The sequence below is a fragment of the Amycolatopsis sp. NPDC051903 genome, from assembly GCF_044452505.1.
Lineage (GTDB): Bacteria > Actinomycetota > Actinomycetes > Mycobacteriales > Pseudonocardiaceae > Amycolatopsis.
Window position 1 is genome coordinate 146454 of sequence record NZ_JBITBT010000008.1, and the last position, 110629, is coordinate 257082.

A 110629-nucleotide genomic window follows, 5' to 3' on the forward strand; every position below is an offset into this window, starting at 1 on the left:
TGAGCATCTTCAGGTCGGCGTCCAGCCGTTCCAGATGTTCGTCGACCTGCGCTCGGCTGTACCCGCGCTTCGCCACGTCGAAGCCGGCTCCCAGCGGCACAAGCTCCCGTTCCTCGCCAAGGCTCATGTCCCTACCGTAGTCGCAACGCGGTCACGGACGGGTGAGCACCCAGGCTGTCCGCACGAGCCTGCGCCGAGCGGCGGAACACAGTAGCCCGATGGCTCGGACCTCCGACGAAACCAGCCTCAACGGAACTGTGATGAACCATTCTTGACCGGCTGGCCAACCAAGGCGCATGATCGAGGCAGGGAAACATCCTGAACAGCGAGTTCTCCGCGGAGGTGAGCACGAATGAGTGAAGTCTCGACGCGCGCCTGGACGAGGCCCCATGACTGGGCCGAAGTCGTCATCGGTGTTGTCGCCGCTCTTTCACCCCTTTGGCTGAGCACGGACACGATGACGATGTGGACGATGGTGGTCCTCGGTGCGCTGATCGCCATCGACGGCCTGGTTTCGCTCGCGGCGCCGGGTGCCGTCTACGGCGAAGGCATCCAGGTCGTCCTCGGGGTGTTGCTGTTCATCGCCCCCTGGGTGATGGGGTACACCGGGTTCAACGGGGCGTCCTGGACGTCCTGGGTCGCCGGTGCGCTCACGATCATCGCCGGCGCAGCCGCGATGCCGATGGCCAACGCCGCCCACCGGACGGCGGGGCAGCACTGAAGGAGCTGACATGACGGAGGACTCGGCGAGGGAGCGGATCCTGTGCGCGGCGGAAGCGCTCTTCGCCGAGTCCGGCTTCGACGCCACCCCGACGTCCCGCATCGCGGAGCGCGCCGGGGTACCGAAGGGTCTCGTCCACTACTACTTCCGCCGCAAGTCCGATCTACTGGCCGCGCTGGTCGACCGCCTGCCCGACGAGCATATCGAGCCGTCGACGGTGGTCGTGCCCGGTGACCTCGCGGGGTCGCTGCGCCGGCTCGTCTCGGAACTCGACCGGCGGTTCACGGGTTCGCTCGGCCTTTCGCACCTGCTCTGGCGAGAGGCCGACACCCACCACGTCGTGCGCGACGCCCTCGGCGACCGCTTCCAGCAGCTCGTGCGGCTCGTGCACTCGGTGATCGTCGCCTCGACGGGCGGGCGGCTCGCCGTCGCGGACATCGACAGCGCGTCCGGCCTGCTGGCCCGCGCCGTCAGCCACCGCCACGCCACGGCCCGCCACTCGGGCGACGACCGGCCCGCCGAATTCGACGGCGAGCTGACGTTCCTCGCGAACGCGCTCTCCGCGAAGACGCGCACCGACTGAGCGTCAGCGCGCGGCGGGCTCCACCAGTTCGACGAGCACGCCCCCGGCGTCCTTGGGGTGCACGAAGTTCACGCGGCTGTCGGACGTGCCGCGCTTGGCCTCGTCGTACAGCAGCCGCAGGCCCTGCTCGCGCAGCGCGGCCGCGGCGGCGTCCACATCGGACACGCGGAACGCGAGCTGCTGCAGGCCCGGCCCGCTGCGGCCGAGGAACTTCGCGATGGTCGAGTCGTCGCGCAGCGGCGCGAGGAGCTGGATCATCGTCTCGGTGCCCGCGGTGCCGGGCGCGCGCAGCATGGCCTCGCGGACACCCTGTTCCTCGTTCACCTCCTGGTGCGCGACTTCCAGGCCGAAGTGCTCCGAGTGGAACGCGATGGCCTCGTCGAGGTCGGGCACGGCGATGCCGACGTGGTCGATGGCCGTCACGAACGGCTTGAGCACGGCCCGCGCGTCAGTGTTCATGGAGGCAGGATAGGGGCCGGGTGAACACCCCGGAGGTGACGTGCGTCCCCTCACACTGGCTCAATCAAGACAGCCCGGGCGCGGGTAGAGTCGACAAATCGTAGGTGTTCGGAATTCTTGGGAGGACGACGTGTCCGGTTCCGTGATCCTGGGCGCTGCCCGTACCCCCATCGGGCGGCTCCTCGGTTCGTTGAAGGACTTTTCGGGAGCGCAGCTCGGCGGGGTGGCGATCAAGGCCGCGCTGGAGCGGGCCGGGGTGTCGCCGTCCGAGGTCGAGTACACGATCATGGGGCAGGTCCTCACCGCAGGTGCGGGCCAGATCCCGGCTCGGCAGGCCGCCGTGGCCGCGGGCATCCCGATGGACGTGCCGGCGCTGACCATCAACAAGGTGTGCCTGTCGGGCCTCGACGCGATCGCGCTGGCCGACCAGCTGATCCGCGCCGGTGAGTTCGACCTCGTCGTGGCGGGTGGCCAGGAGTCGATGACGCAGGCGCCGCACCTGCTGCCGAAGTCCCGCGGGGGCTTCAAGTACGGCGACGTGACGATGCTGGACCACATGGCTTACGACGGGTTGTTCTGCGCATTCGACCAGGTCGCGATGGGCGCGTCGACGGAGAAGCACAACACCCGGTACGGCATCACCCGCGAGCAGCAGGACGAGTTCTCCGCGCGTTCGCACCAGCGCGCGGCCGCGGCCATCGAGGCCGGATTCTTCCGCGAGGAGATCGCGCCCGTCACGATCCCGCAGCGCAAGGGCGACCCGATCGTCTTTTCCACCGATGAGGGCGTCCGCGCCGACACGACGGTCGACGGCCTGGGCAAGCTGCGCCCCGCCTTCGCCTCCGACGGCACCATCACGGCCGGCTCGTCCTCGCAGATCTCCGACGGCGCCGCCGCGGTGATCGTGGCGAGCCCGGAGAAGGCCGCGCAGCTGGGCATCACGCCGCTGGCCGAGATCGGTGCGCACGGTGTGGTCGCCGGCCCGGACGCCTCGCTGCACGAGCAGCCGTCGAACGCCATCCGCAAGGCACTGGCCAAGGCGAAGCTGGACGTGAGCGACCTGGACCTGGTGGAGATCAACGAGGCGTTCGCCGCGGTCGGCGTGGTGTCGTCCGAGAAGCTGGGCCTGGACCCGTCGAAGGTCAACGTCAACGGCGGCGCCATCGCCCTGGGCCACCCGATCGGTGCCTCGGGCGCCCGGCTCGCCGTGCACCTGGTGCACGAACTTCGCCGCCGCGGCGGCGGCCTCGGCGCCGCGGCCCTCTGCGGCGGCGGCGGTCAGGGTGACGCACTGCTGCTGCGGGTTCCTTCCGCCTGATCCTGCTGGTTTTTGTCGAGCCGGGTGGCCTGGTGGCCGCCCGGCTCGTTTTTGTGTTCCGGCGCTGCGGCATTCGGGCGATTCTCTGCGAAGACCACCCTCTCGGTCTCTCTCCGTAGTAAGTTGACTTCGGAGGGTAGTTGCGAGGGGGAGTGAACGGTGCTGAGCGCACAGGGGCGCAGACACGTCCAGCGTCAGGTGGCGGATCTGCTGGCAAACCGGTGGCCCGGGCTGGATCCGTTGCGGCGCAACGTGGTCGGTGAGCTGCTGACGCGCACCGCGGAGGGCTGGCACGTCCTGTTGCGGTCGGATCTGCCGGAGCCCGCATCGGCGGCCGATGCGTTTCTGCTGGGGCGAAGCGGAGTTTTCGCCGTGGTGGTCGCGGATCGGCCACCCGATTCCGCGCAGGCGGTGTTGCGGCACGCCGAAGAGCGGTTCGCGTCGATCCGCGGTTCGCACGGCCGGCTGCTCGCGCCGACGGCGATCACGATGGTCGTGATCGGCGGGGCGCCGGGGCCGGCCCGGGACGCGCGCCCGTACTGGGCGCTGCCGGTGGCGGAGTTGGCCAAGCTGTTCCGCCGCGGTGTGTTTCGTTCGACCCGCAGGCAGGCCGACGAGCTCGCCCGGGCGGCCGAGCAGCGGCTGCCGGAGTACACGGCGGTGGTGCTGCGCCCGCCCGAGCGCGAACCCGAGCCCGCGGGGTTGCTGGCCACGAGCGATGTCACGGAAGGCCAGGTCTCGGCGGCGCTGGAACGGCCGTTCGGCAGCTGGATGACGTTCCTGCACCCGCAGCAGCACGCTGTCGTCACGCGCGACTACGGCGGCCCGGCCCGGATCAGCGGTCCCGCCGGCACCGGGAAGACCGTCGTGGCGTTGCACCGGATGCGCCACATCGGCCGGCGCAGCACGGGAAAGCTGTTGTTCACGACGTTCGTGCGCACGTTGCCCGTCGTGCACGAAACCGCGTTCCGGCGGCTGGCGCCAGAGCTGTCGGGCCGCGCCGAGTTCGAAAACCTGCACGGCTGGGTGCGGGATTTCCTGCGCCGCCGGGGGATCGAGCTGAACGTGCAGCGCGGCGGGATCGACAACGCGTTCGGCCGGGCCTGGCTGCGCCACCGGGCCGGGCTGGCCGGGATCGAACCGTCCGCCGAGTACTGGCGGACCGAGGTCGACCGCGTGATCAAGGGCCGCGGGGTGCGCACGTTCGAGGAGTACCGGAAGATCCCACGCCGCGGCCGGAGGCTCGCGCTCGGCGACGGGCACCGGGAGCGGGTGTGGGCGCTGTACGAGGCCTACCGCGACAACCTCGCGAAAGGCGGTTTGCACGACTACAACGACGTGCTCACCGTCGCGCGTGCCGAACTCGTCCGGCGGCCGCTCGCGCACCCGTACGAGATGGTGGTCGTGGACGAGGTCCAGGACGTCACGCTCGTCGGGCTCCGGTTGCTGCGCGAGATCGCCGGCGACGGGCCCAACCGGCTCCTGCTCGTCGGCGACGGGCAGCAGCAGGTGTGCCCCGGCGGCTGGCGGCTTTCCGACGCCGGGATCCCCGTCCAGGGCCGTGGCGAGGTGCTGAAGGTCAACTACCGCAACCGGTCGGGCATCCTCGACTTCGCCCGGCGCATCGACGCCGGCAACGAGGTCGACGACCTCGACGGCGCCGCGGGGGTGGTGCTGCGCGACGTGGAAGTGGTCAACGACGGCGGCCGCACCCGCACGTGGCGTGGCAGCCGAGCGGAGCTGCGCGCCGCGCTCACCGACGCCGTGCGGGACTTGCCGCGTGGGCACACGGCGCTCATCACCTTCAGCAAGCACGACGCCGACGAATGCCGCCGTCTGCTCGAAGGCTCGGGCATCGCGACGCAGAGCCTGGAACACCACACGGGCGTGCCCGGCGACCGCGTGAAGGTGGGCACCGTGCACCGCGCGAAGGGGCTCGACTTCCGGGCGGTGCTGGCCGTTCAGTTCCCGCCGCGCGACGCCGCGAACAGCGACGCCGCGCAGCAGGAGACGGAGGAGCTGCGCGGCCGCCAACGGCTCGTCGCCGCCACCCGGGCGCGGGACTTCCTGTGGTGGGGCGTGGTGGCCGATGCGGCGTGACCGGGGATCAGGCGTGTTGTGCCGCTTCGTACAGCGGCTTCGTCACCGCCTCGCTGAACTGCGGGCCCACCAGGTACCGCGTGCAACCGTCGGCCGACGTGCACGGCTTGCCCGACGCGTCGAAGAAGCCCGCGTGCGTGTTGTCGCCGACGACGGTGCCGAGGCCGGTGGCGGGGTCGAAGTCGCGCAGGCGAGGGCCGCCGCTGGAGCCGCCGCCCATGACGCAGGCAGTGCCCCACTGGTCGGCGGAGTCGGGGGCGTCCGGGGTACCCGGCCAGTGGCGGGCGGGGCCGTGGCAGAAGGCGAGGCGGGCGCCGGTGTATTCGGGCAGGCCTTCGCGCGCGGGGTCGCTCGCGGCGCGCGGGTAACCGAACTGGTGCACGTCCGCGTCCCCGGGCAGGTCGAAGCCCAGGTGTTGCGCGGCGCCGACGGTGTCCTGCACCAGGTGGCCGTCGGCGCCGGCGTTCAGGACGACGAAAGCCTGGTCGTACGAGTCGAACTTCTGGGCGTTGATCTGGTCGTTCTGCAGCCACGTCGCGTCGGCGACGCCGGCGCGGGCGACGAACTTCCCGTAGGGCGCCTGCCCGTCGTGGTACCCGGGGATGAAGAGGGAGTGGGTGTTCCAAGCGTTGTGCTCGCCGATGAGGTCGGTGTTGTTGACGCAGTGCCCGGCCGTGACGATCGTGCTGCGGTTGGCGCTGTCGACGACCGTGGCGGTGCAGCTGACGTCCTCGCCGTGGTCGGTGAAGAAGAGCCGGCCGACGGTCGGGGCGGGCTGGGTCCACGGCGCGCCGTCGGGCCCGGCTTTCGGCGGGTTGTCCGACGACGGCTGGGTGAGGGCGCTCAGCCGATCGGGCGTCCAGTAGTCGAGCACGGCCTGTTGCTCGGCGGGCGAGGTGGCCAGGGGCTGCACGACGGGACCGGCCGCGGCGGACGCGGCGCTCGGCGCCAGAACCGCGACCGATGCGGCCGCCACCGCGCTGAAGAAGAGGCGAGTGATCATGCGCGGCACGCTAGGGAACGGTTGTCAGGAGCCGGTCAGCGTTTCGTGAGGCCCCGACTTTCGCGGGGAGGCGAGTGGTCCGGACCCTTCCTATACTGCGGTCCTCGAACGGGAGGGTTACCACGATGAAGAGGCTCCTCGTCACCGCGCTGGCCGTCGGCGCGCTGTTCGCTGCCGGCGTCCCGGCCGCGCAGGCCGCACCGCCGCGCACCACGCACGGCGCGTGCCAGTACACCGAGACGCCGGACGAGCCCGCCGCCCGCCCCGTCCCGCTGCCGCCCGACCCGCGCCACACCCCCGACCGCGGCGGGGTCGACGTCGCCGTGCTCACCAACCAGGGCTCGCTCGGACTGCGGCTCGACCGCGCGGAGGCGCCCTGCACCGTGCAGAGCTTCCTGCACCTGGCCCGCCACGGCTTCTTCAACCGCACGATCTGCCACCGCCTCACCGCGTACCCGACCCTGAAGGTCCTGCAGTGCGGCGACCCGTCGACCACCGGTGAGGGCGGCCCGGGCTACCGCTTCCGCGACGAACTGCCCACCACGCTCCCGCCCGCGCCGAACGACCCGACGGGCCGGCGCCGCACGTACTCCCGCGGCCTGCTCGCCATGGCCAACGCCGGCCCGGACACCAACGGCAGCCAGTTCTTCCTCGTCTACGGCGACTCCAGCCTCTTGCCCGACTACACCGTCTTCGGCACCGTCGGCGCGCCCGGCCTGCGCACCCTGGACCACGTCGCCGCCGGCGGCATCCGCCCCGACGCCGACACCCCGCCCGGCACCACGCCCGTCGACGGCAAACCGGTGCGGACGACCGAGCTGAAGCTGGTGCTGCCGCTGGGTTTCTAGGCTCGCGCAACCGCACGCGATCCGGCGCTCACCCCGCTGCCGATGCTGCAACGACAAAGCGGGCCGGAGCCACCCGGCCCCGGCCCGCTTTGTCGACTACCGCGACGTCAGTGCTGCACAGCCTTTTCGGCCCCGGCGCCCGTCAGCGCGCGGACCTCCATCTCGGCGTACTTCTTCGCCGTCCGCTCCTTCGACAGGATCGTCCCGAGCCACCCGAGCAGGAACGCCACCGGGATCGACACCAGTCCGGGGTTGTCGAGCGGGAACCAGTGGAAGTCGACGCCCTGCAGCATCGACGGGCTCTTGCCCGTCTTCGCGTCGATCGGCTTGCCGGACACGGCCGGCGAGAAGATGATCAGCACGATCGACACGATCAGCCCGCCGTAGATGCTCCACAGCGCGCCCTGCGTGTTGAACCGCTTCCAGAACAGCGAGTACAGGATCGTGGGCAGGTTGGCCGACGCCGCGACGGCGAAGGCGAGCGCCACGAGGAACGCCACGTTCTGCCCGTTGGCCAGGATGCCGCCGAGGATGGCGACGGCGCCGATGACCACGGCCGTCCAGCGGGCGACCCGCACCTCGGAACCCGTGGAAGCCTTGCCCTTCTTCACGACGTTCGCGTACACGTCGTGCGCGAACGAAGCCGACGCGGTGATCGTCAGGCCCGCCACCACCGCCAGGATCGTCGCGAAGGCGATGGCCGACACCAGGCCCAGCAGCACCGGGCCGCCGAGGTTCAGGGCGAGCAGGGGAGCCGCCGAGTTGACGCCGCCGGGGGCGGCCTTGATGTCGTCCGGGCCGACGAGCGCACCGGCGCCGTAGCCGAGGACCAGCGTGAACAGGTAGAACACGCCGATCAGCACGATCGCCCACACCACGGAGCGGCGGGCGTCCCGCGCGGTCGGCACGGTGTAGAAGCGCATCAGCACGTGCGGCAGGCCCGCGGTGCCGAGCACCAGCGCGATGCCGAGCGAGAAGAAGTCCAGTTTGGACGTTCCCGTGGCGCCGTACTGCTTGCCCGGCCCCAGCAGCGTCTCCCCGGCCTTGCCGGCCTTGTCGACGGCACCCTGCAGCAGCGCGGAGAAGTTGAAGCCGTACTTGCCGAGCACCCACAGCGTCATCACGAGCGCGCCGATGATCAGCAGCGCGGCCTTGATGATCTGCACCCAGGTGGTGCCCTTCATGCCGCCGATGAGCACGTAGGCGATCATGATCACGCCCACGATCGCGATGACGACCGACTGCGCCGCCTTGCCTTCGATCCCGAGCAGCAGCGCGACGAGACCGCCGGCGCCCGTCATCTGCGCCAGCAGGTAGAAGAACGACACGATCAGCGTCGAGATGGCCGCCGCGGCGCGGACCGGGCGCTGCTTCATGCGGAACGCCAGCACGTCGCCCATCGTGAAGCGGCCGGTGTTGCGCAGGAGCTCTGCCACGAGCAGCAGCGCGACCAGCCACGCGACGAGGAAGCCGATCGAGTACAGGAACCCGTCGTAGCCGTACACCGCGATGGCGCCCGCGATGCCGAGGAACGACGCGGCCGACAGGTAGTCACCGCTGATCGCGATGCCGTTCTGCGGGCCGTTGAACGCGCGGCCGGCGGCGTAGTAGTCGGACGCCGTTTTCGTGTTGCGGCTCGCGCGGAACACGATCACCAGGGTGATCAGCACGAACACCGCGAAGATGATGATGTTGAGCGTCGGGTTGCTGCCCTCGACGCCCGCGGCGAGGGTTTTCATCGGCGCTCCTTCTCGGCCGGGTTCTCGATGTCTTCGCGGATGCGCTCGGACAGCGGGTCGAGGTTCCGGTTGGCGTAGCGCACGTAGAGCCACGTGATCAGGAACGTCGACACGAACTGCAGCAGCCCGAACAGCAGGCCGACGGTGAAGTTGCCCGCGAGCTTCGTGCTCATGAAGCCGTGGGCGTAGTCCGCCAGCAGCACGTAGAGCAAGTACCAGGCGAGGAACAGCACCGCCATCGGGAAGACGAAGCGGCGCAGCCGCGTGCGCAGCTGCCTGAACTCGGCACTCGACTGGACTTGTTCCCAGGTGTCCGGTGGTTCGCCGGACACGTCGGTGTCGGTGGGACTCATGGTCACTCCCTCGCCACGCTGTGGATTGTGGTCCGCGCCACAGTAGGGAGGCCGCAGCCGGGGAGGAAGCGTCAGCGGTTCAAACGCCGGGCCACACGACGAACGGTTGACGAACGGTACGCGGGAGAGGACGAATGGAGCGGTTCGGGCCCGGGCGCGCGCTCGTCCAGGTGCAGGCGCAGCATGGCCGCACCGGCCCACGACGGGGGCCGGCCGCGCAGTGAGACGGCCACCATCACGCCGAACGCGAGAGGTACCGACCAGGGTGCCGGTTGGGACACCAAGATCGCCACCCAGCCGTCGAGCCGCGGCCCGGCCAGGGCGAACAGGATCGAGCCCGACGACGCGACCAGCCCCGTGAGCACGCCGCTGATCGCGCCGCCGGCCGTGAGCCGCGGCCACCAGATGCCGAGCACGAGCAGCGGGCAGAACGTCGACGCGGCGACGGTGAAGCCCCACGTCACCAGCACGCCGGCGTCGAGCTGCGCCGACGGCAGCGCGAGCACCACCATCGCCGCGGCGGCGAACACCACCGTCACGCGCAGGCGGCGCAGGCCGCCGGGCATGAGGTCGTAGGCGAGCGCGCCGGACATCACCAGTAGCAGGCCCAGCGACGTCGCCAGGAACGCCGCGAACGCGCCCGCCGTGAGCAACGCCGTGAACAGCTGACCCGCCCACCCGGTGTCCACTTGGGACGGCAGCGCGACGACGACGGTGTCCGTGTCGCCGGAGAGGTAGATCTCGGGCACGAGCACGCGGCCGAGCACGCCGTAGACACCGGGGAAGAGGTAGAACACACCCAGCAGCGCCACGGTGATCGCGGCGGTGCGGCGCGCGGCGCGGCCGTCGGGGCTGGTGTGGAAACGCATGAGCACGTGGGGCAGGCCCATGGTGCCGAGCATGGTCGCGATCAGCACGGCCCACGTCGCCAGCAGCGGGTAGCCCTTTTCGACGTCGAGCAGCGGCCGCTGCCAGCCGGGGCCGCCGAGCGCCGCGCCGCCGCTCACGTCGGGGACCGGCGCGCCGGCGGCGAAGATGAGCTGGTCGCCGCGGTGCGCGGTGAGGGGGCCGGGGCCGAGCGTTTCCGGGCCGGCGCCGGTGACGATCGTGGTGGGTTCGCGCAGGACCATGGTGACGTCGTACTGGAAGTCGACGGGCGTCTCGTGCGTGAAGCGGGTGAACTCGACGGGCGTGAGCGCGGCGTCGCGGTCGGCGGCGCTGACGTGCAGCACGAGCCACAGCGCGGGAACGAGGAACAGCAGCAGCTTCAGGAAGAACTGGAACGCCTGCACGTACGTGGCCGCGCGCATGCCGCCGAGCGCGAGCGTGACGCTGACGGCCGTGCCCGCGATGACGACACCCACCCAGTACGGCGTGTGGCCCACGGCCGTGAGCACGAGCCCCGCCGTGCGGAACTGCGGCACGACGTAGATCGTCCCGATCACCAGCACCACAACCGCCGCGATCCGGCGCAGGGCCGGCGACGCGAGGCGCGCTTCGGCGAAGTCGGGGACCGTCAGCGCGCCGGAACGCCGCATCGGCGCCGCGACGAGCACGAGCATCGCGATGTAGCCGGCCGTGAACCCGACGGGGTACCACAGCGCCCCCACGCCGTCCTTCACCACGAGCCCGGCGACGCCGAGGAACGACGCGGCCGACAGGTATTCCCCGGACACCGCCGCGGAGTTCACGAACGGCGAGATCCGCCGCGACGCCACCAGGAAGTCCGACGTCGTGCGCATCGCGGCGACCCCGCGCACGCCGATGAGCAGCGTGACGAGCACGACGGGCGTCACCGCCAGCACGATGTCCACCTAGCGGTCCTCGGCCTTCTCCGCGCGCCGCAGCTGCCACCGCGCCAGCGCGGCCATCACCGGGTACGGCAGCAACGCGATCATCAACCAGGACAACGGAATGCCCCACACCCGCACGCCGTCCAGCCCCGGCGCCACCGCGAACACCACCGGCAACCCGAGGACGAGCACGAACATCGCCACCAGCGCGGGGATGCCGCGCCGGCGCTGGGTCCGGTACAGCACCGCCGCGCGTTCGGCGTCGGACGTGCGCAGCCTCGGCATGCGCCAGCGGCCGCGCTCCTGGCGCCGCGAGCGGGCGAGGCGCGTCTGGGGGCTGGTGACGGCCACGCGCCGGGTGCGGTTCATCATGCACCGCATTTTCACGTGCTGGCGTGCGGTGTTCGTCGGCTGCTCATGTCGGCCGGGGCAGCGTGGGGGAGGCGGGGACGGCCGCTCGCTGGGCACGATGGGTTTCGCGGGCGGCACGGCGGCGCGTTCGGCGACAGTGCTGCGCAGTCGCGGCGTGCACCAGCGCCGGGAGTGGGTGAGGCGCGTCTGGGGGCTGGTGACCGCGACCCGCCGGGTGCGGCTCATCGTGCACCGCATTTCACGCGCTGGCGCACAGTGTTTCGCCGGTTGATCAGGTCGGCCGCGGCGTGAGGGAGACAGCCGCTCGCTAGGAACTATCGGGTTTGGGGGCGCCAGGGCGGCGCTTTCGACGTCGGAGGTGCACAGCCTCGGCGTGCACCAGCGCCGGGAGCGGGTAAGGCGCGTCTGGGGGCTGGTGACGGCCACGCGCCGGGTGCGGTTCATCATGCACCGCATTTTCACGTGCTGGCGTGCGGTGTTCGTCGGCTGCTCATGTCGGCCGGGGCAGCGTGGGGGAGGCGGGGACGGCCGCTCGCTGGGCACGATGGGTTTCGCGGGCGGCACGGCGGCGCGTTCGGCGACAGTGCTGCGCAGTCGCGGCGTGCACCAGCGCCGGGAGTGGGTGAGGCGCGTCTGGGGGCTGGTGACCGCGACCCGCCGGGTGCGGCTCATCGTGCACCGCATTTCACGCGCTGGCGCACAGTGTTTCGCCGGTTGATCAGGTCGGCCGCGGCGTGGGGGAGACAGCCGCTCGTCGGGATCGATCGGGTGCGCGGGCGTCGGCACGGTGGTGCGTTCGGCGTCGGAGGTGCGCGGTCCCGGCGTGCCCCAGCCGGAGCGGACGAGGCGCGTCTGCGAGCTGGTGACCGCCACCCGCCGGGTGCGGCTCATCGGGACGGTCCCAGCTGGCCCTGTTGCGCGGCTTCCAGCAGGCGGTCGCGCAGGTCGCGGGCGTGGCGGCGGCTCACGGGTACGTCGCCGGCCGGGGTGTGGGCCAGGAGGCCGCCCGTGGTGTCGCTGCGGAGTTCGAGCACGGCGGACACCGCGAGCAGGTAGCCGCGGTGGACGCGGGTGAAGCCGGCGCCCTCCCAGTACTCCGCGAGGCGCGAGATGGGCATGCGGACGGGGTGCACGCCGGCCCGGGTGTGCAGACGGACGTAGTCACCGTGGGCTTCCGCGAAGAGCACGTCGTCGCGGCGGACGTAGCGGGTGCGGCCGCCCGCGTCGACCGGGAGGGCGGCCATGGCGTCGGGCGCGGTGGCCGGGTGGCGGTCACCGGCCATGCGCACGACCTTCGCCAGCGCGGCCGCCAGGCGTTCCGTACGTACGGGTTTCAGCAGGTAGTCCACGGCTCCGATGCCGTACGCCGTCACGGCGTGGCCGTCGTGCGCGGTCACGAACACGATCACCGGCGGCTCCGACAGCTTCGCCAGCAGCGTGGCCAGCTCCAGCCCGTCGAGGCCGGGCATGGAGATGTCGAGGAACACCGCGTCGAAGTGGTCCGCCTGCAGCAGTTTCAGCGCCCGCAGCGCATCACCCGCGCCCACGACCTCGCCGACTTCCGGCGCGTCGCGCAGCATGCGGCACAGCTCGTCCAGCGCCGGCGCCAGGTCGTCGACCGCCAGCACCCGCAGCCCGCTCACGGCAGCACCCCCGGCTGGAACCGCGGCAAACGCACCACCACGCGCGTGCCGGCCCCGACTTCGGTCTCGACGGTCAACCCGTACCACGCGCCGTAGACGTTGCGCAGTCGTCTGTCCACATTGGCCAGGCCGAGACCGCCGCGGGAACCGTCGGACGCCCGGCCCGCGAGGATGTCCGCGGCCAGTTTCGGTTCCATGCCCACCCCGTCGTCCTCCACGCTGATCACGCAGTCGTTCCCCTCCGCCTGCCCGTGCACCTGGACCAGCCCGGCTTGCGCGCGCGGCTCGATGCCGTGCCGGATGGCGTTCTCCACCAGCGGCTCCAGCACGAGGTACGGTACGGCCACCGCCAGCACCTCCGGCGCCACGCGCACCTGCACCTTCAACCGCTCGCCCAGCACCGCGCGCTGCAGCGCCAGGTACGTCTCCACCGCGCGGAACTCCTCGGCCACCACGGTGTACTCGCCGTGGCGCGCCAGGCTGTAACGCGTGTAGTCGGCGAAGTCCAGCATCAGGTCCCGCGCCCGGTCCGGCTCCGACCGGACCAGCGAGGCGATCACGGTCAACGCGTTGTACACGAAGTGCGGCGACATCTCCGCTCGCAACGCCCGCAGCTCGGCCTGCGCCGCGTGGTCGGCCGACGCCTCGAGCCGTCCCCGCTCCAGCGCCTGCACCACGACGTCCGCCGCCTGCCGCACCACCTCGCCGCGTGGGTCGCCGGCCACGAGCAATGCGCCGGCGAGCTCGTCGTGGACGTGCAGCGGTACCGCGGCCACGCCGTCCGCCGTCGCGGGTTCCTCGCTGTGCAGCACCTCGTCGAGCACGCGCGCGACGGTCGCGTCCGGCGCCGGTCGCCCCGACCACAGCAGGGACCCCGACAGGTCCGTGAGCCCCAGCCCGGCGACGCCGAACAGGCGCCGCAGCCCGTGGGCTGCGCGCCGCGCGTGGGTGCCGGCGAGGCCGTCGATGAGGTCGTCGGTGATCTTCCGGGCCGCGGCCAGCACCGGCACGGCGTCGGCGCGCGCGGCGGAGCGCCACGGCAGCCGGACACCGTCGGTCATCGGCGGCCTCCCCTCGGCGACGGGATCGTGGGGAGTAGATCCTAGCCCCGAACGCGGCGAAGGGGACTTTCCGTGCGGGAAAGTCCCCTTCGAAACCCGAACGGTCAGCAGCTCTGCTTGTAGAAGTACTTCGAGTTGGCGTCCATGTCGTCCTTCGTGATGGAGTGCAGCCCGGCGGTCAGTTGCCGCGTCACGGGCTTGCCCTCCAGCGACGCCACGGCCTGCTGCACGCCCTGGGTGCCGATCGCGGCCGGGTCCTGGGCGATGAGCGCCTGGTACTCGCCCTTCTTCAGACCGTCCACTTCGGACGGGCTGGCGTCGAAGCCGACGAGGTTGACCTGGCCGATCTTGCCCGCGTTGCGCAGGCCGGTGGCCGCGCCCTCACCGGTGTTCAGGTTCGTGGCGAAGATCCCGATCAGGTCCGGCGTCGACGCCAGCGCCGCCGTGACCTTCGACGCGGCCTGGTCCGGCTCGTTCTGCGTGAACTGGATGCCGGCCGACTTGAGGTTCGGGTGGTTCTTCAGCTCGTCCTCGAAGCCCTTCGCGCGGGCGGCGGTGGTGGACGTGCCCGCGATCGTGTCGAGGATCAGCACCGAACCCGGCTTGTCACCCGCGAGCTTCGCCATGGTCTGGGCCGCGAGTTTGCCGCCCTCGGTGTTGTCCGAGGAGATCGACGACTCGGCCACGCTCTTGTCCTGCAGCGACGTGTCGACCTCGACGACCTTCGTGCCGCGGTTCTTCACCTGCTGGATCGGCGCGAGCATGGCCTGGTCGTCGGTCGGCGCGATGAGCAGCGCGGCCGGCGGGTTGGCGCCCAGTGCGTTGACGATCGTGGTCTGCATGGCCGCGTCGAACTTCTGCGGCGCCTGCGTGGTGAGTTCGTACCCGAGCTTCTTCGCCTCGTCCTGTGCGCCGCACTGCATCGAGATGTAGAACGGCTCGGCCTGCACGCCGGGCACCAGCGTGAGCTTCTTGCTGTTGGCGGAGTTCGCGGAGTCGCCCGAGCCGCCGCTCTGGCCGACCTGCCCGGAGCCGCACGCGGCCACCAGCGAAGCCGCCGAAGCCAGCGCGCCGGCCGCGATCAGGGTCTTGGTCAGTTTCATCGTCAGCACCTCTTTGTACTCTCGGAAACCGGGTGAACCTGGGGAGTCAGCGGGAGTTGCGCCGCCGGCGGCGCTGCTGGTCGAACCACACGGCCGCGATCAGCACCGCGCCGACGGCGATCATCTGCCAGAAGTCCTGCACGTGGATGATGTTGAAGCCCTTCGTCAGCACGGCCGGGATGAACACGCCGATCACCGTGCCCAGCATGGAACCGATGCCGCCGAAGAGGCTCGTGCCGCCCAGCACCGTGGCGGCGATGGCGTTGAGGTTGTCCGTGGCGTGGCCCGAAACCGTGGTCGACGAGTAGTAGGCCAGCGAAAGGAACCCGGCCACCCCGGCCAGGAACCCGGTCAGCAGGTACACCTTGAGCAGGTGCCCGGTCACGCCGATGCCCGAGCGGCGCGCGGCCTCGGCGTTCGAGCCGATGGCGAAGGTGTAGCGGCCGAACTTCGTGGTGTGCAGCAGCCACGCCCCGATCAGCGTGATCACCGCGGCCACCAGCACGAGGTTGGGCACCCCGCCGAACGACGTGCCGTAGCCCAGCGTCTTGGTCAGCACGGTCGGCACGCTGCGCACGTCCGAACCGCTGTTGAGCAGCAGCGCGGCACCCAGGGCCGCGCCCATCGTGCCGAGCGTGACGATCAGGGGCGGGATCTTCGCCACCGCGATGAGCCAGCCGTTGATCAGGCCCCAGATCGTCCCGGCGAGCACTCCGGCGACCATCCCGACGGTGATCACACCCCAGCCCGCGGTCGACGCGTTGCCGCCGGGGCTGAGCGCTTCCATCGTCTTGCCGGCCACCATGCCGGAGAAGATCAGCACCGACCCGACCGACAGGTCGATGCCGGCGGTGATGATCACGAACGTCATGCCCACCGAGAGCACCAGCAGCACCGAGGTCTCGATCAACGTCGTCTGCAGGTTGAACAGCGTCGCGAAGTTGTTCGGCGCGAGCACGGTGAACACGATGATCAACGCCAGCAGCACGAGCGCGATCCAGAACGTGTTGGCGCCCACCAGCCGCTTGCCGAGCGGTACCTTGCCGAACCCACCGTCCACAGTGGTCTGGATGTCCTTGGTCGGAGTGCTCATGCCGCTTCCTCCTGGACAAGGGCGCCGGTCATGGCCGCCACGAGGTCTTCCAGCTTCGTGTCCGCCCCGGCGAACCGGGCCACGCGCTTGCCCAGCCGCAGCACCTCGATGCGGTCGGACACCGACAGCACCTCGGGCATGTTGTGGCTGATCAGCACCACCGCGATGCCCTTGTCCCGCACCTTCTTGATCACGTCGAGCACGCGTTCGCGCTGCACCACGCCCAGCGCGGCCGTCGGCTCGTCCATGAACACGACCTTCGACGCCCACACCACCGACCGCACCACGGCCACGCTCTGGCGCTGCCCGCCCGAGAGCGAGCCGATGGGCACGTCGGTGCTCTGCAGCGTCACGCCGAGCCGCTGGAACTCCGCCACGGCCTGGCGGCGCATCTCGGCCTTGTCGAGCATGCCGAGCTTGCCGAGGAAACCCTTGCGGTGGATTTCGCGGCCCAGGAACAGGTTCGCCGCCGGGTCGAGCTCCGGGGCCACCGCCAGGTCCTGGTACACCGTCTCGATCCCGAGCCGCCGCGCGGCCACGGGGGAGTCGAGCTGCACCTCGGAGCCGTCGAGCAGGATCCTGCCGGACGTCGGCTGCTCGGCGCCCGAAAGGCACTTCACGAGCGTCGACTTCCCCGCGCCGTTGTCGCCGATCAAGGCCGTGACCTCACCCGCGTGGGCCTGGAAGGAAGCACCGCGAAGGGCTTCGACCGAGCCGTAGTGCTTCGTGAGGTCCACCGCGTCCAGCAGGATCTCGCTCATCGGCCTACCTCTTCTCGGGTGCGGGCGGGCGGCAGCGGATCGCGGTGACCGAACCCGACAGCTCGACCTGGCCCGCGTCGAACGGCACCACGTACGTCTCGCCCTTGGCCACGACGAACTCGCCGCCGCGTTCGGTGCGCAGCGTGCCCGCGCCGTCGAGCACCACGAGCACCGCGAACGACGGGTCCAGCGCCAGCGCGTCGCCGCTCAGCTGCACGCGGTCGGCGCGGAAGAACGCGTCCGAACCCGCCGCGAGCAGGTCGACGGACGGGTCCTTGTCGTCGGCCGTGTGCTTGACGATCGTGGTGAGCCGCTCGGCGTCCCAGCCGGACGTGTCGAGCGTTTCGATCGCGGTGTCGAAGCCGATACCGAGGTGGCCCTTCTCGGGCGAGGCCAGGAAGTCGCGCCACTCCAGCGTCAGCGAGAAGTCAGTGGGCTGCTGCAGTTCCACCACGAACACGCCCTCGCCGATCGCGTGCGGCAGCCCGGCCGGGATGTACACGGTGTCGCCGGCCTGCACGGGGACGCTGTTGAGCGCGCCGAGCATGCTCGGCGTGTCCTGCTCGCGCGTCCACTCGGCGACGGTCGCCTTGCTCAGCGTCTCCTTGAACCCCGGGTACACGCGCGGGTCGTCGCCGTAGGTGCCGATCACGATCCACGCCTCGGTCTTGCCGAAGTGCGAGTCGAAGTGCTGCTTCGCGAACGCGTCGGTCGGGTGGAAGTGCACGGGCAGGCGCTGGCCCGCGTCGAGCAGCTTCACCAGCAGGCCGGTGGAGTCACCGAGCTTCGCGACATGCGCGGCGCCCAGCCACGCTTCGGCGTTGTCGCGCACGGCGTCGCGCAGCCAGGCGCCGCTGGGGAGCTTCGTGAGACCGTTGGTCTCCTGGCCGAACATCGTGGTGACGGAACCGACCCAGTCTTCGGGCCCGAACTTCGAATCCGTGCCGGAAGCGCCGCGCAGCGCGGCGATCGCGTCGCCGCCGCGGTAGAACTGCGGCGGCTGGTTGGCCGGGAGCCGGATCGGCTCGAGGTGCGTGGTCACGGGGCGACCTCACCGGAACCACGGGCGACGAGATGCACGGGCAGGACTACCTTTCTGGGTGCGGACTGATCTCCCTGGATCCGCGCGAACAGCAGCTCCGCCGCCGCGTGCCCCAGGGCGCTGACATCGTGGGCGACGACCGTCACCGGCGGGTCCAGCAGGTCCGCCAGCTCGAAGTCGTCGAAGCTCACCATCGCCGGCCGGTGCTCCGCGTGCGCGAGGGCGCGCAGCAGGTGCACGGCGACGCGGTTGTTGCCGGCGATCACCGCGGTCGCGGCCGCCGGGCCTGTCAGCAGCGTCGACACCGCCTGCCCGATGGACTCCGGCGTGGGGGTGCGCATCACGACGAGGCTCTCGTCGTAGGAAACGCCGTTGCGGACGCAGCCCTCGCGGAAACCCCGCAGGCGCTCGGCCGCGGTGAAGATGTCGGGGCTGTCACCCACGAACGCGATCCGGCGGTGCCCGTGGGCCACCAGGTGCGTGACGGCCTCGATGGTGCCGCCCAGGTTGTCCACCAGCACGGTGTCGGCGACGATGTCGCCCGCCGGGCGGTCGAGGAACACCACCGGCGTGCCCGCGCGCATCTCCGGCACGAGGTAACCGTGCTGCACACCCGCCGGCACCACGAGGATCCCGTCGACGCGGCGCGCGCAGAACTCGAGTGCCAGCTCGCGCTCGCGGTCGGAGTTCTCCTCCGACGAACCGGTGAGCACGTGCCGGCCGAACGACGTCGCGATGCGCTCGACCGCGCGGTTGAGCTCGGAGTAGAACGGGTTGCCGACGTCCTCCACGATCAAGCCGATCGTGCCGGTCGTCGACCCGCGGCGCAGGTTGCGCGCGCCGAGGTTGCGGCGGAAGCCGAGCTGCTCGATGGCCGCCACGACGCGCTCGGCGGTGTCGGGGTGCACGGCGGGCTCGTCGTTGACCACGCGTGAGACGGTCTTGATGCTGACGCCGGCCAGCCGGGCCACGTCGCTCATCGTGGCCCGCCGGCTCGCCGGGCGGGGGAGCCCGTCCGCTTCCCGGCCCTGTGGAGACAACGTTGTCATAGTGGCGCAGATTGCACACCACCGCACGGGTCGCTGTCAATGCCCGGTTCGCACCGAAGGGGATTCAGCCTGCGAAAGTAGTAAGGCGATTGGCTGATCAGTGTGTCCTGAACCGGACAGCATTCCACGTCAGCCTTGACGGTTTCGTGAGCGATTGCCCACTGTTGCCCGCATCGACGGTGTGCGCGACAAGGTTGTCATCCGCGCCAGAACCCCCGGTGGTGGGAACCGATGACCTTCTCGTGCCGACGACAGGAGAGGCGATGGCGATGGCGCGAGCGCGCTGGAGAGCCGGACTGATCTTCCTGACCACGGCGGTGGTGGCGGCGGTTGCGCCCGCCACGGCCGTGGCCGCGGCGAACGCCCCGGGCACGGACTTCGCGAAGTGGGTCAACCCCTTCGTCGGGACCCGCCCGGGTGGCGAGGACCACGGCACCGGTGGCGGTGCCGGCAACACCTTCCCCGGCGCGGTCGCGCCGTTCGGGATGGTGCAGTGGAGCCCGGACACGGTGAAGTCCCAGCCGGGCGGCTACTTCTACGACGACAACGCCCTCACCGGGTTCAGCCTCACGCACCTCTCGGGTGCGGGCTGCTCGAGCTACGAGGACATCCCGTTCATCCCGTACGTCGGCGAGGTCACCACTTCGCCCGCGACGGACCCGGGCCACTACACGTCGAAGTTCAGCCACACAGGTGAGCACGCCACCGCGGGCGAGTACGACGTGACGCTGGACAGCGGCGCCAAGGTCGAGCTGAGCGCGACCCAGCGCACCGGTTCCGGCCGCTTCACCTACCCCGCGGGTGCCGCCTCGAGCCTGCTGGTCAACACGTCCGGCTCGGTCAACGGCACCGACGACGCGTCGATCACCATCGGCAAGGACACCATCAGCGGCTGGGCCACGAGCGGCCGCTTCTGCGGGGCGAGCAACAGCTACCGCGTGTACTTCTCGGCCAAGTTCGACACCCCGTTCGCCTCGGTCGGCACGTGGAAGAACGGCGCGGTGACGCCGGGCAAGACGGCCGAGACCGGCGGCGCTCGCGCCAAGGTCGCGCAGCCCAACGGCGTCAACGCGTCGATGGCCCGCCCGGCCAAGGAGAAGACGCAGGACACCACCGTCAGCGGCCCCGGCAGCGGCGGTTACGTGACCTTCGCGAACCTCAACGGCGCGCAGGTCAACGCGCAGGTCGGCCTGTCGTTCGTGTCCGTCGACGGCGCGAAGGCGAACCTGGCGGCCGAGAACAACGGCAAGAAGTCGTTCGACCAGGTCGCCGCGGGCGCGCGCAAGGCGTGGAACGACCAGCTCGGCAAGGTCGCCGTGAGCGGCGGGTCCGACGCGGACCTGACGACGTTCTACACGTCGCTCTACCACTCGCTGATCCAGCCGAACGTGTTCTCCGATGTGGACGGTTCCTACCCCGGCTTCGACGGCCGGATCCACCAGGCCGACAAGGGCCACGCCATGTACACCAACTTCTCCGGCTGGGACATCTACCGTTCGGAGATCCCGCTGCTCGCCACGATCGATCCGAAGCAGACCTCGGACATCGTGCGGTCGATGATGGCCTACGCCGAGCAGGGCGGCTCGTGGGACCGCTGGACCGTGGCCAACGACTACACCGGCGTGATGAACGGCGACCCGTACCACATCATCGTGTCCAGCGCGTACGCCTTCGGGGCCCGTGACTTCGACGCCCAGAAGGCGTTGCTGCTCATGATCAAGGGCGCCACGCAGCCGACCCAGGGCTACACCGAACGCCCGGGCTTGAGCGACTACCTGAAGCTCGGCTACGTGCCCGGCGCCGGCGCGGACACGCTGGAGTACACCAGCGCCGACTTCGCCATCGCCCAGTTCGCGAAGCGCCTCGGCGACTCCGCGACGTACACCACGTTCATGAAGCGCGCCCAGAACTGGCAGAACCTCTACAACCCGGGCACCGGCCACCTGCAGCCGCGCAACGCGGACGGCTCGTTCGCCGGCACCTACAACCCGGCCAGCTCGCAGGGCTGGGTCGAGGGCAACGGCGCGCAGTACGAGTGGATGGTGCCCTACGACCTCGGTGGTGTCGTGTCCGCGTTCGGCGGCGACACGGCGACCCAGTCGCGGCTGGACACCTTCTTCACGCAGCTCAACGCGGGCACGCAGGAGCCGTACGCCTTCATGGGCAACGAGCCGAACTCCAACGCGCCCTACGTCTACTCCTACGCCGGCAGCCCGGCCAAGACGCAGGCCATCGTGCACCGGTCGATGGACGAGCTGTACAACCCGCGTCCCGAAGGCCTGATCGGCAACGACGACCTCGGGCAGATGTCGGCCTGGTACGTGTGGTCCGCGCTCGGCGTCTACCCGGAGATCCCGGGCCGCGCCGAGATGCTGCTGTCCACTCCGCGCTTCTCCCGCGCCGTGCTCACCACCGGCGCGGGCAAGAAGATCACGATCAACGCCCCGGGCACCGGTGACTACGTCGGTGGTCTGAAGGTCAACGGCGGCGACGCCGCCAAGGCGTGGCTGCCCGAGACCCTCGTCTCGACCGGCGGCACGCTCGACTTCACCCGCTCGGCCACGGCCACCCAGTGGGGTGCCGGCGCGGACAACGTCCCGCCGTCGTTCCGCGAGCAGGAGAAGCCGAGCCTGGCGTTCGCCGACCCGGCCCGCGTGGTGACCCCGGCGGGTTCGACGGCGACGGCCACGGTCGGCGTGCAGGACCTGTCCGGCACCGCGAAGACGTGGAGCTACAGCGCTTCCGGCACCGACGGCATCACGCTGGCCCCAGCTTCGGGTTCGGTCGACGTGCCGGCGTCGGGCAAGGCGCAGGCCACGGTGACCGTGACCGTGCCCGCGGGTACCTCCGACGGCGCCCGCCGCATCCCGGTCACGTTCTCCGCGCCGGGCCTGGCGAGCACGCAGGCCGTGCTCACGGTGCTCGTGGCGCAGCCGGGCAGCTGGCTGGCCACAGTGGACAACGCCGGCATCTCGCCGGACTCCGACCCGGCCAAGGCCAACTTCGACGGCGGCGGCTGGAGCTACTCGGCCGACGCGCTGGCCGCGGCCGGCGCCACCCCGGGCGGCACGGTGACCAGCGACGGGATCAAGTTCACCTGGCCGTCGTTCCCCGCGGGTGACCCCGACAACGTCGTGGCCAACGGCCAGAAGGTGACCGTCTCGGGTTCGGGCCGGCTCGCGCTGCTCGGCTCCGCGTCCAACGGCAACGCCCAGGGCACGCTGACGGTGACCTACACCGACGGCACCACGTCGACCGCGACCGTCGGGTTCTCCGACTGGACGCTGGGCGGCGGCGGGGCGCAGCCGGCGTTCGGCAACCGGATCGTGCTGTCCACGCCCTACCGCAACGCCTCGGGCGGCGACCCGCAGCAGATCCGCACGATGGTGTTCGGCACCGCGCCGATCACCCTCGACGCCGGAAAGACGGTGGCGAGCGTGACGCTGCCGTCGAACGTCAGCGGCGGCGCGATGCACGTGTTCGCGATCGCGGCCGGCTGATCTTCGTCAAAAAGCCGTGGAGGGCTCTGCCCGCAGCGGGGGAGCCCTCCACGGCCCTGTCTTCTGGAGGAGCTCGATGAGGAGCAGAACACTTGCGGGCGCGGTCGCGCTCGCCGTCGCGGCGGCCGGCCTCACGCCGGTGGCCGCCGACGCCAGACCGGCCGATCCGCTGGAGTCGGTGAACACGTTCATCGGCACGCAGGACGAAGGCAACACGTTCCCGGGCGCGTCGGTGCCGTTCGGCATGACGCAGGTGAGCCCGCAGACGACCCACTACGCCGGCTACCTCTACACCGACACCGCGATCCGCGGGTTCGGCCACTTCTTCCTGTCCGGCGCCGGCTGCTGGGAGCAGGGCGGCCTGGTGTCCACGCTGCCGACCACGGGCGACGTCGGCCCGGGCGCGGCGTTCGACACGACCAAGCCCGCCACGTTCGACAACGCGAACTACGCCGCGGCGTACACGCACGACGGCGAGGTCGGCAAGCCCGGCTACTACAAGGTGCACCTCACCGGTTACGGCGGCGTCGACGTCGAAACCACGGCCAGCACGCGCAGCGGCGTCGAGCGCTACTCGTTCGACAAGTCCGGGCCGGCCAACGTGTTCGTGAACGTCGGGCAGGCCAACGCGAAGGAGCCGGTGACCGGCAGCAGCGTGCGGATCGTCGACGACCACACGATCGCCGGCACCGTCGAATCGCAGGCGTTCTGCGGCGGCAAGGCGTACACGACGTACTTCACCACGAAGTTCGACAAGCCCTTCACGAGCTACGGCACGTGGTCGCCGGCCGGCGGCACGCCCGGGAGCAAGAGCTCGGCCGGCGGTGCGGGCCTGCGCGGCGCGTGGCTGACCTTCCCGAAGGGTGACCAGATCACGGCCACCACCTCGATCTCGCAGGTGGACGCCCACGGCGCTGACGTGAACCTGGCGGCTTCAAAGGTGCGCCCGTTCGACGCGGTGAAGGCTGACGCGCAACGCACGTGGCGCCAGGAACTGTCCAGTGTGGACATCACCGGCGGCACGCCCGACGAGCGCACGGTCTTCTACACGTCGCTCTACCACGCGTTCCTGCAGCCGCTGACCGCGAACGACGCCGACGGCCGCTACTACGGCTTCGACAAGAAGATCCACCGCGCGATCGGCTGGACCTACTACGACTTCTTCTCGCTGTGGGACACCTACCGCAGCCAGAACCAGCTCCTCGCGCTGCTCAAGCCAGACCGGGCGCGCGACATCGCGAAGAGCATCCTCGCGATCCACGACCAGGGCGGCTGGCTGCCGCGGTGGGCGTACGCGAGCCAGGAGACGAACACGATGACCGGCGACCCGGTCACGCCGTTCCTGGTCGACCTGTGGCGCTTCGGCGCGCTCTCCGGTGAGGAAGCGCACGCCTACCAGGCGCTGCTGCAGAACTCGCGCGAGATCCCGCCGGCGTCGTCGCCGTTCCAGGGCCGCTCGGGCAACGCGAGCTACCAGGCCGACGGGTTCGTGCAGTACGACCCGGACTTCCCGAAGAAGGGCCAGGACACCGACCCCAACCACGGCGCGTCGGCCACGCTCGAGTACGCGCTCGGCGACTGCTCCCTGTCGGTGATGGCCGCCGCGCTGGGCAAGAAGCAGGACGCGGCCGCGCTGGCGGCGAAGGGCCGGACCTACACGAACCTGTGGGACCCGACCGTCACCGACCGCGGTTTCACCGGCTTCTTCCGCCCGAAGGTCACCGGCGGCGACTGGTTCACCCCGGCCGGCCAGGCCTACAGCCCGCAGAGTCAAGACGGGTTCCACGAGGGCACCGCGTGGCAGTACCAGTGGCTCGTGCAGCAGGACGTGCCCGGCCTCGAGAAGGCGATGGGCGGCGCGGACAACACGCACGCGCGGCTCGACGACTTCTTCGCCTACGACGACCTCGTGAAGGACCCGGCGAAGACCGTCCGCGAGGACTGGGTGGTCGGTCCGTACAGCTACTACAACCAGTTCCGCTACAACCCCAACAACGAACCCGACCTGCACTCGCCGTGGATGTACACGCTCACCGGCCAGCCGTGGAAGACCTCCGCGGTGGTGCGCGCGGCTCACACGCTCTTCACGAACGCCCCCAACGGCGTCACGGGCAACGACGACCTCGGCACCATGTCGGCCTGGTACGTCTTCAGCGCGCTCGGCCTCTACCCGGCCGTACCCGGTACCGGGAACTTCGTGCTGAACGCGCCGCAGTTCGCGAAGTCCGTGCTGCACCTGCAGAACGGGCGGACCGTGACGATCGAGGCGCCGGGCGCGGACGGCGCGAGGCTGCAGTACGTCCAGGGCCTCAAGGTCGGTGACGGGCGGCTCGCGCGAGCTTCGGACAAGTCGTACGTGAGCGTCGAGCAGTTGCGGCGGGGGACCACTCTGGACTTCACGCTGACGGCCGACGCTTCGCGGGCGACGTGGGCAACGTCACCTTCGTCGGCGCCGCCTTCGCCGTGTGCCGGTTAGTGCCCGTTCGAGAACTGTGAGTGAAGGCTCCCTCCCGGAGAACGAGACCGGGAGGGAGCCTTCGCGGTTTTCCGGGCATTTCCCCGCCGTTCTCCCAGTGGTCCAGACCACGCGTGATCAGGGGTCGTGAGGATAGTCACGGGCCCCGGTGTTCCGGTGAGGGCCGTCACGCCTCACACTGGTCTCATACGCGTCCGACAGTGCTGTTGACGGCCGAGGGGATGTCCCCCTTGGACGAGTCCCCTGTGGAATTCCCTGAGGAATCCGGCCGGGGAATCACGGTGCCGGAGGATGCGTTTTTGTGTGTGCAAGCAGCACGCACCCGTGTGACGTCACAGGAGGAAAGTCGTGTCCAGCAAGGCCGCTCTCGTGTTCCGCGTGGCCGCAGTCGCCGAAGCCCTGTCCTGGGCCGCGTTGCTGATCGGGATGTTCCTGAAGTACGTCGTGCACACCTCCGGTGAGGGCGGCGTGCCCGTCATCGGCATGGTTCACGGCGTCATGTTCGTTCTGTACGTCGTCACGTCTCTGTCCGTCGCCAAGCCGCTCGGCTGGCGCCCGAAGACCCTCGTGCTCGCGCTGCTGTCCAGCATCCCGCCGCTGTTCACCTGGCTCTTCGAGAAGTGGGCCCTGCGCAACGGCCGCCTCGACGGCCCGCAGCGCCTCACCCACGGCGGCGTCGGCCTGTTCGAGTCGCGCCTGCCGGAGACCGTGAACGCCTGAGTTCCCGCGAACGCACCAAGGGCCCGTACGACCTCACCGGTCGTGCGGGCCCGTTCGTTCGTGCGGGTGCCGGGGCTCGGCCGTTATTCGGCGAAGTCGCCGGCGGACTTGCGGACCTTGGTGAGCAGATCGGTGAGCTGCTCGACCTGCCGCCCCGTGAGGCCCGTGAGGCCGAAGTCGATCTCCGTCACGGCGACCGTCGCGGCTTCGCGGCGCGCGCGGCCGTCGTCGGTGATCTCGACGAGCGTGGTGCGCCGGTCGGTCGGGTGCGGCACACGCTTGACGAGCCCGTCGCGCTCGAGGCGGTCGACTATGTTGGTGACACTGGTGGGGTGCAGCTGCAGCCGTTCACCCATCACCCGCATCGGCAGCCGCGCGTTGCGGGCGAAGGTGAGGAGCACGAGCGCCTCGTAGCGGGCGAAGGTGAGGCCGTGCGGTTTCAGGGCGCCGTCGACCGCCGACTGGATGATCTGTTGCACCCGCATCACACCGGTGACCGCGGCCATGGTTCCGGCGGGACCGATCCGGTCCTCCCAGAGCTCGGCCGCGCGGGCGATCGGGTCGAACGGCAGCGGTCGGTTCATGACACGCGAAGTTACCAGCGGGTACCCGCGACGCGGCGATCGCCCTGCTCAGCGGCCCGAAATTTCCCGGATGAGAGGACCCCGACATGATCGTCGCGTTCAGCGTGAGCCCCTCCGGCGGCGACCCCGACGGCGGTGTCAGCGAAGCCGTCGCGCGCGCCGTGAAGGTCGTGCGCGACAGCGGACTGCCCAACTCCACCAACGCGATGTTCACCAACGTCGAGGGCGAGTGGGACGAGGTGATGGCCGTGGTGAAGCAGGCCGTCGAGGCCGCGGGGGAGGGCTCGGCGCGCGTCGGCCTCGTGCTGAAGGCCGACCTCCGGCCCGGTTACGACACGGGCCAGCTGACCGCGAAGGTCGAGCGGGTGGAGGCGCACCTGCGTCCCGAGTGAGCCGCGGGATCGGCAGGGTGAACGCCACGGTCCACCAGCCTGGTCGACACGCCGGTAGGGCTGGCAACGGCCGTGGATCGCGGCCGGCATGCCGACCGTGGTGCACGCGGTGATCGTGCACGGCAAATCGGCTGGGCCCGTGATCCCGACGCTACGGAAAACGGGGCAGATCGCTGTCTTCGACCTGCTCTTGAGCGTGATCGGGCTGGTCGTGCTCGTGGTGCTCGGCTCCTCGGCGCCGTCCGGGGTGCACCCGCTCTACTACTTCGGGCTCATCTTCGTCGGAGGCGCGGCGTTCAGCTTGCTGCTCAGTGGAGTGATCGTCGCGCGCGTGAGGGGACGCCGGCCGACGTTCCCGGCTGCCGACGCGCGGTTCTTCGCGGGGGTTCGCCGGGGAGCTCTGGCCATGGGGCTGTGCGCGCTGGTGACCGCCGCGTTCGGTGTCTTGATCCTGCTGACGATCGCCGACGGCAGGGGCAGTACGCCGCTCGGCGCGGGAGGGTTGGCCACCGCGTTGGTCCTCACCTCGGCCACCGTGATCTGCGCGGTGCTGACTTGGCTCGTAGTTCGCCGCGAGGTGCCGAAGACGTGGCCGCCGCCCGCGGCACGGGCCGGCTGATCGCGGAGGTCGAGCGGGTGTCGGCGTACCCCGCGTCCCGTCAGGGGATCGGCGGGGTGAACGCCACGGTCCACCGGCCGTCTTCGCTGGTCACGGCCAGCGAGTAGGTGAACCGGGAGCCGTGCGTCACCCCGCCGATGATCGCTTTGGTGGGGGCGTGCTCGTCGGGCAGGAGCTGCACCGACACGGCGCGGACGTCCTCGTCGCCGAGCACGGCCACGTAGTCGTCGGCGAAGTCCGACGCGCCGGAGCCGGGGTAGTTCAGCAGGTCCGCGAGGGCGTCGGCGTCGCGGTCGGCCAGTGCGGTGCGCAGGCCGTCGCGCAGGGCCGCCGGCGACGGCGCGCCGGGGTCCGGCTGGTGCGCGATCAGCAAGGTGATCGCCACGACCCACACCACTCCGACCGTGACCGCCACCGCGACGGTGGCGTTGCGCCGGCTGAGCATCACGGCCTCCCTGGTTCCGTCGTGAGCATGCCGGAGCGCCGGGCTCCTGCCAATCCGGACGCGCGCTGAAACCTCCCGCCGCGACGTGCCAGGATGGAGGGCGTGACACAGCCACGCGGATCTGCAGGAAACCAGGCGGCCCTTTCGGCCGCACTGTCGCGCGCGGTCGACCTGTCCGCGCTGAAGGCCCGGGCCGACCAGTCCCGGAGCCAGCCGCCCGCCGCCGCGGGCGCCGCACCGGCCGGAGACGCCGGTGGAGCCGCCCCGCCGTCGGACGTGATCCTGGACGTGACGGAGGCCACGTTCCAGGCCGACGTCGTCGAGCGCTCCCTGAACCAGCTCGTGCTCGTCGACCTGTGGGCCGACTGGTGCGGGCCGTGCAAGCAGCTGTCCCCGGTGCTCGAGCGCCTCGCCACCGAGGCCGCCGGTGCGTGGGTCCTCGCCCGGGTCGACGTGGACGCCAACCCGCGCATCGCGCAGCTGTTCGGCGCCCAGTCGATCCCGACCGTCGTCGCCATCGGCGGCGGCCAGCCCGTGGACGCGTTCTCCGGCGCCCTGCCGGAGCCCGAGATCCGCAAGTGGCTGAACTCCCTGCTGGACGCCCTGCGCGACAAGCTCCCCGGCATCCGCGCCGCCGAAGACGCCCGCGGCCCGATCGAGGAGCCGGAGGACCCGCGCTTCACGGAAGCCGAGGAAGCCTTCGAACGCGGCGATTTCGCCGCCGCGCAGGCCGCCTACGAGCGCATCCTCGACGCGGAGCCCGCCAACGAGCTCGCGAAGAACGCCCTGGCCCAGGTCAAGTTCACCGCGCGCGCCGAAGCGGCCGACCCGTCCGCCGCCGCGAAGGCCGACGCCGACCCCTCGGACCTCGACGCCCAGCTCGCGGCCGCCGACTTGCAGATCGCGGAACAGGACGTGGAGGGCGCCTTCGCCCGCCTGATCGCCGCCGTCCGCCGCACCACCGGCGACGACCGCAATCGCGTCCGCGGACACCTGGTCGCCCTCTTCGACCTCTTCGACCCGGCCGACGAACGGGTCTCGAAGGCCCGCCGCGACCTGGCGAGCGCATTGTTCTGAGCTGTCTTACCTCACGGCGAAGGCCCTCGATCTTCACGGCGAAGGCCCTCGATCTCACGCGGATCGGGGGCCTTCGCAGTGTCGGCGACTCCTTCGCAACGACGTTTGGGTCGCTTCCCGCCGTCCACTCGGCGGCTGGGACTAAGCGTTTTGAGGGGGCGGTCGCCGACCACCCCGCAGAACCGTTCTGGAGCTTCGGCTGGCCGCGCCCGGACCAGGCGGCTGAGGTAAGCCGCCCAGGTCGTTCCGTCGAGCACTCTGTTCTGACCTTGCGACCTCGCGACGAAGGCCCCCGATCTCACGGGGATCGGGGCCTTCGGTGGTGTCGGCGAAGCCTTCGCAACGACGTCGACGGCGATTCCCGCCCGCGCCGGGTCCGTCAGGCGCGGCGGCGAGCGCGTTGTTCTGAGCTGCTGGCCTTACGACACTCCGTGAAACAAGCTCAGCCGTACTGCTTCGAGCAGACCGAGGAGCCCTCCAGGTAGCCCCGGCGCAGGGATTCGACGCGGTCGAAGCCGCTGTCGGGGCGTTTGCCGTTGATGTCGGCGGAGACGAGGCCGTCGGGGCGGAGCAGGTCGGCGATGGCTTCGTCGAGGTCGCCCGCCGAGAGGCGGAGGGCGCCGGGGCGGTTGGTGAACGCGGCCCACGCGCCGACGAGGCACGCGGTGCGCAGGCCGGCGTTCGGGTTGTCCAGGGAGGCGCCCACGCCCTTCTGGATGCCCAGCGCGTAGCGCGAAGCGATCTCCGCGAACGCCGCGAAGTCACCCAGGCCCGTGCTCGCGCGGCCGGACTGCTCGGCGTCCTCGTCGACGGGCTGCGCGAGCTCCGTGAGCCGCGTGACGTCGATGTTCACGGTGTTGTCGGCCGGGCAGTACGACGCCGGCGGCGTAGCCGGGCCGCCCGCGCAGGTGCCGCTGCCGGGGACGACGGCGGGCGCGGCCACGCCGGCGCCCTTGAACGCCGAGTCCAAGCTGGACTTCAGCAGCGTCAGCGTGTCCTGGTCGACCTTCGCGTCGCCCTTGCCGGTGTCCTTCGTGTCGAACGGGCGCTCGGTGAGGCGCGCCTGCACGTTCTGCGCGTTCATGGCCGCGCACTCCTTCGGGCCCTTTTCGAACCCGGTCTGGAACGCGAACGTGCGGTCGAACGCCGTGCCGTGGGCCTGGCGGTCGGTGCCGCTCGTGCCCGCCTGGTCGCGGATGAAGAACATCGCGGCCATGATCTGGTCGAGTCCCTCGGCGGTCGAGACCCGGTAGTACTCGCTGTTGCCCTCGGCGACCCAGCGGAAGTAGCCGCCGGCGAAGCAGTCGGCCTGCTGCTCCTTCACCACGCCCGGGGTGTTCTTCGTGATGCCCGCCTTCGGGCCGAGCCGGTACTGGATCGCGTGCCCGAACTCGTGGGCCAGCACCGTCACCACCGACATCCCGCCGAACCGCTGGCGCAGCATCGGCAGCAGCACCCCGCGGTCCCACGCCACCGAATCGTCGGCCGAGCAGTAGAACGCGTTCACGAGCTTCTTCACGCTGCCGCACGCCGTTTCCTCGGTGTCGGTGCGCGAGTCGTACGACAGCAGCGACGTGACGGGCTTGAAGCTCTGCCCGAACTCGGCGGGCAGCGTCGCGTCCCAGTAGGCCTCGACGTCGGCGATCGCGGCCGTCGCGAGCTGGTCGTCCTGGCCGCCCTCGGCGTTCTTCACGTTCAGGTCCGGCCGCGGCGCGCCGCTCTTCAGCCCGCTGTCGAAGTGGGTCACGGGCAGGCCGGCCACGTTGCCCGCGCCGGGCGTCGCGGGAGCCGGCTTCGTCCCACAGCCGGCCGCGCCGAGCGCCGCCACCACCGCGAGCGCCACGAGCGCTCCCCCTCGCTTCATCACGCCCGGGACCCTACTAAGCGGTCGCGTCCGGTGTGAGCGTTATTCCCGAACGGGTCGCGAGCGCGGCGGGGAGCGGCCCGATATGGTCGCTGACCATGCGTGCTGTCCGTCGTTTCACCGTCCGCGCCAGCCTGCCGGATTCGCTCGCGGGCCTCGGGGCGCTCGCGACGAACCTCCGCTGGACCTGGCACCCCCCGACCCGCGACCTGTTCGCGTCGATGGACGCCGAGCTCTTCAACTCGATCCGCGACCCGTTGCGCATGCTCACCGCGCTGCCGCCGGAGCGGCTCGAGGAGCTGGCCGTGGACGAGGACTTCCTCGAGCGCACGCGGCAAGCCGCGGCAGAGCTCGACCGCTACCTGTCCGAGCCGCGCTGGTACCAGCGCCGCACCGACGACGACCTGCCCGAGGCCGTCGCGTACTTCTCGATGGAGTTCGGCGTCACCGAGGCTCTGCCCAACTACTCGGGCGGCCTCGGCGTCCTCGCGGGCGACCACCTCAAGGCCGCCTCCGACCTCGGTGTGCCGATGGTCGGTGTCGGGCTGCTCTACCGCTCCGGCTACTTCCGCCAGAGCCTCTCGCTCGACGGCTGGCAGGTCGAGCACTACCCGGTGATCGACCCCAACGCGTTCCCGCTGGAGCTCGTCACCGAGGGCGGCCACGCGGTGCTCGTCGAGGTCGCCATGCCGGGCGGGCGCACCCTGCGCGCGCAGATCTGGCGCGCCCGGGTGGGCCGCATCCCGTTGCTGCTGCTCGACACCGACATCGAGGCCAACGACGAGGACCTGCGCCCGGTCACCGACCGGCTCTACGGCGGCGACGCCGACCACCGCATCCGTCAGGAGATCCTCGCCGGCATCGGCGGGTTCCGCGCCGTGCGGAAGTTCTGCGACCTGACCGGGCACCCGCAGCCGAAGGTGTTCCACACCAACGAAGGCCACGCCGGGTTCCTCGGCCTCGAACGCGCCCGCGAGATCATCCAGGCCGACCGCCTCGGCTTCGACGAGGCGCTCCCGGCCGTGCGGGCGGGCACGGTCTTCACCACGCACACGCCGGTGAGCGCCGGCATCGACCGGTTCCCCGTCGACCTGGTGCAGCGCTACTTCTCCGACGGCCGGCTCGTGCCCGACGTCGACGTGCGGCGCGTGCTGCAGCTCGGCGCGGAGGACAACCCGGGCCTGTTCAACATGGCGCACATGGGCCTGCGGCTCGCGCAGCGCGCCAACGGGGTGTCGGAGCTGCACGGGCGCGTCACGCGGCGGATGTTCTCCCGGCTGTGGCCCGGGTTCGACGACGACGAGGTGCCGATCTCGTCCATCACCAACGGCGTGCACGGGCCGACCTGGGTCGCCCGCGAGCTGAGCGCCCTGCTCGGCGGCAACCACGACGAGTTCGGCCACGAGGGCTCCGAGCCGGACAGCCCGCTGCGCGACGGTGTCTCGGACCAGCAGCTGTGGGACCTGCGCCGCGAGCTGCGGGAGAAGCTCGTGGCCGAGGTGCGCCGGCGTGTGCGGAACGCGTGGATGCAGCGCGGGGCCTCGGCGCTGGAGCTGGGCTGGACGGACCGCGTCTTCGACCCGGACGTGCTGACCGTCGGCTTCGCGCGCCGCGTGCCCACGTACAAGCGGCTCACGCTCATGTTGCGCAACCCCGACCGCCTGCGCGCGCTGCTGCTGGACGAGAAGCGCCCGATCCAGATCGTGATCGGCGGCAAGTCGCACCCCGCCGACGAGAACGGCAAGCAGCTGATCCAGCAGATCGTCCGGTTCGTGGACGACGCGGCCGTGCGCCACCGGATCGTGTTCCTGCCGGACTACGACATGTCCATGGCGCGCTACCTCTACCGGGGGTGCGACGTGTGGCTCAACAACCCTGTGCGGCCGCTGGAGGCGTGTGGCACGTCGGGGATGAAGTCGGCGCTCAACGGCGGCCTCAACCTGTCCATCCGCGACGGTTGGTGGGACGAGTGCTACGACGGCTCCAACGGCTGGGCCATCCCCACCGCCGACGGCGTCACCGACCCGCTGCGCCGCGACGACCTCGAAGCCGCCGCCCTGTACGACCTGCTGGGCCAGCAGATCGCGCCGCTCTACTACGACCGCGACGGCTCCGGCGTGCCCACCGGCTGGTTGTCGATGGTCTGGCACACGCTCGAGACGCTGGGTCCGCGCGTGCAGGCTTCGCGCATGGTGCGCGAGTACGTGGACTCCGGCTACCTGCCCGCGTCGCGCATGGTCACCGCCGCGACCGAAGACGGCTACCGCGGCGCCCTGTCCCTGGCCGACTACCGCACCAAGCTCGAGGTCGCGTGGCCGCGCGTGCGCATCTTCGACTCGGAACTGCTCTACGACCGCGCCGAACGGCTCGTGGTCGGCACCGAGGTGACCGTGCGCGCCCGCATCGACCTCGCCGGCCTCGACCCGTCCGAAGTGGACATCCAGGCCGTGGTCGGCCAGGTGGGCGACGCGGACGAACTCACGGAGACCGTCACGGTCCCCATGCACGGCGATGGCATCGGCGCCTTCTCCGCCACCCTGCGGCTGCCGCGCGCGGGCTCGGTCGGGTACACGGTGCGGGTGCTGCCGAAACACCCCCTGCTCGCGAGCCCGGCGGAACTGGCGCGGGTGGTGCTGGCCTGATGCCGGAGTTGGTCGCGCCCACCACCCGCCTGCACCGCGCCTGGCTGGACGCGCATTCCGAATGGGGACCCGGCCGGCACGAAGACGGCTTCGGCCTGGACCCCGCCGACGAGGTCACCTCCCCGGCCGGCTTCGCGGCTTTCGTCTCGCGCCTGGCCCGCGATGGCGACGTGCGGTACCGCTGGCTCACCGAGGACGACACCGTCCTCGGCGGCATCGCCCTGCGCCACGCCGACGACGAGTACACGCACTGGGCCGGCCACCTCGGCTTCGGCATCCGGCGCACGGCCCGGGGACGCGGGCTGGCCACGTGGGCCCTGACGCAGATGCTCGACGAGGCACGCACGCTCGGCCTGCAGCGCGTCCTGCTGGTGTGCGCCCCGGACAACCCCGCGTCGGCGCACACCATCCAACGCGCCGGTGGGGTATTCGACCAGATCGCCCCCACGCCTCACGGCCCGGTGCGGCGCTACTGGATCGACCTCGCCGCATCGGGGAGTTGAGCGACCGGCGCCTGATCACGGCGCCTGGTTTGTGTGCCGTGTTTTGCGGATGCGCGCTCACAGCATGGTGATCGGTGCGCAGCCTTTGTGCGCCGCCGGTCAACGCATTGTTGCCCCGGCACCGGGATGCGTGCGCCGACGCTCAGGACATGTCAGCCAGGGCACCGAGATGCGTGGCGCCGACGCTCAGGGCATGGTTGCCTCGGCACTGGGATGCGTGCGCTGGCGATCAGGGCATGGTTGCCTCGGCACTGGGATGCGTGCGCCGACGTTCAAGACATGTCAGCCAGGGCACCGAGATGCGTGCGCCGGCGATCAAGACATGTCAGCCAGGGCACCGAGATGCGTGCGCCGGCGATCAAGACATGTCAGCCAGGGCGCAACTTCTGTCCCGCCCTGACACGACGGGCGGCTGCGTGGCAGCGATTGTTCCCCCGACAGCCACAGCATGGTGGCCGTCGCACAGGGATTGTGCTTTGGCAGTCATGGCAGGGTAATTGGCGTGCAGACTTGAGTCTCGGCGGACAGGGCGCGTTGGCCACGGCGCAGGGCATGTCCGCGGTCGGACACGGCAGCGGTTGTGAAACATCGGTTGTTGATCGGCTGTCGCAGCGCGGTGGTATGTGCGCAGGGTTTGTGTGTCGGCGATCAGGACATGAGTTGTGCACTCGCGCGCAGCATGCGGTGGCGGGGGCACGGGCTTGTTCGAGGCCGGACATGGCGTTGTCCGCGGAGCAGTAGTTGGTTGTTTGCGGTCGCTGCGTGGTGGTTGTCGCGCACGGCTTGCGCGCTGGCGGAACGGCATGGTGGCGAAGGCACGAGGTGTGTGCTGGCCGTGGGGCGAGGTGGCCGGGGCACAGGGTTTGTCCGCGGTCGGACATGGTGGTAGCGGCGAAGCAGTGGTTGTTTGTTGGTTGTCGCTGCGTGGTGGTGGGTGACCAGCGTTTGTGCGTTGGCGGTCGGGCACGGCTGGGGGTGTGCGCTGGCGCCCAGGATGCGGTGGCCGGGGAACGGGGGTTGGCCGAGAGCGCTCTCGGCGGTGGCCGCGATGCAGTGGTTGTTCGTCGGATATCGCTGGGTGGTGGTGGGCGGCCGGCGTTTGTGTGTCGGCGGTCAGAGCATGGTGGCGGCTATGGCCCGGGGTGTGTGTTGGTGCGCAGGGTGTGGTGGCCTGGGCACAGAGGTTGTTTGGGGCCGGTCATGGTGGTGGTAGCGGGGCCGCCGATTGTTCGGCGGCAGCCATGGCGCGGGGTGTGTGGGTGCGCAGGGTGTGGTGGCCGGGGCACAGAGGTTGTTCGGGGCCGGACATGGTGGTGGTAGCGGGACCGCCGACTGTTCGGTGGCAGACATGGCGTGATGGCGGGTGCGCAGAGTTCGTGAGTCGGCGGGCGCTCAGTTGGTGGCTGCGGCGCATGGGTTGTGCGGCGGCGCACGCCGAGCTGGTGGGTGCCGCACAGCGGGTGTGAATCGGCGGACATCGTGTGGTGGTGAAGGCACCAGCGTTGGTCGCCCAAGCACAAACCAGGTCAGCACCCCATCAGCACCTGCGCACAAAACCTCACGGAACGGGGTCCGAACCACCCTCCACCACCGGCAGCCCCGCCGCGGCCCAGGCGCGGAAGCCGCCCGAGAGGTCGGTGGCGTTGGGCAGGCCGAGGCGTTGCAGGTCGGCCGCGGCGAGGCTGGAGGCGTAGCCCTCGTTGCACACCAGGATGGCCGTCGTGTCTGTTGTCACACCTGGGAGGCGCCAGGCGCTGTCCGGGGCGAGGCGCCATTCCAGGTGGATGCGCTCGACGACCACCGAGCCGGGGATCTCGCCCTCGGCGGCGCGGTTCGGGTGCGGGCGGATGTCCACCACCAGCGCGCCTTCGGCCTGAAGCTGCGCCGCCTGGGCCGGCGTGACCCGGTTCAGGGTGGACCGGGCGCCGGCGAGGAGGTCGTCGATCGAGCTCATCGGCCGAGTATGACCGGGAACGGCGGGATCTCCGCGGGCACGTCGGCGAGGGTCGTGTACTCGCGCGTCGCCACCAGCGGCGGCGAGTACGCGTGCACGCTCGCGGCCGGCGCGTCGCCGAGGCCCGTGACCTGGTGGGCGCGCCCGGCGCCGAAACCGATGCCCTCGCCGGCGGAGTGCGTGCGGCGGCGCACCGGGCCGCCGGGGTAGCGGTACTCCTCGCCGAGTTCGCCCTGCAGCACGGTGAACGAGCCGGCCGCGCCGCCGTGGTCGTGGGGTTTCGTCTGCTGGCCGGGCAGCCACGACAGCAGCCACAGCTCCACGCCGTCGGTCAGCGCGAGCCGCGCCCACCAGCGGCGGTCCTCGTCGAAGCGCAGCACCTCGCGCAGACCGGAAGTGAGCTCCGTGGTGACGGTCCGCGTCAGTTCCGCCAGCTCACGCGGCGTCCACAACAGCCGCGCCGGCTGCAGCAGTTCGACGAGCAGGGGATCGGTCAGGTGCGGGTGGACCTCGAAATCGGGACGGGTGATCGACGTGGTCAAGGGGGTGCTCCTCGCGAGCGGAAGTGGGTCCGGGCTGGTCACGGCGCAGCGCGGCACGCGGGAACGCGAACGTCCCCGGAATCAGTGCCGCGCCGCGGTACACCCGCACGACGCGACGAGGAGCAGGTCGATCGTGCGCCGGCGCCAGAACGAGCCCCGCGGTGCGGGGAAGGGCGCGGACACGGACCTGGACACGCAACCGATGGTGCCACAACGGGCACTTTGTCCGCGCCACCGTCTCATCGGCTGGACGCCCGCGCGCTGTCAACCCCGGGCGGGTGCGGACGCGCGCGCGTGGACGGCCACAATGGGCGCGTGAGCGAGCCGATCCTGCCCAGCGACCTTGACGACCTCGTGGTGCGGATGTCCGGTGTCGGCGTCCGCCGCAACGGAAACGACCTTCTCGCGGACCTCGACTGGAACGTCGAACTCGACGAACGCTGGGTCGTGCTCGGGCCCAACGGCGCGGGCAAGACGACCCTCCTGCGGCTGGCCGCCGCGGAACTGCACCCCACCTCCGGCACCATCCACCTGCTCGGCGACCAGATCGGCCGGGTCAACGTCTTCGAACTGCGCCCCCGCATCGGGTTCACCTCCGCCGCGATCGCCCAGCGCGTGCCCGGCGACGAGCTGGTGAAGGACGTCGTGGTGAGCGCCGGCTACGCGGTGATGGGCCGCTGGCGCGAGGCCTACGACAGCCTCGACCTCGACCGCGCCACCGAGCTGCTGGCCACGCTCGGCATCGCGCACCTGGCCGACCGCACGTTCGGCACGCTGTCCGAAGGTGAACGCAAGCGGGTGCTGATCGCACGTTCGCTGATGACGGACCCGGAGCTGCTGCTGCTCGACGAACCGGCCGCCGGTCTGGACCTGGGCGGCCGCGAGGACCTCGTGTCGCGGCTTTCGGACCTGGCGATGGACCCGGACGCACCGGCGATGGTGCTCGTCACCCACCACGTGGAGGAAATCCCACCCGGCTTCACCCACGCCCTGCTGCTGCGCGACGGGCACGCCGTGGTGGGAGGGCTGATGGACGACGTGATCACGAGCGAGAACCTGTCGAAGACCTTCGACCAGGACCTGGTGCTCCAGCGTTCGGGCGAGCGGTTCTTCGCCCGCCGCCGGTAGGTTGTCCTTACCGGCCGGTAGCCTGCTGGCAACCCGTCAACGAGGAGGAATGCTGCGTGGGAGAGTTCGTAAGCCTGGAGGTCGAGGGCGGCGTCGGCACGATCCGGCTCAACCGGCCGCCGGTCAACGCGCTGAACAACCAGGTGCAGGCCGAGCTCGCCGAGGCCGCGCGTGAAGCCTCGGACCGCGACGACGTGCGCGCCGTGATCCTCTACGGCGGCGAGAAGACGTTCGCCGGTGGCGCTGACATCAAGGAGATGGCCGCCCGCACCTACCCGGAGATCGCGAAGTTCGGCGCCGAGCTCACGGCGTCGCTCGCGCGCATCGCGGGCATCCCGAAGCCGGTCGTCGCGGCCATCACCGGCTACGCGCTCGGCGGCGGCCTGGAGCTGGCCCTCACCGCCGACTGGCGCGTGGCGGGCGACAACGTGAAGGTCGGCCAGCCGGAGATCCAGCTCGGCATCATCCCGGGCGCCGGCGGCACGCAGCGCCTCACACGCCTGATCGGCCCGAGCAAGGCCAAGGACCTCATCTACACCGGCCGGTTCGTGAAGGCCGACGAGGCGCTGAAGCTCGGCATCGTCGACGAGGTCGTGGCGCCGGACGACGTGTACGCGGCCGCGCGCAAGTGGGCCGAGCAGTTCGTGAACGGTCCCGCCGTGGCGCTCAAGGCCGCGAAGACCGCCATCGACTCGGGCCTCGACGTCGACCTGGCGACGGGCCTGAAGATCGAGACGCAGCTGTTCACCGCGCTGTGGGCGACCGAAGACCAGAAGAACGGCATGGCCTCCTTCATCGAGAACGGCCCGGGCAAGGCCACCTTCGAGGGGAAGTGACCTCCGTGACCGACCCCGCGCCGAACCCGCACGCCACGGCGGAGGAGGTCAAGGCCGCCTACGACGACCCGAAGCTCGCCAACGTCCTGTACCACGACTGGGAAGCCGGGACGTACGACGAGAAGTGGTCGATCTCCTACGACGAGCGCTGCATCTCCTACGCCACCGACGTGTTCAACGCCGTCGCCGGTGACGACGGCCAGCCCTACGGCCACGCGATGGAGCTCGGCAGCGGCACCGGGTTCTTCCTGCTCAACCTGATGCAGGGCGGGGTCGCCAAGAAGGGGTCCGTCACGGACCTCTCGCCGGGCATGGTGCAGGTGGCGCTGGGCAACGCGGAGAACCTGGGCCTCGACGTCGACGGCCGCGTCGCCGACGCCGAGCGGATCCCGTTCGACGACAATACGTTCGACCTCGTGGTCGGCCACGCCGTGCTGCACCACATCCCGGACGTGCGCCAGGCGTTCGGCGAGGTGCTGCGCGTGCTCAAGCCCGGCGGCCGCTTCGTCTTCGCGGGCGAGCCGACCAAGGTCGGCGACTTCTACGCGCGCAAGCTCGGGCAGATCACGTGGTACCTCACCACGCGCATCACGAAGTTCCCGGCGCTGAACGGGTGGCGGCGCCCGCAGTCCGAACTGGACGAGTCGTCGCGCGCGGCGGCGCTCGAAGCCGTGGTGGACATCCACACCTTCGACCCGTCGGAACTCGAGGCCATGGCCCGTGGCGCCGGCGCGCAGGACGTGCGCGCGGTGACCGACGAGTTCTCGGCCGCGCTCGCGGGCTGGCCGATCCGCACGTTCGAGGCCGCGGTGCCGCAGGAGAAACTGACGGTGCGGTGGCGGATGTTCGCGTACCACCTGTGGCTGCGACTGTCCGCTTTGGACAAAAAGGTGCTGTCGAAGGTGCTGCCGCGCGAGCTGTTCTACAACGTGATGATCACCGGGACCAAGCGGCCGTCCTGAATTGGCCTACGGTTTCTCGCTCGACGACGTCGCCTTCCTGCGCTCCGCCGCCGGACGGGCGGCGCTCGCCGAGTGCGCGGCGTTGCCGCTGACGGACGCTTCCCGCCTCGCCGACGTCGCGGCCGTGCGGCGTTCGGTGGGCGAGCGGTTCGCCGCCGCGGTGCTGGAAACGGTGGTGCTGCGGCGGAAATCGGCCGCGAAGCTCGCGGGCGCCGATGAGTGGCTCTTCACGGGCGACGCGCTGCAGCAGGCGAGCGCGACGCTGGTGGCGCGGCACCGGGCCGCGCGCCTGGCGGGCCGGGACGTGCACGACGTCACGTGCTCCGTCGGCGCCGACCTCGTGGAGCTGGCGCGAGTGGCGAAGCGGACGTTGGGATCCGATGTGGACCGCGTACGGCTGGAGATGGCGCGCCACAACGCTTCCGCCGCGGGGGTGCTCGCGGGGCTGGTGCAGGCCGACGCGCTGCGCCCGGCCAGCCGCGACACCGTCGTGGTCGCCGACCCGGCGCGGCGCGATTCGGCGGGCCGGCGTACCTGGAAGCCCGCGGACTTCGCACCGCCGCTGGACGGGCTCGTCGACGCGTACCCGGGGCGTCCGCTGTCGGTGAAGTGCGCGCCGGGCCTGGACTTCGCGATCGTTCCCTGGGCCGACGAGGTCGAGCTCGTCTCGCTCGACGGCGCGGTGCGCGAGGCGTGCCTGTGGCGGGGCCTGGGCAACGGCGTCGCACGCCGGGCGACGGTGTTGCGTTCGGACGGTACGCAGTGGACGGTCGCCGACACGGATCCCGACGAGCTGCCGTCGCGGGCACCGGGGGAGTGGCTCGTGGACCCCGATGGCGCGGTGGTGCGGGCCGGGCTCGTGCGCCACTACGCCGCGCGCCACGGCCTGTGGCAGCTCGACGAGCGCATCGCGTACCTCACCGGCGACACGCCACCCCCCGGGGTGCGCGCGTTCCGGGTGCTGGAACACGGTCCGTACAGCGAAAAAGCCCTGCGTGCGACCATGAAACGGCTCGGCGTGGGGCGGCTGGAGATCCTCGTGCGTGGTCTGGACGTGGATCCGGACGCTCTGCGTCGCCGCCTGAAACCGCGTGGTCACGAAGAGTCCACTGTGGTGCTCACGCGGATCGGCCGGTCGCCCGTGGCGTTCGTGTGCCGCGCCGAACGCATCCCTTCGGAGGGTTCTCCAGACCAGTCCGTTGGCGTAGATTTCGGAAGCTTGTAACCCGGAATTCACCAACGACACCGGAGGGGTCGCCGTGTCTCGTTTTCCCGCTCTGCTCAAGCTCGCCGCTGCCGCCGCGATCGGCGCCACCGTCGCGGGTGGTGCGACCGCGCTGGCCGGTTCCGACGCCGTGACGGCCGCCCACGGGCGCGAGCCGGCGAACATCGGCCAGGTCAAGAACGACGTGAAGGCCTACTACGGCGACTACCTCGACGCGGCGGGCAAGCACCACTACTCCGACACGAGCCGGTTCGTCACCGACACCCAGCGCGTGGTCGCCGACGCGAAGCACTACCTCACACAGAAGCTCGGCAAGGTCAAGAACCCGGCGATCGTGCTCGACGTCGACGACACGTCGGAAGTCACCTACGGCTGGGAGGCCGACAACGACTTCGGCTTCGACCCGGTGAAGCAGCAGCAGGCGATCGACAACGGCACGTTCGTGGCCAACAAACCCGTGCTGGAGCTGGCGAACTGGGCGGCGCAGCGCGGCGTGAAGATCTACTTCCTCACCGGGCGCAGCCAGCCGCAGGGGCCGCAGTCGCTGAAGAACCTCGCCGACGAGGGGTACCCGGCGCCCGCGGGCGCGTTCTTCAAGCCGGCCGGCACGGCGCCCGACTACCTGCCGTGCGGCCTGACCTGCACGACGATCCAGTACAAGTCCGGCACGCGCGCTCACATCCAGGCGACGGGCGCGCACCTCGTGCTCAACCTCGGTGACCAGTTCAGCGACCTCGAGGGCGGGTACGCCGACCACCCGGTGAAGCTGCCGAACCCGATGTACTACCTGCCGTGATCCCGTTCCCGCACTGACGAGCGGCGGCCCGGGCGTCCACGGTGGACACCCGGGCCGCGGGATCAGCCCGTGTAACCCGAGAAGATCTTCGAGAACTCGTACGGCTGCTGCGTGATGTTCGTGCACTGGTAGAGCGCGCCGTTGCACGCGTTGGCGTCGCGCCCGGCCTCCCAGAAGGACAGCATGCCGAGGTGCACGCTCTTCGCGAAGTTCACCACGGCGGTGGCGTCCTTCTGGTAGAAGATCTCGTTCTGCGAGTCGTTCACCCCCAGCATCGGCGTGAGCCCGACCTTCTGCCACGCGGCCGAGTCCGACAGCCCGAAGATGGACTTGAGCTGGGCCTGCGTGGCCTTGGCCGCGGAGATCGCCTTCGCGCCCTGGTCACCGGCGCCCTGGTAGTAGTCCATCGCCATGACGTTGACCAGGTCGAGGTTCACACCCGCGGCCTTGGCGGCGTTGACGACACCCACGCCGTTGGAGTCGAGGCCGTTGGGCAGAACCGGCAGTGTCAGCGAGATCTTCAGGCCGGGGTTGTTGTCCTGCACGGTCTTCAGCGCCTGCGAACGCCGCTGGATCGACGCGGTGTCGGCGACGGCCGCGCCCTCGATGTCGAGGTCGATGTACTTGAGGCCGTACGCCTTCACGACCGCGTCGTACTCGGCCGCGAGCGCGGACACGCTGGAGCACGCCTGCGCCAGCTCGATGCCCGACGCGCCACCGAAGGACACCTTCACGTCGCCACCGGCCGACCGGATCTTCGCGATCTCGGCCGACTGCCACGCCGAGCGCGGGTCGTAGGCGTTGAACCAGCTGGCCTTGCAGCCGGCGCCGGTGACGAACCCGAGCGTGAAGCCCTTCACGCCGCCCTTGGACGACATCGCCGACAGCACGGGCGTCGGCCACGCGCCCATGTCGACGTACGGCGCGACCGGTACGGGTGAGCCGGCCGCGGCGACACTCGCGCCGGCGGGCGTGGCCGCCACTCCGGCGGCGACGGCCAGCACGCCACCCAGCGCGGCGAGCAACCTGCGGGGAGAGGGGAGCCTCATGGTGAAACCTCCACAGCGGGGACCTGGAGAGCGGGAAACCTTGTCCAAATGGTATAGACCAATACCCTGACGCGGGCCATAGACCATTCGGATGCCGCGCGGTTCCGCTCACCGGGATCGCCGTGGTGGGGCGATGGTCAGGCGCTGCACCGGTTCCGCTGACCGGGTGGTGCCGGGCTTGGGGATTCGCTGTGGTGGCGGGTTGGGATCGCGGGACAACAGGTGCCCGCGGACGTTTGCGTGCTGTGATCGCTGGTTCGCCGACGCTGTCGGAGTCAGCGCGGGCCGAAACCGGACGTCGTTCGGAGTTCGCCGGCCGGTCAGGCGCTGTCGAGGTTTTCCGCGCACCGGCGCAGCAGCTCGGCCAGCCGTCGGCGCTCGGTGGGCGACAGGCCGGTCAGCATGCGTTCCTCGGCGTCGAAGACCACTTGCTCGGCGGCTTTGAGCTGCGCGGTGCCGGGACGCGTCAGAGTCACTGGCCGCGCGCGCCCGGTCGAAGCCTTCTCGGCCACTGTCACGAGACCCGCGGTGCGCAGGCCGCCGAGGACGTCCCGCAGCGATTGCCGCGTGACGAAGCACCGCCGCGCCAGCTCGGCCGACGAGGCGCCGGGGTGGTCGGCCAGTGCCCGCAGCACCGCGTACTGCGACATCGACAGCCCGATCGGCCGCAGGTCCTCGTCGCACGCCTGGCGCAGCGCCTGCTGCGCGCGCTTGACCAGGTAACCGGGCCGGGCCGTGGTTTCGGCTTGACTCATGTCAGGAACCTTACACATACTGGGGATGTAAGGAACCTGACACAGGAGGAGCGATGACGACGATCGACCCGGCCGCGGACGTCGCGACGCTGGTCAACGTGTTCACGGTCGACCCGCGGCGCCAGCAGGAGCTGGTCGAGGTGCTGACCGCGGCCACCGAAGAGACGATCCGCCACCGTCCGGGCTTCGTGTCCGCGAACATCCACGCGAGCACCGACGGAACCCGCGTCGTCAACTACGCGCAGTGGGCGAGCGTCGAGGAGTACCAGGCGATGCTCGCCGATCCCGGCTGCCGCGAGCACCTGGCCGCGGCCGCCGCCCTGGCGAGCTTCGACCCGCACATTTACACGGTGGCCTCGGTCCACCACCGCTGACGGGGTCAGCTCACGGCGAGCGCCGTGACTCCCGAGACGTAGCGGCCGCCCTTCACGTCGCCGAGGGGGACGAGGCGGGGAAGGTCGAGCGGCGCGCCGTCTTCGGCCGTCGAGAGCAGCAGCGGGCGGCCGCCCGCCGACTCCTCGGCGAGGGTCACCGCGGCGCCGTAACCGTCGGAACCGACCGCGACGACGGTCTTGTCCGGCGTCGGCAGCACGCCGGCCAGCAGGAGCACCAGGGACAGCGAGGGGCCGGACTCCGTGTGCGTCTGCTGGCCCTCGCCCGAGGCGAACGAGGTGGTCACCGTGCGGCGGGGCAGGTGGGCGAGCAGGACCGGCGGCAGGGTCACCGTGCGGTGGCCGAACGAAATCCGCACGGCTTTGTCCGCCGGGCCCGCACCGGACACCGCGACGGTGACCGAGCGGACGTCGGGGACCGTGCGCAAGGCGGTGCGGTCGCCGGGCACGGCCAGGTCCACGCCGTGGCGGCCGGCGCGGAAGACGGCCGGGTGGTTGCCGAACGCGGGGTCGAGTTCGGCGAGCGCGAAGGTCACGGACCGGTGGGTGCCGGTCACCGCGACGGTCACGCGCAGCACCGTGTTCTTGCCCGGCGGCAACGCCGGCGCGGCCGCGGTGACCAGCTGATCGAGGTCCGCCCCGGCGAGCTCCGCCGCCGAATACGACTTCGGGCTGCCGACCGCGCCGCCGACGGACACCGTCGAGGGCGCCGCGGTGGCGACGCCCGTCGTGCCCACCAGTCCGGCGACCACTGCCACCACGAGGACGAGCTTGCGCATCCGCGCCTCCCTGAGCTGATAACACCCGCAGCCGCGGGCGAGCGGCCGAAGTTTAGCCGCTTTCCGGGAGATCGGGGCCCAGTCGGAACCGCATCCGGCAGACGACGGCGTCGGACCGGCGCCGCAGGGCGCGCGCGAGCACGGCGCCGCGCTGGTTCTGCAGCACGCGCTGCCACACGTGCTCCGGCTCGACCTCCGCGATCAGCACGAACACGTGACAGCCGCCGACCCCGCGCAGGTGCTCGACGAGCGGCGCGCCGAGCCGCCGGCGTTCGTCGTGCACCTGGACGAGCGGGACTTCGGGGTGCCAGCGTTCCCAGTCCGCGACGAACGCGCGGGCTTGCGCTTCCTCTTCGGGGTGCGTCACGTGCACCGCCTGCACGCGATCGCCGAGCGACAACGCGGCGGCCAGCGCGTCGCGCGTCAGCCGCGAGACAGTGTTCACCGGCACCACCACGAGCGCCTTGCGGGGCCGGGGCGGCGCCGGCGTGCGGCCGAGTTCGAGGCGCTCGCCGATGCGTGCGTAGGTGCGGTTCACCCACTCCATCGCGACCACCAGCAGCGGCAGCGCGACGACGATCAGCCACCCGCCTTCGGTGAACTTCGTCGCCGCGACGACCACGGCCGCGATGGCGGTGAGCAGCGCGCCGAACCCGTTGAGCAGCGCCTTGCCGGCCCAGCGCGGCGGGCGTTCGCGCCGCCAGTGCCGCACCATGCCGAACTGCGACAACGTGAAGCCCACGAACACGCCGATCGCGAACAGCGGCACCAGGGTGTTCACGTCGCCGCCCGCGAGCACGAGCAGCAGCGCGGACGCGCCGGCGAGGAAGCCGATGCCGTAGCGGTGGACCTGACGTTCGGCGCGCAGCGCGAACACGTGCGGGAGGTTGTTGTCGCGCGCCAGCAGTTGCGCGAGCACGGGCAGCCCGCCGAACGACGTGTTCGCGGCGAGCGCGAGCAGCAGCACCGTCGAGAACTGCACGACGTAGTAGCCGAACCCGTTGCCCAGCGCCGCGCTCGTCACCTGCGAGAGCACGGTGACGCCGTCGACCGGGTGGATCGAGAACTTCTCGATGAGCGACGCGATCCCGATCAGCATCACCGCCAGCAGCGCGCCGAGCGCGACCTCGGCCCGCTGCGCGCGGCGCACGCGCGGGCGCCGGAACGACGGCACCGCGTTGGCGATCGCTTCGACGCCCGTCAGCGCCGCGCAGCCGTTCGCGAAAGCCCGCAGCAGCAGGAAAACGCCGACGGTTTCGAGGCTGTGCGCCTGCGCGGGCGCGGCGACGGCGGCCGCCGGGTCGTGCCGGACGAGCCCGACCACGATCATGGTCAGGATCGCCCCGACGTAGACGGCCGTGGGCGCGATGAACGCCCGCGCGCTCTGCGCGATGCCGCGCAGGTTGACGCCCGTCACGATCGCCAGCACCGCGAGGCACAACCACGTCGTGTACGGCAGCAGCTCCGGGAACGCCGACGTCAGAGCGGCGACGCCGGCGGCTACCGACACGGCGACGTTCAGCACGTAGTCGATGACCAGCGACGCCGCCGCCACGAGCGAAGCCCGCCGGCCGAGGTGTGCGCGGCTCACGCCGTACGCGCCGCCACCGTCGGGGAAGGCCGCGATGACCTGCCGGTAGGAGAACGTGAGCACGGTGAGCAGCAGCGCGATCGCCAGCGTCACCGGCACCGCGAACCCGAGCCCCGCGCCGCCCGCGACGGCGAGCACGAGCACGATCGCCTCGGGCCCGTAGGCGACGGACGCCATCGCGTCCAGGGACAGCGCGGCGAGCCCGCCGAGCACGGACAGGCGGTGCCGCTCCGCGGGATCGCGCTTCTCGGGTTGTTCGGCGCGCGCGGGCGTGATCAAAGTCGACACGGGTCAAGGTTGGCGGTACGCCCGAATCCCGTGACCGCGCTTCACGTTTCCTTGACGCACAGCGCGGGGTTTTTCACCGGAACCCGCTTCGGCTGGTGCCGGGACAACGCGACGCCGGCGAGCACCACGACCATGCCCGCCACCACCCGCGGCCCGATCTCCTCGTGCAGCACCACGGCGCCGAGCACCACGGACACCACCGGCAGCAGGTACCCGACGGTGGCGGCCGTCGTCGCGCCTTCCGTCGCGATGAGGCGGTAGTTGAGGTGGAACGTGACGCCCGTGCCGAACACCCCGAGCACGACCACGGCCACCACCGCCGCCACCGTGACGTGCGGCGCGCCGGAGCCGAAGGGCAAAGCGAGGGCGCTGAGCCCGGTCGCCGCCACGAGCTGCGCCGCCGAGAGCGCCAGCGGCTCCGTGCCGCTGCCGACGAGTTTCCGCCCCATGTAAGCGAACGCGACCGCGTAGCTCACCGCCGCGCCGAGCAGCGCCAGCGCGCCCCAGCTCAGGAGCCCCGATTTCGTCCAGGGCGCGAAGATCAGCACCGTGCCCGCGAACCCGACGAGCAGGCCCGCGAGCCGGCCGGGCCGGGCGCCGCGTTCAGTGCCCGTCGCCAGGCCGATGACCAGCGACCACAGCGGGGTCGTCGGGTTGACCACGCCGGCCACCCCCGAGTCGACGGTCCGCTCACCCACCGCGAAGAGCGCGAACGGCACCGCATTGCACAGCAACGCCGCGACCGTCACGCGCCCCCACGTCGTACCGCCGCGCGGCAGCCGCTGCCGCGCCGCCACCGCGAGCCCGAGCAGCACCGCCGCCCCCAACCCGCACCGGACCACCGTCACGACCGCCGGCGAGAACCCTTCGAGCGCCAGCTTGATCCACAGGAACGTCGATCCCCACAGCACCGCCAGTACCGCCATGCGCACCGCTGTTCCGCCGCCGGACATCCACCCGTCCCCCTGTCTTCCGGTTCCCCGGCAGCCACGCTGCCGCACCCGAAAAACCAGGACAAGTGAAAGATCTTGGCACCGGCTTAAGCAGAACTGGACGATCCGCGCTGCTCCAGGAACTCCCGCCCGACCCGCTTCGGCACCCGGCAGAGCCACCCCTCGACGAGCGTCTCCTCCAACGTCTCGACGTCGATGTCCGCCAACCGCACGAGGATCGCCGGGTAACCGTTGAAGTGCGGCGTCGTGAAGAACACCGCCGGATCGTCCGCCAGCAACGCTTCCTTGGCCCCGACATCCGGCACCCGCACCGCCAGCACGTCCCCCTCCGGCGCCGCCGCACCGAGCGCCTCGAGGTCACCCTTGCGCAGCGGCCGCTCCCACGCGTACGCCTTGCCCTTCACCCCCCACTCCCGCGCGTCCCTCTTCACCACCCGCTCCGTCCCCGGCAGCCCAGCCCCCAGCCGGTCCACGTCATCCCAGGTCGCCATAGCCCTCAGGCTAGCCCGCTTCCCCACCACGAGCGGCCTTTCCGCGCCACCACCCACCCAAGGCGCCGCACCACGCGTACGAAACCGCCGCCGAACTACGCAGCAAGTCCTGCACCCAGCCCTGCCGTGCATCCCGATCGGCGACGCACCAAGCAATTCGACACCGCCGCCGAACTAAGCAACCAAGGATGCGCCCAGCCCCCGCCGGGCACCCCGAACGGCGGCCCACCACGCGCATACGACACCGCCGCTCGACCGCCCCACTGAGGATGCAGCCAGCCCCTGCCCGGCACCTCGATCCGAAGCTTCCACACGGCCGCCGACCCCGTGTCAAGGCACGCTTTCCCGCCTTGACACGGGGTCAGCGGCCGTAGTCACACTCAAGCTTCGGGGTGCCTACGCCACGCAACACGCCCCGCGAGGGCCGCATCACACCACAGACCAACCGCCGCCGCCCCCGCGCGGACCCCCAACCCTCACCGTTTCCGCGCCACCAACACCGTATCCCGAATCACCACCTCCTCTCCCTCCATCACGACCATCCGCTCCCGCGCTTCCACCTTCACCGACGCCCACGATTCGTCCAGCGTCCGAGCCACGTCCTCGGCGAGGAAGAACATGTCCGGGACGTTCGGCCGGTGCGCGCGACCCTCCACGTCGGTCGGGTGGTGACCGACGATCAGCAGCGTGCCGCCCGGTGCCACGGCGTCGGCGAGCCGCGCGAAGATCGGCTCGCGCTGCGCCGAGGCGAGGTGCAGGAAGTGCGACGTCACGAGGCCGTACTTCTCGTCCGGCACCCACGTGGTCAAGTCCACCGTGCGCCAGCGGATCCGGTCGGCCAGGCCCAGCGCTTCCGCCTGCGCGGCACCGCGGCCGACGGCGGTGGCCGCGAAGTCCGCCGCCGTCACCTCCCACCCGTTCCGCGCGAGCCACACCGCATCACCACCTTCACCACAGCCGGCGTCAAGCGCTGTCCCCGGTGGCAACGCGGCAGCCTCGGTCACGAGTTGCTCATTCGGCTTGCCGCTCCAGATCACCGGCGCCGACCGGTACCACTCGTCCCACGAAGCTTCGTCGAAGGGAACTTCCTTGTGCTCCACCGTCACACCCCGTGCCGATCCGGGCCGCCGACCAGCGCGGCGGCTTCGCGTTCCACCTCGTGCGAGAACGGCGCTCGCGCCCGCCGCACGTCCTCGGCCACCAGATCGGCGTTGATCATCGAGCCGGCCATGAGCCCGGCGGCCGCGGAGATCACGACCTGCGCCTTCAGGTCCGCCACGTTCCCGGCCACCCACACGCCGGGCACCTCTGTTGCGCCCGTGGCGTCGGCCGCCACCGCGCTGCCGACGACCTGCCCGCCGACCACCGTCTCCACCGGTTCCAGCCCCAGCTGTTCGAGCACGCCGGCCCGCGCGGTGAAGCGCGGGGCGACCACGACGACCTCGCGAGCCACCACTTCGCCGGACGCGAGCTCGACCCCCGTCAGCTCGTCGCCCTCCACCCGCAGCGCCGAGACTTCGCCCGCCACGACGCGGATCCCGCGTGCCGCCAGGTGGTCGCGCTGCTCGGCGTCGAACTCCGGCGCGGTGTGGGAGAACACGACCACGTCGTCGCTCAGCTGCCGCCACATGAGCGCCTGGTGCACGGCCATCGGATTCGTGGCGAGCACGCCGATCGCCCGGTCGCGCGCCTCCCAGCCGTGGCAGTACGGGCAGTGCAGCACGTCGCGGCCCCACCGCTCGGCGACGCCGGCCACGTCGGGCAGTTCGTCGACGAGGCCGGTCGCCACCAGCAGGCGGCGCGCCCGCGCGGTCCGGCCGTCGGCCAGCCCCACCTCGAACCCGCCGCCGTCGAGCGCGGCGGCCGAGGTGACCTCACCGCGCACGACCTCGCCCCCGTACCCGAGCACCTCTTCGCGGCCGAGCGCCAGCAGTTCGGCGGGTGGGGTGCCTTCTCTGGCCAGGTAGTTGTGCACGTGGCCGGCCGGGGCGTTGCGGGGCTCTCCCGCGTCGACCACCAGGACCGAGCGCCGGGAGCGCGCCAGCGCCACCGCTCCGCTCAGGCCCGCGGCTCCACCGCCGACCACCACGACGTCGTAGTTCTCGTTCACTTGCGGATTCCTCCTGTGTGTCCGTCTCCGCTTCGGACTATCCGGAGATCTGGCCGGCTTGACAAATGTGTTTGCCGAAGTGGCAAATGGACGGCATGGACGGTGAACTCCCGGACGTCGGCGACGTCCTCGAAACGGTCGGCCCCCGGCTGCGCGCGCTCCGTCAGCAGCGCAACGCGACGCTCGCGCAGCTCTCGGAGACCACGGGCATCTCGGTGAGCACGCTCTCGCGGCTCGAATCCGGTCAGCGCAAGCCCACGCTGGAGCTGCTGCTCACCCTCGCGCGCGCCCACCAGGTGCCGCTCGACGAGCTGGTCGGCACCGCGCCGACCGGCGACCCGCGGCTGCGCACGCACTCGTTCGTGCGCCACGGCATCACGTTCCTGCCGCTCACGCGCCGGCCCGGCGGGCTGCGGGCGTACAAGCAGATCTTCCCGCCGCGCTGGCCCGACAGCGACCCCGAACCCCGCGTGCACGAGGGGTACGAGTGGGCGTACGTCCTTTCCGGACAGTTGCGGCTGATCCTCGGCGAGCACGACGTGATCCTCAAGCCGGGTGAAGTCGTGGAGTTCGACACGCACGTGCCGCACTGGTTCGGCAACCCGGGCGACGTGCCGTGCGAGGTTCTCGCCCTGTTCGGGCCGCAGGGCGAGCGGTTCCACGTCCGGGCCAGCCCGGCGGCCTCTTGACGCATACCCATATCGGCATATGATGGGTCGCGTGGCACGAGCAGCGACGACGACAGACGTGTTCAACGCCGTGGCGGAACCCCGGCGGCGGGAGATCCTGGACGTGCTCGCCGGCGGCGAGCACCCCGTGAACGACCTCGTCCGGCTGCTCGGGCTGGGGCAGCCGCAGGTGTCGAAGCACTTGCGCGTGCTGCGCGAAGTGGGTGCGGTCGACGTCCGCGACGAAGGACGCCAGCGGCTCTACCGGCTCAACGGCCGCGCCCTGAAGCCGATCCACGACTGGGTGCGCCAGTTCGAGCGCACCTGGGAGGAGCGGTTCGAGCTGCTGGATTCCGTGCTGGAGGAACTCGACCGAACCGAGGGTGAGACAGATGACCGAGACACGAACGACGACGGGCACGGCGAAGGTGACGCTGCCGGCCGATGACCGGATCCTCATCACGCGCGAGTTCGCCGCGCCCCGGCACCTGGTCTACCGCGCGTGGACCACGCCGGACCTGGTGAAGCGCTTCTGGGCGGGCAAGCGCGGCACGATGAAGACCGTCGAGATCGACCTGCGCGTCGGCGGCCGGTGGCGCTACGCGATGGAGGCCAACGGCGGGTTCGAGGTCTCCTTCCACGGCGAGTACCGCGAAATCGTGCCGAACGAGCGGCTCGTGCACACCGAGGTCTACGAGCAGTCCGGCGCGTCCGACGAGGACGCCGTCCTGGTCACGACCACGTTCGCCGGGACCGGTGACCGCACCACGCTCACCCTGCTCACGGAAACCGGCAGCAAGGAAGTCCGCGACGCGATCATCGAGTCCGGGATGGAGGGTGGCCTGCAGGAACAGCTGGACGCGCTGGAGGAGCTGGCCGTCTCGCTCGCGTGAGTCACGTTTGGACGGTCGGCCGCACCACGATCTCGTTCACGTCCACCGCGGCCGGCTGTCCCACGGCGTAGGCGATGGCGTCCGCGACGGCCGAGGCCGGGATGCCGAGCCGCTCGCTCGCGGCGCGCGCCGCCGCCTGCGTCTCGGGGTCGCCCCCCTGGTCGGCGAGCTCGGAGTGCGTGAACCCCGGGCTGATGATCGTCACGCGCACGTCGGTGTTTTCCTGGCGCAGGCCTTCGGACAGCGCGCGAACGGCGAACTTCGTGGCGCAGTAGACGGCGGCGGTCGGGTCGACGCGCAGGCCGGCCGTCGAGGCGACGTTCACGACGTGACCGCCGCCCTGAGCGCGCAGGATCGGCAGCACGGCGGCGATGCCGTGCAGCGTCCCGCGCAGGTTCACGTCGATCATCCGGTTCCAGTCGTCGATCCGCAGGGTGTCCAGTGTGGACAACTGCATCACGCCGGCGTTGTTCACGAGCACGTCGACGCGGCCGTGGGCTTCGTGGGCGGAGGTGACGAACGCGCGGACGCTGCCGAGGTCCGTCACGTCGAGCGCTCGGAACTCGGCGCGGCCACCGTCGGCGCGGATCTTCGCGGTGAGCGCCGCGAGCCGGTCGGTGCGGCGGGCGCCCAGGACGACGTGGTGACCGTCGGCGGCCAGCCGCAGCGCGGTGGCCTCGCCGATGCCGCTGCTCGCGCCCGTGATCAGCGCGATCTTGCCGTTCATGCGTACTCCTCGTGAGTTGTGCGGTGAGCTCGAGGCTGCTGCCACGCACAGCTGCGGAGAAGGACGCGGTTGCCTAGGTGTGGCGCACCCTGGTTCCGCGCGGGCCATCGGCCACGGCGTGCAGCGACCCGAGCAGTGCCAGCGCGTCGGCGCTCGGGCTGCCCGGCTCGGCGATGCCGACGAGCAGGTACTGGCCGGACGCGTCGCGCACGTCGAACGTCTGGTAGTCGAGCACGATCCGCCCGACGGCCGGGTGCCGGAAGGTCTTGCGCGTGCCCGAAAGCCCCTTCACGCCGTGATTGCCCCACAACGTCGCGAATTCCTCGCTGGACGCCAGGAGTTCGTCGACGAGCTCGCCGACCTCTGCGCGGTCGTAGCCGCTGGCCAGGCGCAGCGCGTCGACCGCGCTGGCCGCGATCTGGGGCCACTCGCCGAACAGCTCGCGCGCGGCCGGGTCGTGGAACAGCGTGCGCACCATGTTCGCGGGTTTGCCGACGGGGGAGAGCAGCGCGTCGGCCAGTGCGTTGGTGGCCAGCAGGTCGAGCCGGCGGTTCGTGACGTACGCCACGGCGGTGGGGAAGGTGTCCATGAGCCGCAGCAGCTCAGGGGACACGTCGTCGCGCCGGTGCTCCGGCAGGCGGGGCGTGAGGCCGGCCAGGCGGTAGGCGTGCCAGAGGCCGTCGGCGTCGAGGTGCAGCGCGCGGCCGATCGCGTCGAGCACCGGGCCCGACGGGTTGCGCTCGCGGCCCTGCTCCAGGCGCGCGTAGTAGTCGGCGCTGACGCCCGCCAGCACCGCCACCTCCTCGCGCCTCAGCCCGCTCACCCGCCTCGGGCGGTGGCTGGTCACGCCCGCCTCCTCCGGGGCCAGCCGGGCGCGCTGCGCACGCAGGAACTCTCCGAGATCGTTGCCGCTCACCCAGCCCACGGTACCCGCTGAGCGCGGTGATACCGGCGAGGTATCACAGACGGCGGAACAGGTCTTGGACCGGGGCCGGGCCGTGGCCGCATCGTGGAAGGGAACCTCCACGGCGAAAGGGAAAACCATGACTCAGGCAAGCGGCCGCCTCGCCGGCCGGCGGGTCGTCGTTCTCGGCGGTACCTCGGGCATCGGCCTCGCGACGGCGCTGGCCGCGGCTGAGGAAGGCGCGCAGGTCACCGTGGCGTCGAGCCGGCAGTCCAGTGTGGACGCCGCGCTGACCCGCCTGCCGTCCGACGCCACGGGCCAGGCACTCGACCTCACCGACGCCGCCGCCGTCCGCGCGTTCTTCGCCGGCCACGGCGAGTTCGACCACCTGGCCTTCACAGCGGGGGAGCCTCTGTCGCTGACGCCGATCGACACGCTCGACCTCGACGTCGCCCGCGGGTTCTTCACCCTGCGGTACTTCGGCGCGGTCGGCGCGGTGCAGGCCGCGGCGCCGCACCTGCGGCCGGGCGGCTCGATCACCCTGACCAGCGGCACGGCCGGCACGCGCGGCGGCCCGGGCTGGGCCATCGCGTCGAGCGTGTGTGCCGCGATGGAGGGGCTCACGCGCGCGCTGGCGGTGGAGCTCGCACCGCTGCGGGTGAACGCCGTGGCGCCGGGGGTTGTGCGATCGCCGTTGTGGCAGAACCTGTCCGCTGAAGACCGCGAAGCCATGTACGCGTCCGGCTCGGCCTTGCCGGCCGGTCGAGCGGGCGAGCCGTCCGACGTCGCGCACGCCTTCGTCTACTTCATGACCCAGCCCTGGGCGACGGGCACCGTCCACCTCCTCGACGGCGGCACGGTCCTCGTCTGACCTCGCGGATCCGGGCGTCGCCCGACGCCCGGATCCACTGTCACGAAAGCGGTTCGAGGTGCTGCTTCAGCACGACGGCTTCGGCGCGCAGCCGTTCGGCCGCGTCGGTACGCCCGAGCCGCTCGTACTTGTCGGCGGCGGTGGTGCGTTCGCGCACCTCGTGCGCCACGATCGCGCGCACGTCGGTGTCGGTCAGCTCGCGGCGGGCCGTCTCCGCGGCTCCGACGCCGAGGGCAGCGCCCACAACGTGCTCGTCACCCGCCGCGGTGGACAGCGGTTGATCGACCGGCACGGCTTCGGCGTTGTCGATCGCCGCCAGCGCCGAGCGCAGGGCGGTGGTGGCGACGCGGTCGCGGTTCTTGAGTGCCGTGGTGAGGCCGGCACGCAGGCTGGCGCGCATGGGTTTCCCATCCGGAGTCGTGGTGAACGGCAGGGACGTTAGCAGCCGGCCACGTCGCCGGGCGCGCGATTTTCCCTGCGCCGCGCCGGATTCACGCGGCCCGGGTACCCGAGAACGGGAACGTCCCGCCGCCCGAGATCGTCACCGATCCGGTGAACACGTCGCCGTCGACGGTGCCCGTCACGCCGATTTCGAACCGCGCCGGTTCCGTTACGACGGCCGTGAACTCCAGGCGGTTGCCCTCGACTGTGCCCGAGGTGACCGGCACGGTCACGCCGAGCTGGGTGTCCACGATGGACCCCGCGACCGCGCTGCCGGAAGTCTTCAGTTCCAGCACCAGTTCCTTGCTGCCGGCCGGGTGCGTGAACGTGATGTGCCACGTGCCGTCCACTCCGGTCCGGCCGCTGTTCGGGCGCGTGACGACCGGCGCGGCTTCGGCCACGTGCGGCACCACGCGTTCGCCCAGCACCGGCTGGCCCGGCTTCACCGCGACGCCCGCGGAATTCAGGAACCCCGCCATCATCCGGTAGTAGCCGGCGAGGAACAGCACCTCGAGGATCACCGGTTCGGCGAACTCCGCCGCGAGCGCGGCCCACGTCTCGTCGGACACGAACGCTTCGGCGCACAGTTCGTCGGTGGCTCGCAGCACCGCGCCGTCTTCGGGCGCCCAGGTCGCGGCGGGGTCGGTGAGCGCGTTGATCTCGTCGGCGGTGGCGCCCGCGCCGAGCGCGGCGGGGACGTGGTTGGCCCACTCGTACGGCGCGTCGCACCGCAGGGCGACCCGCAGGATCGCCAGCTCGCGCAGGCGCGGGGGCAGTTCACCCTGGCCCAGGAGGAACCCGCCGAGGCTCGCGGACGCCTGCATCAGCGCGGCGTTCTTCGCCTGGACCTGGATCACGGTGTCCGCGCCGAGCCGGGCGAGCCGTTGCTGCTCGGGCGTGAGCTCCGCCAGCGGCAGCGGAGCGATGCGGGGACTGGTGGCGTACGGCATGTCGGATTCCTCCCAGAGTCGGTCAGCTGAGGTGCTCGAGCGCTGTGCGCGCGTCTTCGAGGCTGAGCATCGGGTGCGAGTACAGGTCGATCAGGGCGCGCGCGAGCAGGGCGTCGCCTTCCGGGCTGAAGACGTCGACACCCAGCGCGCGCGACACGTGCTGGTGCAGCACCGTGATCGACAGCGCCATGGCCGTGCTCACGGCGGCGCGCACCTTCACGTCGGCGGCCGGCGGGTCGGCGCGCTCGGTGTCACGAGCGGCGAGCCACTGCGCGCTCAGCTCCACCATCTCGTCGAACAGCGGCGCGGCCTCGCCCTCGGCCAGTGCGCGCGCGAGGTAGGTCTGGTACGGCCCGACCGCGAGCCGCGCCGCTGCGACGTGGTTGCCGCCGGTGCCCGCGAGGACCCGGTCGTTGAGCCCGCGCAGCAACTTCACGAGGTGCGCGTCGCACGCGTCGCGCAGTTCCTGCTTCGAGCCGAAGTGGTGGCGCACCAGGCCGGACGAGACGCCCGCGGCCTCGGCGATGCCGCGGATCGTCGCGCGGTCGAACCCGACCTCGCCGAACTGCTGCATCGCCGCGTCGCGGATGCGCGCGCGGGCGGTCAGGTCGTCGGGGTCAGAACTGCGCACGGATCCTCCTTCACTACACAAGCGTGTAGCAGACTATACGCACGTGTAGTGGAGGCGCGCCAGTGCCACACTGCGCAGGTGAACCGAGCTGCCCATGGCTGAGCCGCCCTCGAGGGAATCGACGCCGGGCCGTCCCGGCCGGCCCGCGCGGTGGTCGCGCGCCGACGTCGTGGAGGCGGCGCGCGGGATCGTCGCGGCGGAAGGCGTCGAAGCGCTGACGATGCGGCGGGTCGCGCGGGAGCTCGGCTGCTCGCCGATGGCCCTGTACCGCCACGTCCGCGACAAGGACGAACTGCTGGCGCTGCTGATGGACCACGTCGCCGCAGGGCTGCCACGGCCCGACTTGCCGGACGACCCGCGGCAGCGGCTTCTCGTCCTGTGGCGGCTGATCCACGACGCGCTGGCCGAGCATTCGTGGGCCGTCGGCGTGCTGGCGCAAGGAGATCTCGCGAGCCCGGCGGTGCTGTGGCTGGTGGAGGAGATCCTCGGTGGGTTCGTCGCGGCCGGGCTCACGGTGCCGAAAGCCGGCGCGGCTTACCGGATCGTCTGGCAGTACACGCTGGGCGTGCTCACGATCCGGCACGGTTCGGCCGGCCGCGCCGACGACCGTCCCCGCCTCCAGCGCGCCATGCTCCTCGACGCCGATCCGGCCGAGCTGCCGCTGATCGCCGCGCTGGCCCCGAAGTGGCCGCACGACTGGGACACCTACGGCGAAGGCCTCGAGGCGCTGCTCGACGGCTTACTGCCTTGACAGTCACCCTCATTGGTTTGTGTACTAGTACGCAAACCTGATGGGGGTGGTTTCGATGACCGACGTCGACACAGTGGTGATCGGCTCCGGCGCGGCCGGCCTGGCCGCGGCACTGGCGGCAGCGAGCCGCGGCGCGGACGTGGTCGTGCTCGAGGCGGCAGAGCGGTTCGGCGGGTCCACGGCGGTGTCCGGTGGCCAGGTGTGGGCGCCGGGCAACCACCTGCTCGCCGGCGACAGCGCCGAGGCAGCCCTCGCGTATTGCCACGCCGCCGCGCCCGGCCGGGATCCGGAGCTGGTCGGGGCGTTCGTGCGCGCCGTACCGGCGGTGGTGCGTGCGGTGGAGGAGCACAGCCCGATCCGCTTCCGGCTCGTCGAGGGCTACCCGGACACCTTCGCCGAGCTGCCCGGCGGCCGGCGCGCGCGGCACGTCGAGGTGGATCCCGTTGCGGCGCAAGGGTTCGCCGAGCTGCTGTGGCCGTCGCCGTTCGGTGCGCCCGTGCTCACGAACGACGAGTTCTTCGAGCACCGCCTGTTCGCCGGCGGTGCGCCGCCCTTCGCCGTGATCGAGAAGCGGCTGGCCGCTGGGGAGGTGACGCTCGGCGCGGGCCTCGTCGCCGGGCTGCTGCGCGGGTGCCGGGACGCCGGCGTCGAACTGGTCCGCGGCCGCCGCGTGCGCCGGCTGCTCACCGGCGACGGCCGGGTCACCGGCGTCGGCACCGACGGCGACGGGCGGCTGTCCGCGCGGCGCGTGGTCCTCGCGACCGGCGGCTTCGAGCACGACGCGGCGCTGCGATCGGCGCTGCTGTCCGGCCCGCTCACGCACCCGGTCACCCCGCCCGTCCAGTACGGCGACGGCTTGCGGCTGGCCGGCGCGGCCGGGGCGCAGCTGGCGCGCACCGGCGAGTACTGGTCGTGGCCGTCGTACCAGGCGCCGGGCCGGTACTGGCCGGACGAGGCCGGCACGCCGCAGGCCCAGCTGGTGCTGCACGAGCGCAACTTGCCGCACGTGATCTGGGTGAACGCGGCCGGGCGGCGGTTCGTCAACGAGTCGAGCCACAACTGCGCGCTCGCCTTCGCCGAGCTCGACCCCACGACGCACCGCCCGCGCAACCTGCCGGCGTGGGCGATCGGCGACGCGCAGTTCCGCGCCCGCTACCCCGTGGCCGGTGCGGCGCCGGGGGAGCCGTTGCCGGAGTGGCTGCTGTCGGCGGACACGCTTGACGAACTGGCCGCGTCGGCCGGCATCGACGCGGCCGGGTTGCGCGACACCGTCACCCGCTTCAACGCGGCCGTCGCCGCCGGCGGGGACCCGGAGTTCCACCGCGGCGAGACGACCTACGAACGCGCCTTCGGGGACGCCACTGCGGCTCACCCGAACCTGGGGACGATCGCCGAACCGCCGTTCTTCGCCCTGGCGGTGCGCGCCGGCGCGGTCGGGACCAAGGGTGGCGCCCGCACCGATCACCGCGCGCGGGTGCTCGACTGGAGCGACCGGCCGATCCCCGGCCTGTACGCGGCGGGGAACACCGCTGCGGCGGTCTTCGGGCCGGGAACGATCGCCGGCGGCATCACCATCGCGTCGGCACTCACGTGGGGCTGGCTGGCGGGTTCGGCCGAACCCGCCGACTAGGCTGAACTCGCCCGAACCGGACGGGAGGCTGACGTGACCGACACGACGGTGGCCGAGGTGCTGGCCGAACTGGCCGCGCTCGAAGACCCGAAAGCCCGCGCGGTGAACGAAAAGCACGGCGACGACCACGGCGTGAACCTCGGCAAGCTGCGTGCGGTCGCGAAGCGGCTGAAGACGCAGCAGGACCTCGCGCGCGAGCTCTGGGCGGCGGACGACACCGCGGCCCAGCTGCTGTCGCTCCTGATCTGCCGGCCGAAGGCGTTCGAGCGGGCCGAGCTGGACGCCATGCTGCGCGAGGCCCGCAGCCCCAAGGTGCACGACTGGCTCGTGAACTACGTGGTGAAGAAGAGCGCGCACGCCGAAGAGCTGCGCCAGGCCTGGACCGCCGACCCGGATCCGGTGGTCGCGAGTGCCGGCTGGGCGCTGACCACCGAACGCGTGGCGAAAATGCCCGACGGTCTCGACCTGCCGGGTTTGCTGGACGTCGTCGAGGCTGAAATGAAGGACGCCCCGGACCGGCTGCAGTGGGCGATGAACCACTGCCTGGCGCAGATCGGCATCGAGCACGCGCCGCTGCGCGCCCGCGCGATCGACATCGGTGAGCGCCTGGAGGTGCTCAAGGACTACCCGACGCCGCCGAACTGCACGTCGCCGTTCGCGCCGGTCTGGATCACGGAGATGGTGCGCCGCAAGCAGGACGCGTAATTCGCTTGCTCCGATCCCGGGCCGGCGCTTCGCTGGGGGCCGACACCGGGGAGGCAGCGGCGATGGAGATCCGGACCACGACGGAGAAGGACTTCGACGTCTTCGTCGACACGCTCCACGCCGCGTTCGCGCGGTTCCCGGAAACCCCGGCCGGGGACGGCGGCGGGGTCTGGTGGGCGGCGCTCGAAATGGACCGCAACCTGCTCGCCGTGACGGCGGACGGGCGGCCCGTCGGCACCGCCGGCGCGTACTCCTTCGAGCTCACGTTGCCCGGTGAGCTCCTCGCGCCGGCCGCGGGCGTGACCGCGGTCGGGGTGCTTCCGTCGCACCGGCGTCGGGGTGTGCTCACCGCGCTGATGCGGCACCAGCTCACGGAACTGCGTGCCAGCGGCGAATTCCTGTCCGTGCTGCTGGCTTCCGAGGCCGTGATCTACCGCCGGTTCGGCTACGGACCGGCGACCTACGAGCAGCGGCTGACGGTGCCGCGCCGGCAGGCCGCCTTCGCCGACCCGCGGGCCCCCGCCGGTCCGGCCACCGGCTCGATCGAGGTGCTGCGGCGGGCCGAGTGCGGTGACCTGCTGGAAGAGATCTACGACTCCTACCGCCGCGCGCAGCCCGGCGCGCTGTCCCGGCCGCACCGCTGGTGGGCCTCGCGCGCAGGGCAGCCGCCCATCGCCGCGGCGCCGCGGTACATCGCCGTCCACCGCGACGCCGACGGCGTTCCGGACGGGTACGCCAGCTACTCCCTCGGCGAGCCCGAGACCCTGACGGTCGACGAAACCATCACCACCGACGACGCCGTCTCGACGGCATTGGTGCGGTTCGCGCTCGGCCACGACCTGGTGAGCGAGGTCGTGTTCAAGCGCGTCCCGCCGGATCACCCGCTGCGCTGGCAGCTCGCCGACTTCCGCGCCGGCCAGGTCACCGACGACACCGACTGGCTCTGGGTCCGCCTGCTCGACGTCCCCCGGGCCCTGACCGCCCGCGGCTGGTCCGCCGACAGTGAGCTCGTCCTCGACGTCACCGACCCCTTCCTCGCCGAACACGGCCGCCACCTGCTGACCATCCGGGCCGGCAAGGCCGAGTGCACCCCGACCGACCGGGCGCCCGACCTGTCCCTCGACGTGAGCGACCTGGGCTCCATCTACCTCGGCGGCACCGCGCCGAGCACCCTCGTGCGCGCCGGGCACGTCCAGGCCCACCACCCGGCCGCGGCCGCTCTCGCCGACACGCTGTTCCGCGGCGAGCGGGCGCCGCACTGCCTGCATTGGTTCTGACGGTCACGGCCCGAGGCCGGTTTCCCGGCGGCACCGCGCCGAGCGCGCTCGTGCGCGCCGGGCACGTCCTGGCTCACGACCCGGCGGCAGCGATCGCTGATGTGCCCTTCCGCGGTGAGCGGGTACCGCGTTGCCCGCATTGCTTCTGGGGCATCAGGACGAGTTCCCCGGCGGCACCGCGCCGTGCGCGCCGGGCACGTCCTGCCTCACGACCGGGCGGCGGCCGTGCTCGCCGACACGCTGTTTCGCGGTGAGCGGTGGCCGCACCGCTTGCATTGGTTCTAGGGCACCAGCACGAGTTCCCCGTCGGCATCGCGCCGTGCGCGCCGGGCACGCCCTGGCTCACGAGCTGGCCGCGGCGGTGCTTGCCGACTCGCTGTTTCGCGGTGAGCGGGCACCGCATTGCTTGCATTGGTTCTAGGGCACCAGCACGAGTTCCCTGTCGGCACCGCGCCGTGCGCGCCTTGCACGACTGGGCGGCGGCCGTGCTTGCCGACTCGCTGTTTCGCGGTGAGCGGGCGCCGCGTTGCCTGCATTGGTCTTGGGCATCAGGACGAGTTCCTCGGCGGCACCGCGCCTTGCGTGCCGGGCACGTCCTGGCTCACGACCCGACTGCGGCCGCGCTCGCCGATGCGCTGTTCCGCGGCGAGCGGCCGCCGCAGTGCTTGCATTGGTTCTACGGCACCAGCACGAGCTTCCCGGCGCCGCGGTTGTCCTCCAGGTACTGGTGCGCCGCTCCGAGGTCGTCGAGGCCGATGACGCGGGCGGCGGCGGGCCGGAGGGTGCCGGTCTCGACGTCGTGGATGATGCGCTGCAGGGTGGTGGCGCCGGCGTTGCCCTTGAGGGTGTCGCTGTGGAAGGCGGTGAGCCTGGTGCCGGACGGGATCATCGCGATGGGTTCGAAGTCCGGGATCAGCCAGCCGCTGAGGGAGCCCGCCACGCACACCGTCCCGCCCGGGCGGACCAGGCGCAGCGAGTCCACCGCGGTGCTCGCGCCGACGAGATCCAGGACGTGGTCCGGACCCTCGGGCCAGATCGCGTGGACGCTCTCCGCCAGAGACCCGCCGGCGTCGACGAGCACGTGGCCGGCGCCGGCCGCGGCCACCGCGCCGATCTTGTCCCGCCGCCGGGTCGTGGCCGCGGTCTCGAGGCCGCGTCCCGCCGCGAGCGCCGCGGCCGCCAGTCCCACCGACGAGGTCCCGCCGCGGATCAGCAGCCGCCCGTGTGTGGCGCCCACCGCGTCCAGGGCGCCCTGGGCGGTCAGGTACGTCTCGGGCAGCGCGCCCAGGACGTCCCACGGCAACGTGGTCGTGATCGGCATCAGCAGTGAGTTCGGCAGCAGCGCGAACTCCGCGTAGCCGCCGTCGAACTCCCGGCCCATCTCGCCCATCACGGCCGCGACCGTCGCTCCCTCGGGCAGCGCCGGATCGGTCGAAACCGCCACGGTCCCGACGCATTCGATGCCGAGCACCCGGGGGAACCTGACGTTCGGGGAAAACCCTTGCCGGGTCCGCAGTTCTGAGCGGTTCAGCCCCGCGCCCTTCACCCGCACCAGGCTCCAGCCTTCGCGGACCGCCGGCACCGGCAGCTCCCGCAGTTCGAGCACCTCCGGGCCGCCGGGCCTGACACACACTGCCGCTCGCATCGTCGTCCGCATGCCTGCACTGTCGTCCGGACGCGAGGTGGCGGGCCACCGGTAGAATGCCAAGCTGTGCCCGTAGGCCGCCAACCTTCGCAGACTGGCGCGACGTCGCACGTGTGGCCGTCCGGGGGAGCGCACGCGTGGCCGTCGGGCGGAACGAGCCCCACGCAGACCCACGCCCGCGGCCACCTGGTCTACGCGGCTCGCGGTGTCCTGTCCGTGCACACCGAGCGTGGCACGTCGATCGTGCCCGCCAACCGGGTCGCGTGGACCCCGGCCGGGTTCACGCACCACCACCGCGCCCACGGCGTCACCGACATGCGGATCGTGTTCCTGCCGGCCGCACTCGCCCGGCTCCTGCCGGAGCACCCCGCCGTGTTCACCGCCTCCGGCCTCGCCCGCGAAGCCCTGCTCACCCTCACCGGCCCCCGCAACTACGACCCCGCCGCCCGCACCCTCGGCCGCGGCGCCCGCGACCGGCTGCGGCGCGTCCTCGTCGACGAACTCCACGAAGCACCCGAGCAGCCCCTGCACCTGCCGGAGCCCCGCGACGACCGGTTGCGGGCCATCGCCCGGATGCTGCGCGAGAACCCCGCGGACACCGCCGCGCTGGCCGAACTCGGCCGCCGGACCGGCGCCAGCGCCCGCACGCTCAGCCGGCTGTGCCACGACGAGCTGGGGATGACCTTCTACGAGTGGCGCACGCAGCTGCGCATCTGCCACGCGCTGGTCCTGCTCGCCGAAGGACACCAGACGACGTCCGTCGCGCACGCCTGCGGCTGGGTGAACCCCAGCCACTTCATCGAGGCCTTCACCGCCGTCGTCGGCACCACCCCCGGTCGCCACCGGGCGCAGGACCTGCAGTCGGTGTCTTCCGCAGTGTGAATTCCGGGGGTGGCTTCCTCGACGCCGCGCCGTCGAGGAGCGTGCGGCCGGCTCGCCGCCGGCCAACGGCCGCCGGGGTTGATGGCTTCGCCGGTGCACGCGCGTCCCGGCACGTGCACCGGTCGCGGCCGAGCCGTCGCGCCATCCTTGGTTTCTCGGACTCGGCCCGTCAGCTCTAGGCGAGGACGGCGCCTCCGTCAACGGTGAGCACGGTTCCGGTGACGAATCGATTCTCCATCAGGTACAGGTGCGCCGAGGCGATCTGGTCAGCTTCCCCGATCGACTTGGTGAGCGTCTTGTCGGCAAGGGCCGCGAACAGCGCCGCACGCTGCGGTTCCGGAACCGGGTCCCACAGCGGCGTCCGCACTGCGCCCGGCCGGACCGCGTTGACGCGGATCGGAGCGAGTTCGGCAGCCAGCCCTCGGGTCAGGCCCTCTGTGGCAGCGGCGGCGCCGGCCGCGAGCGCCGCACCGGGTGCGGGGCGAACAGCGATCGTCCCGGACGTCAGCACGATCGAACCTCCCGGCCGGATGCGCCGCGCCGCGTGCTTGACCGCGGCGACCGCTCCCCAGAAGCGGACCTCGAACAGCCCCCGGGCAGCGTCGAGCGGCAGGTTTGCCAGCGGTTGCGGACGCACCGTGTCACCGGCCGTGTAAACGACGTGGTCGAGTTCGCCGACCCGGTCGAACAGGGCAGCGACGGCACCTTCGTCGCGGGTGTCGACGACGGTCCCGTCGCAGGTGTCCGGCAACTCCGCGAGCGCGGCCTTCAGCCGCCCCTGGTCGCTCGACGCGACTGTGACGACCGCCCCGGCCGCAGCTGCGGCGCGGGCCGCAGCCAGTCCCATCCCTGAACTGCCGCCGATGATGACGATGCGCTGGCCTGAAAGCGTCATGGTGCCTACTCCTCTGCCTCGAACGCTGATGACTCACTGAGTCATCAGCGTAGCAGCAGTGATGGCTCAGTGGGTCATCACTGCTATGGTGGTGGCCATGCCGCGATGGGACCCCCGCGCCGAAGACCGGCTCCGCGAGGCAGCGCTGGAGCTGTTCCTCGAACACGGGTACGAGAACGTCACCGTCGCGCAGATCACCGAGCGGGCCGGGCTGACCCGCCGCTCGTTCTCCCGTTACTTCACGGACAAGCGGGACGTGCTGTTCGCCGGATCCGAACAACTTCCGGGCCTCCTCGCCCGCTCCGTCCGGCACGCTGACGACACCCTCTCGCCCTTCGCGGCTCTCCTGACCGCTCTCATGGACATCGCCGGCGTGCTGGCCGACCAGGCCCCACTCGCCGCACAACGGCGCGCGGTCGTCCAGGCCAGCCCGGAGCTGCAGGAACGGGGGCGGACCAAGTTTGCCGCCGTGACCGACGCGGCGGCGGACGCGTTGCGGGACCGAGGCGCCGCCGAATCGGAGGCGACGCTGCTCGCGCAGGTCGGAGTCGCCATCTTCCGCACCGCGTTCGAGCGCTGGACCGACCAGCCGGACGGCATCGGCCTGCTCGCCCGCATCCGGGAGGCGGCCACCGAGCTCGCCGCCAGCCTGGGCGCGGTGGACGTCGCTGCGCTGCCCCGCCCCGTGCCGCGATGAACTGGGACTCCGGCTGTGCTCACCTCAACCGAGCGGTCGATCGGCCATCCGGTGGTTCATCAGAACTGCGGATTGGCCACGGATTTCAGAAACTACGCCGGCAGTTCTTCTGCGGTACCTGATCAAAAGATCGGACAGATATCAGCTACACGGGAAACTGTCATTCTCGCGCGAAAGCTGGTCCGCCGGGTCAGGCGGTCGGCCGCCCGGCGCCCGCGTAGTCGTCACCGGGTTTGCGGTACGGGTGGACCTGCACGGCCTGACCGGTCTGCGGCGCGTCGATCATCTGCTGGTTGCCGATGTACAGGCCGACGTGGTGGATCTTCGTGGCGGGCTCGCCGAAGAAGATCAGGTCGCCGAGCCGCGGTTCGGTCACGTGCTGGACGCTGCGGAACTGCGTGTCGGCCGTGCGCATGAGCTTCACGCCCGCGCTGCCGTACGCGGCGGTCGTGAGGCCGGAGCAGTCGAAGCCCGGGTCGGCGTCGCCGCTGCCGTTGCCGCCCCACACGTACGGGAGGCCGATCTGGTCGATCGCGAAGTCGACCGCGCTGAGCACGGCCGGGTTCGGCGCACCGCTGCCCTGCCCGACGGTGCCGTAGACGTTCACCGTCGCCAGGATCCGGTGCAGGGACACGGGCGCGCCCTGCAGCGAGGAGACGCCGTTCCACCAGTCCGTCGCCAGGTCCCGTCCGCCCGCGCACAGCGCGCGGCCCGCGGTGAGCGCGGCGTCGTCGACGTTCTGCGGATCCGGCTTGCCGCCCGACGCGCTGCGCTGCCACTTGGCCCACACCGCCGGCGACAGCTGCATCGGCCCCGACGCGTTCGGCGTCGAGACGACGCGGCTGTAGAAGTCGCGGACCTCGACGGTGCCGAGCGGCTTGGTCAGGATGCCGTTGTCCCCGATGTGATCGCCGTGGGCGCGCCCGTGGTCGCTCGCGATCTTGCCGATCGCGGCCAGCGTCACCCACGACAGGTGGCACCCGGGCTGCTCCTTCGTGAGCGTGACGGTGGCCTTCGCGTACCCGGTCATCGCCCGCAACGGGATGTCCAGCCACTGGCTCGTCTTCGAGGCCCACGCGTCGAACTCGCTCGGCTGCGGCACGTTCGGCTGGGTCGACGGCGCCGGTACCGACACCGGCGAAACGGTGCTGGACGGCGCAGGCTGCTGCGTCGCGGCCGTGTTCACGGGCTGCTGCGCTCCCGGTGCGACCTGCACGGCCACGACGAGCGCCGCGACCGCCACGACCACCGCCGCGGTCACGATGAACGCCCGCCGCCGGCGCGGTTTTCTCGGCGGCTGCTCGGAATCGAGGGCCGGCTCCGTCATCGCGGCCCCCCGGCGAGTCTCGAGAGGACGAATTCGCGCAAGCCGTCGAGGTCGGTGTCCGTGGCGATCTCGACCGGCCGGCCCACGGCGTGCGTGGGCACTGCGCGGCGGTCGACGACGGTCATGCCGCGCGCCGGCCCCGGGGTGGTGTCGACGGTGACCGGATAGGCCTCGGTCCGCAGCAGGCCGGGGCTGATCGCCTCCGCGACGGCCACCGCGTCGTGCATCACCATGCCCTCGAAGCCGAGGACCCGGCTGTAGTGGGCGACGTAGGCGGGGGTCAAGCCTTCGAGCGTGTGACCCAGCGGCCCCGACGCGGCGAGCTTCGCCAGCCACGCGCTGTCGACGGCGCAGCGGTGCGTCAGGTCGAGCGGGACCACGACCGTCGGGAGGTCTTCCTCGGAGAGCACGCGGTGCGCGGCCTCGGGGTCGGCCCAGATGTTGAACTCCGCGGTGGCCGTGGTGTTGCCCCGCGCCATCGCGCCGCCCATCAGCACGATGCGGGCGATCTTCGAGCGCACGCCCGGGTGCGCCGCGAGCAGCGCGGCGATGTTGGTGAGCGGGCCGATCGGCGCGATGGTCACCGGTTCGTCGGCCGCTTCCAGCAGCGAGACCATCAGCCCCACGGCGTCGAGCGACTCGAGCGGGCGCGTCGCGTCGGGCAGCGTGCCGCCGCGGCCGGAGAGGCCGTCGTTGCCGTGGACCTCGCGGGAGCCGCGGTCGGTGGCGTGGACCAGCGGCCGCGACGCACCGGCGGCGACTGGCACGTCGGGGCGGTCGCACAGCTGCAGCAGCCGCCGCGCGTTGGCGGTGGTGCTGGTCAGCGGCACGTTGCCGAAGACCGTCGTCACCCCCAGCAGCTCGACGTCGGGCGACACCGCGGCCAGCGAAATCGCGAAAGCGTCGTCGACACCCGGGTCGGTGTCGATGATCAGCTTGGTCCCCATCCGTGCTCCCCTTGCCTGTGGCGGGCGTCCTCCCACAGGTTACGGTCAACAGCATGACGTCGATGTGGGGTGCGCCCGCCTTGTCCCGCGTGCGCGCTTGGCGGCGGGCTCGGCGCGACCCGCAGCAGGCGAAGTTCCTGACGGCCGATTCGCTGCGTTGGGTGCTGCGGAACCGCGCGTACACGCCGTGGTACCTCGTACGCTACTACCGCCTGCTGAAATTCCGCCTCGCGAACCCGCACATCATCTTGCGCGGCATGGTGTTCCTCGGGAAGGACGTCGAGATCCACTGCCGTCCCGGCTACGGCAGGCTCGAGATCGGCCGCTGGGTCCACATCGGCGACGGCAACGCGATCCGCTGCCACGAGGGGTCCCTGCGCATCGGCGACAAGTCCGTGTTCGGGCGGCAAAACGTGATCAACTGCTACCTCGACATCGAACTCGGCGCCGCCACGCTCGTCGCCGACTGGGTCTACATCTGCGACTTCGACCACGTGATGGCCGACATCCACGTGCCCATCAAGGACCAGGGCATCGTGAAGGCGCCGGTGCGCGTCGGCCCCGACACGTGGCTGGGCACGAAGGTCAGCGTGCTGAAGGGCACGCGCATCGGCCGCGGCTGCGTGCTCGGCGCCCACGCCGTGGTCCGCGGCGACATCCCGGAGTACTCCATCGCGGTGGGCTCGCCGGCGCGTGTCGTCCGCAACCGCAAGGACGACTACGCCGCCGACGCCGCCCGCCGCGAAGCCGTCGCCGACATGGCCCGCAAGGCGAACAAGGCCCTGCAGAAAACCCTCGGCGAAGGCTGACGGCGCCGACGGGTCACTCCTCGAACGTCATCTCCGGCGGCGGCCGCCGGAACCCGCGGGTGAGCACGACCAGGTAAGCGATCCCGATCCCGAGCCACACCAGGCCGAACGTCAGCGCGAGCCCGTCGAGGTTCACCAGCAGCCACAGGTCGACCACCGCGCCGATCACCGGCGCGACCAGCCACGTGAGCACGTTGCGCTTCGTCTCGCGCCGCGTCCGCAGCCACGTGGCGATCACGCTGACGTTGACCATCGTGAACGCCGTGAACGCGCCGAAGTTGATGAACGACGTCGACGTGGTCACGTCCAGCGCCAGCGCGATGAGCCCGACGAGCCCGGTCAGCCCGATCGCGAACGCCGGCGTGTGCAGCTTCGGCTGCAGCCGCCCGAAGATCCGTGGCAGCACGCCGTCGCGGCCCATCGCGAACATCAGGCGCGAAGCGCTGGCCTGCGCGGCGATGCCCGACGCGAACTGCGCGACCACCAGGCCCGCCAGGAAGAACGCGGCGAACGCGTTGCCGCCGATGTGCCCGGCGATCTCGAACGCCGCCGACGACTCGTCGGCGAACGAGGAACCCGGGTGCACCAGCTGCGTCACGTACGCCAGCACGATGAACACCCCGCCGCCGATGAGCGCCGTCAGCAGGATCGCGCGCGGGATCGTCCGCTTGGGCTCCACGGCTTCCTCGGTCAGCGTCGTCACGGCGTCGAAGCCCAGGAACGAGTACGTGGCCACCGCGGCGCCGCCGGAGATCGTGCCGAACGTGCTGCCGGGGTGGAAGAACGGGTCACCGCTCGCGAGCGAGTGCCCGTCGGACAGGACCTGCTTGAGCGACAGCACGATGAAAAACGCGATCACCAGCACCTGGAACGCCATCAGGATGAAGTTGGCCTTCTCCGCGATCTTGATGCCCAGCACGTTGAGCACGGTCGTGATCGCGATGAACGCGACGAGCCACAGCCAGCTCGGCACGTCCGGGAACTGCGCCGAGAGGTACGCGCCGCCGATCAGCCAGATCACCATCGGCAGGAAGAAGTAGTCGAGCAGCACGGCCCAGCCGACGAGGAAGCCGACGCGCGAGTCGACAGCCTTGCGCACGTAGGTGTACGCCGAGCCGGCGACGGGGTGCGTCGCGGCCATCTTGCCGTAGCTGGCCGCGGTGAACAGCATCGCGACGAGCGCGACGACGTAGGCCGAGGGCACCGTGCCCTCGGTGGTGGTCGCCACGACGCCGAACGTGCCCAGCACGATCAGCGGCGCCATGTACGCGATGCCGAACAGCAGCACGCCGGACAGGCCGAGCTGCCGGTCGAGCCTGGCTCCGGGGGTCGCCTTCGTCGTGCTCATCGGGCTCCTTCTTCTCGCGGACGCCACCGGTCGGGCTCGATCCGGCCTTGGTAGAGCGGAAGTTCCAGGGGGTGGTCGGCGGGGGTGAACTGGTCCCACATCCGGTTCAGGCCGGCGGTGCCTTCCCGGCGGACGCGGGCGACCTCGTCCAGGTCGATGGTGCGGGCGAGCACGCCGGATTCGGCACCCGGCAGCTCGTCGAGCACCGCACCCTCGGGGTCGACCAGCACGCTGTCACCCACCCCGAGCGGACCGGCGGTGTTCACGCTGGCCACGAACACCTGGTTGGTGATCGCGTTGGCGCGCGCGAGCACGAGCTCCTGCGCGCGGTCGGGCGTGGTGGTCTGCACCGGGTTCAGCACGAGCTCCGCGCCGAGCCACGCCAGGTGGCGCGTGACCTCGGGGAACCAGGCGTCGTAGCAGATCGAGAAGCCGAGCCGGCCCACGCCGGCCAGGTCGGCGACGACGAAGCGGTCACCCGGGTCGTAGGGCTCGTACGGCCGCCACGGGAACACCTTGCGGTAGCTGCCGGCCAGCTCGCCGCCAGGCGAGAAGACGAGGGCGGTGTTGAACAGCTCGCCGCGCTCACCGCGTTCGCAGACGCTGCCCGGCGAGAGCCACACGCCGAGGTCGCCGGCCAGCTGGGCCAGCTCGCGGGTGCGGGGCCCGTCGAGGGGCTGCGCGGCGGCGTTGAGCTGCTCGGTGCGTTCGGCGGCGGTGCCTTCGACGCCGCACAGGTGCAGTTCGGGGAAGGCGACGAGCCGGGTTCCGGGGTGCTCGGCCAGCACGGTCCCGACCTGGTCCGCGAACGCCGCGACGCCATCGGTGTACGGGCGCGGTGGCAGCTGTGCCAGCGCGATCGGCAAGGGACGAGGCATGCGCCGAAAAATAGTCCATCTTGCACACTTAAACAATAGTGTTCACTTTGAGATGTTTTCTTGGGTATCGTTCGCGGCATGGCTGCGGACCTGGCTTCGCCCGCGCTGACGGGCATCCGGCGCCTGTCCGCGCTCGACACCGTGCGCGCCCGCATCGCGCTGGCGATCGAGCTGGGCCTGCTCGCGCCGGGGGAGCGGCTGCCGCCCAACGGCGAGATCGCGAGCGCGCTCGGCGTCGGTGACATCACCGTGCGCCGCGCGCTGGTGTCGCTGTGCGAAGACGGCGTGCTGGTCCGGCGCCGCGGCCGCACCGGCGGCACGCACGTGGCCCTCGACGCGCCGGCCGGTCGGGTCGGGGAGGTGGGCGCGTACCGCGAGTCGTCGGCCGAGGTGCGCGACCTGATCGACCACCGGCTCGTGATCGAAGCGGGGCTGGCGCAGCTCGTCGCGCTGAGGCGCTCCGACGAGGACGTCGAGAAGCTGCGCGACCTCGTCCGGCGCATGGACGCCGCCACCGGCTGGGCCGAGTTCCACGACCTCGACGCGGAGTTCCACCTGGCCGTGGCGGCTTCGGGCGCGCCGGCGGCCGCGGTGCAGCACTACTCGGGGGTGCTGCACGAGCTGTACCGCTTCTACCTGCCGTACCGGCTGTCGGCGCTGCGGGCGTCCAACCGGGAGCACGAGGTGCTCGTCCGCGCGATCGCCGCGCGCGATCCGGACGAGGCGGCGCGCGTGACCCGCGCCCACGTGGGGGAGCTGCACCGGACGATGTTCGTGGGGCTGTCCGACCGGAGCTGAGTCCGCGGTGTCCACATCGGATGGTCGGTTCGGCTGTTCGGCGGTGCACCTCGGCCGATCGGCTGATCCGGGCGGCGACGTCCGGCGCCGATGATCATCGGCATGCCGAAGATCCGTTTGCTCGTCCCGGTCGTCGCGGCCGTGGCGATGGTCCCCCTCGTGCCCGCGCTGGCGTCGGCTCAAGGCCTGGACTGGAAACCCTGCGCGTCGATCGCGAAGGGCTGGGACGCCGACGACCAGCGCACGGAGTGCGCGCTCGTGCCCGTGCCGCTCGACTACAACGACCCCGGTGGCCGCACGATCGACATCGCGGTGAGCCGTATCCGCGCGACCGGCGAGCGCACGGGCTCGATCGTGGTCAACCCGGGCGGCCCGGGCCAGTCGGGCATGAAGATGCCGCTGACCATCGCCGGGAGCAAGGCGTCCGGCCTGCTGGAGCACCACGACCTCATCGGCTTCGACCCGCGCGGCGTCGACTACAGCGCGAGCCTGTCGTGCGCCGAGGACGACGCCCAGCCGGATCCGGCACTGTCCGAAAAGGACCAGGCCCGGTTCGTCGCCGAGCACCACGCCGCGGCCAACGCGGCGTGCTTCGCGAAGGACCCGGCGCTGGTGAAGTCCTTCACCACCCCGAACATCGCCCGCGACGTCGACCGCATCCGCGAGGCGCTGGGCGAGGACAAGATCGGCTACTACGGCGTTTCGTGGGGCACCGCGCTCGGCGCCGAGTACCGCACGCTCTTCGACAGCCACGTCGACAAGATGCTGCTGGATTCCGTGATGCCGCCGGAGCTGAGCGTCAAGACGATGGACGACGACCAGGCCGCGGCGGGGGAGAACACCTTCCGCGAGTTCACCGCCTGGCTCGCGCGCTACGACTCGTCCTACCACTTCGGGACCACGCAGCCGCAGGTGGAAAAGGCCGTGCTCGCCCTGCGCGACCAGCTCGCCGGCCACCCGCGCACGGGCCCGGACGGCTCACCCGTGAACGGCGACACCGTCAACCAGTTCTTCGCCTACCCGCGCCGCCAGTGGGTGGAAGCGGCGGGCGCCCTGGTGTCCCTCCGCGACGGCGGTGTCCCGGCCTCGCCGGGCGCGGCGCCGTCCGGCTTCGGCTGGGACACCGAACGCACCGGCGGCAGCTCGTTCCAGCAGAACGCCCTGCTGTGCAACGAATCCCCGAGCCCGCGCGACTTCGACACCGTGTGGCGGGACCGCGTCGACCGGCTGAAGGCCAACCCCGAGACCGGTGGGTTCGGCATTTACGAGCAGCTGTGCGTCGGCTGGCCCGTGCCCGCCACGCAGTGGCACTTCACCGCCGGCAAGAGCCCATTGCAGCTCGTCGGCCACACCTACGAGCCGGTCACCCCGATCGGCTGGGCGTTCGCCATGCAACGCCAGATCGGCGGCTCCCTGCTCACCGTCGAAGACGACGTCCACGGCTCCCTGTCGGACCTGCCCTGCGCCTCCGCGGCGGTCACGTTCTTCGACACGGGCAAGCCGACCACGCAGACCTGCCCGGGCGAGCCGGTCCCGGCCCCGCAGCCGTAACGCGAAAAACCACGTGCCGCCGCGGACGGGTGTGTCCGCGGCGGCACGGGTTCGGGCGTCGGGTGCTGTTCAGAGCAGGAAGTGGAACAGCGGGCTGCCGGCCTCGACCCGCTCGACCTGCAGCGGGCTGGCCGCCAGTCGCGCGAGCAGGCCCGGCAGCTCGGCCGGCCGCGTGATTTCGATGCCGATCAGCGCGGGGCCCAGTTCGCGGTTGTTGCGCTTCACGTATTCGAAGCGCGTGACGTCGTCTTCCGGGCCGAGGATCTCGTCGAGGAAGCGGCGCAGGGCGCCGGGTTCCTGGGGGAAGTTGACGAGGAAGTAGTGGCGCAGGCCTTCGTGGATGAGGGAGCGCTCGAGGATCTCGCTGTAGCGGCTGACGTCGTTGTTGCCGCCCGAAACGATGCAGACCACGGTCTGGCCGGGTTCCACGAGGGCGGTCGTGCCGAGCGCGGCGGCGGCCAGCGCGCCCGCGGGTTCGGCGATGATGCCATCGGACTGGTACATCGCGAGCATCTCGGTGCAGACGGCGCCCTCGGCCACCGACGTGAGCTCCGCGCCGCTGTCGCGCACGAGCGGGTAGGTCACGGCGCCGGCCTCGCGCACGGCGGCGCCGTCGACGAACGGGTCCACCGCATCGATCCGCACGGGCTCCCCGGCCTTCACCGCGGCGGCCATGCACATCGCGCCCTCCGGCTCGACGCCGACGACGCGGACGTCCGGGTGGCGCTCGCGCACCCACGTCGCGATGCCGGCCAGCAGACCACCGCCGCCGACGGGGACGACGAGCACGTCCGGCACGAAACCGAGCTGCTCCACGACCTCCAGCGCCACCGTGCCCTGGCCGGCGACCGTGCGGGGGTCGTCGAACGCGGGCACGAGCGTCGCGCCCGTGCGCTGCGCGTCCTCGTTCGCGGCGGCGAACGCGTCCTCGTAGGTCTCCCCGACGACGATCACCTCGATGTGCGCGCCACCCAGCGTGGCGATCCGCTCGCGCTTCTGCCGCGGCGTCGTGCCCGGTACGTAGACGCGCCCGTTGGCCCCCAGCCGCCGGCACGCGTACGCGACGCCCTGCGCGTGGTTGCCGGCGCTCGCGCACACGACGCCGCGGGCCCTCGTGGCCTCGTCCAGCTGCACGATGAAGTTGTACGCGCCGCGGATCTTGTACGAGCGGACCGTCTGCTGGTCCTCCCGCTTGAGCCACACCCGCGCGTCCACCTTGGCCGACAGCCGCGCGTTCGGCTCGAGTGGCGTCCGGGAAATCACGCCCGCCAACCGCTCGGCCGCATGTTCCACCAGGTCCGCGTTCACCGTGTCGATGTCGTGCACCCGGCTGAATGTACTTCCCGCTGACCGGCCCACTCCCGGTGCACCGGCGCTTCTCACACCTTGGGAACCGCCGGGTACGGCACGAACGTGCTGGTGTTCTCGTCGACGGTCAGCGGTTTGCCGATCGCGGGGAAGGCGCGCTGGGAGCAGTTCGGGCGTTCGCAGACCTTGCAGCCCATGCCGATGGGCGTCGCGGCGGCGGGCTCGTCCAGGTCGAGGCCCGTCGAGTACACGAGCCGGCCGGCGTGGCGCAGTTCGCAGCCGAGGCCGACGGTGAAGGTCTTGCCCGGGCTGCCGTAGCCGCCGATGTTGCGGGAGACCGTGCGGGCGATCCAGAAGTACCGCTTGCCATCGGGCAGCGCGGCGATCTGGGTGTGGATCTTGCCCGGCGAAGCGAAGGCCTCGTAGATGTTCCACAACGGGCACGCCCCGCCCACGCGGGAGAAGTGGAAGCCCGCCGCGGACTGGCGCTTGGACATGTTGCCGGCGCGGTCGACGCGCACGAAGGAGAACGGGATGCCGCGCTGCTTCGGCCGCTGCAGCGTGGAGAGGCGGTGGGAAACCGTCTCGAAACCCACGCCGAAGTGGTCGCACAGGCGCTCGATGTCGTAGCGGAACTGCTCCGCCGTCGCCAGGAACGGCCCGTACGGCAGGATCAGGGCGCCCGCGAAGTAGTTCGCCAGGCCGACGCGCGCGAGCGTGCGCGCGGCCGGGCCCGAGAACGCCCACGAATCGGCCAGTTCGGTGATCAGGTCGTCGTACTCAAGCAGCGCGATCTGCGAAGCCATGCGAAACGCCTGCTGCCCCACGCGCAGGCTCGGGGCCAGCCGCAGCACGCGCGTCGCGGGCTCGTACTTGTGCTGCTGGCCTTTCGCCTCGTCGAGGCCGTCGCTGGTGACGTTCACGCCGTAGCGCTGCCAGAGCCGGTCCTTCAGCGACGTCAGCGCGGTGCCGCGGCGCAGCGGGATCTCCGCGGCCATGCGCTCGGCGCGCTCGTCGAGCTCGGCGACGTAGTTCTCGCGTTCGTAGAAGAAGTCGCGCACCTCTTCGTGCGGCAGCGGCGCGGCGGCGCTGCCGTGCAGGCCCAGGCCGTTTTCAGTGGTCAGCGCGGCCGTGCTCTCCACGGCGTTGCGGTAGCTGCGGTGCAGCTTCACCAGCGCCTGAGCGATCGAGGGCAGGTTGGAGGCCAGCTCGTTGAGCTCGCTGGTGGTCACGTCGACGCCGACGACCTCGTCGAGCAGCGCCTCCTTCACGTCCGCGACCAGGCGAGACGTGTCGTTGTTGGCGAAGAACTCCGTGTCGACGCCGAACGCCTGGGTGATCCGCAGCAGCACCGGCACGGTCAGCGGGCGGGAGTTGTGCTCGATCTGATTCAGGTAACTGGGTGAGATCTCGAGCACACGAGCGAGGTCGGCCTGGCTCATCGAGCGGCTCTCGCGCAGATGCCGCAACCGCGCCCCGGCGAAAGTTTTGTCCATCTCTCCTCCGATCGGCCGCAAGGTTTCCGGCCCTGAACGATTACGTGAACGATCAAGCCCGGCGTTTTTCGCTCGCGTTGCGAACCCGTGATTCGCAAGCTTTGCAAGATGGTACGCAACATTCACAGAAATTGGCAAATTGGAGCTATGGACCGCCTTTTCGTGCTCGTGTCACGGTTGTGACCAGGCAAGGCGAGCGATCGCAAACTTCGCAACACGGGAGAGTCCGATGACCGAGCAGGCCAAGCAGCTCGAGCAGGCGGCGGCCGAGCTGGCCGAGCAGTGGAAGACCGACCCCCGCTGGGCGGGCGTCCAGCGGACCTACTCCGCCGCCGACGTGGTGAAGTTGCGGGGCTCCGTCACCGAGGAGCACACGCTGGCCCGCCGGGGCGCGGAGCGGCTGTGGAAGCTCCTGCACACCGAGGACTACGTCAACTCCCTCGGCGCCCTCACCGGCAACCAGGCCGTGCAGCAGGTCCGCGCGGGCCTCAAGGCCATCTACCTGTCCGGCTGGCAGGTCGCGGCCGACGCCAACCTGGCCGGCCAGACCTACCCGGACCAGAGCCTGTACCCGGCGAACTCGGTTCCGGCCGTCGTCCGCCGCATCAACAACGCGCTGGGCCGCGCCGACCAGATCAACTGGGCCGAGGGCAACACCGACATCGACTGGTACGCGCCGATCGTCGCCGACGCCGAGGCCGGCTTCGGTGGCCCGCTCAACGCGTTCGAGCTGATGAAGGGCATGATCGCCGCCGGCGCCGCGGGCGTGCACTGGGAGGACCAGCTCGCGTCCGAGAAGAAGTGCGGCCACCTCGGCGGCAAGGTGCTGATCCCGACCAAGCAGCACGAGCGGACCCTGAACGCCGCCCGCCTCGCCGCGGACGTGCTCGACGTGCCCTCGCTCGTCGTCGCCCGCACCGACGCGCAGGCCGCGACGCTGCTGACCAGCGACGTCGACGAGCGCGACCGGAAGTACCTGACCGGCGGGCGCACGTCGGAGGGCTTCTACGAGGTCACCAACGGCATCGAGCCGTGCATCGACCGCGGCCTGGCCTACGCGCAGTACGCCGACCTGCTGTGGATGGAGACGTCGACGCCGGACCTCGAGGTCGCCCGCAAGTACGCCGAGGCGATCAAGGCCGAGCACCCGGACCAGATGCTGGCCTACAACTGCTCGCCGTCGTTCAACTGGAAGAAGCACCTCGACGACGACACCATCGCGCGGTTCCAGCGCGAGCTCGGCGCCATGGGCTACAAGTTCCAGTTCATCACGCTGGCCGGCTTCCACGCCCTGAACTACTCGATGTTCGACTTGGCGCACGGCTACGCCCGCGAAGGCATGACCGCCTACGTCGACCTGCAGGAGCGCGAATTCGCTTCGGAGGAGCGCGGCTACACCGCCACGAAGCACCAGCGTGAGGTCGGCACCGGCTGGTTCGACCTGGTGTCCACGGCGCTGAACCCGGAGAGCTCGACCACCGCGCTCAAGGGTTCCACCGAAGAAGACCAGTTCCACTGACGCAGCAGTTCTCCCCGCGGGCCGGCGACCCGGTCGCCGGCCCGCCCCCTTCCTTTTCTTCGCGGAGGCAAGAGATGGCCGACAAGCTGAACTACCGCATCGAGGTCGCCGGACCCGCCGGTGACCGGTTCGCCGAGATCCTCACCCCGGCCGCGCTCGAGTTCGTGGCCAAGCTCGACAACACCTTCGCCGGCCGCCGCCGCGAGCTGCTCGACGAGCGGCGCCGTCGTCGCGAGCGCCTGCAGGCGGGCGAGGAGCACCTCGACTTCCTGCCCGAGACGCGCCGCATCCGCGCCGACGACAGCTGGCGCATCGCGCCGCCCGCGCCCGGTCTCGAAGACCGCCGCGTGGAGATCACCGGCCCGACGGACCGCAAGATGACCGTCAACGCGCTGAACTCCGGCGCGAAGGTCTGGCTGGCCGACTTCGAGGACGCGACTTCGCCGACGTGGCACAACATCGTCGACGGCCAGATCAACCTCTACGACGCGATCCGCCGCAACATCGACTTCACTACTGAGCAGGGCAAGCGCTACACCATCGGCGAAGACCCGGCGACGATCGTCGCCCGCCCGCGCGGCTGGCACCTGGTGGAGAAGCACGTCCGGATCGACGGGCGCCCGCTGTCGGCGAGCCTGGTCGACTTCGGCCTGTACTTCTTCCACAACGCGCGCCAGCTGATCGCGCGCGGCAGCGGCCCGTACTTCTACTTGCCGAAGCTCGAGAACCACCTCGAAGCTCGGCTGTGGAACGACGTTTTCCTGTTCGCGCAGCAGGAACTCGGCATCCCGCGCGGCACGATCCGCGCCACGGTCCTGATCGAGACGATCACTGCGGCTTTTGAGATGGACGAGATCCTGTTCGAGCTGCGCGAGCACGCCTCGGGCCTGAACGCGGGCCGCTGGGACTACATCTTCAGCGTCATCAAGAACTTCTCCGCGCACGGCGCCGACTTCGTGCTGCCGGACCGCGCGCAGGTGACGATGACGGTCCCGTTCATGCGCGCCTACACCGAGCTGCTGGTGCGCACGTGCCACCACCGCGGCGCGCACGCGATCGGCGGCATGGCGGCGTTCATCCCGAGCAAGGACCCCGAGGCGAACGCGACCGCGTTCGAGAAGGTCCGCCAGGACAAGGAACGCGAAGCGGGCGACGGTTTCGACGGTTCGTGGGTCGCGCACCCCGGCCTGGTGCCCGTCTGCCGCGAGGTCTTCGACACCGTGCTCGGCGGCTGGCCGAACCAGCTGGGCCGCCTGCGCGAGGACGTCGACGTCACCGCGGCCGACCTGCTGGACGTCGCGTCCGCCGGCGGCGAGGTCACGGAAGGAGGTGTGCGGGCGAACATCAACGTCGCCTTGCGCTACCTCGACTCCTGGCTGCGCGGCACGGGCGCCGCGGCCATCCACCACCTCATGGAAGACGCCGCCACGGCCGAAATCGCGCGCTGCCAGGTCTGGCAGTGGATCCGCAACGGCACGAAGTTCGCCGACGGCACCGCCCTGACCCGCGAACTCGCCGCGGAGTTCCTCGACGAGGAGTACGCCCGCGTCCGCCCCGACCTGCCCACCGGCCACCGCCTCGACGACGCCCGCGCCATCTTCACCGAAACCGCCCTCGGCGACAAACTCCCGAGCTTCCTCACCACCGGCGCCTACGCCCGCCACCTCACGGACTGCCGGTAGCTCCCCCCACTCCGGCCGACCCTGTCCTGACCAGGCCCGGCCGGCCTCGCCCGCACCGCTTTGGGACGGCGCGGACGAGACGGGTCCGGTGGCGGAGGCTCCCCGCCACCGGACCCGGAAACATCGCTTTGCCCGGCCATGTGGCCGGCCCTGTTGGGGGCGGCCATGTGGCTTGTTGGCGGAAGTTCGGGCTGTCGGTGGCGATGCGGGCCGTGGCCGGCCACTGCGACGAGCCACCCGCGACCACCCCACGCCAGAAAAGCCCCGCCTACCCACCAACTCCAGCACGACGAGCAGCCACCAACGTCTCGGCCGCCGCTCGACCCACCAGCGCTTCCCCGGGATCCGACTTGATTGCCGCCAGCACGGTCGCGCCCTCCATCAGCGAGAACAGCTGATCCGCCAGCGCATCCTCGCTCACGAGTCCCCGCAGGTACCGCCGCACCTCGTCCTTGTGGTGCTGGATCGCCGCCGCCACCCCTGGCGCCGGAGTCCCGAACTCGCCGAAGGAGTTCACGAACGCGCAGCCGCGAAAGGTGGGCTCGCTGAACCACGCGTGGAGCCAGTCGAATACCGCCAGTGGATCGTCGCCGCGCGCGGAGACGAACTCCCGGAGCGAGCGCCGCCACCGTTCGTCGCGCTTGTTCAGGTAGGCGGCGACCAGGTCGTCCTTCGACGGGAAAACCTGGTAAAGCCGCTTCAGCGACACGCCGGACCGTTCGCGCACGGCGTCCATCCCGACGGACTGCACGCCCTGGGTGTAGAACAGGTCCTCAGCTGCTTCGAGCAGCCGTTCGGTGGCTTCCGCCGTGTTCACGTGGTGTCCCTCTGGTGCTGAGAATCAACGTTCTCTATGCTACAAGAAACCAAGGAGAACGCGCGTTCTCCACGCATCGGGAGGAGCCCCATGACCGGTCGTCCGCCGTACCCGCCGTTCGACGAGAACACCGCCCGCCAGAAGGTCCAGGCTGCCGAGGACGCCTGGAACACCCGTGACCCCGGGAAGGTCGCGCTCGCCTACACGGAGGATTCCGAGTGGCGCAACCGCGACGTGCACGTGTCCGGCCGCGAGGAGATCGTCAAGTTCCTCACGCAGAAGTGGGAGCGCGAGCTCGACTACGCGCTGCGCAAGGAACTCTGGAGCTTCCACGGCAACCGCATCGCCGTGCGCTTCCAGTACGAGTCGCACGACGCGGCCGGCCAGTGGTACCGCAGCTACGGCAACGAGCTGTGGGAGTTCAGCGAAGACGGCCTCATGCGCCGCCGCGAGGCCAGCATCAACGACCGGCCCATCGACGAGAGCGAGCGCCGGATCTTCGGCAAGCGCCCGGAAGCCGAGCACGGCAAGGAGTTCCCGATCTACTGATCGGCCGTCAGCGAAACCGCGTGCATCCGGCTCGGGCTCCCGTCAGTCTCGGACCATGAGCCTCGGATTCAGCGGAGAAGTCACGGAGTTCTACCACCGCTTCCGCCGCGGGTACCCGCCCGCCGCGTTCGACGCGATCGCGGAAGCGTTCGCCCTGGGCGAGGACGACGTGGTCCTCGACCTCGGGTGCGGCACCGGTCAGCTCACCGTGCCGATGGCCGCGCGCGTCCGCGCCGTCGTGGGCATGGACCCGTCGCCCGACATGCTCGCGCGCGCCCGCCGGGCCGCGGCGGACGCCGGGGTCACCACCGCGTCGTGGCTCCTCGGCGGCGACACCGACGTCCCCGCGCTGGGCGCACTGCTCAGCGGGCTCGGCGCGGTCACCGTCGGGCAAGCCCTGCACTGGATGGACCACGGGGCGCTCTTCGCGGCCGTGAAACCACTGCTGCGCCCCGGCGGCGGGATCGCGGTGGTCACCAACGGCTCACCGCTGTGGCTGCAGGACAGCACGTGGTCGCAGGCCCTGCGCGGCGTCCTGTCCGGCTGGTTCGGCCAGCCCCTCACCGCGACCTGCGGCACCGACGCCGCGAGCCAGGGCCGCTACCGCGCCGCGCTCACCGCCTGCGGGTACACCACCGAAATCCGCACCGTCGCCTACACCGGCGACCTCACCGCGGACGCGATCGTCGGCGGCGTCTACTCCGCCATGGGCGAGGACCAGCTGCCGTCCGCCGAGGAACGCCCGGCGTTCGAGAACCGCATCCGCACCGCGATCGCACCGCACGCGCCGTTCACGGAACCCGTACGCGTGACGATCCTGACCGGCCGCGCCTAGCCGGCGCCACAGGGGGCTGGGTCGAACTACGCGGATCCGCTCGCCGAGCCGCCTGATCACGCGATCGGCCGTTCCCGTGGTGGTTGGAGCACGAAGGTCCACCACCTCGTCGACGGACGACGCCGGCCGCTGGTCGCACTGGTCGGTCCTGGCCAGGCCGGAAACGCGCCGATGTGCCTGCAACACCTGCCACCATCGTCCACCACGAAGTGGACGCCGATCCTCACCGCCGCCGGGCAGGTTCCGTCACCGGCCATCCGACGGCGCCTTCCCAGCTGCCACGCACCATGGTTGTCAGACCCGCCTAACCAGCCAGCTCGGCCGCCACCGCGTCGAGGTGGACCGGCCGCAGGTCGTGCACGTCGAGGCCGACGTTCAGTTGCCGGTCGCGCTTGCGCCACAGGCTGTGGACGTGGCCGTGCAGCAGGGAAAGCCCTTCGTCGGGCAGGCGGTACTGCGAGCCGCGGTCCGCTCCGATGTGGTCGCCCTCGTACGGGAAGTGGCTGAGCAGCACGTTGCGGCCCTCGATGCGCCGGCGCGCGAACGCCTGCACCGTCGCGAAGTGCTCGAGCCACGCGCGCTGGTGCCGGTGCGCCTGGCGCAGCCCGGGCCACGGCTCGTCGTGGTTGCCCGTGACGAGGTGGATCTCGCCGTTGAGCTGCCGCAGCGTGTCGGCGAAGCGTGCGAGCCGGCCCATGCCGACGTCGCCCAGGTGCCACACCTGGTCGCCGGGGCGGACGGTGGCGTTCCACGTTTCGACCACGTGCGCGTCGTGCTCGGCGGGGGTCTCGAACCCGCGCAGGCCGGCCACCAGCTGGTGGTCGAAGTGGGTGTCCGAGGTGAACCAGACGTCCATGGTCGTGCCGCTCCTTCGTCGGCGACCAGCTTGCGCCACGAACCCCGCGCCGCGCCAGGGGTTTACGCACCGTCCGCTGTGGACGGACGCGCGGTTTCGAGCAGCCGCACCACGGTCGCGTCGGACACCTGGTCGAAGTCGGCGTACCACCGGCCCACGGCCCCGAACCGCCTCGGCGCGGCCAGCGCCACCAGCTCGTCCACCTCACCCTCGAACTCCACCAGGGCCTCCGGCGCGCAGACCGGCACGGCCAGCACGACCCGCAGCGCGTCGGGCAGCTGCCGGACGGCGGCCATCGCGGTCACGCCCGTGGCGAGCCCGTCGTCGACCACGAGCACGTCGTGCCCGGTCACCGAGAGCTCCGGCCGGTCGCCCCGGTAGGCCTTCAGCCGGCGGCGCGCTTCGGCGCGTTCGCGTTCACACGCCAGAGCCATCCGCTCCGGCGTGAGCCCGAAAACCTGCAGCGCCGCCATCGAGTAGTACGGCGGGCCCTCCGCCGTCACCGCGCCGACGCCGAACTCCGGCCGCCCCGGCGCCCCGATCTTGCGCGCCACCACGACGTCCAGCGGTGCGTCGAGCGCCCGTGCCACTTCCGCCGCCACGGGGACGCCGCCGCGCGGCAGCCCGAGCACTACAGGCGCCACCCACCGCTCGCGCGCGAGCGCCCGCCCCAGCTTCCGCCCGGCGTCGGTGCGGTCGGCGAACATCACCCTCATGCGTCCCGGCTTCCCGCGCGGGTGCCCGGCGATCCGGTCACCCGCCGCGTTCAGGTAGGCCTACCTACTGCTCCCCCCATTGTTTCCCCGAAGGACGCTCCCGGCACTGCCTCATCTGCCGGGCGGGCCTGCTCAGAGTTCGAACGCGTTGCCCGTGGCGATCTTCGGGCGGCCCAGTTCCACCGGTTCGCCCAGGCGCGCCCGCCGGTAGACCTCCGCGGTCGCTTCGGCGATGCGTCCCCAGTCGAAGTCCGCCGCGAGGCGGGACTGGGCCGCTCGCGCCCGCCGGGTCGCCGCGGCCGCGTCCTCGAGCACGGCCGTGACGGCCGTGGCCAGGCCCGCGACGTCACCGGGTTCGAACGCCAGCCCCGTCTCGCCGTCGACGACGACCTCGCCGAGTCCGCCCGCCGTCGAAGCCACCAGCGGCGCCTTCGCGGCGGCGGCTTCGAGCGCCACGATCCCGAACGGCTCGTACCGGCTCGGCAGCACCACGGCGTCGGCCGCGGCCAGCAGCGCGCGCAGCTCCCGGTCGGGCAGGTGGCCGACGAAGTCCACCGCCCGCCGGATCCGCAGCTTGCGCGCCTGCGTGACGAGTTCGTCGTGGTGGCGCCCCTTGCCGGCGATCACGACGCGCGTGCCGGGGAACTGCCGGCGAACGCGGGGGAGCGCCGCGAGCAGGTCCTGCACGCCCTTCTCCCATTCGAGCCGGCCGAAGAACAGCAGGAACGGCGCGCCGTCGGGGCTGTGCTGCTCGCGCATGCGCGCGACCTCGGCCGCCGACACCCGCCAGCTGCGTTCTTCGATGCCGTTGTGGATCACGGTGACGTCGGCGGCGTCGATTTCGAACAGGTGCGCCACTTCCGCGCGCATGGCCTGCGAGCAGGTGATCACCGCGTCGGCCCGGTTGGCGAGCCACCACTCGACGGAGTGCACCTGCTGGTTGAGCGGGTGCGAGAGCCAGCCGGAGTGCCGGCCGGCTTCGGTCGCGTGGAGCGTGCCCACCAGCGGCACGCGCGCGGCCTCGGCCACGGCGATCGCGGGGTGCGTGACGAGCCAGTCGTGCGCGTGCACGACGTCCGGCTGCCACGTCCGCAGCAGGTCCTGCGCGGCGCGAATCATCGCGTGGCCCATGGCGAGCGTCCACGCGACGAGATCCCGCTCGAACGTCAGGTGCATCGGGTCCTCGGCGACCCGGATCAGCCGCACCCCCTCGGCCACGCGCTCGCTGCGCGGGTGTGTGGACGCGTCGGTGCCGGCCTGGTGGCGGCACAGGACCACCACGTCGTGACCCTGCCTGGCCAGGTGGCGCGCCAGCGCGTGCACGTGCCGGGCGAGCCCGCCGATGACCACGGGCGGGTACTCCCACGACAACATCAGCACGCGCATGGGCAGAGGTTACTCGCCAGTCAATATCGCCGGTTCGCCCGGCTGTCAGGCGTCCGGATGTCTGTCACCATCGAAGGTGATGACTTCCAGCCAGCCCGAGTGGCAGCGCGCGGACGTAACCCTGCCGACGCCGTGGACCGACCGCGTCGGCCCCGAAGACGTGCTCGCCGAGTACCCGAGACCCCAGCTGGTGCGACCGCGGTGGCTGAACCTCAACGGCGTCTGGGACTACGCGGGGTGGCCGGTTTCGTCCGACGACCCCCGGCCGGTCGGCTACGACGAGCGCATCCTGGTCCCCTTCGCACCGGAGTCGGCGCTGTCCGGGATCGGCCGGCACGACGAGGTGCTCTGGTACCGGCGGCTGTTCGAAGTGCCCGGCGACTGGCGGGGACAGCGCGTGCTGCTGCACTTCGGCGCGGTCGACCAGACGGCACGGGTGTGGGTGAACAACCAGCTCGTGGCCACGCACGAAGGCGGCTACTCGGCGTTTTCGGCGGACATCACCGACGTGCTGCGTGCGGCCGGGCCGCAGGAGCTGACCGTACGCGCCGAGGACCGCACCGACATCGCGCCGTTCCCGCTCGGCAAGCAGCGCAACGCACCGGGCGGCATCTGCTACACGCCGACGTCCGGGATCTGGCAGCCGGTGTGGCTCGAACCAGTGCCCGGGCACCGCGTCGCCGAACTGGAGCTCACGCCGGACCTGGCCGGCTTCACCGTGTTCCCGCAGGTCACGGGTGGCGTGGAGGTCGAGCTGGTGGTCTCGGCGGACGGGGCCGAACTCGCGCGCGTGCGCGGTGCCGCGGGCACGCGGCTGCGGGCCGACGTCCCCGAACCACGCTGGTGGACGCCCGAGGACCCGTACCTGTACGACCTGACCGTCCGCCTGCTCGACCGCCACGGCGACGTCCTCGACGAAGTCGCGAGCTACGGCGGCCTGCGCACGGTGAGCGTGGTCCCCGACGCCGGCGGCCGGCCGCGCATCGCGCTCAACGGCCGCGTCACCTTCCTCCACGGGCCGCTCGACCAGGGCTACTGGCCCGACGGCGGCCTGACGGCCCCGACCGACGAAGCGCTGCGCTTCGACCTGGAGAAGACGAAGGAATTCGGCTTCAACTTCGTGCGCAAGCACGTGAAGGTCGAGCCGGCGCGCTGGTACCACTGGGCCGACCGGCTGGGGCTGCTGGTGTGGCAGGACATGCCGTCGCTCGCGGTGTCCTTCGACGGCCCGCCGGGACCGGCGCCCGACCCCGTGCCCGAAGGTGAGGAACGGTTCGAGGAAGGGCTGCGCACGATGGTGCGCCAGCTGCGGAACGCGCCGTCGATCGTCGCGTGGGTGCCCTTCAACGAGGGCTGGGGCGAATTCGACACGGCCCGGATCGCCGAGCTGGTCAAGGACTTGGACCCGACGCGGCTGGTCGTCGCCAACAGCGGGATCAACTGCTGCTTCTCCCGCCCGGACCTCGGCGCCGGCGACGTCTACGACGACCACACGTACGTCGGTCCGGGGGAGCCGCGCGTGCAGGACCACCGCGCGCTCGTCGACGGTGAGTACGGCGGGCTCGGGCTCGTGCTCGACGAGCACCGCTGGCCCGGCCCGCCCAACGCGTACGAGATGACCGCCGACAGCGAAGAGCTCACGCGCCGCTACGCGGAAGTCAGCACGCGATTGGCGGGTCTCGTCGACGAGCTGGCGCTCTCCGGCGCGGTCTACACCCAGACCACGGACGTCGAGAACGAGGTCAACGGCCTGCTCACCTACGACCGCCGGGTGACCAAAGTGGACGAGACCGTCGCGGCGGAGCACAACCGGGCCGTGATCGCCCGCGGCTCGTTCCCGGCTGTGGAGCCGTTGAAACCGCCGGAAACCCCGGCCCAGTAACAGGAGCGCGGGAGAAGGGCGGGGTCGCGCGGACCCCGCCCCTCGTGCCCGGGATCAAGCGGGCAGGACGGCCTCGATCGCCGTGACCACGGCGTCGTCCTCCGGCTCGGTGCGCGGCCGGAAGCGGCCCGCGACCTCACCGTCGGCGTTGATCAGGAACTTCTCGAAGTTCCACTGCACGTCGCCGGCTTCGCCGTCGGCGTCGGTGTTCGCGGTGAGCGAGGTGTACAGCGGGTGCCGGTCCTCGCCGTTCACGTCGATCTTCTCCATCAGCGGGAACGTGACGCCGTAGGTGGTGGAGCAGAACGTCCGGATCTCTTCCGCCGTGCCCGGTTCCTGGCCGGCGAACTGGTTGCACGGGAACCCGACGACGGAGAACCCCTTGTCGCCGAAGCGTTCCTGCAGGCGCTCGAGCCCGGTGTACTGCGGGGTCAGGCCGCACTTCGACGCGACGTTGACCAGCAGCAGCGCCTTGCCGCCGAGCGCGCCCAGGGTGGTGTCCTCGCCCGTGAGCGTCTTCAGCGGGATGTCGCGAATGCTCATTCCTCGGTGTTCCCTTCGTTCCAGCGGTTTCAGTCGTTCGGCGCGAGCAGCCGGCGCGCGTCCAGCTGCCCGAACGGTCCGTCGGCGCGGCGGAACCGCGCCGCCACGTCACGCGCCCGCGCGCGGTCGCCGGAGCGCAAGAGCCCGGCGAGCGCGTCGAAGCGCTCGGTGTGCACGCGGGCGCGGCGGCGCGCGTAATCAGCTGCGGAGTCCTTGGTGACCATGAACGCCCAGTCGCTAGACAGGGCGAGCATCGCCTCGGTGACGGCCTGGTCGGCCACGGTGTCGCGAGCGGTCCGCCCGTGCTCGGCGAAGTGGCCGTCGACGAGGTCCAGCAACCGCTTCTGCAGCGCGGCGTTGTCCTGCACCAGGTCCGCGACCTGCTCGCCGTCCCACACGCGCCAGTCCTTGCCCGAACCCCACGAAGACGCGGGCAGGTCGATCGGTTCGCCCACGTGACCGGCTTCCAGCGCGCCGCGCAGCGTCGTCACGCGCACGCCCGCCTCGGGCAACGCGCGCAGCACGCCTTCGAGCCACGCCGGGCCCTCGTGCCACCAGTGGCCGAACAGCTCCGTGTCGTAGGCCGCCACCACGAGCGACTCCCGGCCGTGCTGCTCCCGCAACGACCGCAGGCGCGCGACGACCGTGTCCACGAAGTCCGCCACGTGCCCACGGAGGACGCTCGCGGCCAGCGCGGGGTCGTACGGCGCCTTCTCGTGCGGCGGCACCTGCTTGCCGGTCACGCGCGCGGATTTGAGGCCCACTTCGTGCGCCCACGTGTGGAAGTCGCGGTACGCGGCGTGCCCGGGGTAACCGGCCTTCGGTGACCACACCCGGTACGTCACCTCGAGGTCGCGGCCGAAGCACACGACGTCGGAGCTGCCGACGGGGCGCGCGGCGGAGGTGTCGCCGCGCAGCGACGGCCCGTCGACCAGGAACCGGCGGACGCCCGCCGCGGCGTACCCGCGCTCCATCCCCGGCTCGTACCCGCACTCCGGCGCCCAGATGCCCGCCGGCCGCCCGCCGAGGCGCAGCGCGGTGTCGGCCAGCCCCTCGCCGAGGAAGAACGCGCGCACGCGCTCGTCGAGCAGCGGCTGGAACGGGTGGGCGAGCGGCCCGCCGAGCAGTTCGACGGTGTCACTGTCCACAAGTGACCGCAGCACGGGGGAGAACCCGTGGCGCCACCGCGTTTCCAGCTCTTCGGTCGCGCGCATCGCCGCCCGGTGCTCGGCCGCGGCCAGGTCGCGCAGCAGCGGGTCGCCGCCCCACAGCGTCGCCGCGTGCTGGGCGCGCAGCTGCCAGTGGCCGAGCCAGTCTTGGCACGCGCGGATCGCGTACGGGTCGTCCAGCTGCGCCGCGAGCACGGGGGTCATCCCGAGCGTCAGCACGTCGCGACGGCCTTCGGCGGCGAAGCGCTGCAGCAGATCGACCACCGGCAGGTACGAATGCGTCCAAGCCTGGTAGAGCCATTCCTCGCCGACCGGCCAGCTGCCGTGGTGGGGCAGCCAGGGCAGGTGGCTGTGCAGGACGAGGCAGAAGGTCCCCTCGGTGGGCGCCGGACTCACGGGCGCACCGCCACAGCGACGAGGTCGAGGCTCGCGGCCAGGTCGTCGGCGCCGATCGCGAAGTCGCCGAGCCGGATCGCGGCGACGTCGGCGAGCAGGTCCGCCGGCCAGACCGCCTGGCCCGGCAGCGAGCCCATGACCACGGCGAGCTGCGCGTCGATGAGCGAGCCGCCGTGGCGCTGCTCGAGTTCCCGCAGGCTCTCGGCGTGGTGCAGACCGTGCAGCGTTTCCACGGCGAAGCCGGCGGCGCGCAGCAGACCGTCCAGTTCGGATGGTGCGAGCTCGCGGGTGTGGAACGGGTTCAGCGGCGTGTCGGAATCCGGCGTGAAGGTGAGCCGGTTGGGTGTGGTGACCAGCAGCTTCCCGCCGGGGCGCAGCACGCGGAAGCACTCGGCGAGGAACCCGCCCTGGTCCCAGAGGTGCTCGATGACCTGGAAGTTCGCGACGACGTCGACGGATCCGCCGGCCAGCGGCAGGTGCACCAGGTTCGCCCGCGCCACCGCGACGTCCGGGTAGCGGCGCCGCACGTGCTCGGTGGTCGGCACGTCGTAGTCCAGGGCCAGCACGCGCTTCGCCTTCGTCGCGATCAGCCCCGCGCCGTAACCCTCGCCGCAGCCCGCCTCCAGCACCGTCGCGCCGGCGCAGTGGGGGAGCAGAGCGGCGTAGGCGGCCTCGTGGCGGCGGAACCAGTAGTTCTCCTCGGGGATGCCCGGGACGGTCCGTTCGCCCGTGAGGTGCAGTGCCTCGGCTCGGGTGGCTGCGTGGGTCACCTGCGCGACCCTAGCGCGTGTCACATTCGCGTTCGCCGGCTCGTTCAAAGCGCATGCAACGGACTGTGACCCGCGTACTGCTCGCCCTGCTCGGCCTCCTCACCGCGGTGTCGGGGCTGTGGCCGACCCTGTCGCCCATGGGCTTCTACCAGGACTTTCCCGGCTTCCGCCACGGCTGGGTCAGCATGGACAGCGTCTTCGACGAACACCTCATCCGCGACTACGGCGCGCTGAGCCTGGCGCTCGCGGCGACGCTGATCGGCGCCGCCGTGATCGGCACCACAGCCGTCGCCCGGCTCGCGTGCATCGCGACGCTGCTGTTCACCGCGCCGCACTTCGCGTACCACCTCGCGCACGCCGGGCACTACGAGCCGCTCGACCGAGCGCTGATCCTCGGCTCGCTGGCGCTGACCGTGCTGGTCCCGCTCGTGCTGCTGTTCGTGCCCGGGCGGAAGGTCAGTTCGTCGGTGACACCGTGATGCTCAGCGCGCCCGGGCCGACGTGCGCGCCGATGACCGTGCTCGCGTCCCCGGACACGACCTCCGTGATGCCGGGGATGCGTTCCTTGAGCCGCCGGACGACCTCGGTCTCGTCGGAGCCGAAGCGGGTCACCGCGATGTCCACGCGCTTGTCGCCCGCCGCCTTCACGGCGAGGTCCACGAGGCGGTTCATCGCGCGCTTCGTGCCGGGTACGCGCGCCAGCGGCGACACCTCGCCGTTGCGGACGGTGAGCAGCGGCTTGATCGCGAACGCCGTGCCCACCAGCGACTGGGCGGCGCCGACGCGGCCGGTGCGCCGCAGGTACTCGAGCGTGTCCACGTAGATCAGCTCGGTCGCGGACCGGACGCGGCGTTCGGCGGCTTCGAGCACGCGCACGAGCTGACCACCGGCGGCGGCGACGCGCGCGCCGGAAATGGCGGCGTAGCCGAGGCTCATGCTGGCCGTTCCGCTGTCGATGATGTGCACGGGGATCCGCACCTGCTGCGCCGCTTCGCGCGCGGCTTGCACGGTCTCCGACAGCCGCCCCGAGATGTGGAGGCTGACGATCGCGGCGGCGCCGCGCGCGGCGGCGTCCTGGTAGGTCCAGAAGAACGCGCCCGGATCGGGCGGCGACGTCGAGACGCGCTGCCCGGCCTTCATCGCGGTGATGAGGTCGGCGCGGTCGAAGCGGTGTTCGTCGTCCATGTGGTTTCCGACGTGCAGCTGGACCTGCACGACGCCGATGCCCCAGCGGGCGGCGAGTTTGTCGGGTAGGCACGAGGTCGAGTCCGTGACTACGGCGATGTGCGCGGGCATGGTCGGGGAGGTTAACGCCTGTCGGCCTACTGCCAGTAGCCCACCGTTGGTCCGATCGGGCGAGCGGTGTGCTTAAAGGGTTAACCGGTCGGCTACCGGGACGATGGTCCCAGAAGATTGCTCATCCAGGTGAATGCCGTCACCTCGGCGGGTCCTGCCGCCGGATTGGCCCTAATCTACCGGCCAGTAGAGCACTGTCCCGCGGCCGAGAGACCGGCCCCAACCGGGAGGTCGAAGAAGACCCATGACGAACATCGTTGTCCTGGTCAAGCAGGTACCGGACACCTACTCGGAGCGGAAGCTCTCCGGTTCCGACAACACCCTTGACCGCGAATCCGCCGACGCCGTGCTCGACGAGATCAACGAGAAGGCCGTCGAGGAAGCGCTGAAGATCAAGGAGGCCGGCGAGGGCGAGGTCACCGTGATCTCCGTGGGCCCCGACCGCGCCACCGACGCCATCCGCAAGGCCCTCTCGATGGGCGCGGACAAGGCCATCCACGTCACCGACGAGGCGCTGCACGGCTCCGACGCCATCGCCACCGCCAAGGTGCTCGCCGCCGCGATCGGCAAGGTCGAGGGCTACGACCTGATCATCGCCGGCAACGAGGCGTCCGACGGCCGCGGCGGTGCCGTGCCGGCGATGCTCGCCGAGCTGCTGGGCCTGCCGCAGCTGACCTACGTGCGCCGGCTGACCGTCGAGGGCTCCTCGGTGAAGGCCGACCGCGAGACCGAGGACGGCATCACGCACCTCGAGGCGAACCTGCCCGCGCTGGTGAGCGTCGGCGAGAAGATCAACGAGCCGCGCTACCCGTCGTTCAAGGGCATCATGGCCGCGAAGAAGAAGCCGGTCGAGACGCTGACCATCGCCGACCTCGGTGTCGACGCGGGCGAGGTCGGTCTCGCCAACGCGTGGTCCACCGTGCTCGAGTCCTCCCCGAAGCCGCCGCGCACGGCGGGCGAGAAGGTCGAGGACGAGGGTGACGGCGGCACGAAGGTCGCCGAGTACCTGGTCGCGCAGAAGCTCATCTGAGACACGGTTTCGAGGAGGATTCCGGAAAATGGCTGAAGTACTCGTCCTCGTCGACCACGTCGACGGTGAGGTCAAGAAGGTCACGCTCGAGCTGCTGACCGCCGCCCGTGCGCTCGGTGAGCCGTCCGCCGTCGTCGTGGGGCCCACGGGCACCGCGGCCAAGGCGAAGGAAGCGCTGGCCGGCCACGGGGCCGCCAAGGTCTACGTCGCGGAGGGTGACGACGCCGCGGGGTACCTCGTGACCCCGAAGGTGGACGTGCTGGCGAAGCTCGCCGAGCAGGCGTCGCCGGCAGCCGTGCTCGTCGCCGCGAGCGCCGAGGGCAAGGAGGTGGCCGCGCGCGTGGCCGTCCGCCTCGGCTCCGGTCTGCTGTACGACGCGGTGGGCGTGAACGCCGACGGTTCGGTGGACCAGTCCATCTTCGGTGGCGCGTTCTCCGTGAAGTCCAAGGCGGCCAAGGGTGTTCCGGTGATCTCGGTGCGTCCGGGTGCCGTCGAGGCGGAGGCCGCCGACGGTGCGGCCGCCGAGGAGACCGTGGAGATCCCGGCCCAGGACGCGGCGAAGTCCGCGAAGGTCACCGGCATCGAGCCGATCGTCGGCGGCGACCGGCCGGAGCTCACCGAGGCGTCGATCGTCGTCTCCGGCGGCCGTGGTGTCGGCTCGGCCGAGAAGTTCGACGTCGTCGAGAAGCTGGCCGATTCGCTCGGCGCGGCTGTCGGCGCGTCGCGCGCGGCGGTCGACTCCGGCTACTACCCGGCCCAGTTCCAGGTCGGCCAGACCGGCAAGACCGTGTCGCCGCAGCTGTACATCGCGCTGGGCATCTCCGGCGCGATCCAGCACCGCGCCGGCATGCAGACGTCGAAGACCATCATCGCGGTGAACAAGGACGCCGAGGCGCCGATCTTCGAGATCGCCGACTTCGGGATCGTCGGCGACCTGTTCAACGTCGCGCCGCAGCTCACCGAGGCGGTCGAGAAGCGCAAGGGCTGACGTCCGCCCCCTCCGATGGCCGCTGGGTGTCCCACTCAGCGGCCATCGGTGTTTCCTGAGAAGAGCCTGAGAACCCGCAATTAACTGAACGTGCACTAATCGGTCATCGATTGGCACTCTCTGCGGTTTCCCGGCGGCAGGTACACAGTGTTCATGACGTCGTCACAGCTCCTCGTCAGCACTGATCAGGCGGGTGTCGAGCTTCCGGCCGATGCTCCGCGGTACTCCCTGCTCGTGGCCCACGACAACGAAGAGGTGCTCGCCGCGCAGAAGCTGCGGCACCGCGTTTTCGCCGAGGAGATGGGCGCACAGCTCAATTCCCGAAAACCGGGGCTCGACGTCGACTACTTCGACGAGTTCTGCGACCACCTCGTGGTGCGCGACGACAAGACCGGCGACATCGTCGGCTGCTACCGGATGCTGCCGCCGGACCGCGCGACGCAGGCGGGCAGCCTCTACTCCGACAGCGAGTTCGACCTGAGCGCGCTCGCGAGCCTGCGCGGTTCGCTCGTGGAGACCGGCCGCTCGTGCGTGCACCCGGACCACCGCAGCGGCGCCGTGATGAGCCTGATGTGGGCCGGGATCGCGCGGTACATGCTGCTGTCGGGCCACCGCTACCTCGCGGGCTGCGCGTCCGTGCCGCTGAGCGACGGCGGCAGCTACGCCGCCGGCGTGTGGGACGTGTTGCGCGCCAAGCACTACTCGGACGAGACGCGCCGCGTCGCGCCGCTGCACCCGTGGGAGACCGACGGCATCGCGCGGCCCGACCGCGCGATGCTGCCGCCGCTGATCAAGGGCTACGTGCGCCTCGGCGCGACGGTGTGCGGCCCGCCCGCGCTCGACGCGGACTTCGGTGTCGCCGACTTCTTCGTGGTGCTCGACCTGCACCAGGTCGACGAGCGCTACCTCAAGTTCTTCCTCGGGGTGCAGGTATGAGCCACGCCTGGATGCCGACGTCCCCCTGCGGCGACGGCTGCCTCACCGACGGCTTCGAGACGGTTTCCTTCCCCCGCCGCGTCCTGCGCTTCGCGTCGGCGATCGGGGTCGTCTTCGCCGCGCTGCTGACGGCGCCGCTGCTGCTCGTGCTGCGCGGCCGCGGCCGGGAACGCCTGGTGCGCACCATCTTCCGCTCGGTGCTGCGCGCGTTCGGCGTGAAGCTCGTGGTCCACGGCGGTGCGGACTTCCTCGCCGCGCCCGCGGGCCGCGGCGCGCTGGTGGTGAACAACCACATCTCGTGGCTGGACATCGTCGCGATCAACGCGCTGCGCCCCATGCGCGCCCTCGCGAAGGTCGAAATCGGCTCCTGGCCGGTTCTCGGCACCCTCGTCCGCCGCGGCGGCAGCATCTTCCTCGACCGCGAACGCCTGCGCACCCTGCCGGGCGCCATGACCGAACTCGCGGACGCGCTGCGCTCCGGCTCGCTCGTCAACGTCACGCCGGAAGGCACCACCTGGTGCGGCCTGGCGTCGGGCCGCTTCACCACGGCCACCTTCCAGGCCGCCATCGACGGCGGCGTGCCCGTCCGCCCCATCGCGTTGCGCTACCGCCTCGCCGACGGCCGCGAAACCAGCCAGCCGGCCTTCATCGGCCCGGAATCCCTCATCGCGTCCCTGCGGCGGGTCGCCGCGCTTCGCGGGCTGGTCCTGGAGGCGCACGTGTGCCCCGAAATCGCCCCGGGGCGCGCCGAGGACCGCCGGTCGCTGGCCGCGGTCGCGGAGGCGTCCGTCCACTCCGCCCTCGGCACCGTCCGCATCCCGGCCCAGGGCCGCCGCCGGCCGAAGCCCGTCGAGACCCCGGCGACCGCCGAGGCCCACCCGGTCCACTGACGACGACGAAAAACGCGGGTGCCGCCGGGGCACCCGCGTTTTCCGTCGTTCCCGGCCGATCAGGACACGACGAGCGTGATCTTCCCGCCCGGGTGCCCCGCCTGGCTCTCCTGCTGCGCTGCCCCCGCCTGCTCGAGCGGGTAGCTGCTGCCCTGTGCGATCTGCAGGCCGCGGGCGACGTACCGGAGGATTTCGGCCAGCACCTCGGGCGTCGCGTCCTCGGTGGTGCCCGCGGAGAAGGGCAGGCCGAGTTCGAAGGCGGCGCCGTCGGCGATCGTGACGACGCGGTCCTTCGAGCCGAGCAGTTCGACGGAGTCCGGCAGCACGCCGTGGCCCGACGCGTCGAACACCGCGGCCACGGGGCGGTCCGCCGCTTCGCGCACGCGCTGCGGCCAGCCGTCGCCGTAAAGCACCGGGATGGCGCCCAGCGCCTTGACGTCGGCGAGGCTGCGCTGTCCCGCCGTGCCGATCACGGTCGCGCCCAGCGCGACGGCCGCCTGCGTGGCGAAGCGGCCCACGGTGCCGCTCGCGCCGTGGATCAGCAGCACTTCGCCGGGCTTGACGTCCAGCAGGCGCAGCACGCGCAGCGCCGTTTCGCCCGCCACGGGCAGCGCCGCGGCGTCCTCCCAGGACAGGTCCGCCGGCTTGCGCGCGACGGTCTCGGCCAGCGCGTAGTCGGCGTAAGAGCCGGTGACGGGCCAGCCGAAGACCTCGTCGCCGACGGCGAAGCCCGCGCCGTCGCCGACCGCGTCGACGACACCCGAGAGCTCGGCGCCCGGGATCTGCGGGCGGTCCGGCGCGGACCCCTCGGCCATGGCGCCGCTGCGGATCTTCCAGTCGATGGGGTTCACACCCGCGCGCCGCACGGCGACGCGGACCTGCCCGGGGCCGGGCTCGGGCACCGGGACTTCGCTCAGCCGCAGCACGTCCGGGCCGCCGTACTCGGCGAAGGTGATGGCTCGCATGGTCGTTCGTACTCCCCTTCGGTTGTTCGTGTTTCCACCAGTCAACTGTCCCGCGTCCCGATCCGAACCGCTCGGACGAGCAGCGTTCACTAGCCGGACGAGCAGCCCCCGCCGCGCCGGGCGCGCCTACGGTGGACGCATGGACGGAACCTGGACCGACCCGGCGCACGTGCTCGACGTCGCCGTGCGCGTCATCTCCGCGCCGCGGCCCGAGATGCTGCCCCGGTTCTCCCGCGAGCTCGCCGCCGTGCTGCCGCACCGCGCCGCCGCCATGCAGACGGGCGACTGCACGCGCAGCCCGTTCAAGGTCACCGGGGACCAGGCGGTCACCGACGCCGTCACCAGCGCCGAGCTCGACCACCTCGCCGAACGCGCCGTGCCGGGTGAGGCCGTGGTCCTCGACGGGGTGCTCGCGGGGGCCGAACGCCGCGTCGTCCTGCTCGCCTCGCGCCCGGCCGTCGGCAACGGCGCGGTGATCGCGCTGGTCCCGGACGAAGCCGAACCCTCGGCGACGGCGCTCGGCCTCGCCGCGCGGCTGTGGCAGCTGACCAGCGTCGACGCCGGCCAGCGGGCGATCGACCCCAGCCCCGACGTGCTCGCCAGCAACCTCGCCGCCGCGGAGGCGCGCGCCCAGACCACCACCGACCTCGGCCAGACGCACGCGGCGACGCTCGTCGCGCTCCTGTCCGTGCTGCGCTCCGGCCGGCTCGCCGACGCGGCCGCGCGCCAGACCGCGGCCGACCTGGCCGCCCGCGCGCTCGTGGACCTCAAGGCCGTGGCCGGCCGCGATCAGGCGCTCACCGCCGAGTCGGCGCGCACCGCGTTCGGCGTCCTCGCCGACCAGCTCGCGCCGATCGTCGGCCACGCCGACGTCGCCGTCGACCTCGCCGGCCCCGCCGAAGACCGCCAGCTGCGCCAGGACATCGCCCACACGGCGCGAACGGTCACGCGCGGCCTCGTGATCGCCGCCCTCGACCGCGACGGCACGACCCGCATCCGCGCGTCCTGGCGCCTCGACGGCTCGGCGCTGCGCATCACCGTGCGCGACGACGACCCGGCGGTGCCCGGTGTCGTCGTCGATCCCGGGCTCAGCGAACGCATCACGCCGCTGGGGGGCAGCTGGGAGATCGACGCCGTCGAAGGCTGGGGCACGACGATCACCGCAGCGCTGCCGCTCGACCCGGTCGAACCACCCGAGCTGCGCCCGCTCGACCGGCTCAACGCGCGTGAACTCGAAGTGCTGACGGGGATTTCGCAGGGGTTGCGCAACCGGCAGATCGCCGCGCAGCTGCAGCTGTCCGAGCACACCGTGAAGTTCCACGTGCGCAACCTGCTGGAGAAGCTCGAAGTCAGCTCCCGCGGGGAGGCCGCGGCGCTCGCGCACGACCTGCGGCTCGAAGCGGTGCCGGTGCACCGGACAGCGGGATAATCGCTTGACCTCCACCGTGCTGGAGGTAGTTGTCTGGCGATCATGAGCCAGACGGTCGAAGCCCGGACCAGTGGAAGCCGGCCTCGAAAAAGCGTTCTCTGGAGCCGGGACCACCGGCTCACGACGATCGGCCTGCTGCTCGTGGTCACGCTGGTGGCCTTCGAAGGCCTGGGCGTCGCCACGGCGATGCCGACGCTCGTCGCCGATCTGCACGGCCTCGCGCTGTATTCGTGGCCCTTCACGACGTTCCTCATCGCGAGCGTCGTCGCGACCGTGCTGTCGGGCCGGATGGGCGACCGCCGCGGTCCGGCGCCGGCGCTGCTGATCGGGCCCGCGCTCTTCGCCGCGGGCCTCGTCGTCGCCGGCACGGCCCAGACCATGCCGGTGCTGCTGGCCGGCCGCGCGCTGCAGGGCCTCGGCTCGGGTTTCCTGCTCGTCGCGGTGTCGCTGCTGATCGCGCTCACGTTCACCGATCGCGAACGCCCGGTCATCTACGCCGCGAACGCCGCCGCGTGGGTCCTGCCCGCCGTGATCGGGCCGTCGGTCGCGGGGCTGATCACCGTCAGCGTCGGGTGGCGCTGGGTGTTCCTGGGGCTGGTGCCGCTGGTGGCCATCGGGGTCTCACTGCTGGTGGTCGTCGTCCGGCGGCTGCCCGCTCACCTCCCGGAACCCTCGGCCCGGCGCGCCGGGGTGCTGCCCGCGGTGATCGCCGCGCTCGGGATCGCCTCGCTGACCTGGGCGGCCCAGCACCCGTCACCCCTCGCACTGGCCTACGGCGTGGCCGGGCTCGTCGCGCTCGCCGCGGCGCTGCGCAAGCTGCTGCCCGCCGGCACGATGACCGCGCGCCCCGGCCTGCCGACGGTCGTCGCTTCGCGTGCGCTGTTGTCGGGCGCGTACGCGGGGATGGAGGCGTACCTGCCGCTGACCATGACCGCCGTCCACGGTTACGGGCCGGCGCTCGCCGGCCTGCCGCTCACGATCACCGCCATCGGCTGGTCGGCCGCGTCGGGCCTGCAGGGCAAGTTCCTCGACTGGTCGCGCGAGGCGACCCTGCGCGTCGGCTTCGCACTGGTCGCGGTGGCCCTGGCCGGGTTCGGGTTCGTCGCGCAGCCGTGGTGCCCGGCGTGGCTCGCGTTCGTGGTCTGCGCCGTCGGCGGTTCCGGCATGGGCATCGGGATGCCGTCGATCTCCGTGCTGCTGCTGCGGTATTCGCCCGAGGGCGAACGCGGCTTCAACACCTCGGCGATGCAGCTGGCCGACTGGGTCGGCTCGGCGCTGCTCATCGGTCTCGGGGGTGTGCTGCTGGCCGTGGTCGCCTCGGCCGTGCACCCGGCTCCGGCGCTGGCGATCCTTTGCGCCGCACTGGTTCTGCTCGCCCTGCTGGGGGTCCGGCTGACGAGCCGGTGGCCGCGGAAGGTGTGACAGGCCACTTCCGGGCCCAGGGCGGCCTTCGTCACCGGCCGGAGCGGACTACCCTGATGAGGCGATGACCTATCTCGACCACGCAGCGACCACGCCGATGCTGCCCGAAGCCGTCGCGGCGATGACCGAGGCTTTGTCCACCGTGGGCAACGCCTCCGCGTTGCACTCCTCGGGCCGCCGCGCGCGTCGTGTTGTCGAGGAGTCGCGCGAGATCATCGCCGACGCGCTGGGCGCCCGGCCGTCGGAAGTCATCTTCACCGGCGGTGGCACGGAGAGTGACAACCTCGCGGTCAAGGGCATCTACTGGGCACGCCAGAGCGGGTGCGCCGAGCGCAACCGAGTCCTGTGCAGCTCCGTGGAGCACCACGCCGTGCTCGACACCGTCGAGTGGCTCGAGTCCCACAGCGGCGCCGAGGTCACGTGGCTCGAGGTCGACGACGAGGGCCGGGTCTCGCCCGAGACCCTGCGCGCGGCCATCGGCTCGTCACCGGAGACGGTCGCCCTGGTCACGGTCATGTGGGGCAACAACGAGGTCGGCACGATCAACCCGATCGCCGAGCTGGCCGCGATCTGCGCCGAGCACGAGATCCCGCTGCACACCGACGCCGTGCAGGCCGTCGGCGCGGTGCCGGTCGACTTCGCCGCCAGCGGCGCTTCGGCGTTGACGCTGACCGGCCACAAGCTCGGCGGACCGTACGGCGTCGGCGCCCTGCTGCTGAGCCGCGACACCGAGTGCACGCCCGTGCTGCACGGCGGTGGCCAGGAGCGCAGCGTGCGCTCGGGCACGCTCGACGTCCCGGCGATCGTCAGCTTCGCCGCCGCGGTGCGCGTGGCCACCGAAGGCCGCGCGGAGTACGCCGATCGCGTCGGGAAGCTGCGCGACGAACTCATCGAAGCCGTCCGGCGCGAGGTGCCCGACGCGATCCTCAACGGCGGCGGCGAACGCCTGCCCGGCCACGCCCACTTCACGTTCCCCGGCTGCGCCGGCGACAGCCTCCTGATGCTGCTCGACGCCAAGGGCATCGAGTGCTCCACCGGCTCGGCCTGCACCGCCGGCGTCGCCGAACCGAGCCACGTGCTGCTCGCCATGGGCGCCGATGCGGCCGCCGCGCGCGGTTCGCTGCGGTTCTCGCTCGGCCACACGTCGACGCTGGACGACGTGTCCGCGCTCGCGCGCGAGATCGGCGGCGTTGTCGCCCGGGCGCGGCAGGCGGGGCTCGCCGGCATGCGCAAGCAGACCCAGAAGCAAGAGGTGTGAGGTAATGCGGGTACTGGCCGCCATGAGCGGAGGAGTCGATTCGGCCGTCGCCGCCGCGCGTGCGGTCGACGCGGGTCACGACGTCGTCGGCGTGCACCTGGCGCTGTCGGCGAAACCCGGCACCCTGCGCACGGGCTCGCGTGGCTGCTGCACGATCGAGGACTCGCACGACGCCCGCCGCGCCGCCGACATCCTCGGGATTCCGTTCTACATCTGGGATTTCGCCGAGCGGTTCACCGAAGAGGTCGTGGAGACCTTCGTCGGCGAGTACGCGGCCGGGCGCACGCCCAACCCGTGCGTGACGTGCAACGAGAAGATCAAGTTCGAAGCCCTGCTCGAAAAGGCCATGGCGCTGGGCTTCGACGCCGTGGCCACGGGCCACTACGCGCGTCTCGCGACCGTCGGCGGACAGCTGCAGCTGCGGCGCAGCGCCGACGAGGGCAAGGACCAGTCGTACGTGCTGGCCTCGCTGACGCCGGAGCAGCTCGCCCACGCGATGTTCCCGCTCGGCGACTCGTGGAAGACCGACGTGCGCGCCGAGGCGGAGCAGCGCGGTCTTTCCGTGGCGCACAAGCCCGACAGCCACGACATCTGCTTCATCCCCGACGGCGACACCAAGAAGTTCCTCGAGAACCGGCTGGGCGAGCGGCCCGGTCAGCTGGTCGACGCCGAGACCGGCGCGGTCCTCGGGCAGCACACCGGTGTCCACGGTTTCACCGTCGGCCAGCGCAAGCGCCTCGGCATCGACGCTCCCGCCGCCGACGGCCGTCCGCGGTACGTGCTGTCGCTGGAGCCGGTTTCCGGCACGGTGAAGGTCGGGTCGCAGACGGGGCTGGGCGTGCACGCGATCGACGCCGACCGGGCGATCTGGCCCGGTGGCCAGGCGCTCGACGGGCCGACCGAATGCGTCGTGCAGGTCCGCGCGCACGGCGGGATCGCCGAAGCCGTCGCGGAAGCCGACGGGGACCGGGTGAGCATCCAGCTGCGCGAACCGCTGCGCGGCGTCGCCCCGGGCCAGGTCGTGGTGCTGTACCGGCCGGACGCGCGGGCCGGTGACCTCGTCCTGGGCAGCGCGAAGATCTCCGGCACCCGCTGAGTCCCGAGTGGACGGTCAGAGCCGCAGCTTGAACCCCGTGTGGCTCGCGGTGAAGCCGAGCCGCTCGTAGAACCGGTGTGCGGCGGTGCGCGAGGTGTCCGACGTCAGCTGCACGAGCGCGCACCCGCGCCGGCGCGATTCGTCGATCGCCCACCGCACCAGCTCGCCGCCGAGCCCCGCGCCGCGGTGGTCGGCGCGCACGCGCACGGCTTCGATCTGCCCGCGCAGCGCGCCTCGCCGGGCCAGGCCGGGGATGACCGTCAGCTGCAGCGTCGCCACGGGCTCGTCGTCGTCCGTCGCGACGACCAGCAGCTGCTGCGGATCGGCGTCGATGGCCTCGAACGCGCGCAGGTAGGGCTCGAGGTCGTCGGCCGAATCCCGCGTCGCTCCGAGCTGGTCGTCCACGAGCATCCGGACGATGGTCGCGACGTCTTCGCGGCGGGCGCGCCGCACGGTGATCCCCGGCATGGGGACCAGTATTTCAGTTCGTGCCGTAGTGGCGGACCCCGTCGATCGTCTGCACCGCGAGCTTGTCCTGCGACACCAGCAGATCCAGGTGCGCCGCGGTCTCCAGCACGGCCAGCATCTGGTTGAACGCGTCCATTTCGGACAGTTTGCGGCCGCGCCGCGTCCAGCCCAGCCGGCTCGCCGTGTCGAACGCGGTGCTGGCGCCCGCGTCGACCTGTGCGGCCATGGTTTCCAGGCGCTTGCGGTGGTGTTCGAGCAGTTCGTCGATGCGCTCGTGGACGCTGCCGGCCACCGGGCCGTGGGCGGGCAGCAGGCGCTGGTCGGGCAGTGCGCGCACGAGCCGCAGCGACTCGAGGTAGTCGTTGAGCGGCAGTTCCGCCGGCACCGGCTGGAACCCGATCGACGGCGTGATGTGCGGGAGCACGTGGTCACCCGAGAAGAGCAGACCGGCGGCGCCGTCGAGGAACACGACGTGCCCGGTGGTGTGGCCGGGAGTGTGGACCACTTCGAGTTCGCGGTTCGGCAGCACCGTGCGGCGGCCGGGCGTGAGCCACTCGTCCGGGTCCTCCCACTGGTCGATGTCGGTGCGGCGCGGGACGTCGCCGAACATCTTCGCCAGCGCGGCGATGACCTCGTCCGCGCCGCAGTGGCGCAGGAGCTCGACCTGCGCCTGCATCGGCAGCTGGTCGGGATCCGCGGTGACCCTGAGGGACGGTTCTTCCAGCTTGCCCAGCGACACCTTGCTGCCGAACTCGCGCCGCAGCACCACGGCCTGCGTGTAGTGGTCGCGGTGCACGTGGGTGACCAGGAACTCCCGCACGTCACCGAGTTCGGCGCCGATGCCCTTGAGCGCGTCGGAAAGCAGCTGGCGGGCCTCGGTGAGCGCCCAGCCGGAGTCGATGAGAGCCAGCGTGCTGCCGTCGCTGATGGCGTAGACGTTCACCGCACGGAGCGCGTCGTTCGGCAACGGCAACGGGATCCGGTAGACGCCGGCGGCCACTTCGTAGACCCCGGGTTCCGTCCAGTTCCGGTTGCTGTCCTCGGGCAACGGCTCCACGGCGACCTCCGTCCAGGCAGGACTGCGGCGTCCCGTCCTTTTCCTCACATTGGGCGCTGGCCGCCGCCCTGTCCACCTGGACGGCCTGAGACAACGGTCACTCGCTCAGGCGGTTTCCCGCGTCAGCGCGGTGTCGATCGTCAGCGCCGTCGCGACGACCAGGCTCGCCAGGGGTTCGGGGAGCTGGCGCGGGATTTCGGCGACGTAGGTGTCGTCGGTCGTGCCCGAGGGCGGCGCGCCGAGGCGCGCGATCTCGGTACCGGCGTGGTTTTCGATGACCACGTCCCACGACTGCCGCCCGGTGGCGGTCACCGAGCCGACCTCGTGCCCGCCGACGACGAAGGTGAAGCGCGTGCCGTCGTCGCCGTGCGCGGGGACGATCTCGCCGATCGGCGTCTCGTCCGCGCGGGTGACGACGAAGCGCGAGCGCAGTTCTTTCGCCGGGCGCGCCACCTTCAGCACGGTGCTGTGGTTGGCGTCGCGGACCTCGAACTTGTGCGTCACGTACTGGTCGTACTTCGGCAGCAGCCGCGCGGCTCGGCGCAGGAAGCCCTGGCTGACGTCGGCCACACCGCCCAGGCGCGCGCCGTGGAGGTCGAAGACGCCGTACTCCTCGCTGGTCTCGACGACCGCGGCGCGGCGGCTGACCACGAGCACCGTTTCGGTGAACAAGGTGCCGCCCACGAGCGGCGAGCGGCGTTCGGGGATCCGCGGCTCGCTGTCCCACCGGCGCGGCCGGGCGGGGTTCACCTCGCCGGGGTGCTCGCCCGGCGGTCGTGGCGAGGAGCTCGTCATGGCCATCCAGAGTATCGCTGTCTCCGCGAAATCGGTGCTGGCAAAGGGATATGCGGCGAATGTCCGGCTCACTCGGGTGAGCCGGGACAGGCCGGTGCCGTTCGCCGGGACACGATCGGCGAGAATTCGCCCGTGACTGAACGAGCCTGGCCCGACGGCGCCGCCACCGCGATCGGCTCGATGCCGGGTACGGACCCGGTCGAGGCCGCCGCCGTCGTGTTCGGCGAGCTGCCGGACTTCCCGCACCTGCCGGAGCTGCCCGCGCGCGGTGTGGGCGCGGACGTCCTGGGCCGCACCGCCGCGCTGCTCGTGGACCTCGCCGTCGAGGTCGTGCCGAGCGGCTACCGCGTCGCGGGCCGGCCCGGGCACGACCACCGCCGCGGGCGTGATCTGCTGCAGTGGGACCTCGACGCGGTGCAGGAAGCCCGCGAGAAGGTCGGCGCGGCCCCGCCGGTGGTCAAAACGCAGCTGGCCGGGCCGTGGACGCTCGGCGCCGGGATCGAGCTCGCGCGCGGGCACCGCGTGCTCACCGACCGAGGGGCGCTGCGGGACTTCACGGCCTCGCTGCTGGACGGGCTCGCCCAGCACGTCGCGGAGCTCAAGGCGCGGATCGGCGCGCCGGTCGTGGTGCAGCTGGACGAGCCGGCGCTGCCCGCGGTGCTGGCCGGGAGCCTGCCGACGCCGTCGGGGTACGGGAACGTGGCCGCCGTGCCCGAACCGGAGGCCCGCGAGGTGCTGTCGACGATGATCGAAGGCGTCAAGGCCGTCACGGACCAGCCCGTTCTCGTGCACTGCTGCGCGCCGAAGCCGCCGCTGGCCCTCCTGCGGTCCGCGGGCGCCGCCGCGATCGCCTTCGACGTCACGCTGCTCGGCCAGGCGTCGGCGGGGACGCTCGACGAGATCGGCGAGACGTGGGACAGCGGCACCGTGCTGTTCCTGGGGCTCGTCCCGGCGACGGACCCGGGCACGCGGCCGAGCCTGAAGGACGTCGCCGATCCCGCGCTCGGGCTCGTCGACCGCCTGGGCTTCAACCGGTCGATCCTGGCCGAACGCGCCGTGCCGACGCCGACCTGCGGGATGGCGGGAGCCGCGGGCGAGTGGCTGCGGCGAGCGCTGGCTCTCACGCGCGACCTCGGCAAGGGTTTCGTGGAGCCGCCCGAGACGTGGTGAGCGCGCGGTAGCGTGTCGGTGAAGGACCGACAACGGGGGATGTTCGAAACCATGCGCTTGTTCCGCCGCCGCTCAGCCGATCCGACGGCCGGCGGCACGCCGCCCGACCCGCGCACGCCCTGGCCCGACCAGCCGGTGCCGTCCGACACCGACGCCGCCGCGGCCACGTTCTGGGCGGGGTGGTTCGAGCTGCTCCCGGAGGTCAGCGCCGCGCTGGGCGACCGCGAGCCGCACCGCGTGGAACACGACCTGTGCGAGCTGGTCGAAGCCCTGCACCCGCGGCTGCACTTCTCGCTCGAACGCGGCCGCACGGCCGTCTACGCCCTGGTGGTGAGCGGTCAGGAAGACCCGGAGCTGCGGCCGTTCACCGATGCGTGGAAGGCCGCCGCGCCGCCGGACGACGCGATCTGGGAGTACCACGACTCGGTGCCGCCGGTCCCCGACCCGGCGGGCGTCACCGTGAACCTCGGCGAGCACCGCATCTCGCTGGCCGACGTGCGCGTCGTCGCGCAGGTGGACGGCGAGATCGTCGACGTCGCGGTGTACCACCCGGCGCTGGCCGAGCTCGACGAGGCGGCGCGCACCACGATGACCTTCCTCCCGCTCGACGCGACGCTCGGTGAGCGGCTCGCGGCCGAACGGCTACGCCGCGTCGAAACCGCGCAGGCCGAGCCGGCGGGCACGATCAGCCTCGGGGAGCTCCGTGACCTGGTCCGGGGTCTGAACGAACGACCGGGCGAAAGTGTCGGCGACTCCGGCTAGGGTTACCACCCGTGAGCAGCGACCTTCCTCAGGACCAGTTGGCCGCCCCCGCTGAAGTGGCAGTGGCGGCTGGAGACGTCATGGACGTGACCGACGTCCCCGCCGACGTGCGCGAGCGCCACGCCGCCCTCGCCGAGGACGTCCGCGGACACCAGTTCCGCTACTACGTGCTCGATTCGCCCATCGTGTCGGACGGCCAGTTCGACGCGCTCCTCGGCGAGCTGCAGGCGATCGAGGACGAGTACCCGGCGCTGGTCACGCCCGATTCGCCGACGCAGAACGTCGGCGGCACGTTCTCCACCGAGTTCACGGCGTACGACCACCTCGAGCGCATGCTGAGCCTGGACAACGTGTTCGACACCGACGAGTTCCTCACCTGGGTGGAGCGCGTCGAGAAGGAGATCGGGCAGACGGAGTACCTGGCCGAGCTGAAGATCGACGGCTTGGCCGTCAACCTCCTGTACGAAGACGGCAAGCTCACGCGCGGCCTCACCCGCGGCGACGGCCGCACGGGTGAGGACGTCACGCTCAACATCCGCACGCTGGAGCAGGTCCCCGACGAGCTCACGGGCAGAGAGGAGTTCCCGGTGCCGAAGCTCATCGAGGTGCGCGGCGAGGTGTTCTTCCGCGTCGAGGACTTCCTGGAGCTCAACGCGAAAATGGTCGAGGCGGGCAAACCGCCGTACGCGAACCCGCGCAACACGGCGGCGGGTTCGTTGCGGCAGAAGGACCCGCGCATCACGAAGGAGCGCCGGCTGCGGCTGATCTGCCACGGCCTGGGCAAGCGCGAGGGCTTCGAGCCGGTCACGCAGTCGCACGCGTACGACGCGCTGGCGGCGTGGGGCCTGCCGGTGTCGCCGCACACGCGCGTGCTGCACACGGCGCAGGAGCTCACCGACCACATCGCCTACTGGGGCGAGCACCGCCACGACGCCGAGCACGAGATCGACGGCGTCGTGCTCAAGGTCGACCAGGTCGCGCTGCAGCGGCGCCTCGGCACCACGTCGCGTGCGCCGCGCTGGGCGATCGCGTACAAGTACCCGCCGGAAGAGGCGATCACGACGCTGCTGGACATCCAGGTCGGCGTCGGGCGCACCGGTCGCGTCACGCCGTTCGCCGTCACCGAGCCGGTGAAGGTCGCGGGCTCCACGGTGGCGCGCGCGACGCTGCACAACGCGGAAGAGGTCAAGCGCAAGGGCGTGCTGATCGGCGACCGCATCGTCATCCGCAAGGCCGGCGACGTCATCCCCGAGGTGCTGGGCCCGGTCGTCGACGCGCGCACGGGCAGCGAGCGCGAGTTCGTCATGCCCACGCACTGCCCGGAGTGCGGCACGGAGCTCGCCTACCAGAAGGAGGGCGACAAGGACATCCGCTGCCCGAACACCCGGTTCTGCCCGGCGCAGCTGCGGGAGCGGCTGTTCCACCTCGCGGGGCGCGGCGCGTTCGACATCGAGGTGCTCGGCTACGAGGCGGCGGTGGCGCTGCTCGACGCGCGCGTGGTCGCCGACGAGGGCGACGTCTTCGACCTCAGTGAAGACGCGCTGTCGGAGGTGGAGCTGTTCCGCACCAAGGCGGGTGAGCTGTCGGCCAACGCGAAGAAGCTGCTGGCGAACCTCGACGCGGCCAAGGACCGTCCCTTGTGGAAGGTCATCGTCGCGCTGTCGATCCGCCACGTCGGGCCGACGGCGGCGCAGGCGCTGGCGCGGGAATTCGGCTCGGTGCAGCGCATCGAGGAGGCGAGTGAGGAGGAGCTGGCCGACGTCGACGGCGTCGGGCCGACCATCGCGCACGCCGTGCAGGAGTGGTTCGAGGTCGACTGGCACCGCGAGATCGTCGAGAAGTGGCGCCGCGCCGGCGTCCGCATGGAAGAGGAGCGCGACGACTCGATCCCGCGCAACCTCGAGGGCCTCTCGATCGTCGTCACGGGCTCGCTGGATTCGTTCTCGCGCGACGAGGCCAAGGAATCGATCATGGCGCGCGGGGGCAAGGCCGCGGGTTCGGTGTCGAAGAAAACGGCCTTCGTCGTGGTCGGCGACGCGCCGGGCTCGAAGTACGACAAGGCCGTGCAGCTGAAGGTCCCGGTGCTCGACGAGGGCGGTTTCCGCGTGCTGCTGGAGCGCGGGCCCGGGGCGGCCACCGAGCTGGCTCTGCCCACGGGCGACGGCGAGACCGGCGAGACTGGGGTGGCTTCGGAGCCCGCCGATGAGTGACGTCGAGATCCGCCCGCCCCGGCCGGAGGAATTCGCCGTGGTGGGCGATCTCACCGTCGAGGCCTACCAGGCCGACGGCCTGCTCGCCGAGGACGTCGGTTACGAGGCGGAGCTCCGCGCCGTCGCCGACCGCGCCGAACACGCCGAACTCCTCGTCGCGGTCGCGGACGGCTCGGTCTCGGGCGCCGTCGCCATCGTGCACCCGGGCACGAAGTACGCCGAGATCTCCCGCGACGGCGAACTCGAGTTCCGCATGCTCGCCGTCGCCTCCTCCGCGCGCGGCCGCGGGATCGGCGAGGCCCTCACCCGTGCCGTGCTGACGCGCGGGCGCGCACTGGGCCTTCGGCGCGTCGTCCTGAGCAGCCTCGACCGCATGCACACGGCCCACCGCCTCTACGAACGGATCGGCTTCCGCCGCCTGCCGGCCCGCGACTGGCACCCGTTCCCGGCCGTCACCCTCATCGCCTACGAGTACGACCTGTAGCCGCGCGGCAATCCGGTCCGAAGCGGGGTGTTTCGGCGCGGTGTGGTTGTCCGCACAGCCGCGGCCGGACGCCGGTGCCGGGTGGGGTGAGCGGGTTCGTCAGCCGTCGAGCACGACGGCGACGATGCCGGCGAAGTGGGCCAGCCGCGCGACCTCCGCGGCCCGGAAGTTGGGGCCGCCCGGGCGGGCGACGAGCAGCGCTTTGCCCGGCTTGCCCAGCGGCGTGGCCGCGAGCTCGGTGCCGAGCTCCTTCCACGTCTCCGGGATCCAGTCCTCTTCGCCGTCGAGCACGGTGGCGCGCTCCAGCGGCAGCCAGGGTAGGTCATCGAACGGGTTCTCCGGCGCCGCGCTGGACGAGGCCAGGCGGCGGGAGCCCGAATCGGTGTGCTTGACCACGACGGCCCAGCCCGCCCGGATGATCTTCGGCACACCCTCGGCCAGGAGGTCCAGCCCCGACTTCGGCTGGGCGGCGATCTCCTCCACCAGCTCCAGCTCGCGGTGCGTGTCCAGGATCCCGGCGTACGGCCGCACCGCGTCGACCTCGACGCCTTCGATGCTTTCGGCGGCGGTGATCAGGGCATCGGGCAGGCGGCCGGACGGGAGCTCCACCACGAGGTCGTCGATGGCGACCCCGCCTCCGCGCTCGACGACGTCGACGCTGAGGATGTCGGCGCCCACCGTGCCGAGTGCCGTCGCGACGGCGCCGAGGGTGCCGGGGGAGTCCGGAAGCTGGACCCGCAGCAGGAACGACACCACACGCCCCTCTCGCCTCAGGCGTTCCACCCTTGTCGCGGAACGCGGTAACCGGGCGCCGATTGTGACAGACCGGGTACGGGTTGGGGACCCGCTGTCCGGCGAACGGGACGCCCCGTCCGCCATAACCCGGTCGAGCCGTCCGACGCCGTCACCATAGACTTGCAGCTTCCGAGAGCACCCGCACAGCACACCCCGGGAGTCACCCGCGTGCCCAACATTTCCCGAGACGAGGTCGCGCACCTCGCCAAGCTGGCCAGGCTGGCCGTCACCGACGACGAGCTGGACGTCTTCGCGGGCCAGCTCGACCAGATCCTGGACTCGGTGGCGAAGGTGAGCGAGGTCGCGGCGGCGGACGTCCCGCCGACCTCGCACGCCGTGCCGCTGACGAACGTCTTCCGAGAGGACGAAGTGCGCCCCTGCCTGACTCAGCAGCAGGCACTGGCCGGCGCGCCGGCCGCCGAGGAGGGCCGCTTCCGGGTGCCGCGGATTCTGGGAGAAGAACAGTGAGTGAACTGGTCAAGCTGACCGCCGCCGAGCTGGCGGGCAAGATCCACGCGCGTGAGGTCTCCGCGGTCGAGGTCACCCAGGCCCACCTGGACCGGATCGCCGAGGTCGACACCCACGTGCACGCGTTCCTGCACGTCGACACCGAGGGCGCGCTGGGCGCGGCCAAGGCCGTCGACGAGCAGCTGGCCGCGGGGGAGCAGCCCGCGTCCGCGCTGGCCGGCGTGCCGCTGGCGCTCAAGGACGTGCTGACCACCGAGGGCATCCCCACCACGTGCGGTTCGCGCACGCTGGAGGGCTGGCTCCCGCCGTACGACGCGACCGTCACGCGCCGGCTGCGCGAAGCGGGCGTCGTCATCCTCGGCAAGACGAACATGGACGAGTTCGCCATGGGGTCGTCCACCGAGAACTCCGCCTTCGGCCCCACGCACAACCCGTGGGACCACGCCCGCATCCCCGGCGGTTCGGGCGGTGGCTCGTCGGCGTCGATCGCCGCGTTCGAGGCGCCGCTGGCCATCGGCACGGACACCGGCGGCTCGATCCGCCAGCCCGGCTCCGTCACCGGGACGGTCGGCGTGAAGCCCACGTACGGCGGGGTTTCGCGCTACGGCCTCGTCGCCTTCTCGTCCTCGCTCGACCAGGCCGGGCCGTGCGCGCGGACGGTGCTCGACGCCGCCCTGCTGCACGAGGTCATCGCCGGCTACGACGTGATGGACTCGACGTCCATCGACGCGCCGGTGCCGCCCGTCGTCGCGGCGGCGCGCCAGGGCGCCGGGGGTGACCTCAAGGGCGTCCGCGTCGGTGTGGTGAAGGAGTTCGGCGGCGACGGTTACCAGGGCGGCGTGCTGCGCTCGTTCGAGGCCGCCGTCGAGCAGCTGCGCGCGCTGGGCGCCGAGGTCGTCGAGGTTTCGTGCCCGCACTTCGTGTACGCACTGCCCGCGTACTACCTGATCGCGCCGAGCGAGGCGTCGTCGAACCTCGCGCGGTTCGACGCGATGCGCTACGGCCTGCGCGTGGCCGACGACGGCACGCACAGCGCCGAAGAGGTCATGTCGCTCACGCGCGAGAAGGGCTTCGGCGCCGAGGTGAAGCGCCGGATCATGCTGGGCACGTACGCGCTTTCGTCGGGCTACTACGACGCCTACTACGGCTCGGCGCAGAAGGTGCGCACGCTCATCAAGCGCGACTTCGACAGCGCTTTCGAGCAGGTCGACGTGCTCGTGTCGCCGACCACGCCGACCACGGCGTTCAAGATCGGCGAGCGCGTGGACGACCCGATGGCGATGTACCTCGCCGACCTGTGCACCATCCCGTCGAACCTCGCGGGCAACGCCGCCATGAGCGTCCCGAGTGGACTGTCCGACGAGGACGGACTGCCGGTCGGCCTGCAGATCATGGCCCCGGCGCTCGCCGACGACCGGCTCTACCGCGTCGGCGCCGCCTACGAGGCCGCGCGCGACGCCGCCGCCGGCGGGTCGCTCGTGCACAAGGTCCCGGAGCTGGGAGGAACGAAGTGACTGCCGTGGCCGAGTTGATGGACTACGCCGAGGTCGTCGAGCGGTTCGACCCGGTGCTCGGGCTCGAGGTCCACGTCGAGCTGAACACGAAGACGAAGATGTTCTGCGGCTGCGCCAACGAGTTCGGCGGCGAGCCGAACACGAAGACGTGCCCGACGTGCCTGGGCCTGCCGGGCGCGCTGCCGGTGGTGAACGGCAAGGCCGTGGAGAGCGCGATCCGCATCGGGCTGGCGCTCAACTGCGAGATCGCCGAGTGGTGCCGGTTCGCCCGGAAGAACTACTTCTACCCTGACATGCCGAAGAACTTCCAGACGTCGCAGTACGACGAGCCGATCGCCTTCAACGGCTACCTCGACGTGACGCTCGACGACGGCGAGGTCGTGCGCGTGGAGATCGAGCGCGCGCACATGGAGGAGGACACCGGCAAGTCGCTCCACGTCGGGGGCGCGACGGGCCGCATCCACGGCGCGGAGCACTCGCTGCTCGACTACAACCGCGCCGGCGTGCCGCTGATCGAGATCGTCACCAAGCCGATCACCGGCACGGGCGAGCGCGCGCCCGAGGTGGCGCGGGCGTACGTCACGGCGCTGCGCGACCTGCTGCGCGCGCTCGAGGTGTCCGACGTCCGCATGGACCAGGGTTCGCTGCGCTGCGACGCGAACGTCTCGCTGATGGCCAAGGACGCCACGGAGTTCGGCACGCGCACGGAGACGAAGAACGTCAACTCGCTGCGCAGCGTCGAGCGCGCCGTGCGCTACGAGATGACCCGTCAGGCCGCGATCCTCGCCGGCGGCGGCTCGATCAAGCAGGAGACGCGCCACTTCCAGGAAGCGGACGGCACGACCGCGTCCGGCCGCACGAAGGAGACCGCGGAGGACTACCGGTACTTCCCGGAGCCCGACCTGGTGCCGATCGCGCCGTCGCGCGAGTGGGTCGAGCAGCTGCGCAAGACGATGCCGGAGATGCCGGCCGAACGGCGCAAGCGGATCCAGACCGAGTGGAACCTGTCCGACGAGGCGCTGCGCGACCTGCTGAACGTGGGCGCCGTCGACCTGGTCGCGGCCACGGTCGAGGCGGGCGCGAAGCCCGACGAGGCCCGCGGCTGGTGGGTCAACACGCTGGCGCAGGAAGCCAACACGCGCGAGGTCGAGCTGGCGGAGCTGGCGATCACGCCGGCGCAGGTGGCCGAGGTGATCGGGCTCGTGTCCTCGGGTGAGCTGACGAACAAGCTCGCCAAGGAGGTCGTGCAGGGCGTGCTCGCGGGTGAAGGTTCGCCGCGTGAGGTCGTGGACAAGCGTGGCCTGAAGGTCGTGTCCGACGATTCGGCGCTGCTGGCCGCCGTCGACGAAGCGCTGGCCGCTCAGCCGGACGTCGCCGACAAGATCCGCGGCGGCAAGGTCGCCGCGGCGGGCGCGATCGTCGGCGCGGTCATGAAGGCCACCAAGGGCCAGGCCGACGCCAAGCGCGTGCGCGAGCTGATCATCGAGCGCGTCGGTTCCTGAGTGGCGTTCGACGCAAAACGCGTGTCGTGGCGCGAGTGGCTCGGCCTGGGGGCCGGGCTGCTCGCGCTCGCGACGCTGTTCTTCCCCTGGACTGTCCTCACCGCCGACACCGCCACCCCCGACGTGCGCGACGCGTTCGCCACGCTCCCCCACGACGACGTGGTGCGCTCCGCGTGGCACTCGGACTTCTTCTCGTGGTTCCCGCCGTTCGTGCTGCTGCTGGCGGGACTC

Annotated in this window: 108 protein-coding genes (2 of these 108 only partly in view); 54 read left to right on the forward strand and 54 right to left on the reverse strand. The window is 71.5% G+C overall.

Features of this window, described 5'->3' with window-relative positions; genetic code table 11:
• Window positions 1-100 carry the start of a chromosome segregation protein gene (locus tag ACIA77_RS20380; RefSeq protein WP_395887593.1) on the reverse strand. 1076 nt of this gene lie to the left of the window's left edge, so the window shows 100 of its 1176 coding nt (coding positions 1-100); it begins with the start codon at window positions 98-100; the stop codon falls past the left edge of the window.
• Between the two features lie 252 nt (window positions 101-352).
• Between ACIA77_RS20380 and ACIA77_RS20385 the strand changes: the two genes are divergently transcribed.
• Together ACIA77_RS20385 and ACIA77_RS20390 are read left to right on the forward strand one after the other, a co-directional pair.
• Entirely contained in the window at window positions 353-721 is a 369-nt protein-coding gene (locus tag ACIA77_RS20385) for an SPW repeat protein (RefSeq protein ID WP_395887462.1), read from the forward strand.
• A 10-nt stretch (window positions 722-731) separates the two neighbouring features.
• Window positions 732-1304: a TetR/AcrR family transcriptional regulator gene (locus ACIA77_RS20390; protein ID WP_395887463.1), complete on the forward strand. Its 573-nt coding sequence runs from the start codon at window positions 732-734 to the stop codon at window positions 1302-1304.
• Between the two features lie 3 nt (window positions 1305-1307).
• On the opposite strand, the gene mce is transcribed toward ACIA77_RS20390, so the two are convergent.
• The gene (mce, locus tag ACIA77_RS20395) at window positions 1308-1763 is read right to left on the reverse strand and encodes a methylmalonyl-CoA epimerase (RefSeq protein WP_395887464.1); all 456 of its coding nucleotides are present in this window, start codon (window positions 1761-1763) and stop codon (window positions 1308-1310) included.
• Window positions 1764-1893: 130 nt separating this feature from the next.
• Between mce and ACIA77_RS20400 the strand changes: the two genes are divergently transcribed.
• Both ACIA77_RS20400 and ACIA77_RS20405 read left to right on the forward strand, forming a co-directional pair.
• The gene (locus ACIA77_RS20400; protein WP_395887465.1) at window positions 1894-3081 is read left to right on the forward strand and encodes an acetyl-CoA C-acetyltransferase; all 1188 of its coding nucleotides are present in this window, start codon (window positions 1894-1896) and stop codon (window positions 3079-3081) included.
• 159 nt (window positions 3082-3240) lie between these two features.
• A complete protein-coding gene (locus tag ACIA77_RS20405; protein WP_395887466.1) occupies window positions 3241-5181 on the forward strand; it encodes a UvrD-helicase domain-containing protein in 1941 nt (646 codons plus the stop codon).
• Between the two features lie 7 nt (window positions 5182-5188).
• Here the strand turns inward: ACIA77_RS20405 and ACIA77_RS20410 are convergent, their stop codons facing one another.
• A complete protein-coding gene (locus ACIA77_RS20410) occupies window positions 5189-6184 on the reverse strand; it encodes a trypsin-like serine peptidase (RefSeq protein ID WP_395887467.1) in 996 nt (331 codons plus the stop codon).
• A gap of 125 nt (window positions 6185-6309) precedes the next feature.
• On the opposite strand from ACIA77_RS20410, the gene ACIA77_RS20415 reads away from it, so the two are divergent.
• Window positions 6310-7032 carry a peptidylprolyl isomerase gene (locus ACIA77_RS20415; RefSeq protein WP_395887468.1) on the forward strand — a complete coding sequence of 241 codons (723 nt, stop codon included), beginning with the start codon at window positions 6310-6312 and terminating at the stop codon, window positions 7030-7032.
• A 107-nt stretch (window positions 7033-7139) separates the two neighbouring features.
• Here the strand turns inward: ACIA77_RS20415 and ACIA77_RS20420 are convergent, their stop codons facing one another.
• From ACIA77_RS20420 to ACIA77_RS20470, 11 genes are all read right to left on the reverse strand, one after another.
• On the reverse strand, window positions 7140-8771 hold the full coding sequence (locus ACIA77_RS20420; protein ID WP_395887469.1) for a cation acetate symporter: 1632 nt from the start codon (window positions 8769-8771) through the stop codon (window positions 7140-7142).
• On the reverse strand, window positions 8768-9124 hold the full coding sequence (locus tag ACIA77_RS20425; protein ID WP_395887470.1) for a DUF485 domain-containing protein: 357 nt from the start codon (window positions 9122-9124) through the stop codon (window positions 8768-8770). The genes ACIA77_RS20420 and ACIA77_RS20425 overlap by 4 nt, the downstream gene beginning before the upstream one ends.
• A gap of 71 nt (window positions 9125-9195) precedes the next feature.
• A complete protein-coding gene (locus ACIA77_RS20430) occupies window positions 9196-10938 on the reverse strand; it encodes a cation acetate symporter (protein WP_395887471.1) in 1743 nt (580 codons plus the stop codon).
• Complete coding sequence (locus ACIA77_RS20435; protein WP_395887594.1) at window positions 10939-11286, reverse strand: hypothetical protein; 348 nt, start codon at window positions 11284-11286, stop codon at window positions 10939-10941.
• 890 nt (window positions 11287-12176) lie between these two features.
• The gene (locus ACIA77_RS20440) at window positions 12177-12932 is read right to left on the reverse strand and encodes a LytR/AlgR family response regulator transcription factor (RefSeq protein ID WP_395887472.1); all 756 of its coding nucleotides are present in this window, start codon (window positions 12930-12932) and stop codon (window positions 12177-12179) included.
• Window positions 12929-13993, reverse strand: a complete 1065-nt coding sequence (locus ACIA77_RS20445; RefSeq protein ID WP_395887473.1) for a sensor histidine kinase — start codon at window positions 13991-13993, stop codon at window positions 12929-12931. Before ACIA77_RS20445 ends, ACIA77_RS20440 begins: the two co-directional genes overlap by 4 nt.
• 104 nt (window positions 13994-14097) lie before the next feature.
• Entirely contained in the window at window positions 14098-15096 is a 999-nt protein-coding gene (locus ACIA77_RS20450) for an ABC transporter substrate-binding protein (RefSeq protein WP_395887474.1), read from the reverse strand.
• A 46-nt stretch (window positions 15097-15142) separates the two neighbouring features.
• On the reverse strand, window positions 15143-16189 hold the full coding sequence (locus ACIA77_RS20455; protein WP_395887475.1) for an ABC transporter permease: 1047 nt from the start codon (window positions 16187-16189) through the stop codon (window positions 15143-15145).
• A complete protein-coding gene (locus tag ACIA77_RS20460; RefSeq protein WP_395887476.1) occupies window positions 16186-16950 on the reverse strand; it encodes an ATP-binding cassette domain-containing protein in 765 nt (254 codons plus the stop codon). The genes ACIA77_RS20455 and ACIA77_RS20460 overlap by 4 nt, the downstream gene beginning before the upstream one ends.
• A 4-nt stretch (window positions 16951-16954) precedes the next feature.
• On the reverse strand, window positions 16955-17992 hold the full coding sequence (locus tag ACIA77_RS20465; protein ID WP_395887477.1) for a class I mannose-6-phosphate isomerase: 1038 nt from the start codon (window positions 17990-17992) through the stop codon (window positions 16955-16957).
• A complete protein-coding gene (locus ACIA77_RS20470) occupies window positions 17989-18972 on the reverse strand; it encodes a LacI family DNA-binding transcriptional regulator (protein ID WP_395887596.1) in 984 nt (327 codons plus the stop codon). The genes ACIA77_RS20465 and ACIA77_RS20470 overlap by 4 nt, the downstream gene beginning before the upstream one ends.
• Window positions 18973-19304: 332 nt before the next feature.
• Between ACIA77_RS20470 and ACIA77_RS20475 the strand changes: the two genes are divergently transcribed.
• The 3 genes from ACIA77_RS20475 (at window position 19305) to ACIA77_RS20485 (ending at window position 25737) form a co-directional block, all read left to right on the forward strand.
• Complete coding sequence (locus ACIA77_RS20475; RefSeq protein WP_395887478.1) at window positions 19305-22541, forward strand: GH92 family glycosyl hydrolase; 3237 nt, start codon at window positions 19305-19307, stop codon at window positions 22539-22541.
• A 76-nt stretch (window positions 22542-22617) separates the two neighbouring features.
• Window positions 22618-25017: a GH92 family glycosyl hydrolase gene (locus tag ACIA77_RS20480; RefSeq protein WP_395887479.1), complete on the forward strand. Its 2400-nt coding sequence runs from the start codon at window positions 22618-22620 to the stop codon at window positions 25015-25017.
• Between the two features lie 348 nt (window positions 25018-25365).
• Window positions 25366-25737, forward strand: coding sequence for a DUF3817 domain-containing protein (locus ACIA77_RS20485; protein ID WP_395887480.1), 372 nt, complete (start codon window positions 25366-25368; stop codon window positions 25735-25737).
• Between the two features lie 83 nt (window positions 25738-25820).
• Here the strand turns inward: ACIA77_RS20485 and ACIA77_RS20490 are convergent, their stop codons facing one another.
• Entirely contained in the window at window positions 25821-26321 is a 501-nt protein-coding gene (locus tag ACIA77_RS20490; protein ID WP_204090936.1) for a MarR family winged helix-turn-helix transcriptional regulator, read from the reverse strand.
• An 86-nt stretch (window positions 26322-26407) separates the two neighbouring features.
• Here ACIA77_RS20490 and ACIA77_RS20495 point away from each other — a divergent pair, with 86 nt between their 5' ends.
• Both ACIA77_RS20495 and ACIA77_RS20500 read left to right on the forward strand, forming a co-directional pair.
• Complete coding sequence (locus ACIA77_RS20495; RefSeq protein WP_395887481.1) at window positions 26408-26713, forward strand: MTH1187 family thiamine-binding protein; 306 nt, start codon at window positions 26408-26410, stop codon at window positions 26711-26713.
• Window positions 26714-26801: 88 nt separating this feature from the next.
• A complete protein-coding gene (locus ACIA77_RS20500) occupies window positions 26802-27332 on the forward strand; it encodes a hypothetical protein (protein WP_395887483.1) in 531 nt (176 codons plus the stop codon).
• Window positions 27333-27372: 40 nt separating this feature from the next.
• Here the strand turns inward: ACIA77_RS20500 and ACIA77_RS20505 are convergent, their stop codons facing one another.
• Window positions 27373-27777, reverse strand: coding sequence for a hypothetical protein (locus ACIA77_RS20505; protein ID WP_395887484.1), 405 nt, complete (start codon window positions 27775-27777; stop codon window positions 27373-27375).
• Window positions 27778-27879: 102 nt separating this feature from the next.
• Here ACIA77_RS20505 and ACIA77_RS20510 point away from each other — a divergent pair, with 102 nt between their 5' ends.
• Window positions 27880-28854: a tetratricopeptide repeat protein gene (locus ACIA77_RS20510; protein WP_395887485.1), complete on the forward strand. Its 975-nt coding sequence runs from the start codon at window positions 27880-27882 to the stop codon at window positions 28852-28854.
• 442 nt (window positions 28855-29296) lie between these two features.
• Here the strand turns inward: ACIA77_RS20510 and ACIA77_RS20515 are convergent, their stop codons facing one another.
• Window positions 29297-30718 (reverse strand): neutral zinc metallopeptidase, encoded by a 1422-nt coding sequence (locus ACIA77_RS20515; RefSeq protein WP_395887486.1) that lies wholly within the window; start codon window positions 30716-30718, stop codon window positions 29297-29299.
• Between the two features lie 98 nt (window positions 30719-30816).
• Here ACIA77_RS20515 and glgP point away from each other — a divergent pair, with 98 nt between their 5' ends.
• Both glgP and ACIA77_RS20525 read left to right on the forward strand, forming a co-directional pair.
• Window positions 30817-33360 (forward strand): alpha-glucan family phosphorylase, encoded by a 2544-nt coding sequence (gene glgP, locus ACIA77_RS20520; protein ID WP_395887487.1) that lies wholly within the window; start codon window positions 30817-30819, stop codon window positions 33358-33360.
• Complete coding sequence (locus ACIA77_RS20525) at window positions 33360-33863, forward strand: GNAT family N-acetyltransferase (RefSeq protein WP_395887488.1); 504 nt, start codon at window positions 33360-33362, stop codon at window positions 33861-33863. The genes glgP and ACIA77_RS20525 overlap by 1 nt, the downstream gene beginning before the upstream one ends.
• A gap of 1558 nt (window positions 33864-35421) precedes the next feature.
• On the opposite strand, the gene ACIA77_RS20530 is transcribed toward ACIA77_RS20525, so the two are convergent.
• On the reverse strand, window positions 35422-35817 hold the full coding sequence (locus tag ACIA77_RS20530; RefSeq protein WP_395887489.1) for a rhodanese-like domain-containing protein: 396 nt from the start codon (window positions 35815-35817) through the stop codon (window positions 35422-35424).
• Window positions 35814-36359: a cysteine dioxygenase gene (locus ACIA77_RS20535; protein ID WP_395887490.1), complete on the reverse strand. Its 546-nt coding sequence runs from the start codon at window positions 36357-36359 to the stop codon at window positions 35814-35816. The genes ACIA77_RS20530 and ACIA77_RS20535 overlap by 4 nt, the downstream gene beginning before the upstream one ends.
• Before the next feature lie 315 nt (window positions 36360-36674).
• Here ACIA77_RS20535 and ACIA77_RS20540 point away from each other — a divergent pair, with 315 nt between their 5' ends.
• Genes ACIA77_RS20540 through ACIA77_RS20560 form a run of 5 tightly spaced genes read left to right on the forward strand, consistent with a single transcriptional unit; the run spans window position 36675 to window position 41306 of the window.
• A complete protein-coding gene (locus ACIA77_RS20540; RefSeq protein WP_395887492.1) occupies window positions 36675-37487 on the forward strand; it encodes an ABC transporter ATP-binding protein in 813 nt (270 codons plus the stop codon).
• 56 nt (window positions 37488-37543) lie between these two features.
• A complete protein-coding gene (locus ACIA77_RS20545) occupies window positions 37544-38323 on the forward strand; it encodes an enoyl-CoA hydratase/isomerase family protein (protein ID WP_395887493.1) in 780 nt (259 codons plus the stop codon).
• A complete protein-coding gene (locus ACIA77_RS20550) occupies window positions 38320-39285 on the forward strand; it encodes a class I SAM-dependent methyltransferase (protein ID WP_395887494.1) in 966 nt (321 codons plus the stop codon). The genes ACIA77_RS20545 and ACIA77_RS20550 overlap by 4 nt, the downstream gene beginning before the upstream one ends.
• A gap of 1 nt (window position 39286) precedes the next feature.
• Complete coding sequence (locus ACIA77_RS20555; RefSeq protein WP_395887495.1) at window positions 39287-40510, forward strand: class I SAM-dependent methyltransferase; 1224 nt, start codon at window positions 39287-39289, stop codon at window positions 40508-40510.
• Between the two features lie 34 nt (window positions 40511-40544).
• The gene (locus ACIA77_RS20560; protein WP_395887496.1) at window positions 40545-41306 is read left to right on the forward strand and encodes an HAD family acid phosphatase; all 762 of its coding nucleotides are present in this window, start codon (window positions 40545-40547) and stop codon (window positions 41304-41306) included.
• Between the two features lie 62 nt (window positions 41307-41368).
• Here ACIA77_RS20560 and ACIA77_RS20565 read toward each other — a convergent pair whose 3' ends face one another.
• The gene (locus tag ACIA77_RS20565) at window positions 41369-42355 is read right to left on the reverse strand and encodes a chitinase (protein ID WP_395887497.1); all 987 of its coding nucleotides are present in this window, start codon (window positions 42353-42355) and stop codon (window positions 41369-41371) included.
• A gap of 320 nt (window positions 42356-42675) precedes the next feature.
• Window positions 42676-43110 (reverse strand): MarR family winged helix-turn-helix transcriptional regulator, encoded by a 435-nt coding sequence (locus ACIA77_RS20570; RefSeq protein ID WP_395887498.1) that lies wholly within the window; start codon window positions 43108-43110, stop codon window positions 42676-42678.
• A gap of 53 nt (window positions 43111-43163) precedes the next feature.
• Between ACIA77_RS20570 and ACIA77_RS20575 the strand changes: the two genes are divergently transcribed.
• Window positions 43164-43484: an antibiotic biosynthesis monooxygenase gene (locus ACIA77_RS20575; protein ID WP_395887499.1), complete on the forward strand. Its 321-nt coding sequence runs from the start codon at window positions 43164-43166 to the stop codon at window positions 43482-43484.
• Between the two features lie 5 nt (window positions 43485-43489).
• Here ACIA77_RS20575 and ACIA77_RS20580 read toward each other — a convergent pair whose 3' ends face one another.
• The 6 genes from ACIA77_RS20580 to ACIA77_RS20605 form a co-directional block, all read right to left on the reverse strand.
• On the reverse strand, window positions 43490-44281 hold the full coding sequence (locus ACIA77_RS20580) for a hypothetical protein (RefSeq protein WP_395887500.1): 792 nt from the start codon (window positions 44279-44281) through the stop codon (window positions 43490-43492).
• Between the two features lie 52 nt (window positions 44282-44333).
• On the reverse strand, window positions 44334-46160 hold the full coding sequence (locus tag ACIA77_RS20585; protein ID WP_395887501.1) for an APC family permease: 1827 nt from the start codon (window positions 46158-46160) through the stop codon (window positions 44334-44336).
• A gap of 41 nt (window positions 46161-46201) precedes the next feature.
• Window positions 46202-47113 (reverse strand): DMT family transporter, encoded by a 912-nt coding sequence (locus ACIA77_RS20590; protein ID WP_395887502.1) that lies wholly within the window; start codon window positions 47111-47113, stop codon window positions 46202-46204.
• An 86-nt stretch (window positions 47114-47199) separates the two neighbouring features.
• Window positions 47200-47604, reverse strand: coding sequence for an MmcQ/YjbR family DNA-binding protein (locus ACIA77_RS20595; protein ID WP_395887503.1), 405 nt, complete (start codon window positions 47602-47604; stop codon window positions 47200-47202).
• Window positions 47605-48080: 476 nt separating this feature from the next.
• Complete coding sequence (locus tag ACIA77_RS20600; protein WP_395887504.1) at window positions 48081-48704, reverse strand: SAM-dependent methyltransferase; 624 nt, start codon at window positions 48702-48704, stop codon at window positions 48081-48083.
• Window positions 48705-48706: 2 nt separating this feature from the next.
• Complete coding sequence (locus ACIA77_RS20605) at window positions 48707-49714, reverse strand: NAD(P)/FAD-dependent oxidoreductase (RefSeq protein ID WP_395887505.1); 1008 nt, start codon at window positions 49712-49714, stop codon at window positions 48707-48709.
• A gap of 95 nt (window positions 49715-49809) precedes the next feature.
• On the opposite strand from ACIA77_RS20605, the gene ACIA77_RS20610 reads away from it, so the two are divergent.
• From ACIA77_RS20610 to ACIA77_RS20620, 3 genes are read left to right on the forward strand one after another with little or no spacing between them, the layout of a single operon-like run.
• The gene (locus ACIA77_RS20610; protein ID WP_395887506.1) at window positions 49810-50403 is read left to right on the forward strand and encodes a helix-turn-helix domain-containing protein; all 594 of its coding nucleotides are present in this window, start codon (window positions 49810-49812) and stop codon (window positions 50401-50403) included.
• A 22-nt stretch (window positions 50404-50425) separates the two neighbouring features.
• Complete coding sequence (locus tag ACIA77_RS20615; protein WP_395887507.1) at window positions 50426-50830, forward strand: ArsR/SmtB family transcription factor; 405 nt, start codon at window positions 50426-50428, stop codon at window positions 50828-50830.
• A complete protein-coding gene (locus tag ACIA77_RS20620; protein ID WP_395887508.1) occupies window positions 50775-51275 on the forward strand; it encodes an SRPBCC family protein in 501 nt (166 codons plus the stop codon). The genes ACIA77_RS20615 and ACIA77_RS20620 overlap by 56 nt, the downstream gene beginning before the upstream one ends.
• Window position 51276: 1 nt before the next feature.
• On the opposite strand, the gene ACIA77_RS20625 is transcribed toward ACIA77_RS20620, so the two are convergent.
• On the reverse strand, window positions 51277-52002 hold the full coding sequence (locus ACIA77_RS20625; RefSeq protein WP_395887509.1) for an SDR family oxidoreductase: 726 nt from the start codon (window positions 52000-52002) through the stop codon (window positions 51277-51279).
• A gap of 73 nt (window positions 52003-52075) precedes the next feature.
• A complete protein-coding gene (locus ACIA77_RS20630; protein WP_395887510.1) occupies window positions 52076-52918 on the reverse strand; it encodes a helix-turn-helix domain-containing protein in 843 nt (280 codons plus the stop codon).
• A gap of 127 nt (window positions 52919-53045) precedes the next feature.
• Between ACIA77_RS20630 and ACIA77_RS20635 the strand changes: the two genes are divergently transcribed.
• Window positions 53046-53777: an SDR family oxidoreductase gene (locus ACIA77_RS20635; protein WP_395887511.1), complete on the forward strand. Its 732-nt coding sequence runs from the start codon at window positions 53046-53048 to the stop codon at window positions 53775-53777.
• Window positions 53778-53817: 40 nt separating this feature from the next.
• Here the strand turns inward: ACIA77_RS20635 and ACIA77_RS20640 are convergent, their stop codons facing one another.
• The 3 genes from ACIA77_RS20640 to ACIA77_RS20650 all read right to left on the reverse strand — a co-directional run bounded on the left by ACIA77_RS20640 (window position 53818) and on the right by ACIA77_RS20650 (window position 55799).
• Window positions 53818-54177, reverse strand: coding sequence for a GatB/YqeY domain-containing protein (locus ACIA77_RS20640; RefSeq protein ID WP_395887512.1), 360 nt, complete (start codon window positions 54175-54177; stop codon window positions 53818-53820).
• A 91-nt stretch (window positions 54178-54268) separates the two neighbouring features.
• Window positions 54269-55168: a carboxymuconolactone decarboxylase family protein gene (locus ACIA77_RS20645; RefSeq protein ID WP_395887513.1), complete on the reverse strand. Its 900-nt coding sequence runs from the start codon at window positions 55166-55168 to the stop codon at window positions 54269-54271.
• Between the two features lie 22 nt (window positions 55169-55190).
• Entirely contained in the window at window positions 55191-55799 is a 609-nt protein-coding gene (locus tag ACIA77_RS20650) for a TetR/AcrR family transcriptional regulator (protein WP_395887514.1), read from the reverse strand.
• A gap of 94 nt (window positions 55800-55893) precedes the next feature.
• On the opposite strand from ACIA77_RS20650, the gene ACIA77_RS20655 reads away from it, so the two are divergent.
• From ACIA77_RS20655 to ACIA77_RS20670, 4 genes are all read left to right on the forward strand, one after another.
• Complete coding sequence (locus tag ACIA77_RS20655; RefSeq protein WP_395887515.1) at window positions 55894-56550, forward strand: TetR/AcrR family transcriptional regulator; 657 nt, start codon at window positions 55894-55896, stop codon at window positions 56548-56550.
• A gap of 55 nt (window positions 56551-56605) precedes the next feature.
• Entirely contained in the window at window positions 56606-58180 is a 1575-nt protein-coding gene (locus ACIA77_RS20660) for an FAD-dependent oxidoreductase (RefSeq protein WP_395887516.1), read from the forward strand.
• A 33-nt stretch (window positions 58181-58213) separates the two neighbouring features.
• Window positions 58214-58885 carry a DNA alkylation repair protein gene (locus ACIA77_RS20665; protein WP_395887517.1) on the forward strand — a complete coding sequence of 224 codons (672 nt, stop codon included), beginning with the start codon at window positions 58214-58216 and terminating at the stop codon, window positions 58883-58885.
• 62 nt (window positions 58886-58947) lie between these two features.
• Window positions 58948-60162 carry a GNAT family N-acetyltransferase gene (locus ACIA77_RS20670; protein ID WP_395887518.1) on the forward strand — a complete coding sequence of 405 codons (1215 nt, stop codon included), beginning with the start codon at window positions 58948-58950 and terminating at the stop codon, window positions 60160-60162.
• A gap of 548 nt (window positions 60163-60710) precedes the next feature.
• On the opposite strand, the gene ACIA77_RS20675 is transcribed toward ACIA77_RS20670, so the two are convergent.
• Both ACIA77_RS20675 and ACIA77_RS20680 read right to left on the reverse strand, forming a co-directional pair.
• Window positions 60711-60833, reverse strand: coding sequence for a hypothetical protein (locus ACIA77_RS20675; protein ID WP_395887519.1), 123 nt, complete (start codon window positions 60831-60833; stop codon window positions 60711-60713).
• 5 nt (window positions 60834-60838) lie between these two features.
• Window positions 60839-61819, reverse strand: a complete 981-nt coding sequence (locus tag ACIA77_RS20680) for a zinc-binding dehydrogenase (RefSeq protein ID WP_395887520.1) — start codon at window positions 61817-61819, stop codon at window positions 60839-60841.
• A gap of 99 nt (window positions 61820-61918) precedes the next feature.
• On the opposite strand from ACIA77_RS20680, the gene ACIA77_RS20685 reads away from it, so the two are divergent.
• Window positions 61919-62689 (forward strand): AraC family transcriptional regulator, encoded by a 771-nt coding sequence (locus ACIA77_RS20685; protein ID WP_395887597.1) that lies wholly within the window; start codon window positions 61919-61921, stop codon window positions 62687-62689.
• 175 nt (window positions 62690-62864) lie between these two features.
• On the opposite strand, the gene ACIA77_RS20690 is transcribed toward ACIA77_RS20685, so the two are convergent.
• A complete protein-coding gene (locus ACIA77_RS20690; protein ID WP_395887521.1) occupies window positions 62865-63584 on the reverse strand; it encodes an SDR family oxidoreductase in 720 nt (239 codons plus the stop codon).
• Window positions 63585-63681: 97 nt separating this feature from the next.
• On the opposite strand from ACIA77_RS20690, the gene ACIA77_RS20695 reads away from it, so the two are divergent.
• On the forward strand, window positions 63682-64281 hold the full coding sequence (locus ACIA77_RS20695; protein ID WP_395887522.1) for a TetR/AcrR family transcriptional regulator: 600 nt from the start codon (window positions 63682-63684) through the stop codon (window positions 64279-64281).
• Between the two features lie 190 nt (window positions 64282-64471).
• On the opposite strand, the gene ACIA77_RS20700 is transcribed toward ACIA77_RS20695, so the two are convergent.
• Both ACIA77_RS20700 and ACIA77_RS20705 read right to left on the reverse strand, forming a co-directional pair.
• Window positions 64472-65608 (reverse strand): NlpC/P60 family protein, encoded by a 1137-nt coding sequence (locus tag ACIA77_RS20700; RefSeq protein WP_395887523.1) that lies wholly within the window; start codon window positions 65606-65608, stop codon window positions 64472-64474.
• The gene (locus ACIA77_RS20705; protein WP_395887524.1) at window positions 65605-66555 is read right to left on the reverse strand and encodes a nucleoside hydrolase; all 951 of its coding nucleotides are present in this window, start codon (window positions 66553-66555) and stop codon (window positions 65605-65607) included. The genes ACIA77_RS20700 and ACIA77_RS20705 overlap by 4 nt, the downstream gene beginning before the upstream one ends.
• A gap of 53 nt (window positions 66556-66608) precedes the next feature.
• On the opposite strand from ACIA77_RS20705, the gene ACIA77_RS20710 reads away from it, so the two are divergent.
• Complete coding sequence (locus ACIA77_RS20710) at window positions 66609-67364, forward strand: acyltransferase (RefSeq protein ID WP_395887525.1); 756 nt, start codon at window positions 66609-66611, stop codon at window positions 67362-67364.
• Window positions 67365-67377: 13 nt separating this feature from the next.
• Here the strand turns inward: ACIA77_RS20710 and ACIA77_RS20715 are convergent, their stop codons facing one another.
• Window positions 67378-68712: an APC family permease gene (locus ACIA77_RS20715; protein ID WP_395887526.1), complete on the reverse strand. Its 1335-nt coding sequence runs from the start codon at window positions 68710-68712 to the stop codon at window positions 67378-67380.
• Window positions 68709-69590 (reverse strand): carbon-nitrogen hydrolase family protein, encoded by an 882-nt coding sequence (locus ACIA77_RS20720; RefSeq protein WP_395887527.1) that lies wholly within the window; start codon window positions 69588-69590, stop codon window positions 68709-68711. Before ACIA77_RS20720 ends, ACIA77_RS20715 begins: the two co-directional genes overlap by 4 nt.
• A gap of 78 nt (window positions 69591-69668) precedes the next feature.
• Between ACIA77_RS20720 and ACIA77_RS20725 the strand changes: the two genes are divergently transcribed.
• Complete coding sequence (locus tag ACIA77_RS20725) at window positions 69669-70388, forward strand: FadR/GntR family transcriptional regulator (protein ID WP_395887528.1); 720 nt, start codon at window positions 69669-69671, stop codon at window positions 70386-70388.
• Window positions 70389-70490: 102 nt separating this feature from the next.
• The gene (locus ACIA77_RS20730) at window positions 70491-71939 is read left to right on the forward strand and encodes an alpha/beta fold hydrolase (RefSeq protein WP_395887529.1); all 1449 of its coding nucleotides are present in this window, start codon (window positions 70491-70493) and stop codon (window positions 71937-71939) included.
• 69 nt (window positions 71940-72008) lie between these two features.
• Here the strand turns inward: ACIA77_RS20730 and ilvA are convergent, their stop codons facing one another.
• The gene (ilvA, locus tag ACIA77_RS20735) at window positions 72009-73265 is read right to left on the reverse strand and encodes a threonine ammonia-lyase IlvA (protein WP_395887530.1); all 1257 of its coding nucleotides are present in this window, start codon (window positions 73263-73265) and stop codon (window positions 72009-72011) included.
• 53 nt (window positions 73266-73318) lie between these two features.
• Window positions 73319-74743 carry a short-chain fatty acyl-CoA regulator family protein gene (locus ACIA77_RS20740; RefSeq protein WP_395887531.1) on the reverse strand — a complete coding sequence of 475 codons (1425 nt, stop codon included), beginning with the start codon at window positions 74741-74743 and terminating at the stop codon, window positions 73319-73321.
• Between the two features lie 229 nt (window positions 74744-74972).
• Between ACIA77_RS20740 and aceA the strand changes: the two genes are divergently transcribed.
• Window positions 74973-76262: an isocitrate lyase gene (aceA, locus tag ACIA77_RS20745; protein WP_395887532.1), complete on the forward strand. Its 1290-nt coding sequence runs from the start codon at window positions 74973-74975 to the stop codon at window positions 76260-76262.
• A gap of 74 nt (window positions 76263-76336) precedes the next feature.
• A complete protein-coding gene (gene aceB, locus ACIA77_RS20750) occupies window positions 76337-77944 on the forward strand; it encodes a malate synthase A (protein ID WP_395887533.1) in 1608 nt (535 codons plus the stop codon).
• A 268-nt stretch (window positions 77945-78212) separates the two neighbouring features.
• Here the strand turns inward: aceB and ACIA77_RS20755 are convergent, their stop codons facing one another.
• Window positions 78213-78761 carry a TetR/AcrR family transcriptional regulator gene (locus tag ACIA77_RS20755; protein ID WP_395887534.1) on the reverse strand — a complete coding sequence of 183 codons (549 nt, stop codon included), beginning with the start codon at window positions 78759-78761 and terminating at the stop codon, window positions 78213-78215.
• A 90-nt stretch (window positions 78762-78851) separates the two neighbouring features.
• Here ACIA77_RS20755 and ACIA77_RS20760 point away from each other — a divergent pair, with 90 nt between their 5' ends.
• Both ACIA77_RS20760 and ACIA77_RS20765 read left to right on the forward strand, forming a co-directional pair.
• Window positions 78852-79310 carry a nuclear transport factor 2 family protein gene (locus ACIA77_RS20760; RefSeq protein WP_395887535.1) on the forward strand — a complete coding sequence of 153 codons (459 nt, stop codon included), beginning with the start codon at window positions 78852-78854 and terminating at the stop codon, window positions 79308-79310.
• 55 nt (window positions 79311-79365) lie between these two features.
• Window positions 79366-80145: a class I SAM-dependent methyltransferase gene (locus tag ACIA77_RS20765; protein WP_395887536.1), complete on the forward strand. Its 780-nt coding sequence runs from the start codon at window positions 79366-79368 to the stop codon at window positions 80143-80145.
• A 304-nt stretch (window positions 80146-80449) separates the two neighbouring features.
• Here ACIA77_RS20765 and ACIA77_RS20770 read toward each other — a convergent pair whose 3' ends face one another.
• From ACIA77_RS20770 to ACIA77_RS20780, 3 genes are all read right to left on the reverse strand, one after another.
• Complete coding sequence (locus ACIA77_RS20770) at window positions 80450-81001, reverse strand: metallophosphoesterase family protein (RefSeq protein ID WP_395887537.1); 552 nt, start codon at window positions 80999-81001, stop codon at window positions 80450-80452.
• Between the two features lie 62 nt (window positions 81002-81063).
• The gene (locus ACIA77_RS20775) at window positions 81064-81717 is read right to left on the reverse strand and encodes a phosphoribosyltransferase (protein ID WP_395887538.1); all 654 of its coding nucleotides are present in this window, start codon (window positions 81715-81717) and stop codon (window positions 81064-81066) included.
• 132 nt (window positions 81718-81849) lie between these two features.
• Entirely contained in the window at window positions 81850-83103 is a 1254-nt protein-coding gene (locus tag ACIA77_RS20780; protein ID WP_395887539.1) for a glycosyltransferase family 4 protein, read from the reverse strand.
• A 79-nt stretch (window positions 83104-83182) separates the two neighbouring features.
• Between ACIA77_RS20780 and ACIA77_RS20785 the strand changes: the two genes are divergently transcribed.
• Entirely contained in the window at window positions 83183-84985 is a 1803-nt protein-coding gene (locus ACIA77_RS20785; RefSeq protein ID WP_395887540.1) for a glycoside hydrolase family 2 protein, read from the forward strand.
• A 54-nt stretch (window positions 84986-85039) separates the two neighbouring features.
• Here ACIA77_RS20785 and ACIA77_RS20790 read toward each other — a convergent pair whose 3' ends face one another.
• From ACIA77_RS20790 to ACIA77_RS20800, 3 genes are read right to left on the reverse strand one after another with little or no spacing between them, the layout of a single operon-like run.
• Window positions 85040-85528, reverse strand: a complete 489-nt coding sequence (locus ACIA77_RS20790) for a glutathione peroxidase (protein ID WP_395887541.1) — start codon at window positions 85526-85528, stop codon at window positions 85040-85042.
• A gap of 29 nt (window positions 85529-85557) precedes the next feature.
• Window positions 85558-87093: a 1,4-alpha-glucan branching protein domain-containing protein gene (locus tag ACIA77_RS20795; RefSeq protein WP_395887542.1), complete on the reverse strand. Its 1536-nt coding sequence runs from the start codon at window positions 87091-87093 to the stop codon at window positions 85558-85560.
• Window positions 87090-87863, reverse strand: coding sequence for a methyltransferase domain-containing protein (locus ACIA77_RS20800; RefSeq protein WP_395887543.1), 774 nt, complete (start codon window positions 87861-87863; stop codon window positions 87090-87092). Before ACIA77_RS20800 ends, ACIA77_RS20795 begins: the two co-directional genes overlap by 4 nt.
• A 53-nt stretch (window positions 87864-87916) precedes the next feature.
• Here ACIA77_RS20800 and ACIA77_RS20805 point away from each other — a divergent pair, with 53 nt between their 5' ends.
• Window positions 87917-88342, forward strand: a complete 426-nt coding sequence (locus ACIA77_RS20805; protein WP_395887544.1) for a hypothetical protein — start codon at window positions 87917-87919, stop codon at window positions 88340-88342.
• Here the strand turns inward: ACIA77_RS20805 and ACIA77_RS20810 are convergent.
• The gene (locus tag ACIA77_RS20810; RefSeq protein ID WP_395887545.1) at window positions 88320-89159 is read right to left on the reverse strand and encodes a DegV family protein; all 840 of its coding nucleotides are present in this window, start codon (window positions 89157-89159) and stop codon (window positions 88320-88322) included. The two genes, ACIA77_RS20805 and ACIA77_RS20810, sit on opposite strands and share 23 nt — an antisense overlap.
• Before the next feature lie 244 nt (window positions 89160-89403).
• Between ACIA77_RS20810 and ACIA77_RS20815 the strand changes: the two genes are divergently transcribed.
• From ACIA77_RS20815 to ACIA77_RS20830, 4 genes are all read left to right on the forward strand, one after another.
• Window positions 89404-90189 carry an electron transfer flavoprotein subunit beta/FixA family protein gene (locus ACIA77_RS20815; protein ID WP_395887546.1) on the forward strand — a complete coding sequence of 262 codons (786 nt, stop codon included), beginning with the start codon at window positions 89404-89406 and terminating at the stop codon, window positions 90187-90189.
• A gap of 28 nt (window positions 90190-90217) precedes the next feature.
• Window positions 90218-91177, forward strand: a complete 960-nt coding sequence (locus ACIA77_RS20820) for an electron transfer flavoprotein subunit alpha/FixB family protein (RefSeq protein ID WP_395887547.1) — start codon at window positions 90218-90220, stop codon at window positions 91175-91177.
• Window positions 91178-91330: 153 nt separating this feature from the next.
• Complete coding sequence (locus ACIA77_RS20825; RefSeq protein WP_395887548.1) at window positions 91331-92113, forward strand: GNAT family N-acetyltransferase; 783 nt, start codon at window positions 91331-91333, stop codon at window positions 92111-92113.
• Entirely contained in the window at window positions 92110-93003 is an 894-nt protein-coding gene (locus ACIA77_RS20830) for a lysophospholipid acyltransferase family protein (RefSeq protein ID WP_395887549.1), read from the forward strand. The genes ACIA77_RS20825 and ACIA77_RS20830 overlap by 4 nt, the downstream gene beginning before the upstream one ends.
• Window positions 93004-93062: 59 nt before the next feature.
• Here ACIA77_RS20830 and ACIA77_RS20835 read toward each other — a convergent pair whose 3' ends face one another.
• Window positions 93063-93968 carry an NADP-dependent oxidoreductase gene (locus ACIA77_RS20835; RefSeq protein ID WP_395887550.1) on the reverse strand — a complete coding sequence of 302 codons (906 nt, stop codon included), beginning with the start codon at window positions 93966-93968 and terminating at the stop codon, window positions 93063-93065.
• Between the two features lie 139 nt (window positions 93969-94107).
• On the opposite strand from ACIA77_RS20835, the gene ACIA77_RS20840 reads away from it, so the two are divergent.
• From ACIA77_RS20840 to mnmA, 4 genes are all read left to right on the forward strand, one after another.
• A complete protein-coding gene (locus ACIA77_RS20840) occupies window positions 94108-95397 on the forward strand; it encodes a LuxR C-terminal-related transcriptional regulator (RefSeq protein ID WP_395887551.1) in 1290 nt (429 codons plus the stop codon).
• A 42-nt stretch (window positions 95398-95439) separates the two neighbouring features.
• On the forward strand, window positions 95440-96819 hold the full coding sequence (locus tag ACIA77_RS20845; RefSeq protein ID WP_395887552.1) for an MFS transporter: 1380 nt from the start codon (window positions 95440-95442) through the stop codon (window positions 96817-96819).
• A gap of 64 nt (window positions 96820-96883) precedes the next feature.
• Entirely contained in the window at window positions 96884-98077 is a 1194-nt protein-coding gene (locus ACIA77_RS20850; protein ID WP_395887553.1) for a cysteine desulfurase family protein, read from the forward strand.
• A 4-nt stretch (window positions 98078-98081) separates the two neighbouring features.
• Window positions 98082-99173, forward strand: coding sequence for a tRNA 2-thiouridine(34) synthase MnmA (gene mnmA / locus ACIA77_RS20855; protein WP_395887554.1), 1092 nt, complete (start codon window positions 98082-98084; stop codon window positions 99171-99173).
• Window positions 99174-99188: 15 nt separating this feature from the next.
• Here mnmA and ACIA77_RS20860 read toward each other — a convergent pair whose 3' ends face one another.
• From ACIA77_RS20860 to ACIA77_RS20870, 3 genes are all read right to left on the reverse strand, one after another.
• Complete coding sequence (locus tag ACIA77_RS20860) at window positions 99189-99641, reverse strand: GNAT family N-acetyltransferase (protein WP_395887555.1); 453 nt, start codon at window positions 99639-99641, stop codon at window positions 99189-99191.
• Between the two features lie 13 nt (window positions 99642-99654).
• Window positions 99655-100698, reverse strand: coding sequence for an MBL fold metallo-hydrolase (locus tag ACIA77_RS20865; RefSeq protein WP_395887556.1), 1044 nt, complete (start codon window positions 100696-100698; stop codon window positions 99655-99657).
• A gap of 105 nt (window positions 100699-100803) precedes the next feature.
• Complete coding sequence (locus ACIA77_RS20870; RefSeq protein ID WP_395887557.1) at window positions 100804-101493, reverse strand: scramblase; 690 nt, start codon at window positions 101491-101493, stop codon at window positions 100804-100806.
• Window positions 101494-101625: 132 nt separating this feature from the next.
• On the opposite strand from ACIA77_RS20870, the gene ACIA77_RS20875 reads away from it, so the two are divergent.
• The 4 genes from ACIA77_RS20875 to ACIA77_RS20890 are packed head-to-tail and all read left to right on the forward strand — an operon-like array spanning window position 101626 to window position 106119.
• Entirely contained in the window at window positions 101626-102663 is a 1038-nt protein-coding gene (locus ACIA77_RS20875) for a methionine synthase (RefSeq protein ID WP_395887558.1), read from the forward strand.
• A 51-nt stretch (window positions 102664-102714) separates the two neighbouring features.
• Window positions 102715-103425: a hypothetical protein gene (locus tag ACIA77_RS20880; protein ID WP_395887559.1), complete on the forward strand. Its 711-nt coding sequence runs from the start codon at window positions 102715-102717 to the stop codon at window positions 103423-103425.
• An 11-nt stretch (window positions 103426-103436) separates the two neighbouring features.
• Window positions 103437-105635, forward strand: coding sequence for an NAD-dependent DNA ligase LigA (gene ligA / locus ACIA77_RS20885; RefSeq protein WP_395887560.1), 2199 nt, complete (start codon window positions 103437-103439; stop codon window positions 105633-105635).
• Window positions 105628-106119 carry a GNAT family N-acetyltransferase gene (locus ACIA77_RS20890; RefSeq protein ID WP_395887561.1) on the forward strand — a complete coding sequence of 164 codons (492 nt, stop codon included), beginning with the start codon at window positions 105628-105630 and terminating at the stop codon, window positions 106117-106119. The genes ligA and ACIA77_RS20890 overlap by 8 nt, the downstream gene beginning before the upstream one ends.
• A 99-nt stretch (window positions 106120-106218) precedes the next feature.
• Here ACIA77_RS20890 and ACIA77_RS20895 read toward each other — a convergent pair whose 3' ends face one another.
• Window positions 106219-106872, reverse strand: a complete 654-nt coding sequence (locus ACIA77_RS20895; RefSeq protein ID WP_395887562.1) for an amino acid-binding protein — start codon at window positions 106870-106872, stop codon at window positions 106219-106221.
• A gap of 210 nt (window positions 106873-107082) precedes the next feature.
• Here ACIA77_RS20895 and gatC point away from each other — a divergent pair, with 210 nt between their 5' ends.
• The 4 genes in view from gatC to ACIA77_RS20915 are tightly spaced (each overlapping or abutting the next) and all read left to right on the forward strand, a layout consistent with a single transcriptional unit that may run on beyond the window.
• Window positions 107083-107382 carry an Asp-tRNA(Asn)/Glu-tRNA(Gln) amidotransferase subunit GatC gene (gatC, locus tag ACIA77_RS20900; RefSeq protein WP_204090869.1) on the forward strand — a complete coding sequence of 100 codons (300 nt, stop codon included), beginning with the start codon at window positions 107083-107085 and terminating at the stop codon, window positions 107380-107382.
• Window positions 107379-108896, forward strand: coding sequence for an Asp-tRNA(Asn)/Glu-tRNA(Gln) amidotransferase subunit GatA (gatA, locus tag ACIA77_RS20905; RefSeq protein ID WP_395887563.1), 1518 nt, complete (start codon window positions 107379-107381; stop codon window positions 108894-108896). The genes gatC and gatA overlap by 4 nt, the downstream gene beginning before the upstream one ends.
• Window positions 108893-110398 (forward strand): Asp-tRNA(Asn)/Glu-tRNA(Gln) amidotransferase subunit GatB, encoded by a 1506-nt coding sequence (gatB, locus tag ACIA77_RS20910; protein ID WP_395887564.1) that lies wholly within the window; start codon window positions 108893-108895, stop codon window positions 110396-110398. Before gatA ends, gatB begins: the two co-directional genes overlap by 4 nt.
• Window positions 110399-110629: the 5' end (the start) of a hypothetical protein gene (locus ACIA77_RS20915; protein WP_395887565.1), read on the forward strand. 288 nt of this gene lie beyond the right edge of the window; 231 of the gene's 519 nt are visible here — the first part of the coding sequence; the start codon lies at window positions 110399-110401; the stop codon falls past the right edge of the window.

What these genes read in the sequence shown, in the direction of transcription:
- ACIA77_RS20720 (WP_395887527.1), bottom strand. Translation starts at nt 69,590, where the DNA reads ATGCCTCGTCCCTTGCCGATCGCGCTGGCACAGCTGCCACCGCGCCCG.
- ACIA77_RS20590 (WP_395887502.1), bottom strand. Translation starts at nt 47,113, where the DNA reads ATGTCCGGCGGCGGAACAGCGGTGCGCATGGCGGTACTGGCGGTGCTG.
- ACIA77_RS20615 (WP_395887507.1), top strand. Translation starts at nt 50,426, where the DNA reads ATGGGTCGCGTGGCACGAGCAGCGACGACGACAGACGTGTTCAACGCC.
- ACIA77_RS20570 (WP_395887498.1), bottom strand. Translation starts at nt 43,110, where the DNA reads ATGAGTCAAGCCGAAACCACGGCCCGGCCCGGTTACCTGGTCAAGCGC.
- ACIA77_RS20625 (WP_395887509.1), bottom strand. Translation starts at nt 52,002, where the DNA reads ATGAACGGCAAGATCGCGCTGATCACGGGCGCGAGCAGCGGCATCGGC.
- ACIA77_RS20780 (WP_395887539.1), bottom strand. Translation starts at nt 83,103, where the DNA reads ATGCGCGTGCTGATGTTGTCGTGGGAGTACCCGCCCGTGGTCATCGGC.
- ACIA77_RS20515 (WP_395887486.1), bottom strand. Translation starts at nt 30,718, where the DNA reads ATGAAGCGAGGGGGAGCGCTCGTGGCGCTCGCGGTGGTGGCGGCGCTC.
- ACIA77_RS20565 (WP_395887497.1), bottom strand. Translation starts at nt 42,355, where the DNA reads ATGAGGCTCCCCTCTCCCCGCAGGTTGCTCGCCGCGCTGGGTGGCGTG.
- ACIA77_RS20525 (WP_395887488.1), top strand. Translation starts at nt 33,360, where the DNA reads ATGCCGGAGTTGGTCGCGCCCACCACCCGCCTGCACCGCGCCTGGCTG.
- ACIA77_RS20635 (WP_395887511.1), top strand. Translation starts at nt 53,046, where the DNA reads ATGACTCAGGCAAGCGGCCGCCTCGCCGGCCGGCGGGTCGTCGTTCTC.
- ACIA77_RS20805 (WP_395887544.1), top strand. Translation starts at nt 87,917, where the DNA reads ATGCAACGGACTGTGACCCGCGTACTGCTCGCCCTGCTCGGCCTCCTC.
- ACIA77_RS20610 (WP_395887506.1), top strand. Translation starts at nt 49,810, where the DNA reads ATGGACGGTGAACTCCCGGACGTCGGCGACGTCCTCGAAACGGTCGGC.
- aceB (WP_395887533.1), top strand. Translation starts at nt 76,337, where the DNA reads ATGGCCGACAAGCTGAACTACCGCATCGAGGTCGCCGGACCCGCCGGT.
- ACIA77_RS20655 (WP_395887515.1), top strand. Translation starts at nt 55,894, where the DNA reads ATGGCTGAGCCGCCCTCGAGGGAATCGACGCCGGGCCGTCCCGGCCGG.
- ACIA77_RS20410 (WP_395887467.1), bottom strand. Translation starts at nt 6,184, where the DNA reads ATGATCACTCGCCTCTTCTTCAGCGCGGTGGCGGCCGCATCGGTCGCG.
- ACIA77_RS20455 (WP_395887475.1), bottom strand. Translation starts at nt 16,189, where the DNA reads ATGAGCACTCCGACCAAGGACATCCAGACCACTGTGGACGGTGGGTTC.
- ACIA77_RS20765 (WP_395887536.1), top strand. Translation starts at nt 79,366, where the DNA reads ATGAGCCTCGGATTCAGCGGAGAAGTCACGGAGTTCTACCACCGCTTC.
- ACIA77_RS20820 (WP_395887547.1), top strand. Translation starts at nt 90,218, where the DNA reads ATGGCTGAAGTACTCGTCCTCGTCGACCACGTCGACGGTGAGGTCAAG.
- ACIA77_RS20480 (WP_395887479.1), top strand. Translation starts at nt 22,618, where the DNA reads ATGAGGAGCAGAACACTTGCGGGCGCGGTCGCGCTCGCCGTCGCGGCG.
- ACIA77_RS20860 (WP_395887555.1), bottom strand. Translation starts at nt 99,641, where the DNA reads ATGCCGGGGATCACCGTGCGGCGCGCCCGCCGCGAAGACGTCGCGACC.
- ACIA77_RS20770 (WP_395887537.1), bottom strand. Translation starts at nt 81,001, where the DNA reads ATGGACGTCTGGTTCACCTCGGACACCCACTTCGACCACCAGCTGGTG.
- ACIA77_RS20475 (WP_395887478.1), top strand. Translation starts at nt 19,305, where the DNA reads ATGGCGATGGCGCGAGCGCGCTGGAGAGCCGGACTGATCTTCCTGACC.
- ACIA77_RS20575 (WP_395887499.1), top strand. Translation starts at nt 43,164, where the DNA reads ATGACGACGATCGACCCGGCCGCGGACGTCGCGACGCTGGTCAACGTG.
- ACIA77_RS20415 (WP_395887468.1), top strand. Translation starts at nt 6,310, where the DNA reads ATGAAGAGGCTCCTCGTCACCGCGCTGGCCGTCGGCGCGCTGTTCGCT.
- ACIA77_RS20420 (WP_395887469.1), bottom strand. Translation starts at nt 8,771, where the DNA reads ATGAAAACCCTCGCCGCGGGCGTCGAGGGCAGCAACCCGACGCTCAAC.
- ACIA77_RS20435 (WP_395887594.1), bottom strand. Translation starts at nt 11,286, where the DNA reads ATGAACCGCACCCGGCGCGTGGCCGTCACCAGCCCCCAGACGCGCCTC.
- ACIA77_RS20730 (WP_395887529.1), top strand. Translation starts at nt 70,491, where the DNA reads ATGCCGAAGATCCGTTTGCTCGTCCCGGTCGTCGCGGCCGTGGCGATG.
- ACIA77_RS20450 (WP_395887474.1), bottom strand. Translation starts at nt 15,096, where the DNA reads ATGAAACTGACCAAGACCCTGATCGCGGCCGGCGCGCTGGCTTCGGCG.
- ACIA77_RS20830 (WP_395887549.1), top strand. Translation starts at nt 92,110, where the DNA reads ATGAGCCACGCCTGGATGCCGACGTCCCCCTGCGGCGACGGCTGCCTC.
- mnmA (WP_395887554.1), top strand. Translation starts at nt 98,082, where the DNA reads ATGCGGGTACTGGCCGCCATGAGCGGAGGAGTCGATTCGGCCGTCGCC.
- ACIA77_RS20390 (WP_395887463.1), top strand. Translation starts at nt 732, where the DNA reads ATGACGGAGGACTCGGCGAGGGAGCGGATCCTGTGCGCGGCGGAAGCG.
- ACIA77_RS20715 (WP_395887526.1), bottom strand. Translation starts at nt 68,712, where the DNA reads ATGAGCACGACGAAGGCGACCCCCGGAGCCAGGCTCGACCGGCAGCTC.
- ACIA77_RS20890 (WP_395887561.1), top strand. Translation starts at nt 105,628, where the DNA reads ATGAGTGACGTCGAGATCCGCCCGCCCCGGCCGGAGGAATTCGCCGTG.
- ACIA77_RS20850 (WP_395887553.1), top strand. Translation starts at nt 96,884, where the DNA reads ATGACCTATCTCGACCACGCAGCGACCACGCCGATGCTGCCCGAAGCC.
- ACIA77_RS20695 (WP_395887522.1), top strand. Translation starts at nt 63,682, where the DNA reads ATGCCGCGATGGGACCCCCGCGCCGAAGACCGGCTCCGCGAGGCAGCG.
- ACIA77_RS20505 (WP_395887484.1), bottom strand. Translation starts at nt 27,777, where the DNA reads ATGCTCAGCCGGCGCAACGCCACCGTCGCGGTGGCGGTCACGGTCGGA.
- ACIA77_RS20760 (WP_395887535.1), top strand. Translation starts at nt 78,852, where the DNA reads ATGACCGGTCGTCCGCCGTACCCGCCGTTCGACGAGAACACCGCCCGC.
- ACIA77_RS20595 (WP_395887503.1), bottom strand. Translation starts at nt 47,604, where the DNA reads ATGGCGACCTGGGATGACGTGGACCGGCTGGGGGCTGGGCTGCCGGGG.
- ACIA77_RS20815 (WP_395887546.1), top strand. Translation starts at nt 89,404, where the DNA reads ATGACGAACATCGTTGTCCTGGTCAAGCAGGTACCGGACACCTACTCG.
- mce (WP_395887464.1), bottom strand. Translation starts at nt 1,763, where the DNA reads ATGAACACTGACGCGCGGGCCGTGCTCAAGCCGTTCGTGACGGCCATC.
- glgP (WP_395887487.1), top strand. Translation starts at nt 30,817, where the DNA reads ATGCGTGCTGTCCGTCGTTTCACCGTCCGCGCCAGCCTGCCGGATTCG.
- ACIA77_RS20670 (WP_395887518.1), top strand. Translation starts at nt 58,948, where the DNA reads ATGGAGATCCGGACCACGACGGAGAAGGACTTCGACGTCTTCGTCGAC.
- ACIA77_RS20680 (WP_395887520.1), bottom strand. Translation starts at nt 61,819, where the DNA reads ATGCGGACGACGATGCGAGCGGCAGTGTGTGTCAGGCCCGGCGGCCCG.
- ACIA77_RS20580 (WP_395887500.1), bottom strand. Translation starts at nt 44,281, where the DNA reads ATGCGCAAGCTCGTCCTCGTGGTGGCAGTGGTCGCCGGACTGGTGGGC.
- ACIA77_RS20470 (WP_395887596.1), bottom strand. Translation starts at nt 18,972, where the DNA reads ATGAGCGACGTGGCCCGGCTGGCCGGCGTCAGCATCAAGACCGTCTCA.
- ACIA77_RS20460 (WP_395887476.1), bottom strand. Translation starts at nt 16,950, where the DNA reads ATGAGCGAGATCCTGCTGGACGCGGTGGACCTCACGAAGCACTACGGC.
- ACIA77_RS20835 (WP_395887550.1), bottom strand. Translation starts at nt 93,968, where the DNA reads ATGCGAGCCATCACCTTCGCCGAGTACGGCGGCCCGGACGTGCTGCGG.
- ACIA77_RS20775 (WP_395887538.1), bottom strand. Translation starts at nt 81,717, where the DNA reads ATGAGGGTGATGTTCGCCGACCGCACCGACGCCGGGCGGAAGCTGGGG.
- ACIA77_RS20870 (WP_395887557.1), bottom strand. Translation starts at nt 101,493, where the DNA reads ATGACGAGCTCCTCGCCACGACCGCCGGGCGAGCACCCCGGCGAGGTG.
- ACIA77_RS20445 (WP_395887473.1), bottom strand. Translation starts at nt 13,993, where the DNA reads ATGACCGACGGTGTCCGGCTGCCGTGGCGCTCCGCCGCGCGCGCCGAC.
- ACIA77_RS20645 (WP_395887513.1), bottom strand. Translation starts at nt 55,168, where the DNA reads ATGCCGTACGCCACCAGTCCCCGCATCGCTCCGCTGCCGCTGGCGGAG.
- ACIA77_RS20700 (WP_395887523.1), bottom strand. Translation starts at nt 65,608, where the DNA reads ATGACGGAGCCGGCCCTCGATTCCGAGCAGCCGCCGAGAAAACCGCGC.
- ACIA77_RS20425 (WP_395887470.1), bottom strand. Translation starts at nt 9,124, where the DNA reads ATGAGTCCCACCGACACCGACGTGTCCGGCGAACCACCGGACACCTGG.
- ACIA77_RS20725 (WP_395887528.1), top strand. Translation starts at nt 69,669, where the DNA reads ATGGCTGCGGACCTGGCTTCGCCCGCGCTGACGGGCATCCGGCGCCTG.
- aceA (WP_395887532.1), top strand. Translation starts at nt 74,973, where the DNA reads ATGACCGAGCAGGCCAAGCAGCTCGAGCAGGCGGCGGCCGAGCTGGCC.
- ACIA77_RS20640 (WP_395887512.1), bottom strand. Translation starts at nt 54,177, where the DNA reads ATGCGCGCCAGCCTGCGTGCCGGCCTCACCACGGCACTCAAGAACCGC.
- ACIA77_RS20660 (WP_395887516.1), top strand. Translation starts at nt 56,606, where the DNA reads ATGACCGACGTCGACACAGTGGTGATCGGCTCCGGCGCGGCCGGCCTG.
- ACIA77_RS20675 (WP_395887519.1), bottom strand. Translation starts at nt 60,833, where the DNA reads ATGCAAGCACTGCGGCGGCCGCTCGCCGCGGAACAGCGCATCGGCGAG.
- ACIA77_RS20840 (WP_395887551.1), top strand. Translation starts at nt 94,108, where the DNA reads ATGGACGGAACCTGGACCGACCCGGCGCACGTGCTCGACGTCGCCGTG.
- ACIA77_RS20705 (WP_395887524.1), bottom strand. Translation starts at nt 66,555, where the DNA reads ATGGGGACCAAGCTGATCATCGACACCGACCCGGGTGTCGACGACGCT.
- ACIA77_RS20690 (WP_395887521.1), bottom strand. Translation starts at nt 63,584, where the DNA reads ATGACGCTTTCAGGCCAGCGCATCGTCATCATCGGCGGCAGTTCAGGG.
- ACIA77_RS20620 (WP_395887508.1), top strand. Translation starts at nt 50,775, where the DNA reads ATGACCGAGACACGAACGACGACGGGCACGGCGAAGGTGACGCTGCCG.
- ACIA77_RS20810 (WP_395887545.1), bottom strand. Translation starts at nt 89,159, where the DNA reads ATGCCCGCGCACATCGCCGTAGTCACGGACTCGACCTCGTGCCTACCC.
- ACIA77_RS20785 (WP_395887540.1), top strand. Translation starts at nt 83,183, where the DNA reads ATGACTTCCAGCCAGCCCGAGTGGCAGCGCGCGGACGTAACCCTGCCG.
- ACIA77_RS20385 (WP_395887462.1), top strand. Translation starts at nt 353, where the DNA reads ATGAGTGAAGTCTCGACGCGCGCCTGGACGAGGCCCCATGACTGGGCC.
- ACIA77_RS20880 (WP_395887559.1), top strand. Translation starts at nt 102,715, where the DNA reads ATGCGCTTGTTCCGCCGCCGCTCAGCCGATCCGACGGCCGGCGGCACG.
- ACIA77_RS20740 (WP_395887531.1), bottom strand. Translation starts at nt 74,743, where the DNA reads ATGGACAAAACTTTCGCCGGGGCGCGGTTGCGGCATCTGCGCGAGAGC.
- ACIA77_RS20500 (WP_395887483.1), top strand. Translation starts at nt 26,802, where the DNA reads ATGCCGACCGTGGTGCACGCGGTGATCGTGCACGGCAAATCGGCTGGG.
- ACIA77_RS20490 (WP_204090936.1), bottom strand. Translation starts at nt 26,321, where the DNA reads ATGAACCGACCGCTGCCGTTCGACCCGATCGCCCGCGCGGCCGAGCTC.
- ACIA77_RS20710 (WP_395887525.1), top strand. Translation starts at nt 66,609, where the DNA reads ATGACGTCGATGTGGGGTGCGCCCGCCTTGTCCCGCGTGCGCGCTTGG.
- ACIA77_RS20845 (WP_395887552.1), top strand. Translation starts at nt 95,440, where the DNA reads ATGAGCCAGACGGTCGAAGCCCGGACCAGTGGAAGCCGGCCTCGAAAA.
- ACIA77_RS20825 (WP_395887548.1), top strand. Translation starts at nt 91,331, where the DNA reads ATGACGTCGTCACAGCTCCTCGTCAGCACTGATCAGGCGGGTGTCGAG.
- ACIA77_RS20530 (WP_395887489.1), bottom strand. Translation starts at nt 35,817, where the DNA reads ATGAGCTCGATCGACGACCTCCTCGCCGGCGCCCGGTCCACCCTGAAC.
- ACIA77_RS20495 (WP_395887481.1), top strand. Translation starts at nt 26,408, where the DNA reads ATGATCGTCGCGTTCAGCGTGAGCCCCTCCGGCGGCGACCCCGACGGC.
- ACIA77_RS20790 (WP_395887541.1), bottom strand. Translation starts at nt 85,528, where the DNA reads ATGAGCATTCGCGACATCCCGCTGAAGACGCTCACGGGCGAGGACACC.